Source organism: Pseudomonas sp. 10S4 (genome assembly GCF_034344865.1).
In the GTDB taxonomy this organism is placed as follows: domain Bacteria; phylum Pseudomonadota; class Gammaproteobacteria; order Pseudomonadales; family Pseudomonadaceae; genus Aquipseudomonas.
The window spans coordinates 6,487,813-6,603,155 of the sequence record NZ_CP133774.1; the positions used below are offsets into that span (position 1 = coordinate 6,487,813).

At 60.0% G+C, this 115,343-nt stretch carries 89 protein-coding genes and 10 pseudogenes (2 of these 99 only partly in view); 58 read left to right on the plus strand and 41 right to left on the minus strand.

Features of this window, described 5'->3' with window-relative positions; genetic code table 11:
* Together clpA and clpS are read right to left on the minus strand one after the other, a co-directional pair.
* A pseudogene (gene clpA / locus RHM58_RS30285) lies at window positions 1–844 on the minus strand (ATP-dependent Clp protease ATP-binding subunit ClpA); it reaches 1,428 nt to the left of the window's first position.
* Between the two features lie 30 nt (window positions 845–874).
* On the minus strand, window positions 875–1,258 hold the full coding sequence (gene clpS, locus RHM58_RS30290; RefSeq protein ID WP_054053655.1) for an ATP-dependent Clp protease adapter ClpS: 384 nt from the start codon (window positions 1,256–1,258) through the stop codon (window positions 875–877).
* Window positions 1,259–1,483: 225 nt separating this feature from the next.
* Between clpS and RHM58_RS30295 the strand changes: the two genes are divergently transcribed.
* A complete protein-coding gene (locus RHM58_RS30295) occupies window positions 1,484–1,765 on the plus strand; it encodes a cold shock domain-containing protein (RefSeq protein WP_201204572.1) in 282 nt (93 codons plus the stop codon).
* Between the two features lie 61 nt (window positions 1,766–1,826).
* On the opposite strand, the gene icd is transcribed toward RHM58_RS30295, so the two are convergent.
* The gene (icd, locus tag RHM58_RS30300; RefSeq protein ID WP_017339594.1) at window positions 1,827–3,083 is read right to left on the minus strand and encodes an NADP-dependent isocitrate dehydrogenase; all 1,257 of its coding nucleotides are present in this window, start codon (window positions 3,081–3,083) and stop codon (window positions 1,827–1,829) included.
* 494 nt (window positions 3,084–3,577) lie between these two features.
* Between icd and RHM58_RS30305 the strand changes: the two are divergent.
* From RHM58_RS30305 to RHM58_RS30425, 25 genes and pseudogenes are all read left to right on the plus strand, one after another.
* Window positions 3,578–5,802: pseudogene (locus RHM58_RS30305) on the plus strand (NADP-dependent isocitrate dehydrogenase).
* A 209-nt stretch (window positions 5,803–6,011) separates the two neighbouring features.
* Complete coding sequence (locus RHM58_RS30310) at window positions 6,012–6,458, plus strand: NUDIX hydrolase (RefSeq protein WP_201204576.1); 447 nt, start codon at window positions 6,012–6,014, stop codon at window positions 6,456–6,458.
* Window positions 6,459–6,517: 59 nt separating this feature from the next.
* Complete coding sequence (gene mnmA / locus RHM58_RS30315) at window positions 6,518–7,663, plus strand: tRNA 2-thiouridine(34) synthase MnmA (RefSeq protein ID WP_201204578.1); 1,146 nt, start codon at window positions 6,518–6,520, stop codon at window positions 7,661–7,663.
* Complete coding sequence (hflD, locus tag RHM58_RS30320) at window positions 7,660–8,283, plus strand: high frequency lysogenization protein HflD (RefSeq protein WP_201197121.1); 624 nt, start codon at window positions 7,660–7,662, stop codon at window positions 8,281–8,283. Before mnmA ends, hflD begins: the two co-directional genes overlap by 4 nt.
* A gap of 127 nt (window positions 8,284–8,410) precedes the next feature.
* A pseudogene (gene purB, locus RHM58_RS30325) lies at window positions 8,411–9,782 on the plus strand (adenylosuccinate lyase).
* Between the two features lie 86 nt (window positions 9,783–9,868).
* A complete protein-coding gene (locus RHM58_RS30330) occupies window positions 9,869–11,038 on the plus strand; it encodes a cupin domain-containing protein (RefSeq protein ID WP_322268998.1) in 1,170 nt (389 codons plus the stop codon).
* Window positions 11,031–11,456 (plus strand): GNAT family N-acetyltransferase, encoded by a 426-nt coding sequence (locus tag RHM58_RS30335; protein ID WP_054053668.1) that lies wholly within the window; start codon window positions 11,031–11,033, stop codon window positions 11,454–11,456. Before RHM58_RS30330 ends, RHM58_RS30335 begins: the two co-directional genes overlap by 8 nt.
* 235 nt (window positions 11,457–11,691) lie before the next feature.
* Window positions 11,692–12,453 (plus strand): secretin N-terminal domain-containing protein, encoded by a 762-nt coding sequence (locus RHM58_RS30340; protein ID WP_322268999.1) that lies wholly within the window; start codon window positions 11,692–11,694, stop codon window positions 12,451–12,453.
* A 499-nt stretch (window positions 12,454–12,952) separates the two neighbouring features.
* Window positions 12,953–14,282, plus strand: a pseudogene (gene aceA / locus RHM58_RS30345) (isocitrate lyase).
* A gap of 619 nt (window positions 14,283–14,901) precedes the next feature.
* Entirely contained in the window at window positions 14,902–15,315 is a 414-nt protein-coding gene (locus RHM58_RS30350; protein WP_003223812.1) for an NADH-quinone oxidoreductase subunit A, read from the plus strand.
* A 10-nt stretch (window positions 15,316–15,325) separates the two neighbouring features.
* On the plus strand, window positions 15,326–16,000 hold the full coding sequence (locus RHM58_RS30355; RefSeq protein WP_008146035.1) for a NuoB/complex I 20 kDa subunit family protein: 675 nt from the start codon (window positions 15,326–15,328) through the stop codon (window positions 15,998–16,000).
* Window positions 16,001–16,072: 72 nt separating this feature from the next.
* Window positions 16,073–17,857, plus strand: coding sequence for an NADH-quinone oxidoreductase subunit C/D (gene nuoC / locus RHM58_RS30360; RefSeq protein ID WP_054053672.1), 1,785 nt, complete (start codon window positions 16,073–16,075; stop codon window positions 17,855–17,857).
* Window positions 17,858–17,859: 2 nt separating this feature from the next.
* A complete protein-coding gene (gene nuoE, locus RHM58_RS30365; protein ID WP_201204588.1) occupies window positions 17,860–18,357 on the plus strand; it encodes an NADH-quinone oxidoreductase subunit NuoE in 498 nt (165 codons plus the stop codon).
* Window positions 18,354–19,709 carry an NADH-quinone oxidoreductase subunit NuoF gene (gene nuoF / locus RHM58_RS30370; protein ID WP_322269000.1) on the plus strand — a complete coding sequence of 452 codons (1,356 nt, stop codon included), beginning with the start codon at window positions 18,354–18,356 and terminating at the stop codon, window positions 19,707–19,709. Before nuoE ends, nuoF begins: the two co-directional genes overlap by 4 nt.
* A 137-nt stretch (window positions 19,710–19,846) precedes the next feature.
* Window positions 19,847–22,561, plus strand: a complete 2,715-nt coding sequence (nuoG, locus tag RHM58_RS30375; protein ID WP_201204592.1) for an NADH-quinone oxidoreductase subunit NuoG — start codon at window positions 19,847–19,849, stop codon at window positions 22,559–22,561.
* Window positions 22,558–23,565, plus strand: coding sequence for an NADH-quinone oxidoreductase subunit NuoH (gene nuoH / locus RHM58_RS30380; RefSeq protein WP_201204594.1), 1,008 nt, complete (start codon window positions 22,558–22,560; stop codon window positions 23,563–23,565). The genes nuoG and nuoH overlap by 4 nt, the downstream gene beginning before the upstream one ends.
* 12 nt (window positions 23,566–23,577) lie before the next feature.
* Complete coding sequence (gene nuoI, locus RHM58_RS30385) at window positions 23,578–24,123, plus strand: NADH-quinone oxidoreductase subunit NuoI (protein WP_177331423.1); 546 nt, start codon at window positions 23,578–23,580, stop codon at window positions 24,121–24,123.
* 9 nt (window positions 24,124–24,132) lie between these two features.
* Window positions 24,133–24,633: an NADH-quinone oxidoreductase subunit J gene (nuoJ, locus tag RHM58_RS30390; RefSeq protein WP_322269001.1), complete on the plus strand. Its 501-nt coding sequence runs from the start codon at window positions 24,133–24,135 to the stop codon at window positions 24,631–24,633.
* 3 nt (window positions 24,634–24,636) lie between these two features.
* On the plus strand, window positions 24,637–24,945 hold the full coding sequence (gene nuoK, locus RHM58_RS30395; RefSeq protein WP_133838688.1) for an NADH-quinone oxidoreductase subunit NuoK: 309 nt from the start codon (window positions 24,637–24,639) through the stop codon (window positions 24,943–24,945).
* The gene (gene nuoL, locus RHM58_RS30400) at window positions 24,942–26,795 is read left to right on the plus strand and encodes an NADH-quinone oxidoreductase subunit L (RefSeq protein ID WP_201204598.1); all 1,854 of its coding nucleotides are present in this window, start codon (window positions 24,942–24,944) and stop codon (window positions 26,793–26,795) included. Before nuoK ends, nuoL begins: the two co-directional genes overlap by 4 nt.
* 40 nt (window positions 26,796–26,835) lie before the next feature.
* Entirely contained in the window at window positions 26,836–28,368 is a 1,533-nt protein-coding gene (gene nuoM / locus RHM58_RS30405; RefSeq protein ID WP_201204600.1) for an NADH-quinone oxidoreductase subunit M, read from the plus strand.
* Between the two features lie 7 nt (window positions 28,369–28,375).
* A complete protein-coding gene (gene nuoN, locus RHM58_RS30410; RefSeq protein ID WP_322269002.1) occupies window positions 28,376–29,839 on the plus strand; it encodes an NADH-quinone oxidoreductase subunit NuoN in 1,464 nt (487 codons plus the stop codon).
* 242 nt (window positions 29,840–30,081) lie between these two features.
* Window positions 30,082–30,432, plus strand: a pseudogene (locus RHM58_RS30415) (toxin).
* Window positions 30,422–30,736 (plus strand): helix-turn-helix domain-containing protein, encoded by a 315-nt coding sequence (locus tag RHM58_RS30420; RefSeq protein ID WP_201255512.1) that lies wholly within the window; start codon window positions 30,422–30,424, stop codon window positions 30,734–30,736. Before RHM58_RS30415 ends, RHM58_RS30420 begins: the two are co-directional and overlap by 11 nt.
* Window positions 30,737–31,042: 306 nt before the next feature.
* Window positions 31,043–31,915 (plus strand): undecaprenyl-diphosphate phosphatase, encoded by an 873-nt coding sequence (locus tag RHM58_RS30425; protein WP_322269003.1) that lies wholly within the window; start codon window positions 31,043–31,045, stop codon window positions 31,913–31,915.
* 81 nt (window positions 31,916–31,996) lie between these two features.
* On the opposite strand, the gene cysS is transcribed toward RHM58_RS30425, so the two are convergent.
* Complete coding sequence (gene cysS, locus RHM58_RS30430) at window positions 31,997–33,382, minus strand: cysteine--tRNA ligase (protein WP_322269004.1); 1,386 nt, start codon at window positions 33,380–33,382, stop codon at window positions 31,997–31,999.
* Window positions 33,383–33,397: 15 nt separating this feature from the next.
* Window positions 33,398–35,098 carry a glutamine--tRNA ligase/YqeY domain fusion protein gene (locus RHM58_RS30435; RefSeq protein WP_322269005.1) on the minus strand — a complete coding sequence of 567 codons (1,701 nt, stop codon included), beginning with the start codon at window positions 35,096–35,098 and terminating at the stop codon, window positions 33,398–33,400.
* A 267-nt stretch (window positions 35,099–35,365) separates the two neighbouring features.
* Between RHM58_RS30435 and RHM58_RS30440 the strand changes: the two genes are divergently transcribed.
* On the plus strand, window positions 35,366–35,869 hold the full coding sequence (locus RHM58_RS30440; protein WP_201197107.1) for a peptidylprolyl isomerase: 504 nt from the start codon (window positions 35,366–35,368) through the stop codon (window positions 35,867–35,869).
* A complete protein-coding gene (gene lpxH, locus RHM58_RS30445; protein ID WP_201255510.1) occupies window positions 35,866–36,618 on the plus strand; it encodes a UDP-2,3-diacylglucosamine diphosphatase in 753 nt (250 codons plus the stop codon). Before RHM58_RS30440 ends, lpxH begins: the two co-directional genes overlap by 4 nt.
* A gap of 118 nt (window positions 36,619–36,736) precedes the next feature.
* On the opposite strand, the gene RHM58_RS30450 is transcribed toward lpxH, so the two are convergent.
* The 14 genes and pseudogenes from RHM58_RS30450 to RHM58_RS30515 all read right to left on the minus strand — a co-directional run bounded on the left by RHM58_RS30450 (window position 36,737) and on the right by RHM58_RS30515 (window position 55,064).
* On the minus strand, window positions 36,737–38,266 hold the full coding sequence (locus RHM58_RS30450; protein WP_201255509.1) for a DHA2 family efflux MFS transporter permease subunit: 1,530 nt from the start codon (window positions 38,264–38,266) through the stop codon (window positions 36,737–36,739).
* Window positions 38,267–38,331: 65 nt separating this feature from the next.
* Window positions 38,332–39,549, minus strand: a complete 1,218-nt coding sequence (locus RHM58_RS30455; protein WP_201204640.1) for an efflux RND transporter periplasmic adaptor subunit — start codon at window positions 39,547–39,549, stop codon at window positions 38,332–38,334.
* 15 nt (window positions 39,550–39,564) lie between these two features.
* Entirely contained in the window at window positions 39,565–41,034 is a 1,470-nt protein-coding gene (locus RHM58_RS30460) for an efflux transporter outer membrane subunit (protein ID WP_201255508.1), read from the minus strand.
* A complete protein-coding gene (locus RHM58_RS30465) occupies window positions 41,031–41,504 on the minus strand; it encodes a MarR family winged helix-turn-helix transcriptional regulator (protein ID WP_201197102.1) in 474 nt (157 codons plus the stop codon). The genes RHM58_RS30460 and RHM58_RS30465 overlap by 4 nt, the downstream gene beginning before the upstream one ends.
* 197 nt (window positions 41,505–41,701) lie before the next feature.
* Window positions 41,702–43,021: an OprD family porin gene (locus RHM58_RS30470; protein ID WP_322269006.1), complete on the minus strand. Its 1,320-nt coding sequence runs from the start codon at window positions 43,019–43,021 to the stop codon at window positions 41,702–41,704.
* Between the two features lie 191 nt (window positions 43,022–43,212).
* Window positions 43,213–44,050: pseudogene (locus RHM58_RS30475) on the minus strand (phosphodiesterase).
* A 24-nt stretch (window positions 44,051–44,074) separates the two neighbouring features.
* Window positions 44,075–45,105: pseudogene (locus RHM58_RS30480) on the minus strand (ABC transporter ATP-binding protein).
* Window positions 45,102–45,896 carry an ABC transporter permease gene (locus tag RHM58_RS30485; protein WP_322269007.1) on the minus strand — a complete coding sequence of 265 codons (795 nt, stop codon included), beginning with the start codon at window positions 45,894–45,896 and terminating at the stop codon, window positions 45,102–45,104. The pseudogene RHM58_RS30480 and the gene RHM58_RS30485 overlap by 4 nt, the downstream one beginning before the upstream one ends.
* On the minus strand, window positions 45,893–46,762 hold the full coding sequence (locus tag RHM58_RS30490; protein ID WP_201255504.1) for an ABC transporter permease: 870 nt from the start codon (window positions 46,760–46,762) through the stop codon (window positions 45,893–45,895). The genes RHM58_RS30485 and RHM58_RS30490 overlap by 4 nt, the downstream gene beginning before the upstream one ends.
* A complete protein-coding gene (locus RHM58_RS30495) occupies window positions 46,763–47,767 on the minus strand; it encodes an ABC transporter substrate-binding protein (protein ID WP_201255503.1) in 1,005 nt (334 codons plus the stop codon). It lies immediately after the preceding gene.
* On the minus strand, window positions 47,751–48,770 hold the full coding sequence (locus RHM58_RS30500) for a substrate-binding domain-containing protein (protein WP_201255502.1): 1,020 nt from the start codon (window positions 48,768–48,770) through the stop codon (window positions 47,751–47,753). Before RHM58_RS30500 ends, RHM58_RS30495 begins: the two co-directional genes overlap by 17 nt.
* Before the next feature lie 182 nt (window positions 48,771–48,952).
* Window positions 48,953–52,621: a translocation/assembly module TamB domain-containing protein gene (locus RHM58_RS30505; RefSeq protein WP_322269008.1), complete on the minus strand. Its 3,669-nt coding sequence runs from the start codon at window positions 52,619–52,621 to the stop codon at window positions 48,953–48,955.
* On the minus strand, window positions 52,618–54,348 hold the full coding sequence (locus RHM58_RS30510; protein ID WP_322269009.1) for an autotransporter assembly complex family protein: 1,731 nt from the start codon (window positions 54,346–54,348) through the stop codon (window positions 52,618–52,620). The genes RHM58_RS30505 and RHM58_RS30510 overlap by 4 nt, the downstream gene beginning before the upstream one ends.
* Window positions 54,349–54,413: 65 nt before the next feature.
* Complete coding sequence (locus tag RHM58_RS30515) at window positions 54,414–55,064, minus strand: GNAT family N-acetyltransferase (RefSeq protein ID WP_201204652.1); 651 nt, start codon at window positions 55,062–55,064, stop codon at window positions 54,414–54,416.
* 334 nt (window positions 55,065–55,398) lie between these two features.
* Here RHM58_RS30515 and xthA point away from each other — a divergent pair, with 334 nt between their 5' ends.
* Together xthA and RHM58_RS30525 are read left to right on the plus strand one after the other, a co-directional pair.
* Window positions 55,399–56,211 carry an exodeoxyribonuclease III gene (gene xthA, locus RHM58_RS30520; protein ID WP_201257145.1) on the plus strand — a complete coding sequence of 271 codons (813 nt, stop codon included), beginning with the start codon at window positions 55,399–55,401 and terminating at the stop codon, window positions 56,209–56,211.
* A 351-nt stretch (window positions 56,212–56,562) separates the two neighbouring features.
* The gene (locus RHM58_RS30525; protein WP_201257144.1) at window positions 56,563–57,903 is read left to right on the plus strand and encodes a substrate-binding domain-containing protein; all 1,341 of its coding nucleotides are present in this window, start codon (window positions 56,563–56,565) and stop codon (window positions 57,901–57,903) included.
* Window positions 57,904–58,081: 178 nt separating this feature from the next.
* Here RHM58_RS30525 and RHM58_RS30530 read toward each other — a convergent pair whose 3' ends face one another.
* Window positions 58,082–59,311: an acyl-CoA dehydrogenase gene (locus RHM58_RS30530; RefSeq protein ID WP_201204657.1), complete on the minus strand. Its 1,230-nt coding sequence runs from the start codon at window positions 59,309–59,311 to the stop codon at window positions 58,082–58,084.
* A gap of 165 nt (window positions 59,312–59,476) precedes the next feature.
* Between RHM58_RS30530 and RHM58_RS30535 the strand changes: the two genes are divergently transcribed.
* The 3 genes from RHM58_RS30535 (at window position 59,477) to RHM58_RS30545 (ending at window position 62,063) form a co-directional block, all read left to right on the plus strand.
* A complete protein-coding gene (locus tag RHM58_RS30535) occupies window positions 59,477–60,406 on the plus strand; it encodes a LysR family transcriptional regulator (protein ID WP_201204658.1) in 930 nt (309 codons plus the stop codon).
* Window positions 60,407–60,613: 207 nt separating this feature from the next.
* Entirely contained in the window at window positions 60,614–61,015 is a 402-nt protein-coding gene (locus tag RHM58_RS30540; RefSeq protein ID WP_133838710.1) for a MerR family transcriptional regulator, read from the plus strand.
* A gap of 148 nt (window positions 61,016–61,163) precedes the next feature.
* Window positions 61,164–62,063: a hydroxymethylglutaryl-CoA lyase gene (locus tag RHM58_RS30545; protein ID WP_201204659.1), complete on the plus strand. Its 900-nt coding sequence runs from the start codon at window positions 61,164–61,166 to the stop codon at window positions 62,061–62,063.
* A 726-nt stretch (window positions 62,064–62,789) separates the two neighbouring features.
* Here RHM58_RS30545 and RHM58_RS30550 read toward each other — a convergent pair.
* Window positions 62,790–64,484 (minus strand): AMP-binding protein, encoded by a 1,695-nt coding sequence (locus RHM58_RS30550; protein WP_322269010.1) that lies wholly within the window; start codon window positions 64,482–64,484, stop codon window positions 62,790–62,792.
* Window positions 64,485–64,826: 342 nt separating this feature from the next.
* On the opposite strand from RHM58_RS30550, the gene RHM58_RS30555 reads away from it, so the two are divergent.
* From RHM58_RS30555 to RHM58_RS30570, 4 genes are all read left to right on the plus strand, one after another.
* Window positions 64,827–65,990, plus strand: coding sequence for an isovaleryl-CoA dehydrogenase (locus RHM58_RS30555; RefSeq protein ID WP_322269011.1), 1,164 nt, complete (start codon window positions 64,827–64,829; stop codon window positions 65,988–65,990).
* A 12-nt stretch (window positions 65,991–66,002) separates the two neighbouring features.
* Window positions 66,003–67,610 (plus strand): carboxyl transferase domain-containing protein, encoded by a 1,608-nt coding sequence (locus RHM58_RS30560; RefSeq protein WP_201257142.1) that lies wholly within the window; start codon window positions 66,003–66,005, stop codon window positions 67,608–67,610.
* Between the two features lie 105 nt (window positions 67,611–67,715).
* Window positions 67,716–68,531, plus strand: coding sequence for a gamma-carboxygeranoyl-CoA hydratase (locus RHM58_RS30565; RefSeq protein WP_322269012.1), 816 nt, complete (start codon window positions 67,716–67,718; stop codon window positions 68,529–68,531).
* Window positions 68,531–70,480: an acetyl/propionyl/methylcrotonyl-CoA carboxylase subunit alpha gene (locus RHM58_RS30570; protein WP_201204666.1), complete on the plus strand. Its 1,950-nt coding sequence runs from the start codon at window positions 68,531–68,533 to the stop codon at window positions 70,478–70,480. The genes RHM58_RS30565 and RHM58_RS30570 overlap by 1 nt, the downstream gene beginning before the upstream one ends.
* 39 nt (window positions 70,481–70,519) lie before the next feature.
* Here the strand turns inward: RHM58_RS30570 and RHM58_RS30575 are convergent, their stop codons facing one another.
* Window positions 70,520–71,167, minus strand: a complete 648-nt coding sequence (locus tag RHM58_RS30575; RefSeq protein ID WP_322269013.1) for a LexA family protein — start codon at window positions 71,165–71,167, stop codon at window positions 70,520–70,522.
* Window positions 71,168–71,296: 129 nt separating this feature from the next.
* Between RHM58_RS30575 and RHM58_RS30580 the strand changes: the two genes are divergently transcribed.
* On the plus strand, window positions 71,297–71,638 hold the full coding sequence (locus tag RHM58_RS30580; protein WP_201204670.1) for a DUF6124 family protein: 342 nt from the start codon (window positions 71,297–71,299) through the stop codon (window positions 71,636–71,638).
* Between the two features lie 480 nt (window positions 71,639–72,118).
* Window positions 72,119–73,270, plus strand: a complete 1,152-nt coding sequence (locus tag RHM58_RS30585; protein WP_322269014.1) for a M14-type cytosolic carboxypeptidase — start codon at window positions 72,119–72,121, stop codon at window positions 73,268–73,270.
* A gap of 63 nt (window positions 73,271–73,333) precedes the next feature.
* Here the strand turns inward: RHM58_RS30585 and RHM58_RS30590 are convergent, their stop codons facing one another.
* On the minus strand, window positions 73,334–73,780 hold the full coding sequence (locus RHM58_RS30590; protein ID WP_322269015.1) for a winged helix-turn-helix transcriptional regulator: 447 nt from the start codon (window positions 73,778–73,780) through the stop codon (window positions 73,334–73,336).
* 95 nt (window positions 73,781–73,875) lie between these two features.
* Between RHM58_RS30590 and RHM58_RS30595 the strand changes: the two genes are divergently transcribed.
* Complete coding sequence (locus RHM58_RS30595; RefSeq protein ID WP_322269016.1) at window positions 73,876–75,111, plus strand: MFS transporter; 1,236 nt, start codon at window positions 73,876–73,878, stop codon at window positions 75,109–75,111.
* A gap of 136 nt (window positions 75,112–75,247) precedes the next feature.
* Here RHM58_RS30595 and RHM58_RS30600 read toward each other — a convergent pair whose 3' ends face one another.
* Together RHM58_RS30600 and RHM58_RS30605 are read right to left on the minus strand one after the other, a co-directional pair.
* A complete protein-coding gene (locus RHM58_RS30600) occupies window positions 75,248–75,793 on the minus strand; it encodes a cytochrome b (protein ID WP_322269017.1) in 546 nt (181 codons plus the stop codon).
* Entirely contained in the window at window positions 75,790–76,875 is a 1,086-nt protein-coding gene (locus RHM58_RS30605; protein ID WP_322269018.1) for a catalase family peroxidase, read from the minus strand. The genes RHM58_RS30600 and RHM58_RS30605 overlap by 4 nt, the downstream gene beginning before the upstream one ends.
* Before the next feature lie 158 nt (window positions 76,876–77,033).
* Here RHM58_RS30605 and RHM58_RS30610 point away from each other — a divergent pair, with 158 nt between their 5' ends.
* Window positions 77,034–77,540 (plus strand): RNA polymerase sigma factor, encoded by a 507-nt coding sequence (locus RHM58_RS30610; protein WP_201204677.1) that lies wholly within the window; start codon window positions 77,034–77,036, stop codon window positions 77,538–77,540.
* The gene (locus RHM58_RS30615) at window positions 77,537–78,289 is read left to right on the plus strand and encodes an anti-sigma factor family protein (RefSeq protein ID WP_322269019.1); all 753 of its coding nucleotides are present in this window, start codon (window positions 77,537–77,539) and stop codon (window positions 78,287–78,289) included. The genes RHM58_RS30610 and RHM58_RS30615 overlap by 4 nt, the downstream gene beginning before the upstream one ends.
* Window positions 78,290–78,411: 122 nt before the next feature.
* Here the strand turns inward: RHM58_RS30615 and RHM58_RS30620 are convergent, their stop codons facing one another.
* Window positions 78,412–79,248 carry an IclR family transcriptional regulator gene (locus RHM58_RS30620; protein WP_201257137.1) on the minus strand — a complete coding sequence of 279 codons (837 nt, stop codon included), beginning with the start codon at window positions 79,246–79,248 and terminating at the stop codon, window positions 78,412–78,414.
* A gap of 244 nt (window positions 79,249–79,492) precedes the next feature.
* Between RHM58_RS30620 and RHM58_RS30625 the strand changes: the two genes are divergently transcribed.
* The 7 genes from RHM58_RS30625 to RHM58_RS30655 all read left to right on the plus strand — a co-directional run bounded on the left by RHM58_RS30625 (window position 79,493) and on the right by RHM58_RS30655 (window position 86,191).
* The gene (locus RHM58_RS30625; protein WP_322269020.1) at window positions 79,493–80,512 is read left to right on the plus strand and encodes an ABC transporter ATP-binding protein; all 1,020 of its coding nucleotides are present in this window, start codon (window positions 79,493–79,495) and stop codon (window positions 80,510–80,512) included.
* Entirely contained in the window at window positions 80,509–81,378 is an 870-nt protein-coding gene (locus RHM58_RS30630; protein WP_201257135.1) for an ABC transporter permease, read from the plus strand. Before RHM58_RS30625 ends, RHM58_RS30630 begins: the two co-directional genes overlap by 4 nt.
* A 6-nt stretch (window positions 81,379–81,384) precedes the next feature.
* Window positions 81,385–82,179, plus strand: a complete 795-nt coding sequence (locus RHM58_RS30635; RefSeq protein WP_201197080.1) for an ABC transporter permease — start codon at window positions 81,385–81,387, stop codon at window positions 82,177–82,179.
* Between the two features lie 7 nt (window positions 82,180–82,186).
* Window positions 82,187–82,477, plus strand: a complete 291-nt coding sequence (locus RHM58_RS30640; RefSeq protein WP_322269021.1) for a (2Fe-2S)-binding protein — start codon at window positions 82,187–82,189, stop codon at window positions 82,475–82,477.
* Between the two features lie 181 nt (window positions 82,478–82,658).
* Window positions 82,659–84,014, plus strand: coding sequence for an NAD(P)/FAD-dependent oxidoreductase (locus RHM58_RS30645; RefSeq protein ID WP_322269022.1), 1,356 nt, complete (start codon window positions 82,659–82,661; stop codon window positions 84,012–84,014).
* On the plus strand, window positions 84,011–85,126 hold the full coding sequence (locus tag RHM58_RS30650) for an NAD(P)/FAD-dependent oxidoreductase (RefSeq protein ID WP_201257131.1): 1,116 nt from the start codon (window positions 84,011–84,013) through the stop codon (window positions 85,124–85,126). Before RHM58_RS30645 ends, RHM58_RS30650 begins: the two co-directional genes overlap by 4 nt.
* A gap of 18 nt (window positions 85,127–85,144) precedes the next feature.
* Complete coding sequence (locus RHM58_RS30655; RefSeq protein WP_201257130.1) at window positions 85,145–86,191, plus strand: ABC transporter substrate-binding protein; 1,047 nt, start codon at window positions 85,145–85,147, stop codon at window positions 86,189–86,191.
* A 47-nt stretch (window positions 86,192–86,238) separates the two neighbouring features.
* Here RHM58_RS30655 and RHM58_RS30660 read toward each other — a convergent pair whose 3' ends face one another.
* The 7 genes from RHM58_RS30660 to RHM58_RS30690 form a co-directional block, all read right to left on the minus strand.
* A complete protein-coding gene (locus RHM58_RS30660) occupies window positions 86,239–87,201 on the minus strand; it encodes a spore coat U domain-containing protein (RefSeq protein WP_322269023.1) in 963 nt (320 codons plus the stop codon).
* Window positions 87,198–89,555 (minus strand): fimbria/pilus outer membrane usher protein, encoded by a 2,358-nt coding sequence (locus RHM58_RS30665; RefSeq protein ID WP_201204680.1) that lies wholly within the window; start codon window positions 89,553–89,555, stop codon window positions 87,198–87,200. Before RHM58_RS30665 ends, RHM58_RS30660 begins: the two co-directional genes overlap by 4 nt.
* Window positions 89,556–89,786: 231 nt before the next feature.
* Window positions 89,787–90,560: a molecular chaperone gene (locus RHM58_RS30670; RefSeq protein ID WP_322269024.1), complete on the minus strand. Its 774-nt coding sequence runs from the start codon at window positions 90,558–90,560 to the stop codon at window positions 89,787–89,789.
* A gap of 26 nt (window positions 90,561–90,586) precedes the next feature.
* Window positions 90,587–91,087 (minus strand): spore coat U domain-containing protein, encoded by a 501-nt coding sequence (locus RHM58_RS30675; RefSeq protein WP_322269025.1) that lies wholly within the window; start codon window positions 91,085–91,087, stop codon window positions 90,587–90,589.
* A 4-nt stretch (window positions 91,088–91,091) separates the two neighbouring features.
* Window positions 91,092–91,628: a spore coat U domain-containing protein gene (locus RHM58_RS30680; protein WP_322269026.1), complete on the minus strand. Its 537-nt coding sequence runs from the start codon at window positions 91,626–91,628 to the stop codon at window positions 91,092–91,094.
* Window positions 91,629–91,648: 20 nt separating this feature from the next.
* Complete coding sequence (locus RHM58_RS30685) at window positions 91,649–92,182, minus strand: spore coat U domain-containing protein (RefSeq protein ID WP_201204688.1); 534 nt, start codon at window positions 92,180–92,182, stop codon at window positions 91,649–91,651.
* Window positions 92,183–92,289: 107 nt separating this feature from the next.
* The gene (locus RHM58_RS30690; protein ID WP_207200324.1) at window positions 92,290–92,784 is read right to left on the minus strand and encodes a spore coat U domain-containing protein; all 495 of its coding nucleotides are present in this window, start codon (window positions 92,782–92,784) and stop codon (window positions 92,290–92,292) included.
* A 317-nt stretch (window positions 92,785–93,101) separates the two neighbouring features.
* Between RHM58_RS30690 and zapE the strand changes: the two genes are divergently transcribed.
* Window positions 93,102–94,226 (plus strand): cell division protein ZapE, encoded by a 1,125-nt coding sequence (gene zapE, locus RHM58_RS30695; RefSeq protein WP_322269027.1) that lies wholly within the window; start codon window positions 93,102–93,104, stop codon window positions 94,224–94,226.
* A gap of 215 nt (window positions 94,227–94,441) precedes the next feature.
* Window positions 94,442–95,755 (plus strand): annotated as a pseudogene (locus tag RHM58_RS30700) (leucine-rich repeat-containing protein kinase family protein).
* A gap of 162 nt (window positions 95,756–95,917) precedes the next feature.
* On the opposite strand, the gene RHM58_RS30705 reads toward RHM58_RS30700, so the two are convergent.
* Window positions 95,918–96,625, minus strand: a complete 708-nt coding sequence (locus tag RHM58_RS30705) for a YebC/PmpR family DNA-binding transcriptional regulator (RefSeq protein WP_201204694.1) — start codon at window positions 96,623–96,625, stop codon at window positions 95,918–95,920.
* A 234-nt stretch (window positions 96,626–96,859) separates the two neighbouring features.
* On the opposite strand from RHM58_RS30705, the gene RHM58_RS30710 reads away from it, so the two are divergent.
* Window positions 96,860–98,269 (plus strand): type VI secretion system Vgr family protein, encoded by a 1,410-nt coding sequence (locus RHM58_RS30710; protein ID WP_322269028.1) that lies wholly within the window; start codon window positions 96,860–96,862, stop codon window positions 98,267–98,269.
* 196 nt (window positions 98,270–98,465) lie between these two features.
* On the opposite strand, the gene RHM58_RS30715 is transcribed toward RHM58_RS30710, so the two are convergent.
* Window positions 98,466–99,863 (minus strand): FAD-dependent oxidoreductase, encoded by a 1,398-nt coding sequence (locus RHM58_RS30715; protein ID WP_322270925.1) that lies wholly within the window; start codon window positions 99,861–99,863, stop codon window positions 98,466–98,468.
* A gap of 63 nt (window positions 99,864–99,926) precedes the next feature.
* A complete protein-coding gene (locus RHM58_RS30720; protein WP_201204698.1) occupies window positions 99,927–101,252 on the minus strand; it encodes an MFS transporter in 1,326 nt (441 codons plus the stop codon).
* A gap of 267 nt (window positions 101,253–101,519) precedes the next feature.
* Here RHM58_RS30720 and RHM58_RS30725 point away from each other — a divergent pair, with 267 nt between their 5' ends.
* Window positions 101,520–102,392: a LysR family transcriptional regulator gene (locus tag RHM58_RS30725; protein WP_201257125.1), complete on the plus strand. Its 873-nt coding sequence runs from the start codon at window positions 101,520–101,522 to the stop codon at window positions 102,390–102,392.
* Between the two features lie 118 nt (window positions 102,393–102,510).
* Here RHM58_RS30725 and RHM58_RS30730 read toward each other — a convergent pair whose 3' ends face one another.
* A complete protein-coding gene (locus RHM58_RS30730) occupies window positions 102,511–103,374 on the minus strand; it encodes a LysR substrate-binding domain-containing protein (protein ID WP_201257124.1) in 864 nt (287 codons plus the stop codon).
* A gap of 109 nt (window positions 103,375–103,483) precedes the next feature.
* Here RHM58_RS30730 and RHM58_RS30735 point away from each other — a divergent pair, with 109 nt between their 5' ends.
* The 3 genes and pseudogenes from RHM58_RS30735 to RHM58_RS30745 all read left to right on the plus strand — a co-directional run bounded on the left by RHM58_RS30735 (window position 103,484) and on the right by RHM58_RS30745 (window position 106,372).
* Window positions 103,484–104,593, plus strand: coding sequence for a 2-aminoethylphosphonate--pyruvate transaminase (locus RHM58_RS30735; RefSeq protein ID WP_322269029.1), 1,110 nt, complete (start codon window positions 103,484–103,486; stop codon window positions 104,591–104,593).
* Window positions 104,594–104,745: 152 nt separating this feature from the next.
* Window positions 104,746–105,573, plus strand: a complete 828-nt coding sequence (phnX, locus tag RHM58_RS30740) for a phosphonoacetaldehyde hydrolase (protein ID WP_322269030.1) — start codon at window positions 104,746–104,748, stop codon at window positions 105,571–105,573.
* A gap of 239 nt (window positions 105,574–105,812) precedes the next feature.
* Window positions 105,813–106,372 (plus strand): annotated as a pseudogene (locus RHM58_RS30745) (cytochrome b).
* A 118-nt stretch (window positions 106,373–106,490) separates the two neighbouring features.
* Here RHM58_RS30745 and RHM58_RS30750 read toward each other — a convergent pair.
* A pseudogene (locus tag RHM58_RS30750) lies at window positions 106,491–107,407 on the minus strand (1-aminocyclopropane-1-carboxylate deaminase/D-cysteine desulfhydrase).
* A 185-nt stretch (window positions 107,408–107,592) separates the two neighbouring features.
* Window positions 107,593–109,632, minus strand: coding sequence for an NADPH-dependent 2,4-dienoyl-CoA reductase (locus RHM58_RS30755; RefSeq protein ID WP_201204710.1), 2,040 nt, complete (start codon window positions 109,630–109,632; stop codon window positions 107,593–107,595).
* A 210-nt stretch (window positions 109,633–109,842) separates the two neighbouring features.
* Between RHM58_RS30755 and RHM58_RS30760 the strand changes: the two genes are divergently transcribed.
* Both RHM58_RS30760 and RHM58_RS30765 read left to right on the plus strand, forming a co-directional pair.
* The gene (locus RHM58_RS30760) at window positions 109,843–110,973 is read left to right on the plus strand and encodes a carbon-nitrogen hydrolase family protein (protein WP_201257121.1); all 1,131 of its coding nucleotides are present in this window, start codon (window positions 109,843–109,845) and stop codon (window positions 110,971–110,973) included.
* Window positions 110,974–110,976: 3 nt separating this feature from the next.
* The gene (locus RHM58_RS30765; RefSeq protein WP_201257120.1) at window positions 110,977–112,014 is read left to right on the plus strand and encodes an AraC family transcriptional regulator; all 1,038 of its coding nucleotides are present in this window, start codon (window positions 110,977–110,979) and stop codon (window positions 112,012–112,014) included.
* A gap of 349 nt (window positions 112,015–112,363) precedes the next feature.
* Here the strand turns inward: RHM58_RS30765 and RHM58_RS30770 are convergent, their stop codons facing one another.
* Window positions 112,364–113,230, minus strand: a complete 867-nt coding sequence (locus RHM58_RS30770; RefSeq protein WP_201257119.1) for a DUF2242 domain-containing protein — start codon at window positions 113,228–113,230, stop codon at window positions 112,364–112,366.
* A 291-nt stretch (window positions 113,231–113,521) separates the two neighbouring features.
* Window positions 113,522–115,343, minus strand: the 3' portion of a protein-coding gene (locus tag RHM58_RS30775; RefSeq protein WP_322269031.1) for a SurA N-terminal domain-containing protein. The gene runs 50 nt beyond the window's last position; only the last 1,822 of its 1,872 coding nucleotides appear in the window; its start codon lies off the right edge, out of view — the gene reads right to left on this strand; it ends in the stop codon at window positions 113,522–113,524.

The following is a 115,343-nucleotide window of genomic DNA, read 5'->3' on the forward strand; positions in this document are numbered from 1 at the left end:
GACGTTTTTTCAGCTCATTGAGCAACGCCTTGAAGCGTTTCTCGAAATCACCGCGGTATTTGGTCCCGGCCAGCAAGGCCCCCAAGTCAAGGGAGTAAACCACGCTGTTGGCCAGCAGGTCCGGCACCTGATTGTCGACAATGCGCTTGGCCAGGCCTTCGGCAATCGCGGTTTTACCCACGCCAGCCTCGCCCACCAGCAGCGGATTGTTTTTGCGACGACGCGCCAGGATCTGCGCGACACGCTCGACTTCGAGCTCACGGCCTACCAGCGGATCGATTCGACCCTGGCGCGCGAGTTCGTTGAGGTTGCTGGCATAAGCATCCAGGGGATTGCCTGAAGAAGAAGACTCACCGCCCTCGTCGTCCTGCATATCTTGCTCACCTTCAGAGTGATCGCCGTGCCCCGGCACTTTGGAAATGCCATGGGCGATGTAGTTGACGACATCAATGCGGGCAACGCTCTGCTGTTTCAGCAGGAACACCGCCTGACTTTCTTGCTCACTGAAGATTGCGACCAGCACGTTGGCGCCAGTCACTTCGCGTTTGCCCGAGCTCTGTACGTGAAAGACAGCACGCTGCAGAACACGCTGGAAGCCCAGGGTTGGTTGGGTCTCGCGATCCTCGTCATGAACGGGGATCAACGGCGTGGTGGAGTCGATGAACTCCTGCAGGTCATGCTTGAGTTTGTCGAGGTTTGCGCCGCATGCACGCAAAACGGTGGCGGCAGCCTCATTGTCCAATAGGGCCAGCAAGAGGTGTTCGACGGTCATGAATTCATGACGCTTCGAACGAGCCTCCTTGAAGGCTAGATTGAGGGTGACTTCGAGCTCGCGGTTTAACATAGCTTCACCTCATACCCAAGTGGTCGGCGATTAACCGTCCTTCTCGATTTCACAGAGTAGCGGATGCTGGCTTTCCCTGGCGTACTGGTTGACCTGCATGGCCTTCGTCTCGGCGATGTCGCGGGTAAACACTCCACATACTGCCCGTCCTTCTGTGTGGACGGCCAGCATGACCTTGGTCGCCAGCTCGCGATTCAGGTTAAAAAACACCTCGAGCACTTCGACGACGAAATCCATCGGTGTGTAGTCATCATTAAACAAAACCACCTTGTACATCGGCGGCGCCTGTAAAGCAGGCTTGGCCTCCTGAACAGCAATGCCTGCGGAATCGTCGTCGTGCTCCTCCGGGAGATCTTTCTGGAGAGTCGGGCGATCCTGATTGAATGTTAGTCGAATCTGGCTGATTGCATGCATGGAAAGAAAGGTTCGTCAGTTGTGCAAATACAGTGGTGGGGGCGGCTATCAACGATTTCAACTCCGACTGCCCAGTCACCTTGACTATCGGGAAAACGGTGTTACAACCAATAGAGCCCACAGTGGGTAAAAAAGGTCCGCGGAGTCAATCTTATTTATGAGATTCGACTGCGGATGTACTGGATGATACTCCAGTGATGGAGTCTGTTGCAGAGGGATATGAGCATGGCAGTCGGTAAGGTGAAGTGGTTCAACAATGCCAAGGGGTTCGGTTTCATTAATACCGACGCCAGAGAAGGACGCGATGAGGACGGCAAAGAGATCGACTTCTTTGCCCACTATTCGGCCATCGACATGGAGGGCTACAAAACCCTCAAGGCCGGACAATCCGTAAACTTCGAGATCATCCAGGGACCCAAAGGCCTGCACGCGGTGAAGATCACGGCTGCCACTACTGCGAACGAACACACCGCACCTTCCATCCACAAAGAATCGGTGTCGAGCTGACGCAACCCGTCATCCAGTCATGAAAAAACCGCCCGAAGGCGGTTTTTTTGGTGCAAATTTCTTACATGTGCGAAATCAGCGCATCGCCGAAGCCGGAAGAAGACACCAGTTTGGCGCCTTCCATCAGACGCTCGAAATCATAGGTCACGGTCTTGGCGGAAATCGCGCCGTTGGTGCCTTTGATGATCAGATCAGCCGCTTCGGTCCAGCCCATATGACGCAGCATCATCTCGGCGGACAGGATCAGCGAGCCCGGGTTGACCTGGTCTTTGCCGGCATATTTCGGCGCAGTACCGTGGGTCGCTTCGAACATGGCGATAGTGTCGGACAGGTTGGCACCCGGCGCGATACCGATACCGCCTACTTCAGCCGCCAGGGCGTCGGAGAGGTAGTCGCCGTTCAGGTTCAGGGTCGCGATCACATCGTACTCAGCCGGGCGCAGCAGGATCTGCTGGAGCATGGCGTCGGCGATGGCATCCTTGACGATGACGTTCTTGCCGGTTTTCGGGTTCTTGAACTGCATCCACGGACCGCCGTCGAGCAGGGTCGCGCCGAACTCTTCAGCCGCCACTTCGTAGGCCCACTCCTTGAAGGCACCTTCGGTGAACTTCATGATGTTGCCTTTGTGCACGATGGTCAGCGAATCGCGGTCGTTGTCGACCACATATTGCAGAGCCTTGCGCGCCAGACGCTTGGTGCCTTGCAGCGAAACCGGCTTGATACCGATACCGCAGTTTTCGTCGAAGCGGATCTTGGTGACGCCCATTTCATCTTTCAGGAACTTGATGACTTTGGTCGCTTCCGGCGAACCGGCCTTCCACTCGATGCCGGCGTAGATGTCTTCCGAGTTCTCACGGAAGATCGTCATGTCGACGTCGCCCGGCTTCTTGACCGGGCTCGGCACGCCTTCGAACCAGCGTACCGGACGCAGGCAGACGTAAAGGTCGAGTTGTTGGCGCAGGGCCACGTTCAGCGAACGGATGCCGCCACCGACCGGGGTGGTCAGAGGGCCCTTGATGGAAACCACGTAATCCTTGACTGCGTCCAGGGTTTCCTGAGGCAGCCAGGTGTCCTGATCGTAAACCTGAGTCGCTTTTTCCCCGGCGTAGACTTCCATCCAGGAAATTTTGCGCTCGCCGCCGTAAGCCTTCTTAACAGCAGCATCGACAACCTTGATCATGACCGGGCTGATATCAACGCCGATGCCATCACCTTCAATGAAGGGGATGATCGGGTTGTTAGGAACATTGAGAGAATGGTCTGCATTGACGGTGATTTTGTCGCCGACTGCTGGAACCTGAATCTTCTTGTATCCCATGCTGAACTCCATTGTTTGGATTGAACATCTGGCTTCGTTCGAGCGTACCCCAGTTAAATCAGCGCGCAAACCCTATGTTCCACCCATCTGCCGCAAAGCTGTGCAGTTCGTGATCTACAAGCCTGAAAGCAAAGGGAAAAGCGCCAAACTCAAGCACGGTGCAAGACTCTACGCCGCCCGCCGCCCTGCGACCTTTAGACCAATGGACGAGAATCGTTGCATATGAACCATCGGCAGATTGCCAGCTACCTATGTATAATGCCGCCGCTGACCGAAGGGTCACAAAGGCCAAGCTCTCTATTACGAGACTTTCAGCCAGATTGAAGCCGGGTTGTTACCGCAGCCCACCCGCTTGACGCTCGACTGATGCACCCAACATCACCGCGAAGAAACCTCGACATTCGGCTCATGGATGACTTTGAACGAACGCGCTTACACGGCGCCCCTCGAGTTTCGGCGCACGCTTTAGCAAAGAAGAGAGAGTTAATCCGAATATGCCCACCCGCTCGAAGATCATCTATACCTTCACCGACGAAGCCCCAGCCCTCGCCACCTATTCACTGTTGCCTATCGTAGAGGCCTTCACCGCCTCCGCTGATATTGCCGTGGAAACCCGCGACATCTCTCTTGCAGGGCGCATCCTGGCCAGCTTCCCCGAGCAATTGGGTGACAAAGCCGTAGCCGACCACCTCGCCGAACTGGGCGACCTGGCCGTTACGCCTGAAGCCAACATCATCAAGCTGCCGAACATCAGCGCCTCGGTTCCGCAACTGCAAGCCGCGATCAAAGAGCTGCAAGCCCAGGGCTTCGCACTGCCGGACTATCCGGAAACCGTGAGCAGCGACGCAGACAAAGAAGCCAAGTCGCGTTACGACAAGATCAAGGGCAGCGCCGTAAACCCGGTTCTGCGCGAAGGCAACTCTGATCGTCGTGCCCCGCTGTCGGTCAAGAACTACGCTCGCAAGCACCCGCACAAAATGGGCGCCTGGGCTGCGGACTCCAAGTCCCACGTCGCGCACATGAGCACCGGCGATTTCTACGGCAGCGAAAAAGCTGCCCTGATCGACGCCGCTGACGCCGTTAAAATCGAACTGATCGCTCAAGACGGCACCACCACCGTCCTGAAAGAAAAGACCACCGTGCAAGCCGGTGAGATCCTCGATTGCGCGGTACTGAGCAAAAACGCCCTGCGCAGCTTCATTGCAGCCGAGATCGAAGACGCCAAGCAAAAAGGCGTGCTGCTGTCGGTTCACTTGAAAGCCACCATGATGAAGGTCTCCGACCCGATCATGTTCGGCCAGATCGTTGCCGAGTTCTATAAAGACGCACTGGCCAAACACGCTGACGTGCTGGCGCAGATCGGCTTTAACCTGAACAACGGCATCGGCGACCTGTACGCTCGCATCAAGGCCCTGCCGGCCGAGCAGCAAGCGCAGATCGAAGCGGACATCCAGGCGGTCTACGCCGTTCGTCCGTCGTTGGCCATGGTCAACTCCGACAAAGGCATCACCAACCTGCACGTGCCGAGCGACGTTATCGTCGACGCCTCGATGCCGGCAATGATCCGTGACTCCGGCAAAATGTGGGGCACTGACGGTCAACTGCACGACACCAAGGCCGTGATCCCGGATCGCTGCTACGCCACCATCTACCAGGCGGTCATCGAAGACTGCAAGGTAAACGGCGCCTTCGATCCAACCACCATGGGCAGCGTGCCAAACGTTGGCCTGATGGCGAAAAAGCTGAAGAGTACGGCTCGCACGACAAGACTTTCCAGATCAAGAGCAACGGCGTGGTTCGGGTTTCCGACAGCGCTGGTCGCACCCTGCTGGAACAGTCGGTTGAAGCCGGGGACATCTTCCGCATGTGCCAGACCAAAGACGCGCCGATCCAGGATTGGGTCAAACTGGCCGTCAACCGTGCTCGCGCAAGCGCCACTCCAGCGATTTTCTGGCTGGACCCAATGCGCGCCCACGACGGCGTTGTGATCGAAAAAGTTCAGGCTTACCTGAAGGATCACGACACTTCGGGCCTGGACATCCGCATCATGTCGCCAGTCGACGCGATGGCGTTCACCCTGGGCCGCACTCGCGAAGGCAAGGACACCATCTCGGTGACCGGCAACGTATTGCGCGACTACCTGACCGACCTGTTCCCGATCATGGAACTGGGCACCAGCGCCAAGATGCTGTCGATCGTCCCGCTGATGAATGGCGGCGGCCTGTTTGAAACCGGCGCTGGCGGTTCGGCACCGAAGCACGTTCAGCAGCTGCTGGAAGAAAACTTCCTGCGCTGGGATTCCCTGGGCGAGTTCCTGGCCCTGGCCGCTTCCCTTGAGCATTTGGGTGTGACGTACAACAACCCTAAAGCTTTGGTTTTGGCCAAGACCCTGGACCAGGCCACTGGCCAGTTCCTGGACAACAACAAGTCGCCATCGCGCAAAGTCGGCAACATCGACAACCGCGGCAGCCACTTCTACCTGGCGCTGTACTGGGCACAAGCCCTGGCCGCCCAGTCCGAAGACACTGCATTGCAAGCGCAGTTTGGCCAACTGGCCAAGACCCTGGCCGAGAACGAAGCGACCATCGTCGCCGAGCTCAATGCCGTTCAGGGCAAGCCAGTGGACATCGGCGGTTACTACCACGCCAATGCCGAGCTGATCAGCAAGGCCATGCGCCCAAGCAACACCTTCAACGCCGCGATCGCTGCGTTGGTTTAAGGTTGTAAGGATGCAAAGAAGCCCCGGCCCCGTGCCGGGGCTTCTGCTTGTGGCACACATTCAAATGTGAACGCTGGACAATGTGGGAGCGGGCTTGCTCGCGAATGCGGCTTATCATTCAACATCTTTATTGACTGACCCACCGCATTCGCGAGCAAGCCCGCTCCCACATTTGATCGTGTTCAAACAGTAAGAATCGAGGAAGTCCTATGGCCTGGCTACCCCACATCACCGTCGCCACTATCGTCGAAGACAACGGCCGGTTCCTGATGGTCGAAGAACTCAAGGGCGGACAAGCGGTACTCAACCAACCCGCCGGCCATCTGGACCCGGACGAAACCCTGATCGAAGCCGCCGTGCGCGAAACCCTCGAAGAAACCGGCTGGGACGTCGAGCCGACGGGCGTGGTGGGCATTTACCTCTACACCGCACCGAGCAACGGCGTGACCTATCAGCGGGTCTGCTTCACCGCCAAAGCGCTGAAACACCACCCCGACTATCAGCTGGATGACGGCATCGTCGGCGCCAAATGGCTGACCCGTGACGAATTGGTAGAACAGCGCGCAAACTGGCGCAGTGAGCTGATCATCCGCTGCATCGATGATTATCTGGACGGTAAACACTTCGGTCTCGAACTGATCCGCCCTTCTCTTTAGCCTTGCGGGCTTCGGCCTGTTAGAATCGCGTCCTTTTTCAAGACACTCATTGAATCCCTATGCGTGATCCAGCCCCTTCTGACACACAAAAGAAGCGCGTCATTGTCGGCATGTCCGGCGGCGTGGACTCTTCCGTTTCCGCTCTCCTGCTGATCGAGCAGGGTTACGAGGTGGAAGGCCTGTTCATGAAGAACTGGGAAGAAGACGATGGAACGGAATACTGCACCGCCATGGACGACCTGGCGGATGCGCAGGCTGTGTGCGACAAGATTGGCATCAAGCTGCACACCGCCAACTTCGCCGCCGAGTACTGGGACAACGTGTTCGAACACTTCCTGGCCGAATACAAAGCCGGGCGCACGCCGAATCCGGACATCCTGTGTAACCGCGAGATCAAGTTCAAGGCGTTCCTCGACTACGCCATGATGCTCGGCGCCGACCTGATCGCCACCGGCCACTACGTGCGCCGCCGCGACATCGATGGCCGCACCGAGTTGCTCAAGGGCCTGGACCCGAACAAGGACCAGAGCTACTTCCTGCACGCCGTGGGCGGTGAACAGATCGCCAAGACCCTGTTCCCGGTCGGCGAGCTGGAAAAACCCGAAGTCCGCGCGATTGCCGAGAAACACGAACTGGCCACCGCGAAGAAAAAGGATTCCACCGGGATCTGCTTTATCGGCGAACGCCGCTTCAGCGACTTCCTCAAGCAGTACCTGCCGGCGCAGCCAGGCGAGATCAAGACCACCGAAGGTGAAGTCATTGGCCGTCACCACGGCTTGATGTACCACACCATCGGTCAGCGCCAGGGCCTGGGCATCGGCGGCTTGAAAGACGCCAGTGACGAGCCGTGGTATGTGCTGATCAAGGATCTGGTCAACAACGAGCTGATCGTTGGCCAGGGCAATGATCACCCGTATCTGTTCTCCCGCGCCCTGCTCGCCTCGGACATCTATTGGGTCAACCCGATTGATCTGAGCGAATCCCGCCGTTTGACCGCCAAGGTCCGTTATCGCCAAAGCGACCAGCCTTGCACGCTGGAAAAGACCGCCACCGGCTACCGCGCGATCTTCGATGACCCGCAACGCGCGGTCACCCCAGGCCAATCCGTGGTGTTCTATGACGGGGAAATCTGCCTCGGCGGCGGCGTGATCGAAATTGCCGAGCCGTGGACCAGCAAAGGCACTCCTCAAGGCGCACAGCAATGAGCCCGACTCAGGAGCAATTGACGGCACTGGGCGGCGTGTTTCTCGCCGCCGTGCTGGTGGACAAGATCGCCAAGAGCGGCCAGACCAGCGAAGCCGGCCTGACGTGCATGCTCGGCAGCTTGCTGATTCGCGACCCCAAGGACACCCTGGAAGTCTACGGCGGCGACGACATCAATCTGCGTGAAGGCTATCGCGCGTTGATCGGTGCCCTGGAACGCGACCCGAGCACCCTGCAGCGCGAACCACTGCGTTATGCCCTGGCGATGCTGGGTCTTGAGCGTCAATTGGCCAAGCGTGGCGACATGCTCGAGGTGATCGGCAAGCGCCTGCCACAGATTCAATCCCAGGTTGAGCACTTCGGTCCGGCCCACGAAAACGTGATCGCGGCCTGCGGTGCGCTGTATCAGGACACCCTGAGCACCTTGCGCCAACGGATCCAGGTCCACGGCGACATGCGTAACTTGCAGCAACCGAGCAACGCCTCGAAGATCCGCGCGCTGTTGCTCGCCGGGATTCGTTCGGCGCGGTTGTGGCGGCAGTTGGGCGGCCATCGCTGGCAGCTGGTGATTAGCCGTCGCAAGTTGCTCAAAGAGCTTTACCCGCTGATGCGCAGCAGCTGAACCGCGCCCGCAACACCGCTTTGTAGTCAGTAACGCGTAGTACGCCGGTCAGTTGGCAACGGACCGGCGGAATTTTTCATGTATGATACGCGCCCCATTTCGTTGCCCGACTGTCCGAGAACACCCCATGCAGCTCTCTTCGCTCACTGCGGTTTCCCCTGTTGACGGCCGCTACGCCGGCAGAACCCAGGCCCTGCGCCCAATTTTCAGCGAATACGGTCTGATCCGTGCTCGCGTTCTGGTTGAAGTGCGCTGGCTCCAGCGCCTGGCCGCCCACCCAGGCATCAGCGAAGTGCCGGCGTTCTCCGCCGAAGCCAACGCGGTGCTGAACACCTTGGCGGACAACTTCGCTCTGGAGCACGCCGAGCGTGTCAAAGAGATCGAGCGCACCACCAACCACGACGTTAAAGCCATCGAATACTTGCTCAAAGAGCAAGCGGCCAAGCTGCCGGAACTGGCCAAGGATCAGCGAGCTCACCCACTTCGCCGCGACGAGCGAGGACATCAACAACCTGTCCCACGCCCTGATGCTGCGCGAAGGCCGTGATGACGTGATGCTGCCGCTGATGCGCCAGACCGCTGAAGCCATCCGCGAACTGGCGATCCGTTTCGCTGACGTGCCAATGCTGTCGCGCACCCACGGTCAACCGGCTTCGCCGACCACCCTGGGCAAAGAGCTGGCGAACGTGGTTTACCGTCTGGAGCGTCAAATCGCTCAAGTCGCTGCCGTTCCGCTGCTGGGCAAGATCAACGGCGCTGTCGGCAACTACAACGCACACATCTCCGCCTACCCGGAAATCGACTGGGAAGAAAACGCCCGCGCCTTCATCGAAGACGAGCTGGGCCTGGGCTTCAACCCGTACACCACGCAGATCGAACCGCACGACTATATTGCCGAGCTGTTCGACGCGATCGCCCGCTTCAACACCATCCTGATCGACTTCGACCGCGACATCTGGGGCTACATCTCCCTGGGTTATTTCAAGCAGCGCACCATCGCTGGCGAAATCGGCTCGTCGACCATGCCGCACAAGGTCAACCCGATCGACTTCGAAAACTCCGAAGGCAACCTGGGTATCGCCAACGCACTGTTCCAGCACCTGGCGAGCAAACTGCCAATCTCCCGCTGGCAGCGCGACCTGACCGACTCCACCGTACTGCGTAACCTCGGTGTCGGCTTCGCCCATAGCGTGATCGCGTACGAAGCCAGCCTCAAAGGCATCAGTAAACTTGAGCTCAACGCTCAGAAAATTGCTGCCGACCTGGACGCGTGCTGGGAAGTATTGGCCGAGCCAATCCAGACCGTGATGCGCCGCTACAACATCGAAAACCCGTACGAGAAGCTGAAAGAGTTGACTCGCGGCAAGGGCATCAGCCCTGAAGCGCTGCAAACTTTCATCGACGGCCTGGACATGCCAGCCGCAGCCAAAGCCGAGCTGAAATTGCTCACCCCGGCGAACTACATCGGTAACGCTGTAGAGCAAGCCAAACGCATCTGATCGACCGCTTGACCCTTTTGAGACGCCCGGCAGCGCCGGGCGTTTTTATTCCCGTCTGAAAAGTGCATTTTTTCAATAGGTTACACATGAATCCTGATATTCCTCTTCAACTTCTGGGTGGCATCACGGCACGCGAATTCCTGCGTGACTACTGGCAGAAAAAACCGCTGCTGATCCGCCAGGCGATCCCCGATTTCGAAAGCCCGATCGATCCCGACGAACTGGCCGGCCTGGCGCTTGAAGAAGAAGTTGAATCGCGCCTGGTGATCGAGCACGGTGAGCGTCCTTGGGAATTGCGCCGCGGCCCGTTCGCCGAAGACGAATTCAGCAAGCTGCCGGAAACCGAGTGGACCCTGCTGGTTCAAGCGGTTGACCAATTCGTGCCAGAAGTGGGCGAGTTGCTGGAGCAGTTCCGCTTCCTGCCGAGCTGGCGCGTCGACGACGTGATGATCAGCTTCGCCGCCCCCGGTGGCAGCGTCGGCCCGCACTTCGATAACTACGACGTGTTCCTGCTGCAAGGCCACGGCAAGCGCAACTGGAAAATCGGCCAGATGTGCGATTCCGAGAGCAAGCTGCTGCCACACGCAGACCTGCGCATCCTCGCCGACTTCGAAGCCACCGATGAGTGGGTTCTGGAACCGGGCGACATGCTCTACCTGCCGCCGCGCCTGGCTCACTGCGGCGTCGCGATTGATGACTGCATGACCTACTCGGTCGGCTTCCGCGCCCCAAGCGCCTCTGAAGTGCTGACTCATTTCACCGACTTCCTCAGCCAGTTCCTGACAGATGAAGAGCGTTACACCGATGCCGACGCCCTGCCGGCAGTCGATCCGCACCAGATCCAGCACGACGCCCTTGATCGCCTGAAAGCTTTGCTGGCCGAGCACATGAGCGATGAGCGCCTGCTGCTGACCTGGTTCGGCCAGTACATGACCGAGCCGCGCTACCCGGAACTGGTGGTCGGCCCGGAAGAAATCGAAGAAGAAGACTTCCTCGCCAGCCTGGAACAAGGTGCTGTGCTTATTCGCAACCCAAGCGCGCGCATGGCCTGGTCCGAAGTCGATGACGACCTGCTGCTGTTCGCCAGCGGCCAGAGCCGTTACCTGCCGGGCAAACTGCGCGAGTTGCTGAAGCTGATCTGCGCTGCTGACGCCCTGCACACCGATAACCTTGGTGACTGGCTGAACGACGAAGACGGCCGCGGCCTGCTGTGCGAGCTGGTCAAGCAAGGCAGCCTGGGGTTTGCTGATGAATAAAATACACGTTCGTGTCGCAGACTGGCAGAAGGATATCGCCGAGATACGGCGCATTCGTGAGACGGTGTTCATCGCCGAGCAATCCGTTCCGCCTGAGCTGGAATGGGATGCCGATGACGCCACAGCGGTGCATTTCCTCGCTTTCGAAGGCGACTTTCCGATTGGCACCGCCCGCCTGCTGCCCGATGGTCACATTGGCCGGGTTTCGGTACTCAAGGATTGGCGCGGCTTGAAAGTCGGCGATGCGCTGATGCAAGCGGTGATCGGCGAGGCCGAGAAGCGCGGGCTGAAGCAGCAGATGCTGAGTGCACAGGTACAGGCCACAGCGTTCTATGAGCGCTTGGGGTTTAGCCTGGTCAGTGAGGAATTCCTGGAAGCCGGGATACCGCATGTGGACATGGTTCGGCATTCGGCCTAGCCCTTGTGGCGAGGGAGCTTGCTCCCGCTGGGCTGCGCAGCAGACCCAAGATTTTGGGGCCGCTTCGCGCCCCAGCGGGAGCCAGCTCCCTCGCCACAAAAACAGCCTGTGAACACCATCAAATCGCCCCGCCATCCTTGGATGCCGGGGCGTTTTGCTGTCTACGATTCAACTTGCCCCACCCTGGGCCGACAAACTGGCAATATCAAGCCTTTAGAAAGCGGAGATAACGGACATGTCCCTACGCACCCTGCTCACCACGCTGTTGTTGACCTGCAGTTTTTCGGTCATGGCCGCCACCGAGATCGTGCCCCTGAGCTACCGCACCAGCGCCGACATGCTGCCGGTGGCGCAGAATTTTATTGGCAAGGACGGCCAGGTCAGCGCCTATGGCAACCAACTGATCGTCAACGCAGAACCTGACAAGATCGACGAACTTAAGACCTTCATCGCCCAACTCGACACCGCACCCAAACGCCTGCTGATCACTGTCGACACCAACGAAAACAACTTCCAGGGCGATCAGGGTTACTCCGTGAACGGCGCCGCGCCGAGCCAGACCCGGATCATCAATCGCAGCACCGACAGCCGTGACGGCGGCATCCAGCAGGTTCAGGCCAGCGAAGGTTCGCCGGCACTGATCCAGGTTGGCCAGAGCGTGCCGCTGACCAGCACGCAAACCGATACTTACGGTCGCGTGCAAAGCCAGACTCAGTATCGCAACGTCACCCAGGGGTTCTACGTCACCGCCAGCGTCACTGGCGACATCGTTCACCTGGCGATCAGTACCAACCGTGACCGCATGAGCCAGGAACGTCCCGATGTAGTGAATGTGCAAAGTACCGACACAACTGTCACGGGGCGCCTGGGCGAGTGGATCACCCTGGCCGGCGTGAATCGCCAGACTCAGGCCGACAAACAGGGCATAACCCGCAGCTACTCTACTCAGGGCCGGGATGACATGACCTTGCGGGTGAAAGTCGACACGCTGGACTAAAGCACCAAAAACTGACTGATTAGTCGTATTAGACTAAAGATGTAGTGCCTGAAAAAAGCACTACAAAACGTTTGACGAGCCAAAAAAGCAAAGGCATGATGGCCTCGCTCCCGCTAATCAGGGGCCCTGGCAAGGGCCTTCGAGGCGCTGCTCGCATCTACCCCGCGAGCCGCTTCGTGTCTGTACCGCCCACAAGGTGTGTTTGACGAGGTTGCCGACTGGAACGAAGTTGTCCCGAGGGACGGAAGCGTAATTAGGTAACCCGGCACCACACTGAAGTTCGTATAGAGGCCCACGACGCCTGAATGCGCTCGCCAGTTCGCCCTTACCTGCTCACTTCCCCTCGAGCCCATCGTTCATCCCGTCGCCATCCCCGCCGAATCCGACTTGACCGCCTAAGCTTCTGGTCAGCGAGCAGCCTTTTACGCCTCTCTAAATATGCGTACTCGGCAGGAGCAGGAATTTTCCACCCCAGACCTATGCGACGAGGTTTATCTCCATGGCACTGACACGCGAACAGCAAATTGCAGCCCTTGAAAAAGATTGGGCTGAAAACCCACGCTGGAAAGGCGTGACACGCGCTTACTCCGCTGCTGACGTCGTCCGTCTGCGTGGCTCGGTTCAACCTGAGCACACCTTTGCAAAACTGGGCGCCGAGAAGCTCTGGAACCTGGTGACCCAGGGTGCCAAGCCGTCCTTCCGTCCTGAGAAAGATTTCGTCAACTGCATGGGCGCCCTGACTGGCGGCCAGGCTGTACAACAAGTTAAAGCCGGTATCCAGGCGATCTACCTGTCGGGCTGGCAAGTAGCTGCGGACAACAACTCCGCCGAATCGATGTACCCGGACCAGTCGCTGTACCCGGTGGACTCGGTTCCAACCGTGGTCAAGCGCATCAACAACTCGTTCCGTCGTGCTGACCAGATCCAGTGGAAAGCCGGCAAAGGCCCGGGCGACGAAGGTTACATCGACTACTTCGCCCCAATCGTGGCTGACGCTGAGGCCGGTTTCGGCGGCCCGCTCAACGCCTACGAGCTGATGAAGTCGCATGATCGAGGCCGGAGCGGCCGGCGTGCACTGCGAAGACCAGCTCGCGAGCGAGAAGAAGTGCGGCCACATGGGCGGCAAGGTCCTCGTCCCGACCGGCCAGCACATCCGCACCCTGAACGCCGCCCGTCTCGCAGCGGATGTCGCCGGCGTGCCGACGATCATCATCGCGCGCACCGACTGCCCTCGCCGCCACGCTCATCACGAGCGACATCGACGAGCGCGACCAGCGAGTTCCTCACCGGCGGGCGCACCGCGGAGGGCTTCTACGACACCCAGAACGGCATCGACGTCGTCATCGCCCGCGGTCTCGCATACGCGCCGTACGCCGACCTGCTCTGGTGTCGAAACCGCCAAGCCGGACCTGGACGAAGCTCGTCGCTTCGCCGAAGCGATCAAAAAGGAATACCCGGACCAACTGCTGTCGTACAACTGCTCGCCTTCCTTCAACTGGAAGAAAAACCTGGACGACGCGACCATCGCCAAGTTCCAGCGCGAACTGTCCGCCATGGGTTACAAGCACCAGTTCATCACCCTGGCCGGCATTCACAACATGTGGCACAGCATGTTCAACCTGGCGCACGACTACGCCCGCAACGACATGACTGCCTACGTGAAGCTGCAAGAGCAAGAGTTCGCTGACGCTGCCAAGGGTTACACCTTCGTGGCTCACCAGCAGGAAGTGGGCACCGGCTACTTCGACGACATGACCACCGTAATTCAAGGTGGCTCGTCTTCGGTCACCGCGCTGACCGGTTCGACTGAAGAAGAACAGTTCCACTGATTGGCTGTAACTGAGCAAACGGCCGTTGCGGATCGGATAGAAAACTAACCGCAGCGTCGCACCTCTAGACGCCCCGACTGGTTCGGGGCGTTTTTTTGCCTGGAATTTCACCCAATCCTGGAGGAGCGAAGAATGCGCCGCGGTTTTTCAGGGATACCGCGTCATCGTTTTTCGCGGGCAAGTCGGATCGCCGCACCGCTCGCTCCTACAAGGGCAAAAAATATTGATCCAGAGCAGCATGGCGATCAGAAAACTGCGGTAAAACGACCTAGGCTGCTACTTGCAGTAACAGCTATATAAGACAACTTCCCGGCCACCCACCCGTTAAACAGTTTAAAAACCAGCACAAACGATACTGATTATCATTTATCAACAACTTTGTTCGTTACATTCCCTACAAAACATAATTGATGAAATGCCCCCTAATGCCCGAACCGCATGGGCTGCAGGCCCGTGGAGGTGCGCTATGTCCTTATTCCTATAAATAATTTCGCTATAGGAATTTTACTTGCTCGGTGTTTAGCCATAAAATCACCGCGATTGATTGCTGCGACATATCGTCACTGCTTTGTTTCTTTTCAAGCTCAGAGACCTTTGCTCTCTGTTAAGGATTACCAGCATGCCCGAAGCGACAGGACTCATGGCCCACAACTGGGGCTTTGCCATTTTCCTTCTGGGCGTCGTCGGCCTCTGCGCCTTCATGCTCGGCGTCTCCAGCCTCCTAGGGTCAAAAGCCTGGGGCCGCAGCAAAAACGAACCGTTCGAGTCCGGCATGCTACCTACAGGTGGCGCCCGCTTGCGGCTCTCAGCCAAATTCTATCTGGTCGCGATGCTCTTCGTGATCTTCGATATCGAAGCCCTCTTTCTCTTTGCCTGGTCTGTGTCCGTCCGCGAAAGCGGCTGGACCGGATTCGTCGAAGCTCTCGTTTTCATAGCAATTCTGTTGGCAGGTCTTGTCTACCTGTTCCGAGTGGGCGCCCTTGACTGGGCTCCGGAAGCTCGTCGCAAGCGGCAGGCGAAGCTGAAACAATGAGGCTTTGGCAATGCAATACAATCTCACCAGGATCGACCCCGATGCTCCTAACGAGCAGTATCCGATTGGCGAGCGGGAAACCGTTTCCGATCCGTTAGAAGATCAAGTCCACAAAAACATCTTCATGGGCAAGCTCGAAGACGTGCTTAACGGCACGATCAACTGGGGGCGCAAGAACTCCCTGTGGCCGTATAACTTCGGTCTTTCGTGCTGCTACGTGGAAATGACCACCGCCTTCACGGCGCCCCACGACATCGCGCGCTTTGGCGCCGAGGTTATCCGGGCATCGCCGCGTCAGGCGGATTTCATGGTTATCGCCGGTACCTGCTTCATCAAGATGGCGCCGATCATTCAGCGTCTCTACGAGCAAATGCTCGAACCTAAATGGGTTATCTCCATGGGTTCGTGCGCCAACTCCGGTGGCATGTACGACATCTACTCCGTCGTTCAAGGGGTGGACAAGTTCCTGCCCGTGGACGTCTACGTGCCTGGCTGCCCGCCCCGCCCTGAAGCTTTTCTGCAAGGCTTGATGCTCTTGCAAGAGTCGATTGGACAGGAGCGTCGTCCGCTTTCCTGGGTCGTCGGCGATCAAGGCGTGTACCGCGCCGAGATGCCTTCGCAAAAGGAACAGCGCCGCGAACAGCGAATCGCAGTCACCAACCTGCGCAGCCCCGACGAAGTCTGATCCAGATCTGCTTCTTTTATAGAACGAGACACTGGCTTCATTCTTTACGTTGACCGAAAGCGATAAATAACCATGACTACAGGCAGCGCTCTGTACATCCCGCCTTATAAGGCAGACGACCAGGATGTGGTCGTCGAACTGAACAATCGTTTTGGCCCTGAGGCGTTCACCGCCCAGCCTACCCGCACCGGCATGCCGGTGCTTTGGGTTGCCCGCGCCAAACTCGTCGAAGTCCTGACCTTCCTGCGCAACCTGCCCAAGCCGTACGTCATGCTCTATGACCTGCACGGCGTGGACGAGCGTCTGCGCACCAAGCGTCAAGGGCTGCCAAGCGGCGCCGACTTCACTGTGTTCTATCACTTGATGTCGATCGAACGTAATAGTGACGTAATGATCAAGGTCGCCTTGTCCGAGAGCGACCTCAGCCTGCCGACCGTCACCAGCATCTGGCCGAACGCCAACTGGTACGAGCGTGAAGTGTGGGACATGTACGGGATCGACTTCAAAGGTCACCCGCACCTGACCCGCATCATGATGCCGCCGACCTGGGAAGGTCACCCGCTGCGCAAGGACTTCCCGGCCCGTGCTACCGAGTTCGACCCGTTCACCCTGAACCTGGCCAAGCAACAGCTTGAGGAAGAAGCCGCGCGCTTCAAGCCTGAAGACTGGGGCATGAAGCGTTCCGGTGCGAACGAGGACTACATGTTCCTCAACCTCGGCCCAAACCACCCTTCCGCGCACGGTGCGTTCCGCATCATCCTGCAGCTGGACGGTGAAGAGATCGTCGATTGCGTACCGGACGTTGGCTACCACCACCGTGGTGCCGAGAAGATGGCCGAGCGTCAGTCCTGGCACAGCTTCATCCCGTACACCGACCGTATCGACTACCTCGGCGGCGTGATGAACAACCTGCCGTACGTGCTCTCGGTCGAGAAGCTGGCCGGCATCAAGGTGCCCGAGAAGGTCGACGTCATCCGCATCATGATGGCCGAGTTCTTCCGGATCACCAGCCACCTGCTGTTCCTGGGCACCTACATCCAGGACGTCGGCGCAATGACTCCGGTGTTCTTCACCTTCACCGACCGCCAGAAGGCGTACACGGTGATCGAAGCCATCACCGGTTTCCGTCTGCACCCGGCCTGGTATCGCATCGGTGGCGTTGCTCACGACCTGCCACGCGGCTGGGAAAAACTGGTTAAAGACTTCGTCGAGTGGATGCCAAAGCGTCTGGACGAATACCAGAAAGCCGCGCTGGACAACAGCATCCTCAAAGGCCGGACCATCGGCGTCGCGGCCTACAACACCAAAGAAGCCCTGGAATGGGGCGTCACCGGTGCAGGCTTGCGTTCGACCGGTTGCGACTTCGACTTGCGTAAAGCTCGCCCGTACTCCGGCTACGAGAACTTCGAATTCGAAGTCCCGCTGGCGGCCAATGGCGATGCCTACGACCGTTGCATCGTGCGCGTCGAAGAAATGCGCCAGAGCCTGAAAATCATCGAGCAGTGCATGCGCAACATGCCGGAAGGCCCGTACAAGGCGGATCACCCGCTGACGACGCCGCCGCCGAAAGAACGCACGCTGCAGCACATCGAGACCCTGATCACGCACTTCCTGCAAGTTTCGTGGGGCCCGGTCATGCCGGCCAACGAGTCCTTCCAGATGATTGAAGCGACCAAGGGCATCAACAGTTATTACCTGACGAGCGATGGCGGCACCATGAGCTACCGCACCCGGATTCGCACCCCAAGCTTCCCGCACTTGCAGCAGATCCCTTCGGTGATCAAAGGCAGCATGGTCGCGGACTTGATCGCGTACCTGGGTAGTATCGATTTCGTTATGGCCGACGTGGACCGCTAAGCATGAACAGCACGCTTATCCAGACAGACCGTTTCGCCCTGAGCGAAACCGAGCGCTCGGCCATCGAGCACGAGCTGCATCACTACGAAGACCCGCGCGCGGCGTCGATCGAAGCCCTGAAGATCGTCCAGAAGGAACGTGGCTGGGTGCCTGACGGCGCGCTCTACGCCATCGGCGAGATGCTCGGCATCCCGGCCAGCGACGTTGAAGGGGTGGCTACTTTCTATAGCCAGATCTTCCGTCAGCCAGTGGGCCGTCACATCATTCGCGTCTGCGACAGCATGGTCTGCTACATCGGCGGCCATGAATCCGTGGTCAGCGAAATCCAGAGCAAGCTTGGCATCGGCCTGGGTCAGACCACCGCCGACGGTCGTTTCACCCTGCTGCCGGTTTGCTGCCTCGGCAACTGCGACAAGGCGCCGGCGTTGATGATCGACGACGACACATTCGGTGATGTGCAGCCTGCTGGCGTCGCCAAATTGCTCGAGGGCTACGTATGACCCTGACTTCCTTCGGTCCTGCCAACCGCATCAAGCGTTCGGCCGAGACTCATCCGCTGACCTGGCGTCTGCGTGACGACGGCGAGGCTGTGTGGCTCGACGAGTACCAGGCCAAGAACGGTTACGCAGCTGCGCGCAAAGCCTTCGCCGACATGGCCCAGGACGACATCGTCCAGACCGTGAAAGACGCCGGCCTGAAAGGTCGCGGCGGTGCAGGCTTCCCCACTGGAGTCAAGTGGGGCCTGATGCCCAAGGACGAATCCATCAACATCCGCTACCTGCTGTGCAACGCGGATGAAATGGAGCCGAACACCTGGAAAGACCGCATGCTGATGGAGCAACTGCCCCATCTGCTGATCGAAGGCATGCTGATCAGTGCTCGCGCGCTGAAAACCTACCGTGGCTACATCTTCCTGCGTGGCGAATACACCACCGCCGCCAAGCACTTGAACCGTGCCGTGGAAGAAGCCAAGGCAGCAGGTCTGCTGGGCAAGAACATCCTGGGCAGCGGCTTCGATTTCGAGCTGTTCGTCCACACCGGCGCCGGGCGTTACATCTGCGGTGAAGAAACCGCACTGATCAACTCCCTCGAAGGCCGCCGCGCCAACCCGCGCTCCAAGCCGCCCTTCCCTGCCGCCGTTGGCGTTTGGGGCAAGCCGACTTGCGTGAACAACGTTGAAACCCTGTGCAACGTGCCGGCAATCATTGCCGACGGCGTGGACTGGTACAAATCGTTGGCGCGTGAAGGCAGCGAAGACATGGGCACCAAGCTCATGGGCTTCTCTGGCAAGGTCAAGAACCCGGGCCTGTGGGAACTGCCATTCGGCGTGACCGCTCGCGAGTTGTTCGAAGACTACGCCGGCGGCATGCGCGACGGCTTCAAGCTCAAGTGCTGGCAGCCCGGCGGCGCCGGTACCGGTTTCCTGTTGCCGGAACACCTGGACGCACAAATGTACGCCGGCGGCATCGCCAAGGTTGGCACCCGGATGGGTACCGGCCTGGCCATGGCTGTGGACGACAGCGTCAACATGGTTTCCCTTCTGCGCAACATGGAAGAGTTCTTCTCCCGCGAGTCGTGCGGCTTCTGCACCCCGTGCCGTGACGGTTTGCCGTGGAGCGTCAAGCTTCTGCGTGCGATCGAGAACGGTGAAGGGCAAGCCGGCGATATCGAGACCCTGCTGGGTCTGGTCGGTTTCCTCGGCCCTGGCAAGACCTTCTGTGCTCACGCACCGGGCGCCGTGGAGCCATTGGGCAGCGCAATCAAATACTTCCGCCCAGAGTTCGAAGCCGGCATCGCGCCTACCAGCGCCGCCGTCCCGCCTCTGGCAAGGCCGATCGTAGTCGGCGCGTAAACACTTAAAAAGGCGAAGGGTCCGTGCCCTTCGCCTTCTCGTGTGATGACGCCTTAAACGGCTGTGTTGATTCACGCGAATAACAAGATTCCATTAGCCACGCCCGCTGACACCGGGCCAACGAAGAACTTTGAACCATGGCCACTATCCACGTAGACGGCAAAGAGCTCGAAGTCGATGGGGCAGACAACCTGTTACAGGCATGTCTGTCGCTAGGCCTCGATATCCCTTATTTCTGCTGGCACCCAGCCCTGGGCAGTGTTGGCGCTTGCCGCCAGTGCGCGGTCAAGCAGTACACCGACGCCAACGACACCCGTGGTCGGATCGTCATGTCCTGCATGACCCCCGCCACCGACGGCAGCTGGATCTCCATCGAAGACGAAGAAGCGAAAGTGTTTCGCGCCAGCGTCGTCGAATGGCTGATGACCAACCACCCTCACGACTGCCCGGTCTGTGAAGAAGGCGGTCACTGCCACCTGCAAGACATGACGGTGATGACCGGCCACAACGAGCGCCGTTATCGCTTCACCAAGCGTACTCACCAGAACCAGCAACTGGGCCCGTTCATTTCCCACGAAATGAACCGCTGCATCGCTTGCTACCGCTGCGTGCGCTTCTATAAGGATTACGCTGGCGGCACCGACCTCGGTGTATTCGGCGCCCACGACAACGTGTACTTCGGTCGCGTTGAAGACGGCGTGCTGGAAAGCGAGTTCTCCGGCAACCTCACCGAGGTCTGCCCGACCGGTGTGTTCACCGACAAGACTCACTCCGAGCGCTACAACCGCAAGTGGGACATGCAGTTCTCGCCGAGCATCTGCCATGGCTGCTCCAGCGGTTGCAACATCTCCCCGGGCGAGCGCTACGGTGAACTGCGTCGTATCGAAAACCGCTTCAACGGTTCGGTAAACCAGTACTTCCTGTGCGACCGTGGCCGTTTCGGCTATGGCTACGTCAACCGCGAAGACCGCCCGCGTCAGCCACTGCTGGCCAACGGCGCCAAGCTGAGCCTCGACGAAGCACTGGATAAAGCCTCTGACCTGCTGCGCGGTCGCAATATCGTCGGTATCGGTTCGCCGCGTGCCAGCCTCGAAAGCAACTTCGCGTTGCGTGAACTGGTCGGCGCCGAGCACTTCTACTCCGGTATCGAAGCCGCCGAGCTGGATCGCATCCGCCTGGTCATGCAAGTTCTGAAAGACAGCCCGCTGCCGATCCCGAACATGCGCGACATCGAAGACCACGACGCGATCTTCGTCCTCGGTGAAGACCTGACCCAGACCGCCGCCCGTATGGCCCTGTCCCTGCGTCAATCGGTCAAGGGCAAAGCCGAAGACATGGCCGACGCGATGCGCGTTCAGCCGTGGCTCGACGCTGCGGTGAAGAACATCGGTCAGCACGAGCTGAACCCGCTGTTTATCGCCAGCCTGGCTGAAACCAAGCTCGACGACATCGCTGAAGAATGCGTACACGCGGCCCCGGACGACCTGGCCCGCATCGGTTTCGCTGTGGCTCACGCCCTCGACGCCAGCGCACCCGCCGTTGAAGGCCTGGACGCGGAAGCCGTTGAACTGGCTCAACGTATCGCCAATGCCCTGCTGGCCGCCAAGCGTCCGCTGATCATTGCCGGTACTTCGTTGGGTTCCAAAGCGCTGATCGAAGCGGCGGCGAACATTGCCAAAGCCCTGAAGCTGCGCGAGAAGAACGGTTCCATCAGCCTGATCGTGCCAGAGGCCAACAGCCTCGGCCTGGCCATGCTCGGTGGCAACTCGGTCGACGATGCGCTGCAAGCGGTGATCGACGGTAAGGCCGACGCCATCGTCGTGCTGGAAAACGATCTGTACACCCGCACCGACAAAGCGAAGGTCGATGCTGCCCTGAACGCCGCGAAAGTGGTGATCGTTGCAGACCATCAGAAGACTGCCACCAGCGATCGCGCGGACCTGGTTCTGCCAGCCGCCAGCTTCGCTGAAGGCGACGGTACGCTGGTCAGCCAGGAAGGCCGCGCCCAGCGCTTCTTCCAAGTGTTCGACCCGAAATACATGGACGCAAGCATCCTGGTTCACGAAGGCTGGCGCTGGCTGCATGCCCTGCGCGCAACCCTGCTGAATCAGCCGATCGACTGGACCCAACTGGACCACGTCACCGCTGCCGTTGCTTCGAGCACGCCGCAACTGGCGCGTATCGTTGACGCCGCACCGTCCGCCGCGTTCCGCATCAAGGGCATGAAACTGGCCCGCGAACCGCTGCGTTACTCCGGTCGTACCGCCATGCGCGCTGACATCAGCGTGCACGAACCGCGTACCCCGCAAGACAACGACACCGCGTTCAACTTCTCGATGGAAGGTTACTCGGGCTCGGTCGAACCGCGTCAGCAAGTGCCATTCGCCTGGTCGCCGGGCTGGAACTCGCCGCAAGCCTGGAACAAGTTCCAGGACGAAGTCGGTGGTCACATCCGCGCTGGCGACCCGGGCACCCGCCTGATCGAAAGTGCTGGTGATTCGCTGAACTGGTTCGCCAGTGTTCCGCGCGCGTTCAACCCGGCGCCAGGTACCTGGCAGGTCGTGCCGTTCTTCCACCTGCTCGGCAGCGAAGAGACCTCTTCCAAAGCCGCACCGGTTCAGGAACGCATCCCGGCCGCCTACGTCGCTTTGGCCAAATCCGAAGCCGACCGTCTGGGTGTCAACGATGGCGCAATGCTCAGCTTGACCGTAGCCGGCCAGACCTTGCGTCTACCACTGCGCATCAACGAAGAGCTGGGTGCTGGCCTGGTGGCATTGCCTGCGGGTATCGCCGGCATTCCAGCGGCAATCTTTGGCAAAACCGTTGACGGTCTGCAGGAGGCAGCTCAATGACCTGGTTCACGCCTGAAGTGATCGACGTAATCATCGCCGTCCTCAAGGCCATCGTGATTCTGCTCGCCGTGGTGGTTTGCGGCGCGCTGCTGAGCTGGGTCGAGCGTCGTTTGCTCGCCCTCTGGCAGGACCGTTACGGTCCGAACCGCGTGGGCCCGTTCGGCGCGTTCCAGATCGCGGCCGACATGATCAAGATGTTCTTCAAGGAAGACTGGACGCCTCCATTCGCCGACAAGATGATCTTCACCCTGGCACCGGTTGTGGCCATGAGCGCCCTGCTGATTGCCTTCGCGATCATCCCGATCACCCCGACCTGGGGCGTCGCGGATCTGAACATCGGCATCCTGTTCTTCTTCGCCATGGCCGGTCTGTCGGTCTACGCGGTGTTGTTCGCCGGTTGGTCGAGTAACAACAAGTTCGCCCTGTTGGGCAGCTTGCGGGCCTCGGCACAAACCGTGTCGTACGAAGTGTTCATGGGCCTGTCGTTGATGGGCATCGTGATCCAGGTCGGCTCGTTCAACATGCGCGACATCGTCGATTATCAAGCCCAGCACCTTTGGTTCATCATTCCGCAGATCTTCGGCTTCCTGACCTTCTTCATCGCTGGCGTCGCCGTGACTCACCGTCACCCGTTCGACCAACCGGAAGCGGAGCAGGAACTGGCCGACGGTTACCACATTGAATACGCCGGCATGAAATGGGGCATGTTCTTCGTCGGTGAGTACATCGGCATCGTGTTGATTTCGGCGCTGCTGGTGACCTTGTTCTTCGGTGGCTGGCACGGTCCGTTCGGCATTCTGCCGCAGATCCCGTTCATCTGGTTCGCGCTTAAAACCGCGTTCTTCATCATGATCTTCATCCTGCTGCGCGCCTCGATTCCGCGCCCACGGTATGACCAAGTGATGGATTTCAGCTGGAAGTTCTGCCTGCCGCTGACCCTCGTCAACATGCTGGTGACCGCTGCGATCGTGTTGCTCAACACGCCCGCCGTCGCGGCTCAGTGAGGATAGAGAATCATGAAGTACATTTTTGACATCGTGCATGGCTTCTTCACCCAGCTTCGCAGCCTGGTGATGATCTTCGGCCATGCCTTCCGCAAGCGCGACACGCTGCAGTACCCGGAAGAAGCCGTGTACCTGCCGCCGCGCTACCGTGGCCGTATCGTCCTGACCCGCGACCCTGATGGCGAAGAGCGTTGTGTAGCCTGCAACCTGTGCGCCGTAGCGTGCCCGGTCGGTTGCATCTCGCTGCAGAAAGCCGAAACCGAAGACGGTCGCTGGTACCCGGACTTCTTCCGCATCAACTTCTCGCGCTGCATCTTTTGCGGCCTCTGCGAGGAAGCCTGCCCGACCACCGCGATCCAGCTGACACCGGATTTCGAGATGGCCGAGTTCAAACGTCAGGACCTGGTTTACGAGAAAGAAGATCTGCTGATCTCCGGCCCCGGCAAAAACCCTGATTACAACTTCTATCGTGTTGCAGGTATGGCGATTGCCGGTAAGCCCAAAGGCGCCGCGCAGAATGAAGCCGAACCGATCAACGTGAAGAGCTTGCTGCCTTAAGGAAGAAAGATGGAATTCGCTTTCTATTTCGCATCGGGTATCGCTGTGGTGTCCACGCTTCGCGTGATCACCAACACCAACCCTGTGCACGCCCTGCTCTACCTGATCATTTCGCTGATTGCCGTGGCGATGACGTTTTTCGCCCTCGGCGCACCGTTTGCCGGTGTGCTGGAAGTGATCGCCTACGCTGGCGCCATCATGGTGCTGTTCGTGTTCGTGGTGATGATGCTGAACCTCGGTCCCGCCTCGGTTCAGCAAGAGCGCGTCTGGCTCAAGCCCGGCATCTGGATCGGCCCGGTCATTCTCGGCGCCCTGCTGCTGGCTGAACTGCTGTACGTGCTGTTCAGCCACTCCAGCGGTCAGGCCGTCGGCCACACCACCGTCGATGCGAAGGCCGTGGGCATCAGCCTGTTCGGTCCGTATCTGCTGGTGGTTGAACTCGCCTCGATGTTGCTGCTCGCCGCAGCCGTCACGGCGTTCCATCTCGGCCGTAACGAGGCGAAGGAGTAAGTCATGCCTGCTATCCCAATGGAACATGGCCTGGCGGTTGCCGGCATCCTGTTCTGCCTCGGTCTGGTCGGCCTGATGGTCCGCCGCAACATTCTCTTCGTGCTGATGAGCCTGGAGGTCATGATGAATGCCTCCGCTTTGGCATTCATCGTTGCCGGTAGCCGCTGGGGTCAGCCGGATGGACAGATCATGTTCATCCTGGTGATCAGCCTGGCAGCCGCCGAGGCCAGTATTGGCCTGGCGATTCTGTTGCAGCTGTATCGCCGCTTCCACACTCTCGATATCGACGCTGCCAGCGAGATGCGCGGATGAATCTTCTCTATCTGACTTTCGTATTCCCTCTTATAGGTTTCCTGCTGCTGTCGTTCTCACGCGGCCGCTTCTCGGAAAACCTGTCGGCGCTGATTGGCGTCGGTTCCATTGGCCTGTCTGCCATCGTCGCGGCTTACGTGATCTGGCAATTCAACGTCGCCCCGCCGGAAGGCGGTCACTACACCCAGGTGTTGTGGCAGTGGATGGCCGTTGAAGGCTTCACGCCGAACTTCGCGCTGTACCTGGATGGCCTGTCCGTGACCATGCTCGGTGTGGTTGTCGGCGTCGGCTTCCTGATCCACCTGTTCGCATCGTGGTACATGCGCGGTGAAGATGGTTACTCGCGCTTCTTCGCCTACACCAACCTGTTTATCGCCAGCATGCTGTTCCTGATCCTGGGCGATAACCTGTTGTTCCTGTACTTCGGCTGGGAAGGCGTGGGCCTGTGCTCGTACCTGTTGATCGGTTTCTACTACAGCAACCGCAACAACGGTAACGCGGCACTCAAAGCCTTTATCGTCACCCGTATCGGCGACGTATTCATGGCCATCGGGCTGTTCATCCTGTTCCAACAGTTGGGCACGCTGAATATCCAGGAACTGCTGGTCAAGGCACCTGAGCACTTCAAGGTCGGCGACTTCTGGATCGTTCTGGCGACCCTGATGCTGCTGGGCGGCGCTGTCGGTAAATCCGCGCAACTGCCGCTGCAAACCTGGCTGGCGGATGCGATGGCCGGTCCTACCCCGGTTTCGGCACTGATCCACGCGGCAACCATGGTGACCGCAGGCGTTTACCTGATCGCCCGTACTCACGGCTTGTTCGCCCTGGCGCCGGATATCCTGCACCTGGTCGGCATTGTCGGCGGCGTGACCCTGGTACTCGCCGGTTTTGCTGCACTGGTCCAGACCGACATCAAACGCATCCTCGCCTACTCGACCATGAGCCAGATCGGCTACATGTTCCTGGCGCTGGGCGTTGGTGCATGGGAAGGCGCGATCTTCCACCTGATGACCCACGCCTTCTTCAAGGCGCTGCTGTTCCTGGCATCCGGTGCGGTGATCGTTGCCTGCCACCACGAGCAGAACATCTTCAAGATGGGCGGCCTGTGGAAGAAACTGCCACTGGCCTACACCAGCTTCATCGTCGGCGGCGCGGCACTGTCTGCCCTGCCACTGGTGACCGCGGGCTTCTACTCCAAGGACGAAATCCTCTGGGAAGCGTTTGCCAGCGGCAACCACGGTCTGCTGTATGCAGGTCTGGTCGGCGCGTTCATGACTTCGCTGTACACCTTCCGCCTGATCTTCATCGCGTTCCACGGTGAAGCGAAGACCGAAGCCCACGCCGGTCACGGCATCGCTCACTGGCTGCCACTGTCGGTGCTGATCGTTCTGTCGACCTTCGTTGGCGCGATGATCGTTCCGCCGCTGCACGGCGTACTGCCAGAGAGCGTCGGCCATGCCGGCGGCGAAGCCAAGCACAGTCTGGAAATCGCTTCGGGCGCCATCGCCCTGGCCGGTATCCTGCTGGCCGCACTGCTGTTTCTCGGCAAGCGTCGTTTCGTCACTGCAATCGCCAACAGCGGCATCGGCCGCTTCCTTTCGGCCTGGTGGTTCGCTGCCTGGGGCTTCGACTGGATCTACGACAAACTGTTCGTCAAGCCATACCTCGCGATCAGCCACGCACTGCGCAAAGACCCGCTCGATCAAACCATCGGTTTGATCCCGCGTATGGCCAAGGGTGGTCATACCGCCCTGAGCCGTACCGAAACCGGTCAACTGCGTTGGTACGCGGCATCGATGGCAGCCGGCTCCGTGCTGGTCATCGGCGCCATCGTGCTGGTAGCGGTCTGAATATGAACCTTGCGAACTTGCGAAAGGAATTGAGCCCGTCATGATTCTGCCTTGGCTAATCCTGATCCCCTTCATCGGCGGCCTGCTGTGCTGGATGGGTGAGCGCTTCGGCGCTACCCTCCCCCGCTGGATTGCGCTGTTGACCATGACCCTGGAACTCGCTCTCGGCCTCTGGCTGTGGGCCCACGGTAATTATTCATTTGCTCCGGCGCCTGGCGCCGATCCGGTCTGGGCGCTTGAGTTCAAGCACATCTGGATCCAGCGCTTCGGCATCAGCGTGCACCTGGCCCTCGACGGCCTGTCGCTGTTGATGATCCTGCTGACCGGTCTGCTGGGTATCCTCTCGGTACTCTGCTCGTGGAAAGAGATCCAGCGTCACGTTGGCTTCTTCCACTTGAACCTGATGTGGATCCTGGGCGGTGTCGTCGGCGTGTTCCTCGCCCTCGACCTGTTCATGTTCTTCTTCTTCTGGGAAATGATGCTGGTGCCGATGTACTTCCTCATCGCGCTCTGGGGTCACAGTTCTTCGGACGGCAAGAAAACCCGGATCTACGCAGCGACCAAGTTCTTCATCTTCACTCAGGCTTCCGGCCTGATCATGTTGGTGGCGATCCTGGGTCTAGTACTGGTCAACTTCAACAGCACCGGCGTAATCACGTTCAACTACTCCGACCTGTTGAAAACCAAGATGTCGCTCACTACCGAGTACATCCTGATGCTCGGCTTCTTCATCGCCTTCGCGGTGAAGCTGCCGGTCGTACCGTTCCACTCCTGGTTGCCTGACGCTCACGCCCAGGCGCCAACCGCAGGTTCGGTCGACCTGGCCGGTATCTTGTTGAAGACGGCTGCTTACGGTCTGCTGCGTTTCGCCCTGCCGCTGTTCCCGAATGCCTCGGCCGAGTTTGCGCCGATCGCCATGACCCTCGGTCTGATCGGGATCTTCTACGGTGCGTTCCTGGCCTTCGCCCAAACCGACATCAAGCGTCTGATCGCCTACTCCTCCGTTTCCCACATGGGCTTCGTGTTGATCGGCATCTACTCCGGCAGCCAACTGGCGCTGCAGGGCGCAGTGATGCAGATGCTGGCGCACGGTATTTCGGCCGCGGCACTCTTTATCCTGAGTGGTCAGTTGTACGAACGCACCCACACCCGCGACATGCGTGAAATGGGTGGCTTGTGGTCGAAGATCGCTTACCTGCCGGCCATCAGCCTGTTCTTCGCCGCTGCATCGCTGGGCTTGCCGGGTACCGGTAACTTCGTCGGTGAGTTCCTGATCCTGATCGGCACGTTCGCTGCTGCACCGTGGATCACCGCGATTGCAACCTCTGGCCTGGTGTTCGGTTCGGTCTACTCGCTGATCATGATCCACCGCGCCTACTTCGGCCCGTCCAAATCGGACGCGGTACTGCATGGCATGGATGGTCGCGAACTGATCATGGTGGTTGGGCTTGCGGCGCTGCTGATTTACATCGGCGTGTACCCGCAACCGTTCCTCGACACCTCTGCCGCGACGATGCATGGCGTGCAGCAGTGGTTCGGTACCGCCTTCACTCAACTCGCTTCGGCCCGGTAAGAGCGCTATGGAATTCACGACTCAACACTTTATCGCGCTCGCGCCGTTGTTGATCACCACCGCCACGATCATCGTGGTGATGTTGGCAATTGCCTGGCGCCGCAACCACTCGCAGACCTTCCTGATTTCCGTGGCGGGCCTGAACCTGGCGTTGCTGTCGATCCTGCCAGCCTTGAAGGTCGCGCCTCTGGCCGTGACCCCACTGCTGCAAATCGATAGCTTCGCTTGCTTGTACATGGCGCTGATCCTGGTCGCCACCCTCGCTTGTGTGACCCTCGCCCACGCCTACCTCGGCGATGGCGGCACGGGTTACCCGGGCAACCGCGAAGAACTGTACCTGCTGATCCTGATGGCCGCCGCCGGTGGCCTGGTTCTGGTTAGCGCGCAACACCTGGCCGGGTTGTTCATCGGTCTGGAACTGTTGTCGGTGCCGGTCTACGGCCTGGTGGCTTACGCCTTCTTCAACAAGCGGTCACTGGAAGCCGGCATCAAGTACATGGTGCTGTCGGCCGCCGGTTCCGCGTTCCTGTTGTTCGGTATGGCCCTGCTCTACGCCGACTCCGGCAGCCTGAGCTTCGTCGGTATCGGTCAGGCGCTGGCGGCTACCGGCCTGCCAAGCTCGCTGGCTCAGATGGGCCTGGGCATGATGCTCATCGGCCTGGCGTTCAAGCTGTCGCTGGTACCGTTCCACCTCTGGACCCCGGACGTTTACGAAGGTGCTCCGGCACCGGTGGCCGCGTTCCTGGCGACCGCTTCCAAAGTCGCCGTGTTTGCGGTGATGGTGCGTCTGTTCCAGATCTCCCCAGCGGCGAGCAGCGGTGTGCTGAGCGACGTGCTGACCATCATCGCCATCGCGTCGATCCTGTTCGGTAACCTGCTGGCACTGACCCAAAGCAACCTCAAGCGTCTGCTGGGTTACTCGTCCATCGCTCACTTCGGTTACCTGCTGATCGCCCTGGTGGCGAGCAAAGGTCTGGCCGTGGAAGCCATCGGCGTGTACCTGGTCACCTACGTGATCACCAGCCTCGGCGCCTTCGGCGTGATTACCCTGATGTCCTCGCCGTACAAAGGCCGTGACGCCGACGCACTGTACGAATACCGCGGCCTGTTCTGGCGTCGTCCGTACCTGACCGCCGTACTGACCGTGATGATGCTGTCCCTGGCCGGTATCCCGCTGACCGCGGGCTTCATTGGCAAGTTCTACATCATTGCTACCGGCGTCGAGTCGCACCAATGGTGGCTGGTCGGTTCCCTGGTACTGGGCAGCGCCATCGGCGTCTTCTACTACCTGCGCGTGATGGTCACCCTGTACCTGATCGAGCCGAACCTGCGTCGCCACGATGCGCAACTGCACTGGGAACAACGTGCAGGCGGCGTGATGCTGCTGGCCATCGCCGCACTGGCGTTCTTCCTCGGCCTGTATCCACAGCCGTTGCTGGCTCTGGTTCAGCAGGCAGTGCTGGCGGGTTGATCGTTTAGCGATACTCGGTAGAAAACAGAAACGGCACCTTCGGGTGCCGTTTTTGCGTTTGGGGTTTCAAGATCAAAAGATCGCAGCCTATGTAAAGAATTCCCTCGCGGCCAATTCAGCCGCGTCCTACATCCCGATCCTGCCTCCGACTTTAAGGTAACGACTTGACCGAATTGGCAAGAACAGATGCCTTGACCTATTCGATTCTTGTGATAGAGATATACGCAGGTAACGTACAGAACATGGACGCTCTCTTTATCGAATTGCCCGTATTTCAAAAGCACGGGAATGACTACCTGGACGACGACCTGTTCCGCAGTTTTCAACTGGAGCAGCTGAAAAACCCTGAAGCGGGCGATCTCGTGGAAGGTATGGGCGGGTTGCGCAAAATCCGCTTCTCCGACCAGCGACGAGGCAAAGGCAAGCGCAGCGGATGACGGGTGATTTATTACTGGTGGTCAGGTTTTGATCAATTCTGGCTGTTCACCGTGTACAGCAAAAACGAGCAAGACGACCTATCGCCTTCCCAGAAGAAACTTTTCAGACAAGCGCTAGATAGAGAAATCAACACGAGATCCCACTATGAAACGTGACATTTTTACCGAACTGATGGATGGCCTCGAAGCCTTGGCCGACGAGCGCCAAGGCAAGGTCACGCTGCGAACCCACAAGGTCAAGTTGCCAAAACTGGTGCCAATCACTGCCGAGGAGGTGGTAGCGATCCGCCAACAGCTCAATCTTTCCCGGTCGGTATTCGCGATGTATTTGCGTACAAATACCCGGACCCTGGAAAACTGGGAGCAAGGACGCGCACAACCGAATGCGCAGGCCACTACCTTGATTCGTCTGGTCGAGCGTTTTCCGGAAACGGTTGAACGGCTGGCGACGTTGAGCTGAATTGTCGTTAAGCGCAAAAAAACCTGTGGCGAGGGCAATTGCTCCTAATGGACTGCGTAGCAGTCCCTTTCTTTTCTGAAGAGAGGGGCCGCTTTGCGACCCAGCGGGAGCAAGCTCCCTCGCCACAGGGAAGTATTAATCCTGGGTCAATTGGCGAGCGTTCAAGACCGGTTTTGTTCCGCAAGCAACCTGCGCCTATCAGTGATTGACTGCGCCGGCTAAACGTGACGAAATGTTTCAGCTTTTAGACCTGCTTGTCTTGAACCAAACACCTCCCTCCCCTCTTATTCTCACAGGATAAGTGCTTTGACAAACATCTGTTCCGCCGGCCTTGATATCGGCTTCGCCTCACTGGATTACCTGCAAATCGGCATCCTGGGCATCATTCAAGGCATCACTGAGCTGTTGCCCGTTTCTTCCACTGCGCACATGCGAATCGTACCCGCCCTGCTTGGCTGGCTTGATCCTGGCTCGGCGTTTTCCGCCGCCATGCAACTGGCCGCACTGGCGGCTGTTGTCAGTTACTTCTGGCGGGATGTGAGGCAGGTTGTCACCGGCAGCATAGGTGCCGTGCGCCAGGGTGATTACAACAACCAGTGGTTCAAGCTAGCCGTTGCCATCGTGCTGGCGACCATTCCGATCGGCATTGCTGGCATCGCCTTATCCTCGACGCTCAACGCCTGTAACTCCCCGTTGAGAGGCCTGATGGTGATCGGGATCTCATGCGTGGTGATGGCCGTTTTGCTGGCGGCCGCCGAACTCAGTTGCCGTCACCGGCGCACCGTTGGCGAAATGCGTCTGCGTGATGCGCTGATTGTCGGTATTGCTCAGATCGGCGCGCTGATCCCAGGGGTTTCCCGTTCCGGCTCAACCCTGACGGCGGCGCTGTTCCTTAACTTCAAACGCGAAGAAGCGGCGCGTTTCTCCTTCCTGTTGGGTCTGCCCGCTATCGCTCTGGCCGGCCTGAAAGAACTGTGGGTGTTGTTTCATGCGCAGCTCCCTGCGGAAGCCTGGGCCCATCTGATTTTCGGTCTGGTAGTCGCCAGCGTCTCGGCGTTTTTCGCCATCTGGGGCCTGATGAAATTCCTGGAAAAGTTCTCCACCTGGCCGTTTGTGATTTACCGCGCGGTACTGGGCATTTTCCTGATTGTCGCTGTTAGTACCGGCCTCTTGAGCTAATCCACCTCAAAAGACCGTCGACATACACCCAAAAACAAAAACCCGCACAAGGCGGGTTTTTGTTTGTAACGAATAAAGCAATCAGTCAGCCAGACGCCAGGTCGTGCCGCCCTTGCCGTCTTCCAGCACCACGCCCATGGCGGTGAGCTGGTCGCGGATGCGGTCGGATTCGGCCCAGTCTTTGCCAGCACGAGCGGCCAGACGCGCAGCAATCAGCACATCCACTTGCGCCGCATCAACCCGGCCTTCAGCGCCGGCCTGCAAGAAGTCATCGGCTTCGAGCTGCAATACACCCAGCACGCTGGCCAGTTCTTTCAAGCGTGCCGCCAGGCCCGCCGCTGCATTGAGATCACTCTCGCGCAGACGGTTGATCTCGCGAACCATCTCGAACAACACCGCGCAGGCTTCCGGCGTGCCGAAGTCGTCGTTCATCACCTGAGTGAAGCGCTCGACAAAGGCTTCGCCGCCAGCCGGCGCCACGCTCGGCAGGCCTTTCAACGCGTGGTAGAAACGCTCGAGTGCGCCTTTGGCGTCCTTGAGGTTGTCTTCCGAGTAGTTGATCGCGCTGCGGTAGTGGCTCGACACCAGCAGGTAACGCACGACTTCCGGGTGGTACTTTTCCAGCACATCGCGAATGGTGAAGAAGTTGTTCAAGGACTTGGACATCTTCTCGCCATTGATGCGAATCATGCCGCAATGCATCCACGCGTTGGCGTAGGTCTTGCCGGTCGCCGCTTCGCTCTGGGCGATTTCGTTTTCATGGTGCGGGAACTCGCAGGTCGCTGCCGCCGCCGTGGATGTCGAAAGTCTGCGCCGAGGCAGCAGGCTCGCCATCACCGAGCACTCGATGTGCCAGCCCGGACGACCGTCGCCCCACGGCGATGGCCAGCTCGGTTCGCCCGGCTTGGCGCCTTTCCACAGCACGAAGTCCAGCGGATCCTGCTTGGACTCGTCGACTTCGATCCGCGCACCGATGCGCAGGTCTTCAATCTTTTTGCGCGACAGCTTGCCGTAGCCCATGAACTTGGCGACGCGGTAGTACACGTCGCCATTGCCCGGTGCGTAGGCGTAACCCTTGTCGATCAGGGTCTGGATCATGGTCTGCATGCCAGCGATGTGGTCGGTGGCCCGCGGTTCCATGTCCGGTTTGAGGATGTTGAGGCGCGCCTCGTCCTCGTGCATCGCAGTGATCATGCGCTCGGTCAGCACGTCGAACGGCTCGCCGTTCTCCTTGGCCCGATTGATGATCTTGTCTTCGATGTCGGTGATGTTGCGCACGTAGGTCAGGTTATAGCCGCTGAACCGCAACCAGCGGGTCACCAGGTCAAACGCGACCATGCTGCGGCCATGGCCAATGTGGCAGTAGTCGTACACGGTCATCCCGCAGACGTACATGCGCACATTGTTGCCATCCAGCGGTTTGAAGACTTCTTTGCTCTTGGTGAGCGTGTTGTAGATCGTAAGCACTTTATGTTCCTTGAATCACTGGCCCCACGAATCACGCAAGGTCACGGTACGGTTGAAGACCGGATGACCTGGTTTCGAGTCCTTGATATCCGCGCAGAAGTAGCCTTCGCGCTCGAACTGGAAACGGTCTTCCGGCTGTGCATTGCCCAGCGAAGGCTCAGCACGACAACCAGTGAGAACTTGCAGCGAGTCAGGGTTGATGTTGTCCAGGAAACTGGCGCTGTCTTCGGCCTTCTCAGGGTTGGCCGAGCGGAACAGACGATCGTACAGACGCACTTCGCACTCGACGCTGGCAGCCGCCGGCACCCAGTGCACCACGCCTTTGACCTTGCGACCTTCAGGGTTCTTGCCCAGTGTTTCCGGGTCGTAGGAGCAACGCAGTTCGACGATGTTGCCATCGGCGTCCTTGATCGCTTCGTCGGCACGGATCACGTAGCTGCCGCGCAGACGCACTTCGCCGTTCGGTTCCAGGCGCTTGTAGCCTTTTGGCGGCTCTTCCATGAAGTCTTCACGGTCGATGTAGATCTCACGGGCGAACGGCAGCTTGCGCACGCCCAGTTCTTCTTTCTGCGGATGACGCGGCAGTTCGAGGTTCTCGACCTGGTCTTCCGGGTAGTTGGTAATCACCACCTTCAACGGACGCAGCACGCACATGGCGCGCGGAGCGTTCTGGTCCAGATCCTGACGGATGCTGAACTCGAGCATGCCGAAATCGACGACGCCGTCAGAACGGTTGGTACCGACCATGTCGCAGAAGTTGCGGATCGATTTCGGCGTGTAGCCACGGCGGCGGAAACCCGACAGCGTGGACATGCGCGGATCGTCCCAGCCGAACACGTGCTTTTCATCGACCAGTTGCTTGAGCTTGCGCTTGCTGGTGATCGTGTAGTTCAGGTTCAGGCGGCTGAACTCGTACTGACGCGGGTGCGCCGGCACTGGCAGAGCGTCCAGGAACCACTCGTACAGCGGACGATGGCTTTCGAACTCCAGGGTGCAGATCGAGTGAGTGATGCCTTCGATGGCGTCCGACTGACCGTGTGTGAAGTCGTAGTTCGGGTAGATGCACCACTTGTCACCGGTCTGGTGATGGTGAGCGTGACGGATGCGATACATGATCGGATCGCGCAGGTTCATGTTCGGCGAGGCCATGTCGATCTTGGCCCGCAGTACACGTGCGCCGTCCTGGAATTCGCCGGCCTTCATGCGGGCGAACCAGTCGAGGTTTTCTTCCACGGAACGGTCACGGAACGGGCTGTTTTTGCCCGGCTCGGTCAGGCTGCCACGGTATTCCTTGGCTTGCTCCGGGCTCAGGTCATCAACGTAGGCCTTGCCGGCCTTGATCAGCTCGACGGCCCAGTCGTGCAACTGGTCGAAATACTGCGAGGCGTAGCGCACTTCGCCGGACCATTCAAAGCCCAGCCATTTGATGTCGCTTTCGATCGCGTCGATGTATTCCTGGTCTTCCTTGGCCGGGTTGGTGTCGTCGAAACGCAGGTGCGTGACGCCGCCAAATTCCTGGGCCAGGCCGAAGTTCACGCAAATCGACTTGGCGTGACCAATGTGCAGGTAGCCGTTGGGCTCAGGCGGGAAACGGGTGACGATCTGCGTGTGCTTACCCGAGTCCAGGTCCGCCTGGATGATCGGGCGCAGGAAATTGACCGGCACAACAGGGCCAGTCTTGGAATTCGAGGTAGGGTCGACAGTGGGCTTGCTCATAGGATCCTTGAACGTACGAGTGCGCGGCCGGAACTAAAGGCCTGACAAAACAAAGCCGCTATCATAGCCGATGCTGTCAAGCTGCTGACAGAGCAGGCCCTAAATCAGGTGTGTTTAATCCACCTGTTTTGAAAAACAGCCTCGAAATTCGCGCCTGTCGCGCTAAACTGCGCACCTTGGCTGTTGCTGGCCAAACCGGTTGAGGGCTCAAACGCCCCGAAACCCACGAATTCATTAAAATGCTTCTTTTATAAAGAGTCCCCGATCATGACCCAAGTCAAACTGACCACCAACCATGGCGACATCGTCCTGGAATTGAACGCTGAAAAGGCACCGCTGACCGTTGCCAACTTCATCGAATACGTCAAGGCCGGCCACTACGAAAACACCGTTTTCCACCGTGTGATCGGTAACTTCATGATCCAGGGCGGCGGTTTCGAGCCAGGCATGAAAGAAAAGAAAGACAAGCGCCCAAGCATCCAGAACGAAGCTGACAACGGCCTGCCGAACGAGAAGTACACCGTGGCCATGGCGCGCACCATGGAGCCGCATTCGGCTTCCGCCCAGTTCTTCATCAACGTGGCTGACAACAGCTTCCTGAACCACAGCGCCAAGACCACTCAGGGCTGGGGCTACGCGGTATTCGCCAAAGTTGTTGCCGGCACCGACGTCGTCGACAAGATCAAAGGCGTGAGCACCACTTCCAAGTCCGGCCATCAGGACGTACCAGCAGACGACGTGATCATCGAGAAAGCCGAGATCATTGAGTGATATTGCTGATTTCAGACTTGCATCTGGAAGAGGAGCGCCCGGACATAACCCGGGCGTTTCTGGATTTGCTCGCCGGACGCGCCCGGACAGCGAGTGCGCTGTACATCCTCGGCGACTTTTTCGAGGCGTGGATTGGCGACGATGCCATGACGCCGTTCCAGCGCTCCATCTGCCAGGCCCTGCGCAATCTTAGCGACAGCGGCACGGCCATTTTTCTGATGCACGGCAATCGTGACTTCCTGCTCGGCAAGGCGTTCTGCAAAGAAGCCGGCTGTACGCTGCTGAAGGACCCGAGTGTCGTGCAGTTTTACGGCGAGCCGGTGCTATTGATGCACGGCGACAGCCTCTGCACCCGCGATGTCGGCTATATGAAGCTGCGGCGCTACCTGCGCAACCCCATCACCCTGTTCATCCTCCGGCATCTGCCGTTGAGCACCCGGCATAAACTGGCACGCAAGCTGCGCAGCGAAAGCCGTGCGCAGACGCGGATGAAGGCTAACGACATTGTCGATGTGACGCCGGACGAAGTGCCGCGCATCATGCAGGCATTTGCCGTGAAAACCCTGATTCATGGGCACACCCATCGCCCGGCGATTCACAAGTTGCAGATTGGCGAGCAAGCGGCCAAACGCATCGTGCTGGGGGATTGGGATCGTCAGGGCTGGGCGTTGCAGGTGGATGAGAACGGGTTTGCGCTGGCACCCTTCGACTTCGCCCCGCCGCCACAACTGGCAGCACCCGCAAACTGACCGCCAAAACACAAAACCCTTGTGGGAGCGGGCTTGCTCGCGATGGCGTCATGTCAGTCAGTATCTCTATCAACTGATCTACCGCTATCGCGAGCAGGCTCGCTCCCACAGGGTTTGCTTAGTGACCGGAGGCCGCCGGCCCGGCCTTCGCCGCAAACGGCGGTTTGGCCAGCCACACGATCAGCATCAACCCCATGAATCCCCACCCGAGCAACGTGAAGTAATCCACGGTGGAGAGCATGTACGCCTGACTGGTCAGCACTTGATCGAGTTGCGCATACGCCGGGGTACCCGCCCCGCCCAGTGTGTTCAAGGCATCCCGGGTCGGTTGGTCATAGGAGGTGATGCTTTCGCTCAAGTACGCGTGATGCTGGTCCGCCCGGCGAATCCAGATCCAGGTGGTCAACGACGCCGCGAAGCTACCGCCCAATGTCCGCAAGAACGTCGCCAGGCCCGCGCCATCGGCGATCTGGCTCGGCGGCAAGTCCGACATCAAAATGCTCAAGGTCGGCATAAAGAACAGCGCCACGCCAATGCCCATGAACAGTTGCACCAACGCGATGTGCTGGAAGTCGACCTCGTTGGTAAACCCGGCGCGCATAAAGCAGCTCAGGCCAATCGCCAGGAACGCCAGGCCGGCCAACAGTCGCAGGTCGAACTTGTTCGCGTACTTGCCGACAAACGGCGACATCAGCACCGGTAGAATCCCGATGGGCGCTACCGCCAGACCGGCCCAAGTGGCGGTGTAGCCCATCTGGGTTTGCAGCCATTGCGGCAGGATCAGGTTGATACCGAAGAACCCGGCGTAACCCAACACCAACACAATGGTGCCGATACGGAAATTGCGGTAAGCAAACAGCCGCAGATTCACCACAGGATGTTGGTCGGTCATTTCCCAGATGATAAACACCGCCAGGGCAATCACCGAAATCGCCGCTCCAATGATGATGAAGTTCGATTCGAACCAGTCCAGGTCGTTGCCTTTATCGAGGATCACCTGCAACGCGCCGACCCCTATGATCAACGTGATCAAACCAACGTAGTCCATCGGCTGACGGCTGGTTTCCACCGGACGCGCCTTGAGCTGCGAGCGCACCACCATCACCGCGAAGATCCCGATCGGCACGTTGATAAAGAAGATCCACGGCCAGCTATAGCTGTCGGTAATCCAACCGCCAAGGATCGGGCCGGCAATCGGCGCCACCACCGTGACCATCGCCAGCAACGCCAGGGCCATGCCGCGCCTCGCTGGGGGATACACCGCAATCAACAGCGTCTGCGTCATCGGGTACAACGGCCCGGCCACCAAGCCTTGAAGTACGCGGAAACCGATCAATTCCGGCATCGACGTCGAGATACCGCAAAGAAACGAGGCCAGTACAAACAGAATCGTGGCCCAGAGAAACAGCTTCACCTCACCGAAACGCCGGCTCAGCCAGCCAGTCAGTGGCAACGCAATGGCGTTACTGACCGCAAACGATGTGATGACCCAAGTGCCCTGCTCCGAACTCACGCCCAGGTTGCCGGAAATCGTCGGCAAGGCCACGTTGGCAATGGTGGTGTCGAGCACTTGCATGAAGGTCGCCAGCGACAGGCCAATGGTGCTGAGCAGCAGGCTGGGCGGCGTGAAAGACGCGTTATTGCTCATCGCGAATCCTATGTAACTTGGCGTGCGCGGCGCCGTTTAACCGGCGCCGCTGAGGGATTGGCGAATCAGCGTTGCGCGGTCTTGCTGACCGCAGCGCTGTTGTCATGGATCAACTGGGTGATCATCGCGTCGGCTTCGGTCAACTGACGGTCATACACGTTGGTGCTGAACGAAGCCTTTTGTGGCGGCTGTTGCGCCAGTACCGGACCGCTCTGGTCGTGCAGGTTCACATCGACCTGAGTCGACAGACCAACGCGCAACGGGTGTTTAGCCAGCTCTTCGGCGTTGACGTGAATCCGCACCGGTACGCGTTGGACGATCTTGATCCAGTTACCGGTGGCGTTCTGCGCTGGCAACAAGGCGAACGCGCTGCCGGTCCCGGCGCCGAGGCTGTCGATGGTGCCGCTGAACTTCACATCGCTGCCGTACAGGTCGGCTTCGATGTCCACCGGTTGGCCGATGCGCATGTCACGCAGTTGGGTTTCCTTGAAGTTGGCGTCGATCCACAGTTGATCCAGTGGAATCACCGCCATCAGCGCCGTACCCGGCTGAACCCGTTGGCCCAGTTGCACCGAGCGTTTGGCCACATAACCGGTGACCGGCGCGATCAAGGTACTGCGGGAATTATTCAGGTAAGCCTGACGCACTTGCGCGGCGGCGGACATCACATCCGGGTGCGACGACACGACGGTGTCATCGACCAGCGCGCTGGTGGTCTTGAGCTGCTGCTGGGCATTGGCCAGGGCGTTTTGCGCCGAGGTCAGGTCGTCGCGAGCGTGGGACAGTTCTTCCTGGGAAATCGCGCCGCCAGCGGCGAGGTTTTTCCGGCGATTGAAGTTGTCCTGGGCTTTTTGCACGTTAGCCTGCTGGGCGTTGACCTGGGCTTTCATGCCGTCGACATTGCTGTACAAGCCGCGAACCTGACGCACGGTGCGAGCCAGGTTGGCCTGGGCACTTTGCAGACCGACTTCAGCATCGTTCGGGTCAAAGTTGACCAGCACCTGGCCTTCGTGGACCAGATCGCCATCATCGGCACCGATGCTCACCACGGTACCGGTGACCAGCGGGGTGATTTCCACCACGTTGCCGTTCACGTAGGCGTCGTCGGTGCTTTCGTTCCAGCGACCGTAGAGCTCGTGATAGGCCCAGACGCCGACACCGGCGAGGATCACCAGAATCGCCAGCACCGTCAGCATGATTTTGCGTTTGCGCGGGTTGCTGGTGTCCGGGGCGTTTTCAGGCGCTTTGTTAGTTGGAGCAGAAGTCGTTTCGGCAGTGGCCATGACAGATACCTTGAATTAGTTGTTCAGCTTGGCTGGAGCTGGATTGGCCGAGGCGATGGTTTCACTCTGGAAACCGCCACCCAGCGCCTGCATCAGTTGGATCGACAGGTCGATCTGCTCGGCATTCAGGTTCGCCAGTTGACGCTGGGCCTGGAGCAATTGCTGTTCGATGCTGAGCACATCCAGGTAATTGCCGATGCCGGAACCGTAGCGCTGGACCACGGTGTTGTAAGAGTCCTGGGCGATCTCGGTGGCGTGCTGCTGGGCACCAATCTGCCGGCCGATATCGCGCAACTGGTTGATGGTGTCGCTGACATCCCCCAGCGCCTTGACCAGACTCTTGTTGTACTGCGCCACCGCCAGGTCATAGTCGGCGTCGCGGGAATCGAGGTTGGCGCGCAGGCGGCCACCGTCGAAAATCGGCACCGAAATCGTCGGCGCGATATTGAAGAAACGACTGGCCGAACCGAACATTGCGTCACCCAATAAGGATTCGGCACCGGCAGCGGCCGTAAGGTTCAGGTTGGGATAGAACTGGGTTTTGCTTGCGGCAATGTTCTTGCTCGCCGCCTCAACCCGCCAGCGTGCCGCGACCAGATCCGGGCGACGACCGAGCAACTCGGCCGGCAGCACCGACGGCAAGGCCACGGCGCTGGCCTGAAGGATTTTCGGCCGGGTGATTTCGTTGCCGCGGTCCGGACCTTTGCCGAGCAGTACGGCCAATGCAATTTTGGCGCTGTTCAGCTGTTTTTCGGCGTCGATCAGGCTCGCTTCGGAGCTGGCTTCCAGGCTTTCGGTCTGCTGGAACTGGTACTGACTGTCGATCCCGGAATTCAAACGACGCTGACTCAGATCAAGCATTTGTTTGGTGCGCTTGAGGTCGTCATTGGACAAGTCATAAACGATGTGCGCCTGCCCCAGATCGCTGTAGGCGCGAGCGACGTCGGCGGACAAGGTCAATTGCGCGGCTTGCTGATCGACTTCGGCGGCGCGGGCCTGGCCCAGTGCGGCTTCCCAAGCGTCACGCTGACCGCCCCAGAGGTCGAAGTTGTAATTGAAACTGGCGCTGATGTTACGCACGGTGGCGTAGGTGTCGCCCTTACCCGACGGGTCTTGATCTTTGGCCAGCCGCGAACGACTGACGCCGGCGCTGGCATCGAGGGTCGGCATCCGCGCAGCGTCGGCGGCATATGCGGCGGCACTGGCTTGGTGGGCGCGGGCTTCGGCGATTTGCATGTCCGGACTGTCGTGCAGGGCTTCGCGGATCAGACCGTCGAGTTGTGGGTCGCCGAGGCTTTTCCACCAGTCGCTTTTCGGCCAGGCCGCCGGCGACAAGGTCACGCCAGTGAGGGATTGCCCGGCCTTCAGGGTTTTCGCATCGAGGCTTTTGCCTTCGGTGTCCAAGCCGCTGTAACTGGCGCAACCGGCCAGGGTCATGGCCGCGAGCACCAGGCTCAGGCCGCTACGCAAGGTTCTACTGCTCATTTATCACCTACCCGCAGCAGCGTGATCGAGTCACCGGCTGCTACCAAGATTTTCTTCAGGATCAATTCCAGGGTTTTCAACTCGTCCGGGCTGATGGCGCCAGCCAGTTCATTCATGGCGTCGGCGCCGATGTGCGGCAGGCGGTCGGCGAGCTTCTGGCCTTCCTCAGTCAACATCAGTTGCACCTGGCGTCGATCAGCCTCGGAGCGTTGACGGGCAAGAAATCCTTTCTGCTCCAGACGATCGAGCATGCGCGTCATCGAACCGCTGTCCAGCGACAGGTGACGGCACAGCTCGGCCGGGGTATCGACACCGAACTGGGCCATGATGATCAGCACTTTGAACTGCGCGGCGGTGATGCCGTGGGGTTCCATGTGCGTGTCGATGATCCGGTCCTTGAGCAGCGCAGCGCGCCCGAGCAAGAGGCCGAGGTGGCAATTACGGAATTCGTCTGGGGTGAAATGTTTCATCTGACCACCAATTAGCTGCCTAGGCAGAGAATGTATGTCGAGATGTTACTGCCTAGGCAGCGAATGTCAACGTAATAGTTAGGATGCTTTGTATTTAGCTGATCAGCGGCGGGGAGATGGGGCGGGGCAAATCGTCGGCAGGAACAGGATCACGCACGTAATCGTGAACCTGTTCGCCGATGGGCTTTAAGGCGGCCTTACATCAAAGGAATGGAATAGCTCACGATCAGGCGATTCTGATCCTGGTCGCGGGCGATATCGCTGCGCGACATTGCGTTGCGCCAGCCGAAGCCGACGTTCTTCAACGCGCCACTTTGAATCACATAATCCAGGGAGATATCTCGCTCCCATTCGCTCGCGTCCTGGCCGCTGGTCGTCTGGATGTTGCTGCCCTTGAGGTACATGACCGAAGCCTTCAGGCCTGGAACTCCCATTGCGGCGAAATCGTAGGCGTATTGTGCGAAAGCGGTTCGCTCACCGGCCTGGATGAAGGTTTGAATGGTGCGGTCGGTGTACAGATAAAGACTGGCGCCGCCCTCGCCTTTGTCGACCAACCCGCCCTGATTGAGTTGAGCAAAGTTGCTGTCATCGGAAACGCTTTGATAACCCGCCGTAATGGCATGGCCGCCTAACGAGTAAATAAATGCCGCACTCCAGGTATCGTTGTCGATTTCACCCGTCCCGTCTTTGGTATACCCCCCGAACTTGTAGCCACTGGCACGCCCGGCTGCACTGCTGTTCTTGCCATCGGAAGTGGTCTTGAAATATCGCAAGTCGGTTTTCAGCGAGCCGTATTCACCCAACGGCAGTACATGCAATAAACCGGCGAAGTGCTGTTGGTAATAGTCTTCGAGATTGGCGTAGTAATACTGGGCAGTCAGGTCTTTAGTCAGTTTGTAATCACCGCCGGCAAAGGTGAACTTGTTGCTTTCCTGGGTGGCACCCGCCACCGCAAGGCCGGCGCTGTCGCTGGAACCACGGCCAGTGGCATGCTCAATTTGGCCGGCGGTAAAGGTCAGGTTATCGAGTTCGTTGCTGGTGACCTGACCGCCCTCAAAGGTTTGTGGCAGCAGTCGGCCATCGTTCGCCACCAGAATCGGCAACTTCGGCTGCAAGGTGCCGTAGCGCAACTCGGTCTTGGAGAACCGCATCTTTGCCGTCGCGCCGACACGGCCCCATTGGTCCGCGGCCTTATCGCCATCGCTGGGAATCATTGAACTGCCGACATGCCGTCCTTCACCGCTATCGAGCTTGATCCCAAGCAAACCGATCGCATCCAGACCGAAACCCACCGTACCGTCGGTGAACCCCGACTGATAGTTGAGCATGAAGCCCTGGCCCCACTCTTCGATTTTCGACGGCGCGGCGGCACCGTCGCGGTTATCGTTATTGAAATAGAAGTTACGCAAGTTCAAGTTGGCTTTACTGTCATTAATGAAATCAGCAGACGCCAAGGGACTCAGGGCCATGCCCAAACCGCCGGTCAAAAAACTTAATACTTGGAACGAGGCTTTCATCAGGGCGAACTCCAGCGCAGAAGCCATGTTCTGTGCGCAGTAAAAAGACAGCAGGAAGCAACGGGCCCACCAATGGATAGGTCCGTGCATTAAGTCATCATTGAGATAAACGTCGTGTAACCGTATTAAGTGGCCGTCGTTAAAACCTCCCCAAACTAAATAAGGACAGCATCGTCATCGTCCTGGTGTTATCAGTCGATCAATCCATGAACGTCATAAAACGGATAAGGCCCGGCGTATTCACCGAACACGGCGTTGTGGGTCACCAGACCGTGTAGCGGATGCCAGCGATGCACCAAGTACCCCGCCGGCTCCAGATTGAAATGTGCAGGTGCGGATTCCTCCAGATCCAGCACGATCTGGTGGGAAGTGCCGGGGCACACACAACTCAGCGAGCCGCCGAAGCGACGCTGCATCGGCCGATGCAAATGCCCGCAGAGCAAGCGCTCTACCTGCGGATGGCGAGCGACGAGCGCTTCCAGCGCAGCAGCATTGATAAACGGTCTCGTGGTTCCGGATGTGGCCGATGCCGGTGATAAACGGCGGATGATGGAGAATCAACAGCGTCGGTACATTGGGGCGACGGGACAATTGCTCATCGAGCCAGCGCAACTGGCTGTCCAGCACCTGACCGCCATGGGCGCCAGGCCGGGTCGAGTCCAGGCCGATCAGGCGCACCGGGTGCTCCTCGACCACCCAATCAAGCGGCGCATTTGCGTTAGTCGGCAAATAGCAGTGATGGGTAAATCCCGCCAGTAGCTGCTCGCGATCATCGTGATTGCCGGGTACCAGATAGACAGGCATGTGCAAACGCGCCAGTTCGCGCTTCAGCACCGCGTATTCATCGGCACGGCCGAAATCCACCAGGTCGCCGCTGATGACCACGATGTCGGGGCGCGGCTGCCTGGCATTCAAATGATCGACCGCGCGCCGCAACGCTCCCAGACAATCGACCACGCCGTAGGTCAGCTTTTGATCGGCTTTAAGGTGCAAATCGCTGATCTGCGCAATAAGAAACGGACTGTTCAAAATAAGTGCTCTTAAACAAAAACATTACGAATGCAGGGTGAACAACACGTGTGGTTCTATGGCCAGGGCAATCAGCGCGCCGGTGGCATGAATGACGCCGTCAGCGCTGTCGACCAGCAATGGCTGCTCAGCCCCAACGTCCACCAACAGGCGGCTTTGCGCCCCCTGGAAAAACTGCCCCACCAGACGACCGCGCACATGCCCGGCACCGTCCATCACCCGCAAGTGCTCAGGACGGCAGTACACCGTCTTCGGCACGGGTATGCCCTTCCAGGGCAACTCGCCGCCGCTGACCTTCAAGCCATGGGCGGTCGGTTCGATCACCGGGAACGCATTGAGGTTGCCGACGAAACTGGCGACAAACGCGTTGGCGGGTTGCTGATAGATGTCTCGCGGCGTGGCAAGTTGCGCGACGCGTCCGCGCTCCATGACCAGAATCCGATCCCCCAGCGCCATGGCCTCGCCCTGGTCGTGCGTCACAAACACCGAGGTAATGCGCAAGCTGCGCAGCAGTTGATCCAGCTCGCTGCGCAGCCGTTCGCGCAACTGTGCATCCAGCGCCGCCAACGGCTCATCGAGCAGCAACACCCGAGGCCGGGGTGCCAACGCACGGGCGAGTGCTACCCGTTGACGCTGGCCGCCGGACAACTCGTGAATGCGGCGTTTGCCGTGATCCTGCAGGCCGACCAGTTCTAGCAACTCGGCGCAACGCTTGTTGCGTTCGGCGGGCGACAGGCCTCTTATCTTCAGGCCGTAAACAATATTGCCGGCCACGTCCAGGTTCGGAAACAACGCGTAATTCTGAAACACCATGCCCACGTCGCGGCGCTCGATGGGCAGGCGTGTGACGTCCCTGTCGGTAAAAAAATCCGCCCGACATCCGGGCGCTCAAGACCGGCGATCATGCGCAACGTGGTGGTTTTACCGCAACCGGACGGGCCGAGGATCGCCAGGGTTTCCCCGGCCTCGATGGTCAGGTTCAAATCATCTACAGCAACGGTGCCGTCAGAGAACGCCTTGCGGCAACCCTGCAGGCGAATAGTGGTTCCAGTCATCGACGCTCTCCACGAGAAAGACGGGCGCTGATGGCCTGCAACGCAATCAGCAGCGGCACGATCATCAACAGAAATATCAGGGTGTAGGCGCTGGCCACTTCCAGCCGCGCCGAGGCATAGCTGTCGGCCAGGCCCACCGGCAAGGTCTTGGTCATTGGAGTGTGAAGCATCCAGGTCAGGTTGAACTCACCCAACGACAGGGTGACGACCATCAGCACCCCGGCCAGTATCCCGGCCCGACAATTGGGCACTACCACACTGAAGAAACGCTTGATCGGCCCGGCACCGAGACTCGCCGCTGCTTCTTCGAGTGTCGGCAGTTGCTGACGCTGCATCACCGCCATCACCGGGCGCACCAGAAACGGCAAGGTAAACAGCACATGGCCCACCAGGATAAACAGCCAACTGCTGCGAAATTCGCCGAACTTCCCGTAGGTAAGCAGCAACGCCAAGGCACTGGCCAAGCCCGGCATTGCCACGGGCAACACCATCAGCTCTTCGAATGCGCGGCTGAAGCGGTTGTTCATCCGCACCAGGGCATAAGCCGCCGGCACGCCGATCACGCAAACGCACACGGCACAGGCAACCGCCAATTGCAGCGATAACCAGACCGTCGGCGAGTAGCTTTGCCAGACCTGTATCAACCAGTCCAACGTCAGGCCACTGGACACCCCGACGAAGTAATTGCGCGTCAGCCCCGCCAACAACGACATCAGCACGGGCACCAACATGAAGGCACATACCAGCAGGGTAAAAACCAGCTGTGCGATAAACAGCGTTGTTCGTTTCAAAAAACCGCCCCCGACTGTTTGGCCACGCGCCGTGCCAGTAACAGCACCGCCCAGGTGACTGCTCCGAGGATGACTGACAGCGCAGCGGCCACGGTGAAATTGGCGTAGTTGGTGAACACGTTATAGATGGCCACGGGGGTCACGTTCAGCCGTGTGCCCAAGGTGAACGCAGTGCCGAAAGCGCCCATCGACGTCGCGAAACATATGGCGCCGCAGGACACCAGCGCAGGGGCCAGCCCTGGCACGATCACGTCGCACACCACCCGCCAATGCCCGGCACCGAGTGAGTGCGCGGCTTCTTCCAGGCTGCGATCAAGGCTTTCACACGCGGCCATCACCGTGAGAATCACCCGCGGAATCGAGAAGTACAGATAACCGATGAACAGCCCCGTCAGCGAGTAAGCGAAAATCCAGCGCTCACCCGCCAGCTCTAGACCGAGCGCGGCAAACAGGCCTTGTCGACCTGCCAGCAGAATCACCAGAAAACCGACCACCACCCCGGGAAACGCCAGCGGAAACGTCAGCAGCGCAACCAACGCCGAGCGCCCGAAGAACTGCTGGCGAGCGAGAAATACCCCGCTGATGCCACCGACCAGCAACGCCGCCAGTGTCACCACCGCCGCCAGGATGCAGGTCTGCACCAGGCTGCCCAGGTATTGCGCACTACTCAGCACTTGCCAATAGCCAGTGTCGCTGCCGTCACGCCGTTGCCCACCCAGCAGAATCAAATGCGCCAGCGGCAACAGCCAGAACGCGAGCAGGACCGCTGCCGCCGGGGCCAGCGCCCAGGCAGCTGTCGGTCTCAAGCGCTGCAAAACATCGCGGCGGGACGAGACGTCCTGCACGTTGAGCGGCACAGTCGTCACTTACTTGACCTCACTCAGATAGCGCGCAGCAAAGGCTTCCTGCACCGCCGCCATTTTTTCGTAATCGACCACGCCGGCGCGGGCATAGTCACTGTCTGGGAGGAACTGCGCGGCGACGTCGGTCGGCATCTTCATCTCGCGAACCGGGCGCAGATACGCCTTGGCCCACAACGCCTGCCCCTGGTCGGACAGTACAAAATCCAGGACTTTTTCGGCGTTGGCGCGATGCGGCGCGTTATCGACCACGCTCATCACGTAAGGCACGCTGATACTGCCTTCCCTGGGAATCACGAACGCGACATTGGCCTTGTCTTTGTAGCGCGCGCGGTAAGCGTTGAAGTCGTAGTCGACCAGAATCGGCAGCTCACCGGAAAGCACCCGCGCATACGCGGTTTGTTTCGGCACGATGGGCGCGTTTTTCGCCAGTTTCTGGAAGTAATCGATGGCGGGCGCGAAGTTATCCAGGGTCCCGCCCATTGCCTGATTAATGGCGACCGCCGACACGTAACCGACGAATGCACTGGACGGGTCAAGGTAACCGACCATGCCTTTGTACTCAGGCTTGAGCAGATCAGCCCAGCTCTGTGGAACCGGCAAGCCGCCCAGCGCATCGACGTTGACCATTATCCCCAGCGTGCCGGAATGAATCGCAAACCAATGCCCCTGGGGGTCTTTCAACCCGGCCGGAATCTGCTCCCAGCCCTTGGGTTTGTATGCCCCGACCACTCCGGCTTTTTGTGCCTGCAAACCGAACGTCACGCCGTAATACACCACGTCCGCTACCGGTGCGGCATGCTCGGCAACCAACTGCGCCAGGGACTGGCCGGAGTTTTTGTTATCCAGCGGTACCTGCACGCCCGTGGTGTCGGCAATGGCCTTGAGTTGCGTGCCCCAGTCCGCCCATTCCGGCGGACAGTTGTAGCAAATCGCCGTTTCAGCGGCCTGGGCCAGGCCGGCCATGCCACACAGCCATAACACCGCCAGGGTTTTAGTGAAGCGGATCATCGAGTGTCTCCTCGTAGGGTTGAGTACTTTCGCCGGGCCGGACATGGCAAGGCAGGCAATGGGAAACCGGGGCGGCGCCAGTAATCTGCGCCAACAGTTGATCAATGACGGTGCTGGCCAGCGTGGCGATTGGCTGCACCACGCTGCAAAGCGTGGGGTGCATTTGTGTGCCCAGGGCTATGCCGTCAAAACCGATCACCGAGAGTTGTCGAGGCACGTTCCAGCCGTGCCGGCGCAGTTCGGCGATCAGGCTGATCGCCAGCAAATCGTTGGAACAGACCAACGCGCTGGGCGCCTGTGGTCCGGACAAAAAAGGTTCAAGGGCGGCGAAATCGGCCTGGGTATGGGCGGGCATTTCGATTACCGGCAAGCTGTCGAGGCCGTGCTCACGCATCGCGTCGCCATAACCGGCGTAACGCAGGCGGGCACGGTCGGACTGCAATGCCGGGCCGGCGACCATGCCAATCCGCCGATGCCCCGCGTCCAGCAAATAACGCGTGGCCAGCGCCATCCCGGCGCGGTTGTCGACCGACACCGCGCTGTAATCGGGATTGCCCGGTTGGTGATAAGCCAGCACAAACGGCGTGTCCTCGCTGGCGAGGCTTTGCAGTACGCGGTTGCTTTCGGCATCGGTGACCGTTAGCACCAGCCCATCAACCCGCTGACGCAACAACTCCTCGACCACCGCGCTTTCACGCTCGCTGTTGTAATCGGTGGTCGCCAGCAACAAGTTGTAGCCACGCAAACGCGCGGCCCGCTCCATGGCCTGAAACTGCTCGGCGAACACCGGATTGAGGAGATTGGGGACCACCACCCCGATCAGGTTGGTGGTTTGCAAACGCAGTTGGCGGCCGAGGCGATTGGGCCGAAAACCCAGTTCGCGGGCAGCGGCGAAGACTTGCTCGCGGGTCGCCGGACGCACCACCTCGGGGGAGGCAAAGGTCCGCGCGGCAGTTGCCCGCGATACACCTGCCAGTCGCGCAACTTCTTTCAAATCAGTCATTGTCACTCGCTTGAGATCGATCTCATTGGCGAGGACATTACTCAGCGAACATGGCGTTCACGCGATAAACGAATGACATTTTGATGTCAGGCGCACGTCCGATGACGGCACACACCCCCACCAATGTGGGGGCGGCTTGATCACGAAATGCGCGACTCAGTCTTTCTGGAAGGCGCGGGCGTTTAGAAATCCCGCTTGTAAAAGATATCCAGCGAGCTGGCCACACCACTGGCCGCTTCGAGATAAACCTTCTTGCTCAGCTTGTAGCGCAGCGCAATGGTGTTGGCCGGTTCAAACACGCCGACCCCATAACGCAAGCTGAGCTTCTCGGAGATATTGCCGCTGGCCACCACGCTGGTGGTGTTGCCGCTGCCTTGGGTGTCGAGCTGGAAGTCTTGAATGCCCAAGTCCTTGGCCAAGCCACTGGTCACCCCGGAGCTGCCCATCAACCCCAACCCGAGGGCCGCTTGGGCGAGCATGTTGTTGTCTTCGCCGGTGGTGCTCAATGGACGTCCCAACACCAGATAGGACAATGCCTGTTCCTGGCTCATGGCTGGCTCTGAGAAGATTTGCGTGGTTGGCTGTTCGGCGCTGCCGCTCAGGCGTATACCGGCGATCACATCGTCGGTCTGGCGAATGGCTTCGATGTCCAGGTACGGTTGATCGATGGGACCTGCGAACAGCAGGCGTGCCCGACGCACCGTCAGGCGCTGGCCGTAGGCGCGATAACGACCGTCGTTGAGCCAGAGCTCGCCGCGAGTGTCCATGTTGTCGCCGATGTGCACATGACCTTGCACATTCGCGGTCAGGCCAAAACCGGCGAAGGCAAGTTTGTCGTCACCGACCACCACATCGATGTCCATTTTCATGGCAATCGGTGGCTTGCCATCCTCGGTTTGCGCACCGACGATGATCGTGTCATCAGAGACCTTGACCGTCGACGGCGGCAACTCGCGCACGGTGATTTCACCCTTGGGCACCAGCACTTTGCCGGCGATAGACAGCTCATCGCCCTTCATCGAAATTTTCAGGTCCGGCGCCACTTCGAGCTTGGCGTAGGGCTCAACGCTGACCGGCAATTGCGTGCCTTTGAGCGACAGGTCGACGACCAGCGCCTGACCCCAAGCGATGTTGCCGTTCAAGCTGCCCTGCCCGGTCTTGCCGCTTTTCCAGCCGCCATTCAATTGCACGGTTTCGCCGGCGATCACCGCTTGAAGCTGCAAGGCCTCGAGGCTGATGGGCAATTCAGCCCCGGATACTTCGCCATCGCTGAGCACGAGGTTGCCGTTGACCAGCGGCGCCAGCAACCCGCCGGAGAGCGTGCCGCTGCCATTCAAGCGGCCGGTGAGTTTCTCGACCATCGGCACAAACGGCCGGGCCACCGACAGGTCCAGGCCATTGAGGCGGAACGAGCCAGTCAGCGGTTTGTTCTTCGGCAACGGGTTGATTTGCGCCTGCACCATCAATTCGCCCAACTTGCCGCCGACGAAGTTGAGGTCGGTGTCGATGCGCTTGGGCGTGAGTTTGCTGGTGAGTTTCAGGGTCTGGTAGGGGAAGTCCAGCCACTGATCTTTCTCTTTCATGCGCAAGGTGCCGCCGCTGGCGTCAATGCTGATCTGACCGTTCGGGCCGCTGGCCGGCAGGTCGAGTTGCAGGTCGGCGTTAAGCTTGCCCTGCCAGGCGAAATCCTTCGGCAACCATTGGGCGAGGCTGTCGATCGGGAATTGCTTGAGGTGATAACGCAGCTTCGGTTCAGGCATCAGGCGCTGGTCTTCGCCGCACAAACTGGCGTCACCCGACATCCAGCAATGGGCGCCGAAATTGATTTTGCCGTCCGCCAGTCGTTCAAGCTTCGCCGGGCCTTGCAGCTTCCAGTCCTGACCGCCGGCCTGGATATCGCCGCTGGCCAGGCGCCCGCGCCAATTGCCCTTGTCCAGTGCGCCGTCCAGCCCGAGCGCCAGTTTCAGCTTCGGCCCTTGCAGGTCGAGGCTGAGTTTCTGGTTCTTGATATCGCCCTGGCCACTAGCCGTCAGGGTGCCCAGCGAGGTGTCGCCGGCCTGGATGCCGCTGCCCTTGAGGTCGATCTTCGCCCGTTGGGCGCCGTCGAGGGTGGCATCGAGATTGAGGCTTTGCAGGCGATTATCCTGGAAGGCCAGTTGCGAACCTTGCAACCCGAGCTTGCCTTGCGGCGCCTTGAGCGTGCCGGCGACATCGACCCGACCATTGAGCTGGCCGCGCAGTTGCGGCCAGAGTTGGGCCAGTCGCGGCAACTTGATATCGATCTGCCCGGCGAGTTTCTGTTGCAGGCTGCCCTTGCCGTTGATGCTGTTGTCGCCAAGGCGAATCTGCAAGGCACTGAGGTTCCATTGCTCGCCGCCGCCATCAGCCTTGGCCTGGATCACCGCTGGTTGGCCGCGCAGTTTGCCTTTCAAATCGAGATCGGCAGTCAGGCTGAGCTTTTCATTCTTCATCTCGCCTTTACTGCGCAACGGCCCGGCCAGTGTGCCCGGCAGTTCCGCCATCCAGTACGCCGGGTTGATCGCCGACAGGTCCAGCGCGGTGTCCCAGGCGATGCCATCGGCGAATTGCAGGTTCAGGTGGCCTTCGGCCTTGCCCTGCCCGGCTTCGAGTTGGAATTGTTGCAGGTAGATTTTCGTCAGATCGCCGCTGAACGGGCTGCTCAGGCTGAAGGCCCCGGCCGGGCCATCCAGCGCGGCTTTGAAGTTACCGAGGTATTTGCCGTCGGTGTAGGAGACTTCGCCGCTGAAGCTGCGCAACGCGACTTGCGGTTCGTCGATTAGCGGATAAAGCCGATGCCACGGAAAGTCCAGCCAGTCGATTTTTGCCTCGGCGCTGAAACCTTTGCTCCAGTCTAGGTTGCCGGTGAGTTTCAGGCTTTGCTTGTCGTTGGCGGTCAGGTCGAGGCCGGCAATCTGCGCGCCCTTGGCGTCGACCTTGCCTTGCAGCAATAGCGCGACCGGGCCTTTCTCGGCGGGCAGCGTCGCTTTGCCGAACAATTGGTAACCGTTTTTCAGGTCGCCGTCGCCAGTGAGTTCCAGTTGATTGAGTTGCAGAGTGTCCGGCAGATCGTCGCCGGGCTTGAAGCCGTCGGCGGTGATTCGCACCTTGGCCGGCAGGTTGTCCACCAGCGGTTGCAGCTCGCCGGTCAATTGCCCGTTCAGGTAGCCGCTGCTGTCGGCCTTAAGGTTCAGGATTTTCAGCAGGTCGCCGTCAACTTTCAAGGCCAGTACCCAAGGCGCGGGCGTCGACATCGTCAGCGTGCCTTCAGCGGTCAGCGGCCAGTTGCCGCCGGGTTGCAGCAGGCCGGAGAGGTTCAGGCTCAGGTCGTCACGTTGCAATTGCACCGAGTCGATCTGCAACCCTTTGGCCGTCCAGTGCGCCGCCAGTTGCAGGCCCCTGAGCTCTTCGCTGCCGTTGAACAGCAGGCTGCCGACTTTGACGTCACCGAGTTCAATCGCCACCGGCAGTTTCAAATCAGGGAGTTTGATCGGGCCGCTGCTCGCTTCTTCAGTACTCGGCGGGAATTGCAGGCTGACCTGATCGGCCTGCAATTGCTCGATGCACAGGGTCATGCGCGTCAGGCAAAGCGGCGACCAGGCGAAGATCACTTTATTCAGTTCAACCCGGCTGCTGCCCTGCTGCCACAGCAGATGATCGGCGCTCCACTGGCCGCCCAAACGGCCCTGGAAATTCTCCACGGTCAACCCCGGCACAAACCCCAGTGCCCAGCGACTGCCCGTCGCCGTACCCAGCACCGTGGCCACCGCCAGGATGACCAGCATCAGCAGCGCCAGAATCGCCAGCAGCGTTATTTTCAAACCACGATTCACAGCTCAGGCCCCATGGAAAAGTGCAGTCGAATGCCGCCGTCGTCGTCCAGCGCATGGGCCAGGTCGAGGCGCAGCGGCCCCACAGGCGAGACCCAACGGATGCCGATACCGACGCCGCGCTCGTTGAGGTTCGGCAGTTCGAGGGTGTTGAAGGAGTTGCCTTGGTCGACGAAAGTCGCGATCCGCCATTTCTCGGCGATGGAGTATTGATACTCGACGCTGCCAGCGACCATGTAACGGCCACCGATGCGGTCGCCCTCGGAGTTTTCCGGGGACAGGCTCTGATAGTCGTAACCGCGCACGCTCTGATCGCCACCGGCAAAGAAACGCAGGGACGGCGGCACGGACTTATAGCCGTTGGTAGCACTGCCACCCACCTGCAGCCGAGCGAGGAAACGGTGGTTATCGAAAACCGTGGTCAAGCCTTTGATCAGCGCGGTGCCGTAAACCAGGTTGGTGTCCGAGCCCAGCCCTTCCTTGGCAACTTTGGTTTCGAACGTCAGGCGATAGCCGTTGTGCGGGTCGATGCGGTTATCGCTTTTGAGGTACGAATAGCTGACGCCGGGCATCAGCAATGTGCTCAAGCCCGAGTCATCGCCGAGGGTATATTCCTCGCGCTGCCATTTGAGCGAGACCACCCGCTGCCAGCCGCTGGGCAGCTTGCTGTGCCATTCCGGGCCGAGGGTCAGCAGCTTGCTCTGGGTGTCAGAGCCGTCGATGTCTTCATATTGATAGCCGGCGGCCCAGCGCAACTTGTCGGTCAGCGGTGGGTCGAGCGGGATGTCGTAGAACACCCCGACGTTCTGCCGTGGCGCCGACAGTTCGGCTTCCCAGCCATAGCTGTCGCCCTGCGGGTTGACCCAGTGTCGGGTCCAGTTAGCCTTGATCCGCGGGCCGACGTCGGTGGAGTAGCCCAAGCCCAGGCCCATGGTTCGCGGCTTGCGGGTGTCGAGCTTGACCGCCACCGGGATCACATCGTCCTTGGAGGCGGTGGGTGCCGCGTCCACCCGCACGCCCTCGAAATAGCCGCTCGATTGCAGGGCCTGGTTGAGTTCGGCGATCAGTTCGGAGTCATACGGCGCACCGGCCTTGAACGGCACCATGCGTTGCAGCAAGTCTTCGTCGAACGGCGTGTCGCCTTCAAAAGTGACCTTGCCGAGGGCGTAGCGCGGGCCGCTGTCGTAGATCAGTTCGACGTCCGCCACACCGGCACGCGGGTCCACCAACAGCTTTTGGCTGGTGAAACGGCCACTGAAAAAGCCGAAACGCGAGGCCTGGTTCTGGATCAGGCGCTTGGCGTCTTCGTAATGGCCATGATTGAGCACGGCGCCAGGCTGGAGCAGCTCCGGCGGCGGTTTTCGAAAGGATTTGAGGGACGCGGCCGGGCCGTCGATGCGCACGGTGACGTTGCGCAAATGGATCGGTTCGCCTGGGTCGATCTTCAGCGTCAGGCGCGGCTTCTCGCCGCCCTTCACTTCGCTGTCGATTTGCGGCTGGTAATAACCCAAGGCCTGGGCGGCCTTGCGCGCCTGTTCTTCGGCGCCACGACTGAAGCGCAGCAACGCTTCTTCGTCACGATCGCCGAGGCTGCCGATATAGCCCTCTATATTGGCTTTCAGTTCATCGTTGGACGGTTTGATCCGCACATCCAATTCACTTTGCGCCAGCGCCGCGCAGCTGGATAACAGCATGAGCACGCCACTGGTAAATCTTCCTGGAAACTTCATAGGCGCGGATGCTATCACGAGCTTGGGAGCCTGATAGAGCCTGGGGTGCCGTGAAAGTTCTACCTTTATGCCGTTGCGGTTTGTAACACCTGAGGATTGGCGTGAAAAAACACGTGTTCACGGATCGGTCCTACCGCCACTTCGCCGATTTCCTCATAGCCCTGACGTTTATAGAAGTCGAGATAACGAGGATTCCCGGTATCGAGGATCACACCCTCAGAGTGCTCATCCACCGCGCACCAGTTGTGCACCGCTTGCAGCAGTTGTTCGCCGAAGTGTTTGCCCTGGAATTGCGGGTGAATCCCCAACAATGGCAGCACGTGCACCGCATCGGACGGTACGCACGCCGTGACGGCATCGTGATATTCGAGGTAGCGTCGAGTGCAGCGAAAACCGGTGCTGAGCACCATGCGCAGGCGCCAGGCCCAGCTTTCGGTGATGCCGAGGCGACGTTGCGGCGGCGCGATCAGGGCGATGCCGATCAAGCGGTCGTTGACCAGCAGGCCGATGGCCGGCAGGTCCTGGAGGAAGTGTTGTTTGACCAGTTCACGCACCGTCGCCCGCACCCGCTGTTCGTATCCGGGGCGCTCGGCTTCGAATAAGTAGCTGAACGTCGGCTCGTGACGGTAAGCCTGGTACAGCAGGGAGCGTGCTTCGCGGGAGTAGCCGCTGTCGAGCATGTGGATGTCGGCGATGGCGGTCGAGGTTTCAGGCATAACGGTATTTCTCCCCGGGGCACCGTTCAAATGACGGCACTCTTCTGGTTACGAGCCTATAGCGCTGGCACAGTTCCCTGCTGATCCGAATCAGTGTTGCTGCTTAAGCCGTCTTCGCGAGCAAGTCGAATCGTCGCACCGCCGCTCCCACAAGGTATAGACCAGACTGAAGACATTAGGCGCCTGCACCACGATCTACTGTGGGAGCGGGCTTGCTCGCGAAGACGCCGGTTCTGCCGCCACATCCCTACTGCCAAACAAGAATCCCCTCACCCCACACTGGCCCCATTCCTACATGTCAGCTAGCATCGCCTTTTTGCCAGGACTGCCGACCATGAAGATCGTCTCCTTCAACATCAACGGGCTGCGCGCTCGCCCGCATCAGCTGGCGGCGCTGATCGAGAAGCACCAGCCGGACGTCATTGGCCTGCAGGAAACCAAGGTCCACGACGACCAGTTCCCGCTGGCCGAGGTTCAGGCCCTGGGCTACCACGTGTATTTCCACGGGCAAAAAGGCCATTACGGCGTCGCCCTGCTCTCGCGCCAAGAGCCGATTGCTCTGCACAAAGGCTTCGCCACCGATGAAGAAGACGCTCAGCGGCGTTTCATCTGGGGCACGTTCGCCGATGCCAATGGCGTACCGGTGACGATCATGAACGGCTATTTCCCGCAGGGCGAAAGCCGCGACCACCCGACCAAATTCCCGGCCAAACAACGCTTCTACAACGATTTGCAGCACCTGCTGGAAAGCCAGTTCACCAACGACCAGCCTGTCGTGGTGATGGGTGATGTGAATATTTCCCCGGAAGACTGCGACATCGGCATCGGCCCGGACAATATGAAACGCTGGCTGAAAACCGGCAAGTGCAGCTTCCTGCCGGAAGAACGCGAGTGGATGGCGCGCCTGAAGAACTGGGGTCTGGTGGACAGCTTCCGCCACCTGAACCCGGACGTGGCCGACCGTTTCAGCTGGTTTGACTACCGCAGCCGCGGCTTTGAAGACGAACCCAAGCGCGGCCTGCGGATTGACGTGATCATGGCGTCCCACGGCTTGATGCCGCGGGTGAAGGATGCCGGGGTGGATTACGACCTGCGCGGGATGGAAAAACCATCGGACCATGCGCCGATCTGGCTTGAATTGAGCTGATCTAGCGCCCTATACACATCAAATAATGAAATGGCTCCCCCGCCGCCCCCTGTGGGAGCGGGCTTGCTCGCGAAAGCGGCTATTCATTCAACAGAGATGTTGGCTGACCCGACGCCTTCGCGAGCAAGCCCGCTCCCACTTTTGTTTGGTGTCAGACGCCATTTCTGTGAACAGTACAGTCCCCCTTGTGGGAGTGAGCCTGCTCGCGATAGCGGTTAATCATTCAACAGAGATGTTGGCTGACCGGTCGCCTTCGCGAGCAAGCTCGCTCCCACATTGGCAACTGTCATCTTTCGGACATCTTACTGACTTATTCTCCCGGCACTTTCTACGTCCTTATAAGGTGCCCGCATGACCCTGCGCGTTTTGTTCCTGTTGATGCTCTGCGCAGGCGTGCCCTTCACGGCTTCGGCCGGCGATTTGCCGACGCCCGAACGCGGCCCGGTGCTGCGCATCCAGGGTTCCAACACGATTGGCGCCGCATTGGGGCCGGCGCTGGTCGAAGGGTTGATGCAGGAGCAAGGCCTGCTCAAGGTTCACAGTGAAACGCCGGACAAGGCCAACGAACAACGCATCGTCGGGCAAACGGCCCAGGGTCGCCGAGTAGTGGTCGAGGTCGCGGCCCACGGTTCGAGCACCGGTTTCACGGCACTGAAAAATGCCTCCGCCGATCTGGCCGCCTCCTCGCGCCCGATCAAGGACAGCGAATTGGCGGACCTGCAAGCACTGGGTGACTTGAAAAGTCCGGCTGCCGAGCAAGTCATCGCCATCGATGGACTGGCGATCATCCTGCACCCACAAAATCCGATGAATCAACTCAACACCGAACAACTGGCCCGGATCTTCAGTGGCGAGGCCGCGACGTGGGAAGACGTCGGTGGCAGCGGTGGGCCGATTCACCTCTACGCGCGGGATGATCAATCGGGCACCTACGATACGTTCAAGGAATTGGTCCTCAGCCGTCGTGGGAAAACGCTGAACAGCTCGGCGAAACGTTTCGAATCCAGCGAGCAATTGTCCGATGCTGTCAGCCTGGACCCGCAAGGCATCGGCTTCATCGGTCTGCCCTACGTGCGCCAGGCCAAAGCCGTGGCGATTGTCGACGGACAATCCCAGGCGATGTTGCCGCTAAATAGTTTGATTGCGACCGAGGACTATCCGCTGTCCCGCCGTTTGTTCTTTTACCTACCGCCGACGGGGAAAAATCCTTGGGCCGAGGCGCTGGTGGCGTTCGCCCAAAGCAGCAAGGGCCAGGCGATTGTCGCGGCCAACGGGTTTATCGCCCAGACCGTGCAAGCGATGAGCGTCACGCCGAATGCGTTGATGCCCGAGGGTTATCAGGCCTTGAGCCGTCATGCCCAGCGCTTGACGGTAAATTTTCGCTTCGAAGAAGGCAGCGCGACGTTGGATAACAAGGCCCGGCAGGACCTGTCTCGGGTGCTCGACTATATAAAGCAGCACGACAAGGCCAACCGTGAAGTGACGCTGGTGGGGTTTGGCGATGCCAAGAACGATCCGGCGCGGGCCGACCTGCTATCGAAGTTACGGGCGATGGCGGTGCGGCGGGAACTGGTGAAAAGCGGCGTGGTGTTTCGCGAGATTCGCGGTTTTGGTGCCGAGATGCCGGTGGCGGCCAATAGCGCGGATGAGGGGCGGATCAAGAATCGGCGGGTTGAGGTTTGGGTTTATTAAAACCGCATGTGAACACATGTGGTGAGGGGGCTTGCCCCCGCTGGACCGCGGAGCGGGCTCAAAACCAGCCACCGCGTTTTTCCTGAATAAACGCGGTGGATGATTTACGACTGCTTCGCAGCCGAACGGGGGCAAGCCCCTCGCCACAGTAAGTGCTAGCCACAAAAGCCCAGTGGGATCAGTGACTGCTACGCATCATCTCTTTCGGCACGTACTTGCCGATCTCGAACTTGCCGATCGCCGCGCGGTGCACTTCGTCCGGACCGTCGGCCAGGCGCAGGGTGCGTTGCATGGCATACATGTAGGCCAGCGGGAAGTCATTGGACACCCCTGCCCCGCCATGGATCTGGATCGCCCGATCGATCACTCGCAACGCTACGTTCGGTGCAACGACCTTGATCTGGGCGATTTCGCTCTTGGCAATCTTGTTGCCCACCGTGTCCATCATGTAGGCGGCCTTCAACGTCAGCAGCCGCGCCATGTCGATTTCCATCCGCGAGTCGGCGATCTTGTCGATGTTGCCGCCCAGTCGCGCCAACGGTTTACCGAATGCGGTACGGCTCACCGCACGTTTGCACATCAATTCCAGCGCACGCTCGGCCATCCCGATTGAGCGCATGCAGTGGTGAATCCGGCCTGGGCCAAGGCGACCCTGAGCAATTTCGAAGCCGCGTCCTTCGCCCAACAGGACGTTTTCGTACGGCACCCGTACATTTTCAAACAGCACTTCGGCATGACCGTGTGGCGCATCGTCGTAACCGAACACCGGCAGCGGACGGACAATCTTCACGCCCGGTGCATCCACCGGCACCAGGATCATCGAGTGCTGGGCATGACGCGGTGCGTCGGGGTTGCTCAGGCCCATGAAAATCAGGATCTTGCAGCGCGGGTCGCAAGCGCCTGAGGTCCACCATTTTTTGCCATTGATCACCCACTCGTCGCCATCACGCACGGCGCGGGCGGCCATGTTGGTGGCGTCGGACGAGGCTACGTCCGGCTCGGTCATGGCGAATGCCGAACGGATCTCGCCGCGCAACAGCGGTTCGAGATAACGCTGTTTCTGTTCTTCGTTGGCATAACGCACCAGCACTTCCATGTTGCCGGTGTCTGGCGCGGAGCAGTTGAACGGCTCAGGCCCCAGAAGCGAGCGGCCCATGATTTCCGCCAGGGGCGCGTATTCGAGGTTGGTCAGGCCGGCGCCGAGTTCGGACTCAGGCAGAAACAAATTCCACAACCCTTCGGCCTTGGCCTTGAGTTTGAGTTCTTCCATGATTGCGGTCGGCTGCCAGCGATCACCCTCGGCGACCTGACGCTCGAACACGGCTTCAGCGGGATAAACGTAGGTGTCCATGAACGCGGTCACGCGCTCACGCAGTTCCTGAACCTTGGGCGAATAAGCGAAATCCATGAGCAGCTACCTTCTTGGGAGAGGTTGTTTAGGTCATGTAATCGATGCTAGAACAGCTACGAAAATTTACCTAGCCTATTCTCGGCGTGTATTAACATTCATCACCGATATATGATCGGCTGATCATCAAGGCCAAAAACGCCCCTACAACAAGAGAGCCGCGTAATGAATCTGAGCAAGGTCGACCTCAACCTTTTCATCGTCTTCGACGCGATCTATACCGAAGCCAACCTGACCCGCGCCGGGCAGATTGTCGGCATTACTCAGCCTGCGGTCTCGAACGCTCTGGCTCGCCTGCGCGAGACCTTTAACGACCCGTTGTTCGTGCGCACCGCCCAAGGCATGGTGCCGACACCGATGGCGCAAAACATCATCGGCCCGGTGCGCCATGCCCTTTCTTTGCTACGGGTGTCGGTACAGGAAAGCCGCATTTTCAACCCGTTGCAGGCAGTCAAGACCTACCGCATCAGCATGACCGACCTCACCGAAGCGGTGATCCTGCCAGCACTGTTCCAGCGCCTGCGTCGTCTGGCGCCAGCGGTGATCATCGAAAGCTTCCTGTCCAAGCGCCGCGAGACCACCAAGGAACTGGCGGCCGGTCGCCTCGACTTCGCGGTGGATGCGCCGCTCAACACCGACCCACAAGTGCGTCACGTCAAGTTGATGGAGGACCGTTACGTGTGCGCCATGCGCAAGGGCCATCCGCTGGCGGCCAAAGAGAAATTCACCCTTGATGACTATCTGTCACTGACCCACATTCACATTTCCAGCCGCCGCAGTGGCCTGGGGCATGTCGACCTGGCGCTGGGAAAAATGGGAATTCAGCGCAAGATCGCCCTGCGCTCGCAGCATTATTTGATGGCGTCGCAAGTGTTGCAGCAGACCGACATGGTCATGACCGTGCCGGAGCGCTTCGCCCGTCGTCATGAACTGCACGCGTTTAATCTGCCGGTCAACGACGTGCCACCGGTGGAAACGCACCTGTATTGGCACGAAAGCACCGACCAGGACCCGGCCAACCGCTGGATGCGCGAGCAGATGATCGAGTTGTGCCAGCAGGTGACGGCGCATGAGAAGAAGCTCGATAAGGCGTAGGGCTTTGAACCGCGTTATCGTTCTTCGCGAGCAAGCCCGCTCCCACATTGGATCTTCAGTGACCACAATGTCTATGTATTACAGAGATCCCCTGTGGGAGCGGGCTTGATCGCGAAGAGGCCAGCGGCAACACCATAGATGCATGCCCCTTGACGTAAACGTAAACCTGACATTAGCTTAGCGCCATGACCTTCTTCGAGCGCTTCCATGAGCAGCCAGACCTACAGCATTTCCGACCTCGCCCGCGAGCTCGACATCACCACCCGGGCCATTCGCTTTTATGAAGAGCAAGGTTTGCTCAGCCCCGAGCGCCGTGGCCAGGAACGCATCTATTCGCCCCGGGACAAGGTCAGCCTGAAGCTGATCCTGCGGGGCAAGCGCATCGGTTTTTCACTGGCCGAATGCCGCGAGCTGATCGAACTCTACGACCCCACCGGCGGCAATCAGAAACAGCTGCAAACCATGCTGACCAAGATCGCCGAACGGCGTGATCAGTTAGAACAGCAAATGCTCGACATTGAGCAAATGAAGCTGGAACTGGACACCGCGCAGGAACGCTGCACCCAGGCGCTGGAGCAGACGATCAAAAGCCAGCAGCCCGTCCAGTAGCCCTACGAAAATCCCCTGTGGGAGCGGGCTTGCTCGCGAAAGCGGTACGTCATTCAACATCGATGTCGACTGACCTGACGTTTTCGCGAGCAAGCCCGCTCCCACAGAGTTCTCGGAACATTCAGACAAATACAACAGGTCCTTAGCCATGCCCCTTCCCACCCACGTACGCCTGATCGAAGTCGGCCCCCGCGACGGTCTGCAAAACGAAGCCCAGCCCATCAGCGTCGCGGACAAGGTGCGACTGGTCGACGCCTTGAGCGCTGCGGGCCTTGGCTATATAGAAGTCGGCAGTTTCGTTTCGCCCAAGTGGGTGCCGCAAATGGCTGGTTCCGCCGAGGTTTTTGCGCAAATCCAGCGCAAGACCGGCGTGACGTATGGCGCACTGGCGCCGAACCTGCGCGGGTTTGAAGACGCCATCGCGGCCGGGGTCAAGGAAGTCGCGGTGTTCGCCGCCGCCTCCGAAGCGTTTTCCCAGCGCAACATCAACTGCTCGATCAGCGAAAGCCTGGCGCGGTTTGTACCGATCATGGACGCCGCCAAACAGCACGGCGTCAGCGTGCGCGGTTATGTGTCGTGTGTGCTGGGTTGTCCTTACGAAGGTAACGTCGCGCCGGAACAAGTCGCGATGGTGGCTCGTGAGCTCTATGCCATGGGCTGTTACGAGGTTTCGCTCGGTGACACGATCGGCACCGGCACCGCTGGCGCCACCCGCCGGATGTTCGAGGTGGTCTCGGCCGATGTGCCGCGGGACAAACTGGCCGGGCATTTCCACGACACCTACGGCCAGGCCATGGCCAATATCTACGCCAGTCTGCTGGAAGGCATCGCGGTATTCGACAGCTCTATCGCCGGCCTCGGCGGCTGTCCATATGCCAAGGGCGCCAGCGGTAACGTCGCCACCGAAGACGTGGTGTACCTGCTCAACGGCCTCGGAATCGAGACCGGAATCGACCTGGACGCCTTGATTCTCGCGGGCCAACAGATTTGCACGGTGCTGGGGCGCCCGACCGGTTCGCGCGTGGCCAAGGCTCGCAGCGCCCAGTGAGTGGGCGGATGTGTCCGGGTGTTACCGCATTGTCTGGAGTGCGGGTACAAACGAGTAACACGGAAACAAATTGCTGAGTTTTGATTGAGAGAAAAACCCTACAAAAAATTCAAACCATTGAATTTAAAGAGGTTTTAAAAACTTGGCACGGCTTCTGCTATCTCTATGGCATAACAAGAATAAAAAGCAGCAAACCTAATAAAAATAAGACGTAACGACTCTGACATAACAAGAACAACACGGCAGAGACGCAGCTAACAGATTTTTTTGGAGAAGGTGTGCTTTTCAGGGTGCTTTTCGGAGTAACCCGCAACCGGGCAGAGAACAATAAAACTACCTTCAGGTAGCTCCCGAACTGGTTGGATCGCTTGGCGAAAAAGCAGATCAGCGCTCAAAAAAATACGTTTGCTCTTGACCCCGGATGGGGGTCGACAAAAACAGCAGTAAAGGGCCACGGTTGCCAAAAACAACAATAGACCGCCCCTCAATAATAAAAAAAGAGCACGCGCAACGACAAATTAAAGGGGAGCTTCGGCTCCCCTTTGTGCTTTCTGCGATTCAGTAAAACCGACTCCTGTAGGAACGAGGCTTGCCCGCGAAGGCGATTTATCATTCAACCTCGCTGTCGACTGACCCGACACAAATCCCCTGTAGGAACTGGCGCAGCCTGCGATCTTTTGATCTGAGCCTTCTGCGCCCCCAAAAGATCGCAGCCTTCGGCAGCTCCTACGGTATCGCTTTGAACTCCTCGATACTGATCTCGCGCATCCGGAATTTCTGGATCTTGCCGGTCACGGTCATCGGAAACTCTTCCACGAATTTGAAGTAACGCGGCGTCTTGAAGTGCGCGATGCGCGCCTTGCACCAGGTTTTCAGCTCTTCTTCGGTCGCGCTGTGGCCGGGGTGAAACTTGATCCAGGCAACGATCTCTTCGCCGTAGCGTGAGCAGGGAATGCCAATCACCTGCACATCCGCTATTGCCGGGTGGGTGAAGAAGAACTCTTCCAGCTCCCGTGGGTAAACATTCTCACCGCCACGGATGATCATGTCCTTGTTGCGTCCGGCGATGCACACGTAACCCTCGTCGTTCATGCTCGCCAGGTCACCGGTGTGCATCCAGCCAGCCTGATCAATAGCTTCGGCGGTACCCTGCGGATTTTTCCAGTAACCGAGCATCACGCTGTAACCCCGAGTGCACAGCTCGCCAATCGTGCCACGCAGCACCAGGTTACCGGCCTCGTCGATGATCTTGCTTTCCAGTTGCGGCTGGGTGCGGCCGACGGTGGTGACGCGCAATTCCAACTCGTCCGACGGACCGGTCTGCAATGACACCGGACTTGTTTCCGTCATGCCGTAGGCAATCTGCACTTCGCTCATGTGCATCTCGTTGATGACCCGGCGCATCACTTCGATCGGGCAGGTCGCTCCAGCCATGATCCCGGTGCGCAGGGTGGAGAGATCGAATTCGCCGCGTTGGGGTTGATCGAGCATGGCAATGAACATGGTCGGTACGCCGTAGAGCGCGGTGGCTTTTTCTTCGGCGACGGTGGTCAGGGTCAACAGTGGATCGAATGCGTCGTTGGGGTAGATCATCGTGCTGCCGTGGGTCACGCAGCCGAGGTTGCCCATGACCATGCCGAAACAGTGATAGAGCGGCACCGGGATCACCAGCCGATCATCGGCCGTCAAACCCAGGCTTTCGCCAACCATGTAACCGTTGTTGAGAATGTTGTAGTGACTGAGGGTCGCGCCTTTGGGGAAACCGGTAGTGCCGGAGGTGTACTGGATATTCACCGGCTGATCGAAATGCAGGCTGTGCTGACGTTCATTCAACTGCTCGACCGAGACACTGGCGGCAAGATCTGCAAGTTGCGACCACGGCAGGAAACCCGAGGGCGGCAGGGCGTCCAGACTGATGACGCCACGCAGGTCCGGCAGGCGTTCGCTCTGCAATTGGCCGATGGATTGCTCCGCCAACTCTGGCACCAATCCTTGCAGCATCCCGTGATAGTCGGACGTCTTGAAGGCCCCGGCGCAGACCAGCCATTGGCAGCCGGACTGTTTCAACACGTACTCCAATTCAGAACTGCGATACGCCGGGTTGATGTTGACCAGGATCACGCCGATTTTCGCGCTGGCGAATTGGCTGATGCACCACTGCGCGCAGTTCGGCGCCCAGATACCGAGGCGATCGCCGGTCTGCAAACCCAGCGCCAGCAGTGCTCTGGCGTGCAGGTCCACGGTGTCGGCCAATTGCTGCCAGGTGTAGCGCAACTGTTGATGACGCACGACCAGCGCTTCCCCGATCAGGTACTGCGCGACGGTGTGATCGAACGCCTCGCCGATGGTCATTGCCAACAAGGCTTTCTCCTGGGAACCACGGGTATAGCTGCGCTGCGGGTTTGCACTGGGTTGATCCATGACGACCCCTATTGTCTTTATTTATGGGTTGGCGACGGTCACCTGTGGGAGCGGCCTGTGGCGAGGGGGCTTGCCCCCGTTGGGTTTGCGAAGCAGCCCCAAAACTTTCGATGCACCAAAAATTTTGTGAGTGCTATGCACTCAAACGGGGGCAAGCCCCCTCACCACAGGGCGCTCCCACAGGATTGCTCCGCTTTTCTATCTTGAACTGGCCCTACTCTCGCTCAAGTTGACGTTAACGTAAAGGGTGATTGACAGCCATTCGTCACAAGCTTACGTTAACGTAAAGGTGAGAGCCGAACCACGCCCTCCCAACCCTACAAAAAAGCCAAAAGGTGACCCATGAGCTATCCATCCCTGAACTTTGCCCTCGGTGAAACCATCGACATGCTGCGCGATCAGGTTCAGTCCTTCGTCGCCAAAGAGATCGCCCCGCGCGCGGCTCAGATCGACATCGACAACCTGTTCCCCGCAGACCTGTGGCGCAAATTCGGTGACATGGGCCTGCTGGGCGTCACCGTGCCGGAAGAGTACGGCGGCGCAGGCCTGGGTTACCTGGCCCACGTGGTCATCATGGAAGAAATCAGCCGCGGCTCGGCCTCGGTGGCGCTGTCCTACGGCGCGCATTCCAACCTCTGCGTCAACCAGATCAACCGCAACGGCACTCACGAACAGAAGACCAAATACCTGCCAAAACTGATCAGCGGCGAGCACATCGGCGCACTGGCCATGAGCGAACCGAATGCCGGTTCCGACGTGGTCTCGATGAAACTGCGCGCCGACAAACGCGGCGACAAGTACGTGCTCAACGGCAGCAAAACCTGGATCACCAACGGCCCCGACGCCAACACCTACGTGATCTACGCCAAGACCGACCTGGAAAAAGGCCCCCATGGCATCACCGCATTCATCGTTGAGCGTGACTCGAAAGGCTTCAGCCGCAGCAACAAGTTCGACAAGCTCGGCATGCGCGGCTCGAACACCTGCGAGCTGTTCTTCGATGACGTCGAAGTGCCGGAAGAAAACATCCTCGGCGTACTCAACGGCGGCGTGAAAGTGCTGATGAGCGGCCTCGATTACGAGCGCGTCGTCCTCTCGGGCGGCCCGACCGGGATCATGCAGTCGTGCATGGACCTGATCGTTCCGTACATCCACGACCGCAAGCAGTTCGGCCAGAGCATCGGCGAATTCCAGCTGATCCAGGGCAAAGTCGCCGACATGTACACCCAACTCAACGCCAGCCGCGCCTACCTCTACGCGGTCGCCCAGGCCTGCGAGCGCGGCGAAACCACCCGCAAGGACGCTGCCGGCGTAATCCTCTACAGCGCCGAACGCGCCACACAAATGGCGCTCGACGCGATCCAGATTCTCGGCGGCAACGGCTACATCAACGAATTCCCGGCGGGTCGTCTGCTGCGTGACGCCAAACTGTACGAAATCGGTGCTGGCACCAGTGAGATTCGTCGCATGTTGATCGGTCGCGAACTGTTCAACGAAACCCGCTAAACGGAGCTGTCCATGGCTATCCTGCATACCCAGCTCAACCCCCGTTCGGCAGAGTTCGCCGCCAACAGCGCGGCGATGCTCAAACAGGTCGACGACCTGCACACCCTGCTCGCCCAAGTGCAGCAAGGTGGCGGCCCGAAGGCGCAAGAGCGCCACACGTCGCGGGGCAAATTGCTGCCTCGCGAGCGGATCAATCGTTTGCTCGATCCGGGTTCACCGTTTCTGGAAATCAGCCAACTGGCGGCCTACGCGGTGTATGGCGAAGACGTTCCGGCGGCCGGCGTGATTGCCGGGATCGGCCGCGTGGAGGGCGTCGAGTGCATGATCGTCGCCAACGACGCCACGGTGAAAGGTGGCTCGTACTACCCGCTGACCGTGAAAAAACACCTGCGCGCCCAGACCATCGCCCAGCAAAACCGCTTGCCGTGCATCTACCTGGTGGACTCCGGCGGCGCCAACCTGCCACGTCAGGATGAAGTGTTTCCTGACCGCGAGCATTTCGGGCGGATTTTCTTCAACCAGGCCAACATGAGCGCCATGGGCATTCCGCAGATTGCGGTGGTTATGGGTTCCTGCACGGCTGGTGGCGCCTACGTACCGGCGATGGCTGACGAAGCGATCATGGTGCGTAATCAGGCAACGATTTTCCTCGCTGGCCCGCCGCTGGTGAAAGCGGCCACCGGCGAAGTGGTCAGTGCTGAAGATTTGGGCGGAGCCGACGTGCACTGCAAGATTTCCGGGGTCGCCGACCATTACGCCGAGAGCGATGAACACGCCCTCGCCCTCGCCCGACGCAGCGTTGCCAATCTCAATTGGCGCAAGCTCGGCGAACTGCAACAACGCACGCCGATTGCTCCGCTCTACAGTAGCGATGAGTTGTATGGCGTGGTCTCGGCCGACGCCAAGCAGCCGTTCGACGTGCGCGAAGTGATTGCACGACTGGTCGACGGTTCGGTATTCGATGAGTTCAAAGCGTTGTTCGGGACTACATTGGTTTGCGGCTTTTCCCACCTGCACGGTTACCCGATCGCGATCCTCGCCAACAATGGCATCTTGTTCGCCGAAGCCGCGCAGAAAGGCGCGCACTTTATCGAACTGGCCTGCCAGCGCGGCATCCCATTGCTGTTCCTGCAGAACATCACCGGCTTCATGGTTGGCCAGAAATACGAGGCCGGCGGTATCGCCAAACACGGCGCCAAACTGGTGACCGCTGTGGCGTGTGCCAAGGTGCCGAAATTCACCGTGATCATCGGCGGCAGCTTCGGCGCCGGTAACTATGGCATGTGCGGGCGGGCTTACGATCCGCGCTTCCTGTGGATGTGGCCGAATGCACGCATCGGCGTGATGGGCGCCGAGCAGGCTGCCGGCGTGCTGGTTCAGGTCAAACGCGAGCAGGCCGAACGCAGTGGTCAGGGTTTCAGCGCCGAACAGGAAGCGCAAATCAAGCAACCGATCCTCGATCAGTACGAAGAACAAGGCCACCCTTACTACTCCAGCGCACGGCTGTGGGACGACGGCGTCATTGACCCGGCCCAAACCCGCGACGTACTGGCCCTGGCCTTATCCGCGTCGTTGAACGCGCCAATCGAACCGAGCCGCTTCGGCGTGTTCCGGATGTGATTTTTGTGGGAGCGGGCTTGTGTGGTGAGGGGGCTTGCCCCCGTTCGATTGCGAAGCAATCGCCATCCCTGCAATCCCCCACAAGTCTCGTGGAGACGGACAAATATGAGCGACTTCAACACCCTCGAACTGCTGACCGACCCACGGGGTTTCGCGACCCTGTGGCTCAGCCGTGAAGAAAAGAACAACGCATTCAACGCCGAAATGATCCGCGAGCTGATCCTCGCACTGGACAAGGTCTCGGGTGATGCCAGCCTGCGCTTCCTGCTGATTCGTGGTCGCGGCAAGCATTTCAGCGCAGGCGCCGACCTGGCCTGGATGCAGCAATCGGCCGAACTCGATTACCACACCAACCTCGACGACGCCCGGGAACTGGCGGAGTTGATGTACAACCTCGCCAAGCTGAAAGTCCCGACTCTGGCGGTTGTGCAAGGCGCGGCTTACGGCGGCGCACTGGGTCTGATCAGTTGCTGCGACATGGCCATCGGTGCCGATGACGCGCAGTTCTGTTTGTCGGAAGTGCGCATCGGCCTCGCACCGGCGGTGATCAGCCCGTTCGTGGTGCAAGCCATCGGCGAACGTGCGGCGCGGCGTTATGCCTTGACCGCCGAACGTTTCGGCGGGCAGCGGGCGCGGGAAATCGGTTTGTTGTCGGAGAGTTATCCAGTCGCCGAACTGGAGCAAAGCGTCGAACACTGGATCGACAACCTGCTGCTCAACAGCCCGGCCGCCATGCGTGCCAGCAAGGACTTGTTGCGTGAAGTCGGCAATGGCGCCCTGACTCCGGCGCTTCGTCGTTACACCGAAAATGCCATCGCGCGCATTCGTGTCAGCCCTGAAGGTCAGGAAGGCCTGCGGGCCTTTCTGCAAAAACGTCCGCCGAACTGGCAAGCCGTCACCACCCCCAAGGAGCCGCGTTGATGAGCGCACCTGTTCTCACTACTCTGCTGGTGGCTAACCGTGGCGAAATTGCTTGCCGGGTGATGCGCACCGCCAAAGCCTTGGGCCTGACCACCGTCGCCGTGCACAGCGCCACCGACCGTGACGCCCGGCACAGCCGCGAAGCGGATATCCGCGTAGACCTGGGCGGCAGTAAAGCTGCCGACAGCTACCTGCAAATCGACAAACTGATTGCCGCCGCCCAGGCCAGTGGCGCTCAGGCGATTCACCCTGGCTACGGTTTTCTTTCCGAAAACGCCGGGTTCGCTCGCGCCATTGAAGCCGCCGGCCTGATTTTCCTCGGCCCACCCGCCGCGGCCATCGACGCCATGGGCAGCAAATCCGCCGCCAAAGCCTTGATGGAGACCGCCGGCGTGCCATTGGTACCCGGCTATCACGGCGAAGCCCAGGACCTCGATACCTTCCGCGACGCCTGTGAACGCATCGGTTATCCGGTGCTGCTCAAGGCCACGGCTGGTGGTGGCGGTAAAGGCATGAAAGTGGTCGAGGACGTCAGCCAGTTGGCCGAAGCCCTAGCCTCGGCCCAGCGTGAAGCGAAATCCTCGTTCGGCGATTCGCGGATGCTGGTGGAAAAGTACCTGCTCAAGCCACGTCATGTGGAAATCCAGGTCTTTGCCGATCAACACGGCAACTGCCTGTACCTGAATGAACGGGATTGCTCGATCCAGCGCCGGCACCAGAAAGTCGTCGAAGAAGCACCCGCACCAGGCCTGAGCCCAGAACTGCGTCGCGCCATGGGCGAAGCGGCTGTGCGCTCGGCGCAAGCCATTGGTTATGTCGGCGCCGGCACGGTGGAGTTTCTGCTGGATTCGCGCGGCGAGTTCTTCTTTATGGAGATGAACACGCGCCTGCAAGTCGAACACCCGGTCACCGAAGCCATCACAGGCCTGGACCTGGTGGCCTGGCAGATTCGCGTGGCGCGCGGTGAAGCATTGCCGATGACTCAGGCTGAGGTGCCGCTGATTGGACATGCCATCGAGGTGCGGCTGTACGCCGAAGATCCGGGCAATGATTTTCTGCCGGCCACCGGGCGGCTGGAGTTGTATCGCGAGTCGGCCGAAGGTCCGGGGCGGCGGGTGGACAGCGGTGTTGAAGAAGGCGATGAGATTTCGCCGTTCTATGACCCGATGCTCGGCAAACTGATTGCCTGGGGCGAAGACCGTGAACAGGCTCGGCTGCGGTTGTTGAGCATGCTGGATGAGTTCGCCATTGGTGGGCTCAAGACCAACATCAACTTCCTGCGCCGGATCGTCGGCCATCCAGCATTCGCTGCGGCGGAACTGGATACCGGGTTCATTCCACGTTATCAGGAGCAACTGCTGCCAGCGCCTGCCAACCTCAGCGATGAGTTCTGGCAAGCCGCGGCACAGGCGTTTGCGCAGAGCCAAGCGTCGGTGTTGCGTGCCGATGACCCGAGTTCGCCATGGGCCTTCAACAACGGTTTCCGCGCCGGGCTGCCCAAGGAAATCACCCTGCATTTGAGTTGCGAAGATCAGGATCACGCGCTGACGTTGGGCGATGTGAGTACTGCGCAACTCAAGGGCGAACAACTGCTGATCGAACACAACGGCGTGCGCCGCCAGCATCGGGCCATCCGCCGTGGCGACGTGCTGTATCTGCAATGGGAAGGTGAACTGCGCCGTATCGAGACTTACGATCCAATCGCTGCCGTCGAGTCCAGCCACAGCCATCAGGGCGGCCTGACCGCACCAATGAACGGCAGCATCGTGCGAGTGTTGGTGGAGGCCGGGCAAACGGTCGAAGCCGGGGCGCAATTGGTGGTGCTGGAAGCGATGAAAATGGAGCACAGCATTCGTGCGCCCCATGCCGGGGTGATCAAGGCGTTGTATTGCCAGGAAGGTGAAATGGTCAGCGAAGGCAGTGCGTTGGTGGAGTTGGAAGAAGCGTGAAATGAAGATCGGTCCTACGCATTGCGAGGACCGATCTGATTAGAATTTGGCTGTTGCCTGAACCACTACGCCGATAATTCGGCATTCCTCGGTGAAAAGGGCTTTCGGATACGTCGGATTGAGCGGGACCAGGTAACGCTGCCCACCCTCTTCGATCAGCTTGCGAAACGTCGCCTCGGCGCTGTCCGGCCACTGGGCGATCACCAGTTTTCCAGGCTCCGGCACAATGGCCGGGTCCACCAGGATCATCATGCCCTCGGCAATGCTGATGCCACTGGGCGCCGTCATCGCATCACCCACCACCACGAGCCAGAACGCCGGGCCCTGAGCGTGGTAGTCGGTCAGCTCGAAACGCTCCTTGCCATACACCGTCAGCTCACCGTCGCGAACTTCGGCCGGCTCTCGCCAATCGCTGACCGGGTAGCGGAAGTACGGATTGTACTTGAGCGCCAGCGGCATCTCTTCATCTTCCGAGATCAGGGGTTCGCGAATCACCATCGCCACTTCGAGAAAATCCATTCCAAGGGCTTTCAAGACGCGGTTCATGTTGACGATCCCGGGATCGCGACGTTTATTCAGCCAGTGGCCGACGCCGCCCTGGGACATCCCGAGGCGGTCAGCGAGTAGCTCTTGAGTGAGGTTGAGTTCACTCATCTTGGCCTTGACCAATTCAATCCATTTATCCATGTGCGGCACGATACGTGGGGGACTCCGACCCACAAAACACAAATTGTAGTATTTAAATTCTCGTCACAAATACAGTACGTACTAGGATGGGTTCACGGATCTGAATCTATCACGGAGTTCACTATCACCATGACAAACCCCAGCAACGACATGCAGGACATGCAGTTCGACACCACTTTCACCTCGCCAAAGGGCTGCGCCGCCGCACAGCGGGCGCTGGATTATTACTTGAAACCAGCTGTTTCAGAGGTGGAAGTCGAGTCGCGCTTTTTCGATGTCAACCGCAACATCAGCAGTGAAGAGGCGTTGGTTCATGCGTCCGATCTATTGCGCTGTGCCGCCGCTACCGCACAGGAATCAGCCGGAAACCAGCAAGGCACGGGGCGTGCGCTGGCGTTTTCGGTGGTGCACATGATCGATATGGCGCAGGCAATGGTCGACCGATCCCTGGATGGTGATCAGAACGACTGAGACGGAAGTGTTTTCGAGGAGGACAGGAAAGAGTTTTCCAATCGCACAGATAAAATCATTTGACTTGCAAACGAGAATGATTATTATTGCATGCAGCTGATCGCGAGATCAGTCGATGGACCAGAGGACCTTAGGTCGGTCTCCTGGACTATCTCCTCATCAGGCTAATCACGGTTTTTGACCCGGCTTTTTGCCGGGTTTTTTTGCCAGTTATTCTGGCTTTGGCTTCAGGCTAATGAAGACTGTAGGTGCTGCTAATTCGATGGCGGGCATGATATCAAAAGAACATCTATTGGCAAGCGAACCCCGGCAGCACAGGGGTCAAACTAATGAAAAATAGCACTTGAGAATCAATTCTACAGCCTCTAAGCTGCTTCGGCGTCAAGGAGGACGCCCCCTCATTTCACCCCGCAATTTCCCCCGATTTATCCCCCTCTTGCGTGTAAAGTAGCTGCCATAAATCATAATCAGGAATCGACTATGACCGTGGCTAAATCCTCTTTCGACATCAGCGCCAATTTCGACAGCGGCAACATTGAAGTGCTGGACATCAGCAATCCGCTTCAAGCCCTTTTGGCGATCAAGCCAGACACCCGCAGCCAGCATTTCCAGTGGTTTCACTTCAAGGCCAGTGGTTTGCATGTCGGTCAAGAGCACTGGTTTCGCCTGAGTAACGCCAGCAAATCCTCGTACAACAAAGCCTGGGACGGTTATCAAGCGGTAGCGTCCTACGACCACGTCAACTGGTTCCGCGTACCGACGATCTTCGAAGGCGACTGCCTGCGTTTCAGCCTGGAAGCTACGGCCACCCACGCCTGGTTTGCCTATTTCGAACCCTACAGCCGCGGTCGCCATGACTGGCTGATCGAGCAGGCGCTGACCAAGGCCGGCACCGAACTGCTGGCCACCGGCAAAAGCATTGAGGGCCGCGATATCCAGTTGCTGCGCAAAGGCAGTGGCGCCGAAGGTCAACGCAAGGTCTGGATCATCGCGCAACAGCACCCAGGCGAGCACATGGCCGAGTGGTACATGGAGGGCGTGATCGAACGCCTGGAAAAACATGACGACCCTGTACTGAAAAAACTGCTGGCCAGCGCCGACCTGTACCTGGTGCCGAACATGAACCCGGACGGTGCCTTTCACGGTCACCTGCGCACCAACGCCAATGGCCAGGACCTTAACCGCGCCTGGCAGAGCGCCAGTCAGGAAGTCAGCCCGGAAGTCCTTTTCGTACAGCAGCAAATGGAAAAGTACGGCGTCGATCTGTTCCTCGACATCCATGGCGATGAAGAAATCCCCTACGTGTTCACCGCCGGTTGCGAAGGCAACCCCGGCTATACACCGCGGATCGAAAAGCTGGAAACCCACTTCCGTGATCACCTGAAGCACCTGACCAAGGACTTCCAGACCAAGCACGGCTACACCCGCGACGAGCCAGGCCAGGCCAATATGACCCTGGCCTGCAACAGCGTTGGCCAGAAGTTCGACTGCCTGTCGCTAACGCTGGAGATGCCGTTCAAGGACAACAACGATGCGCCGAATGCGCTGACGGGTTGGTCTGGTAAGCGCTCGAAGCAATTGGGCAAGGATGTGCTGACGACCGTCGCGGATATGGTTGATACGTTGCGCTGATCACCTTCAAGATCAAAAGATCGCAGCCTTCGGCAACTCCTACGAAGGCGCGATCTTTTGACTTTATTGCGCCGCTAGCCGCACACAATCCTCTGGCCCCAACAACCGCCCATCCTCGGCGCGTAACTCCAACGGTCGCACCGGCCGCCCTTGCTCACAATCAACCACCCGTGAATGCGCTTCCCCCGCCTCATAGAAAAACGCTTCGCCCCATTGCCGCAAGCCGATGATCAACGGGAACAGGCCCTTGCCCTTCTCCGTCAGCACGTATTCCTGATACGCACTGCCATCCGACGCCGGCACCAGATCGAAAATCCCGTGAGCCACCAACGTACGCAGTCGTGCCGACAGGATGTTCTTGGCCATGCCCAGATTGCGCTGAAACTCGCCGAACCGGCGAATGCCATCGAACGCATCGCGCACGATCAGCAACGACCACCAATCGCCGATTGCATCCAGTGACCGGGCGACCGGGCATTCGGCGCCTTCCATGCTTGTACGTTTGACCATGATCGCGCTCACAGACTGCAAATGTGGTTGCAATATAAAACCAGCCTCCCTACCGTACAACTGGTTTTATTTTGAAACTAGATCAGGAGCCTGGCATGAAGCCTAACCAACCATTGAATAGCGGCGTGGTGCTGTTGTTCGCTGTCGCCTGCGGCCTGGCCGTCGGCAATGTGTATTACGCCCAACCGTTGCTCGATGCCATGGCCGACGCTTTTGCCATGAACCCGGCGACCATCGGCATCGTAGTCACCCTGACGCAGGTCGGTTACGGCATAGGGCTGTTGCTGCTGGTGCCACTCGGGGATCTGCTCAACCGGCGACGCCTGATCGTCACGCAAACGCTGTTGTCTGCCGTGGCGTTGCTGATGATCGCATTCGCGCAGAACAGCGCCTGGCTGCTGATCGGTATGGCATTGACCGGGTTGTTGGCAGTGGTGACCCAAGTGTTGGTGGCTTATGCGGCAACCCTGGCGATTGCAGCCCAGCGCGGACGCGTGGTCGGCGTGGTTACCAGCGGCATTGTCGTCGGCATTCTGCTGGCGCGCACCGTGGCCGGCGGCATGGCGGACCTGGCGGGTTGGCGCTCGATTTATCTGCTGTCGGCGGGGTTGACCCTGTTGATGGCGCTGCTGTTGTTTCGCGTGCTGCCCAAACATGAAGCTGCGCAACCATCCCACACTTATGCAGCGCTGATCGGCTCGGTCTTCACTTTGTTCAAGGAAGAACCGGTGCTGCGGCAACGGGCGATCCTCGCCCTGCTGACCTTCACCAGCGCCATGGTGTTGTGGACGCCCATGGTGTTACCCCTGAGCGCCCCGCCGCTGTCGTTGTCCCACACGCAAATCGGATTATTCGGACTGGCCGGTGCCGCCGGAGCACTGGCGGCGGCCCGCGCCGGACATCTGGCCGATCGCGGTCTGGGGCAATGGACCAGCGGCCTGTCGCTGTTGTTGATGCTGGCTTCGTGGTTGCCTATCGCGTTCACCCAATCGTCGCTGTGGGCGTTGCTGCTTGGGGTGATCACGCTGGATCTGGGCTTGCAGGCAGTGCACGTCACCAGCCAGAGCATGATCTACAACGTGCGGCCCGAAGCGCAAAGTCGCCTCACTGCCGGGTACATGCTGTTTTACTCGATTGGCAGTGCGCTGGGGTCGATTGGTTCGACGGCGATGTATGCCTGGGGCGGGTGGACTGGCGTTTGCCTGTTGGGGGCGGGGATTAATGCCGTTGCATTGGGTTATTGGTGGCTGACATTGTCCCGCCAGACACAAAAAACCTGTGGCGAGGGGCTTGCCCCCGTTCGGCTGCGCAGCAGTCGTAAACCCATTTAACGCGATCCTTCTGACGGACCGTGTTGCGTGGTTTGGGGGCTGCTGCGCAACCCAACGGGGGCAAGCCCCCTCGCCACAAGCAAGCCCCCTCGCCACAGGCAAGCTCCGTCACCACAATGGTTCAGCGATTGGCCTTTCAGCCGCGATCCTTGCCCCGCAACATGCTGTCCAGCACATCATCCCGGCGTACCCAGCCATGAAACAACGCCGCAGCCAAATGCAGCAGCACCGTCAGGAATAATAGATACGCCAGATACCTATGAGCCTTGCGCAAAAACGCAAATACCTGTGCATTTGCCGGCAGTATCGATGGCAACTGCAACGAACTACTGAGCATCACCGGGTCCCCGGCCGCAGAAATCATCGCCCAACCCAGCAGCGGTAATATCAGCATCAACGCATACAGCAAGACATGGGACGCCTTGGCCGCCAGCGCCTGCCAACCCGGCAGATCCGCTGGCAACGGTGGCTGTTGAGTCGAGAAACGCACCGCCAGGCGCACGATCACCAACAGCAAAATCGCAATGCCCAAGGGTTTGTGCAAGTGAATCAGCCACTCATGGCGCTCGGACACCGAGGCCACCATGCCCGCGCCGATAAACAGCATCGCGATGATCATCAGCGCCATCAGCCAGTGCAACAGCCGCGCCAGCGGGGCGAAATGCTTCGGTTGGGCGCTCATTGTTGAGCCTCCTGTTTGGCGGCGGGCAACTGGCTGACTTCGCTGGTGCGACGCAGGTAGGAACTCGCGTAACCGGCTGAACGCGCGGCGAGCAATGGGTCGTCGGAACCTTCGATCCCGGCCGGCAGCACCAGCGGGTCGTAGTTGATGTCACGGCACTCGCCGTTGAGTTGCGGCTGGGTCGCTTCGAGCACCAACGTCCCGGCGTTCAGGACTTTGCGGCCATCGGGCCAGGCCTTGCTGGCGTCATTCACCGGGTCGCCGGGGTTGGCCAGGATGATGTTCAACTGCCAACGCAGCGGTCCTGCGGAAATCCGCTGCACCAAATCTTTCTCAAGGAAATCGCCACCCTCAGGGGCCGTGGCACCCGCTGCGTCTTTAACCACCGGGACCATGCTCCAACGCACCGCCTGCTTCTGCCCGGCCGCGTTCACCAGGTAAAACGCGTTGACGCTGTTGTAGGTTTCCGTCACATAACTGGCCGACGGTTTGGCAGTCTTGACCCACGCCAGGAATGGCGCGGTTTCCGGATGCGCACCAAAGAATGCCGGCACGGCAGCCGGATTCGGTTTACCTGTGGCCGGATCGGGCGACTGGGCCTGTTGCAGTTGATAGAACGCTTCCGGCGTACCCACCGGGAACACCGGCATGCTGTTCATCCCGGTGCGCCACTGTTGGCCGTTGGCCTGGGTGAAACGCAACGCCATGCTGCGGATCGGCACGGCGGTGTCCGGCGCGTAAGGATTGCCGGAAGGCAACGCGAAACGCCCGACCACCGGAGTCTGTGCTTCATTGAAGACTTGGGCCGTGGAATAGCTGCGCGCCTCGCCACTGCTTTCAAAGTGCCCGATTACGCACACGCCTTTGGAGTGGTTACGTCGGAACCCCGGATGCACGCCGTTGTTGGTTTCCAGCACATTGATCAGCTTGTTCGGCGTCAGGCGCTGTGGGTCAAAGGTGCCGTTGACGTAGGCAAAAGCCCCAGCCGCGGCCGCGACAATGACGCCGATGCCGGCCAGGCGCAGGATCAGGCTGGCGGTACTCAGCGGCGGCCGGGTGGGCGGTGATGAGCGATCTACCATGAAAGACTCCAGGGCCATCGGCCACAAGTGAGAAGAACCAAGCAGACGCGCCCCAAACCGGTTTATTCCATCGCACCGTATTTATTTTTACAGGCGTGGAATAACCTCGAGTGCCGGGCGTCTTCCTAATCCACAGCGTAGTGACTAGTCAGAACTTCATGAACGATATCGACGAACAACTGAGAGAAATCATTCCCAGATTGCGCCGGTTTGCCGTGTCGTTGACGCGCAACCCCAGCAGCGCCGACGATCTGGTCCAGGCCAGCCTTGAGCGGGCGCTGTCGAGTTGGAGCGACAAACGCCCCGACGGCGACCTGCGCGCCTGGCTGTTTTCGATTCTGTATCGACAGTTTCTCGACGCTCACCGACGCTCCCGACGCTATGCACGGATGCTCGAGTTTTTTACCGGTCGAGACGATTCCCAGCCGTCAGCCGAGCGCACGGTGATAGCCCAATCGACCCTGCAAGCCTTCGATCAGCTCAGCACTGAGCAGCGCGCCCTGCTGCTTTGGGTGTCGGTGGAAGGTCTGACTTATAAAGAGGTCGCCGAGATCCTCGGTGTCCCGACTGGCACCGTGATGTCCCGTCTGTCCCGCGCCCGCCAGGCCTTGCGCGAACTCAGCGACGGCGAAATCACCCGTCCTTCTCTGCGGAGACTCAAATGATCAGCATGCCCCCAAGCGAGCGTGACCTGCACGCCTACGTCGATCACCAACTCAGCGATGATGACCGACGGCTGGTGGAGACTTTTCTGGCCAGCAACCCGGAAATTTCCGCCCAGGTCCGCGCCTGGCAGCAGGATGCCCAACAACTGCGTGCAGCCCTCGGTGGCGCCTTGCAGCGACCGGCCAACCCGGAACTGGACCCGGCGCTGATTCGCCAGCGCCTCAAGCGTCAGTCGCGGCGACATCTGGCCAGCGCTGCCATGCTGCTGATCGCCGTCAGCATCGGCGGGCTCAGTGGCTGGCAAGCGCGGGAGATGACGCTGGTCAGCGCACAACTGCCGATGACTGATGCAATTCAGGCTTACCGCTTGATTGCGCAGCAAGGCATGCTGCCGGCCGATTATAAAGTCAGCGACGACGGCGACATGCAAGGCTGGCTCGACCGTTACTTCACCAAGGCCAATCGCCTGCCTGACCTTTCGGGCGCAGGCTTCAAACCGGTGAGCGGGCGCTTGCTCAGCACCGAACAAGGGCCGGCAGCGATGGTGGTCTACGAAGACCCGACAGGGCACAAAATCAGCTTCTACGTGCGACCACCGGGACCGAGAAATTACTTGCTGCCGCGGGGTAGTCGCAGTGACGGGGACTTGCAGGCCGAGTATTGGTCGGGGGCCGGGTACAACTACGCGATGGTCAGCCCGAGCGATACGCCGACGGGGCAGATGCTCAAGCAAACCGCACAGTTCTGACCACAACGCAGATCAAATGTGGGAGCGGGCTTGCTCGCGAAGGCGGAGTATCAGCTACATCGGTGTCGACTAACACACCGCCTTCGCGAGCAAGCCCGCTCCCACAGGGGAAATGTGTTGCATCAGCCCTGCCCGAACACCTGTGAAGGCCGGCGCAGCAACGGATCAAACGGGTTAATCCGCGGCCCGATCAACGCCGCTTCGCGCTTGAGCATTTCCACTACCGTCGGCAAGCGATCCGGCCCCAGCCGATCACTCACGGTGGCCACACTCAACGCCGCCACCGCCCGCCCATCTCGATCCAGAATCGGCACCGCCACCCCGGCCATGCCCTGCAACACGCCAGTGTTACGCCCTGCATACCCCAAGTTGCGCACGCTCTCGACTTCCGACCTCAGGAACACCTCGTCATACAGGTGAAAATCCTTCAGTCGCGGCAAGTTGTAATGAATCACTGTGTCGCGCTCTTCTTCCGGCAAAAACGCCAGGATCGCCAGACTACCCTGCCCGACACCCAGCGCCACCCGTCCGCCGATGTCCCCGGTAAAGGTGCGGATCGGAAACGGCCCTTCACTGCGGTCCAGGCAGATCGCATCAAAACCACTGCGAGCCAGCAAAAACAACGAATCCCCCAACGACGCCGACAACCGTAGCAATGCCGGCCGTGCCAGTTCACGCAGGTTGCCGGTATTTCCAGCACGGGCGGCCAAGGCGAAAAAATCCAGACTCAGGCGATAACGTTTGCTGCGAGCGTCCTGCTCGACCATGCCCTCGTCCATCAGGCTACGCAGCAAGCGGTGGGTGGTCGGTTGCGACAGGCCAATGCGCTGGGACAGTTGCGTCACCCGCTCACCGCCCTCAACCGTGTCACCCAGGCTGCGCAGCACCGCAAACAACCTGGAGACCGCACCGACACCGACTTCATTTTTGTTTTCATTCCGCTCAGTGGAATTAGGCATAGATTTTCTCGACTTAAAATTTACTCACTGAATGAAATTGAAAATAGTCATCGCCTCAGTGAAATAGACCATTGAGCCCATCCTATTCTTCGTCCTACTCTGCGTCCATACAGGGGCGATTCGAACAACAGCGGCAGCCGATCCAAGTCGAGCGCCAACGCACCCCGCAGCATCCTTTCGTATCTGCCCATACAAAAAAGCGCGACCCCAGGCCGCGCATAACAATCTCAGGTGGAGCGCAGCTATGGCATTCGTGCAACTTGAAAACCTCGGTAAACGCTACGGCGAAATCGACGCCGTCGTCGCCACCAACCTCTCGGTGGAGAAAGGCGAGTTCGTCTCCCTGCTCGGCCCTTCCGGTTGCGGCAAAACCACCACGCTACAAATGATTGCCGGCTTCGTTGAAGTCAGCAGCGGGCGCATCGTGCTGGACGGTCGCGACATCACCCACGCCAAACCCGCCAGCCGTGGCCTGGGCGTGGTGTTCCAGAGTTACGCGCTGTTCCCGCACATGAGCGTGCAAGACAATGTCGCCTTCGGCCTGCGGATGCGCAAAGTACCCAACACCGAATTGCAGCAACGGGTCGCTCGGGTGTTGAAACTGGTGCGCCTCGACCAGCACGCCGAGCGCTATCCACGGGAGTTGTCTGGTGGTCAGCGTCAGCGAGTCGCGTTGGCCCGGGCCTTGGTGATCGAGCCGCCGGTGCTGCTGCTCGACGAACCGCTGTCCAACCTCGACGCCAACCTGCGCGAAGAGATGCAATTCGAGATTCGCCGCATTCAGCGTGAAGTCGGGATCACCACGCTGATGGTCACCCACGACCAGTCCGAAGCGCTGTCCATCAGCGATCGGGTGGTGGTGATGCAGGCTGGGCGTATCACCCAGATCGACGCGCCCTACACCCTTTATGAGCACCCGCGCACCGAGTTCATTTCCGGGTTTGTCGGCAAGGCCAATCTACTACCCGGCGAGCGTGATGGCGCTGGCGTGGTTCAGGTACACAGCGGCGGCGGCCTGACCCTGAGCCTGCGCCCGGAAAAGATCGATCTACGGGAAAAAGATCACGGCCGTCTGCAAGGCAATATCGTCAGCCGATTCTTCCTCGGCAGCCAATGGTTGTACGGCGTCTCGACGCCCCTCGGCGAACTCAGCGTGGTGCGTCGCAACGACGGCTCGGCACCGCTGGCCGAAGGCACGGCGGTGGGCCTGGACTGGGACGCGGCGCTGCTGCGGGTGCTCAGTGTCGACGAGGTGTCGGCATGAGTCTGCTCGCTTCCGTCCGCCAGGGACGCCAAGGGTATTTATTGTCGGCTCCGGCGCTGACGTTGTACTTGGGCCTGCTGGTCATTCCGTTGATGCTGACGCTGCTGCTGTCGTTCAACGTGTTCGACTACAGCACGGGGATCAACAGCAACGCTTACACCCTTGACCACTACAGCAGCCTGCTGGGCGATCCGTACTTCTACGAGATCTTTCTGCGCACGTTCTGGATCAGCGCCCTGACCACCCTGCTCTGCGTGGTGATCGGCGTGCCCGAGGCCTATATCCTCAGCCGCATGGGCGCGCCGTGGCGTTCGATTTTCCTGATTCTGATCCTCACACCGCTGTTGATTTCGGTGGTGGTGCGCGCCTTCGGCTGGAGCCTGTTACTCGGCGCCGACGGCCTGGTCAACCAGACCCTGCAAGCCTTCGGCGGCTCACCGATGAAACTGCTCTACACGCCGTTCGCGGTGGTGATTGCACTGGTCCACGTGATGCTGCCGTTCATGATCATCCCGGTCTGGACCTCCTTGCAGAAACTCGACCCGGCCGCCGAACAAGCCGCGCTGTCCCTCGGTGCCAGCCACCTCACGGTGATGCGCAAAGTCGTGCTGCCGCAAATCATGCCCGGCGTGCTGTCCGGCACGTTGATCGTGTTCGGCCTCGCAGCCAGCTCCTTTGCGATCCCCGGATTGCTCGGCGGGCGCCGACTGAAAATGGTCGCGACGCTGATCTACGACCAGTACCTGTCGGAGCTGAACTGGCCGATGGGCGCCGCGATCGCCGTGGCGCTGCTGTTGCTCAACCTGCTGATCATGCTGTCGTGGAACCGGATGATCGAAGGCCGCTACAAGAAGTCATTGGGATAACTCGTCATGTCCAAGAACGGTCCTTTCGCCCTGCTGTTTCATACCCTGGTAGTGCTGTTCATGCTCGCGCCGCTGGTGGTGGTGTGCCTGGTGGCCTTCACCCCGGAAAACACCCTGAGCCTGCCGACTACGCACTTTTCTTTGCGCTGGTTTCGTGCGGTTTTTGAACGCGCCGATTTCGTCGATGCGTTCTACAACAGCCTGATCCTCGCGTTCTGCGCTGCAACGTTGGCGACACTGATTGCGGTGCCGGCGGCGCTGGCCATCACCCGTTTTGAGTTTCCCGGACGGGGCTTTTTCAACGGTTTGTTCCTGTCGCCGATCATCATTCCGCACTTGGTGCTGGGGGTGGCGTTGCTGCGGTTGTTTGCGCTGATGGGTGTGAATGGCAGTTTCGGCTGGCTGATCTTCGCCCATGTGCTGGTGATCACGCCGTATGTGCTGCGGCTGGTGCTGGCGTCGGCGATTGGTCTGGATCGCAGCGCTGAACATGCCGCGCAGTCGTTGGGTGCCGGGCGTTTCACGCTGTTCCGGCAAATCACTTTACCGATGATTTTGCCCGGTGTGGCGGGTGGTTGGCTGTTGGCGTTTATCAACAGTTTCGATGAAGTCACGTTGTCGATTTTCGTGACTTCGCCGGCCACGCAAACCTTGCCGGTGCGGATGTACGTGTACGCCACCGAATCCATCGATCCAATGATGGCGGCGGTGTCGGCACTGGTGATTGGCCTGACCGCTTTGACGATGATTTTGCTCGATCGGGTCTATGGCCTGGATCGGGTTCTGGTAGGAAAACAATGAGGGCGCCATGGCTCTGCTGAAACGACTGGCCGAAGGCGACCGCCCGGCCCTGGACTTTACCCTCGACGGCAAACCGGCCAGCGGTTTGCTCGGCGACACCGTGCTGACCGCCGTACTGACCTGCAGCGAACACCTGCGCGGCAGCGACTTCAGCGCCCAACCCCGCGCCGGTTTCTGCCTGATGGGCGCGTGCCAGGATTGCTGGGTTCGCCTGGGCGATGGCCGCCGGGTGCGAGCCTGCTCGACGCTGCTCGAAGCGGGCCAACAGATCAGCCGCGAACCGGGGCGCTCGGTATGAACACCCTCTCTATCTGCCAACCCTGGATCCCCTGTGGGAGCGAGCTTGCTCGCGATGGCGATCTGTCAGCCGCCATCTCTGTTGAATGTGCCGCTGCCTTCGCGAGCAAGCCCGCTCCCACAGGGGTTCGGCGTCGATCACAAACATTGCGGGCAACTCCAATCAAATGTGGGCGTTGGGTATGAATTCGGTGATTGTTGTTGGCGCCGGGCCTGCCGGGATTCGTGCCGCGCAAACCTTGGTCGCAAATGGTGTTCGTCCAATCTTGCTGGATGAGGCAGCTAGAGGTGGCGGGCAGATTTATCGGCGTCAGCCAGCGAATTTCAAGCGCTCGGCGGTCAAGCTGTATGGCTTCGAAGCGCGCAAGGCCAGCGCGATTCATCAGACCCTCGACGAACTTCGCGAACAGCTCGACTACCGTCCGGAAACTCTGGTGTGGAACGCGCAGGACGGTGCTCTCGACACCTTGCACGATAACCGCGCCACGCGCCTGCCATTCTCCCGGGTGATCGTCGCCACCGGCGCCACCGACCGGATTTTGCCGGTGCCGGGCTGGACCTTGCCGGGGGTTTACAGCCTCGGTGCGGCGCAGATTGCGCTGAAGTTCCAAGGCTGCGCCATCGGCGAACGGGTGGTGTTCGCCGGCAGCGGACCGTTGCTGTACCTGGTCGCCTATCAATACGCCAAGGCTGGCGCGAAGGTGGTGGCGGTGCTCGACAGTTCGCCCTTCCGCGCCCAGGCCCGTGCCCTGCCCGGCCTGCTCTCACAACCGGCAACTCTCGCCAAAGGCATTTATTACCGCAGTTGGCTGACTGCCCACGGCATCCCGGTGCATCAGGGCGCCAGCCTTATCCAGGTCAACGGCGAACAACGCGTGCAATCGCTGAACTGGCGTAACACCAAAGGCTCACAGCAAATCGACTGCGACGCCGTCGCCTTCGCCCACGGCTTGCGCAGCGAAACCCAACTCGCCGACCTGCTCGGCTGTGAATTCGCCTGGAACCCGCTCAACCGTGCCTGGCTGCCGCAACGTGACAGCGCCGGGCGCAGCAGTGTCGCCGAGGTGTACCTGGCCGGTGACGGCGCCGGGATCATGGGCGCCGATGCCGCCGAAATGGCCGGCGAACGCGCAGCGCTGGCCCTGCTTGAAGACATCGGCTACCTGATCCCGACAGAGCGCCACGCCGCTCTTGAGCAATCACTGAAACGGATCGGCACGTTCCGCAAAGGGCTGGAGCAAGCCTTCGCCTTTCCCGAGAACTGGGCCGCCAACACCCCGGATGACCTGATCGTCTGCCGCTGCGAAGAGGTGCTAGCCGGCGATATCCGTCAGGTAGTGCGCGAAGGCCACTGGGAGATCAACCGGGTCAAGGCTCATTGCCGGGTCGGCATGGGACGCTGCCAAGGCCGGATGTGCGGCGCGGCGGCGGCGGAAATCATTGCCTGTGAAAGCCAGCGCTCCGTGTCGGACATCGGTCGACTACGGGCTCAGTCGCCGATCAAACCGCTGCCGTTTGGCCTGGAGGTCGAGCCATGATCGAAGTCGATGCAATCATCATTGGCGGCGGCATTGTCGGCGCCTCGGCCGCGCTGTTTCTGAGCAAGGCCGGCCGTCGTGTGGCGTTGCTGGAACGGGACTTTTGCGGCTCCCACTCCAGTGGCGTGAACTACGGCGGCGTGCGCCGTCAGGGCCGACCATTGTCGCAACTACCACTGTCGCAACAGGCTCACGAGATCTGGGCACAACTGCCGCAGTTGCTCGGCATCGACGGTGAGTACCAACGCAGCGGTCACCTGAAACTGGCGCGCAGCTTCAACGACCTGCGCGCCTTGCAGGACTACGCCGCCAACAGCCAGGGCTTCGGCCTCGACTTGCAGATCCTCGATCGCGATGAACTACGCGCCTGCTTCCCTTGGGTCGGGGATGTGGCTGTCGGCGCGTCGTTTTGCCCCGACGACGGCCACGCCAACCCGCGACTGGTGTCCCCGGCGTTTGCCCAAACAGCGCGTCGACATGGCGCGCAAATCCATGAGCAATGCGCGGTCACAGAAGTGGATCACGACGGCCAGCACTTTCACGTCAGCACTCAAACCGGCCTCAAGCTTCGCGCGCCGTGGCTGTTGAATTGCGCCGGGGCCTGGGCCGGCAGCCTCGCGGCACAGTTTGGCGAAGCGGTGCCGATGCACGCCGGGCACCCGGCGATGCTGGTCACCGAACCGTTGCCGCTGGTGATGAACGCCAGCACCGGGGTCGAGGGCGGTGGCATCTATGCCCGCCAGGTCACCCGCGGCAACTGTGTGTTGGGCGGTGGCCAGGGCTTTGCCCTCGACGACGTCCGCGCCCGACCCGGTCAAAACGCGGTGCTCGAAATTCTCCGCCAAGCCGTCGAGCTCTACCCCTTTTTAGAAGGCGCCCAGGCGATTCGCACCTGGAGCGGCACCGAAGGTTACTTGCCAGATCGCCAACCGGTGATCGGGCACAGCGGCACCCAGCCCGGTCTGTTGCACGGGTTTGGCTTTGCCGGCGCCGGTTTCCAGATCGGCCCGGCGGTGGGCCAGGCGCTCACCGAGATCATCTGCAGCGGCGCCCCCAAGACGTCGCTGGATGCGTTTTCCATCACCCGGTTTCACTCCATCTCCGTTGCTTGATAGAGGAAGGTCGCGCCAATGAATAACCTCAAACGCACTGCACTGCTCGGTTTCTCCTGCATGAGCGCCCTGCTCACGGTCACTCAGGCCCAGGCCGAACCAACGCTTTACCTGGGCATGAACGGCGGGACCATGGAGCGGCTTTACGCCGACAAGGTGCTGCCGGTTTTCGAGAAAGCCAACAACGTCAAAGTGGTGATCGTGCCAGGGACTTCCGCCGACATCCTGGCCAAGGTCCAGGCCAGCAAGGGCAATCCGCAGCTGCACGTGATGTTCCTCGACGACGGCATCATGTACCGCGCCATCTCCATGGGGTTGTGCGACAAACTCGAAGACAACCCGACCCTGGCGCAGATTCCGGCCAAGGGCCGCATCAAGGAGCAGGCCGTAGCCGTCAGCCTCGGCGTCACCGGATTGGCCTACAACACGCGGTTGTTCAAGGAAAAAGGCTGGGCCGCGCCGACCTCATGGATGGACATGGCCGACCCGCGTTTCAAGGACAAAGTGGTGTTCCAGTCGATGGCCTCCTCGACCTTCGGCCTCCATGGTTTCCTGATGTTCAACCGGATCCAGGGCGGCAGCGAAACCGACGTCGAACCGGGCTTCAAGGCCTGGCCGAACACCGTGGGGCGCAACGTGCTGGAGTACATCCCGAGCTCGGCGAAGATTTCCGAGATGCTGCAAACCGATGAAGCGGCGCTGTTCCCGCTGACGCCGACTCAAGTCACAGCGCTGAAACTCAAGGGCATGCCGGTGGAATATGCGCAGCCGAAGGAAGGCGCCGTGGTGCTCAACGTCGCCGAATGTGCGATCGCCAACAACACTCAGCCGCAATTGGCGCAGAAACTCGCGGCGTTCCTGCTGACACCAGACGCACAAGCGGCTGCGCTTGAAGATGGCGACCAGATCCCGTCCAACCCTAACACCCCGACCACTGATAAGACGCGTGGTCAGGTTGAGGCGATGAAGCAGTATCTTGAGACCGCGATTGCGATTGATTGGGACCAGGTGAATGAACAGCGTCCGGCGTGGAATGCGCGGTGGAATCGGAGTATCGAGCGCTAGCAGGCAACCCCCACACACCCATGGCTCCTACAGGGGTTTGCACAAAGTCAGAAACCGACGTCGAGCACTACGCTGTCGAGGTACGTCCCCGCTGGCGGTGTGGTCTGGTCGGTGTAGATTTTGGCGTTGTAATTGAAGACCTGACTCCCGGTGCCCAAACCGTTGCCAGGGTTGACCTCGGCATCGGAACTGGCCCGGCGCGCACTACCGACACTGCCCCAACGGGTGGTGCCGGCGCTTTTGAAGATGTCGTAGGCCAGGTAATTGCTGCCGGAAATCATCCGCCGTCGCCCACCGACACTGATCGCTTGCTGACCATCACTCAGGCCCACGGTATAAGCGCTGCCCTTGGTGCAAGCGAGGTTGATGGTCTGGCCGGTGACCGCAGTAAACGCACTGATCACCGGGGCGCTGCCGAAGCTGATGTTCGGCGCGGTGATAGTGCAGTCGTTGGCCACGGTCAGGTTAACCGTCAGGGTGGTGTTGCCGCTGCCGATGTCACGCCCCAGGCACACGCTGCCAATGCCGATGCCGGAACAGTAATTCCAGCTCCAGGCAATGCTCAGGGTTTCGCTATAGATGCCCGCCGCGACGTTGCTGCCAATGGTCGTCCCCAGATAAATCGGCACGGTTTTCGGCACCACGCTGCCGAGCAAACCCAGCGAATCGATAATGCCGTTACGGGCGAAGTCGAACGCCACACCGCGGGTCAGTGGGTAACTGGTGGAGTTGTTGCCGTACAGCGTGTAGCCAATGATGTCGCCGGTCGGGCCGAGCAACCCGGTTTGCGTGGAGGTGACCGTGGCATAGAAATGGTCGGTGCTGGTTAACAATGAAAGCAACGACCCGGTGCAACTCAACCCCGCATTGGTGGTGGAGCTGGACTGCGACGTGGTGCGCACCGCAATCGAACTCAACGAGCCGAACGCCACGGGCGAGGTGCTGACCACCGAACACAACGCCCACGCCGAACCCGGCAGCCAGAGCGCCAGCAATGCCAACCCCTTCATTTGCACACCAACGGCCCGATCAACGGAATCTGATCCTGTTTCATGTCCACGGCAAACTGCACCTGACAGGTCTTCCCGTCGGCCAGGGTCACCCGCAGACTGTTTTGCGCCTGAAGATTTTCCAGGTACACCAGCCCGTCCCAACCGACCACGGTTTGCGTGCCGCTTTGCTCATGCACGACGCCACTGCCCAGGGGTAATTCTTGCTGCCGTGCATCCACCAGCACGATGCTCGCGGCGACTATCCGGCTCAACGGAAACTCCAGCAGATAACCGCTGCCACGCCGCACTGCGATCCGCTGTTCGACGTTAGGGCTGCGCACGTTGGCTGGCAGGTTCAGCGGGTCGATTTCGTATTTACCGCGGTAATACGCGCTGCTCCACGGCACCAGCAGGTGGCCGTTGCGGTCGGTCTGGCCGACCAACTGGTTTTCGTAGCGCACCGGAATGTCCGCATAGCCGTCGGTGCTGACCACTACAAATGCATCGTCGATCCGGTTGGCAGCGAACAACTGACGGTCCATCCAGACCAACGAGCCGCTGGCATCGGCCCAACGGGTTTCAGCCTCGCTGGTGCCGTAGACCCCGGCTTGCAATTGCACCGATTGCAGGCGCCAGGTCAGGTCGGCCTGACGATAAGTCGGCGCGTCGCCCTGAGCGTAACCGAGGTTGAAACCCACCCCGCCTTCGGTCGGCACGGCTCGGCTGTAATTGACCCGCTGCTGGGTTTGCCCGGTCTTACTGCGTTCGCTGCTGATCGCCAGACTGCCGTGCAGGTCGAACGGGATCACCAGTTGCGCCTGCACCGCCCAGTTGCTGTCACCGATTTCGCGGTTGCCCGACAGATAGAAACTGGTATCGCGCCACAGCGGTTTACTCCAGGTCAGGTTGAGCAAACGGGTACGCGATTCGTCCGCTGCACGCACGTCGAAATAACCGACACCGAGGCTGCCCCAGGAATCAAGGTTAAGGCTCAGGGTTGCCTGTTCGCTACGTTTGCTCAGGGTCGTGTAAGGGGTGTCGATCACCGTCAGGTCGGCGTATTGATCACGTCGTTGCATACGTTGATACGAGAAGCTGTAGCGCTGGCTGCTGTACTGATAGCCGAGGCTCAATTGCTGGCCGCTTTCGCCGTCGAACTGGCTCTGGCTAAGCGCGGTATTGAGGACGCCGAAATTGCCCAGCCTCAGGTTGCCGCCCAAGCCGCCAAGGGTCAGGGAGTCCGAGGCTTCGGCGTGGCTTTCGAGGGTGAAGTTGTCGCTCAGGCCGTAACGCAAACTGCCGGACGTGACGCCTGGTCCGTAGCCGAAATCTCGAAGGCCGTAGTCCCGACGCAAGGTCCCGGCGGCCACGGAAAAATCGCTCAAGCCCTTTTGCAGCAAACTGCTGGTGACGTAGAACGGCACCGTGGTCGAGACCTGCCGGCCCAAGGCATCGGTGGTGACGACGACCGCTTCGCCGGCGCCATTGATGAACGGAATATTGGTCAGGGTGTACGGCCCCGGTTGCAGGTCGGCGCTGCTGGATTTGTAGCCATTGATGAACAAATCCACCGAGGACGGCACCGCCGCTTCACCGGCAAACTGCGGCAACGGGTAGGTCACCAGGTCCGGGCGCACACCGAAGTCACGGGACAACTGCACCCCGCCGAGGCGCACCGAACTGCTCCAGGGCAAGGCGCCGCTGACCAGGTCCCCGGCCTCATACGTCAGCAGCCGCTCGTCATCGGAGTAGCGCCAAGTGGTGTCGTAGCGCAGATAGCCATTGTTCGACGTGCTGACCGCCTCCCCCGACAAGGTGCGGCGGTACTGCCCGGTGTTGGACAGCGTGCCCCAACTGTCGAACAGCCGCACTTCGTTCCATGCCGCGAGGTAGGTGCCGGCATCATCGGTGTCGTTGAGGTACAGGTCGTAGTTGAGCAAGGCCCCGAAACTGCTGAGTGCCGGGGTGCGCGGGTAGGCTTGGCGGTTGCCGACGAATTGCTCCGGCAACCAGTCCGGCGGCACGTTGAGCAGTAGCCTTTGACCGACACTGTCGTACTCGCTGTGCAGGCCCGGCAAGCTGTCGAGGTCAACTTCGGCGCTGATGTTTTCCGGCAGTTTCATGCCACTGTCGCGCAGCGCCGAGGCTGGCAGAAAAAATCGCCCGCCCCGCTGATCCACCGCCACGACTCGCCCGGTATTCATCTGATTGACCACCAACTCCAGAAACAACTGTGCATCGGCCACGGCCTCCATGCCGCTGGGCGGAGGCGGCAAGTCGCCGGCCTCGGCTAGAGGGATGATCACCAGCCAACACGCGCAGGTCGCCGCCCACAACGGACACTGGAAACTGCGAGCCCAACGCTGGCTCATTCGCGCTTTATGTCCGTCAATGGACTCTGCCCTCCTTTATTCCAGCTATGTGTGCGCTAAACCTGTGGCGAGGGAGCTTGCTCCCGTTCGGCTGCGCAGCAGTCGTAATCCATTCATCGCGCGACATCTGACACACCGCGCTGCCGGGTTTTGGGGGTTGCTGCGCAGCCCAACGGGGCGATGCGGCGTTCCGACAAGCCCCCTCGCCACAAAAGCCCAAAAGCCCTGGAATCACCGCTGTGGTGCGACGCTCTGCACCTGGCTCGCCCCATTCACCCGCACCTGCAACGCCGGGTCCCCGGCCATCGGCCCCGGCGCGGGCCAGCGCATGATTGCGCCGGGCAACACATAACCGAGCAAACCTTCCACCAGCGGTTTGGTCTGGCCGCCCTGCTTGAGCGCGACATCGGTCAATCGCGCATGTACCGCGCCCTGGTTGCGCACCTCCACATACGAACGACCGTCCACCGCCACGGTGCGCCAGCTCAGGTCCGGCAGGCCGATGCCCTTGGGATCACGTTGGCGGGTGGTGTCCTCCTTGCTCCACAACCCGGCACCGTAGGCAAACAACGGCACCGAATAACGCATCTGGAAACGGATCGCCGCAGCGGTCTTGCCATCTTCAGCAGCAGGCGGTTTGGCCGAGGGGATTTCGTCGATGATGATGCGGTAAGCCAGCTCCTGCCCCGGCGGTATCTCCCGGGTGCGGGTCAGTCGTACCAATTGTTTCTGGCCCGGTTCGATCTTCGCCACTGGCGGGCTGCCGATCACGTCGCGCTGGTTCTGGTACTGGTCGTTGAAGCCGCTCTGGCTCCAGGCGAACACCCGGATTTGCAGGTTGGCGGTCTCGCTGCCACGGTTTTCCAGCCACAAGGCACTGGCCTGTTGATCGGCCTCCAGCACCGGATCGATCGGCCAGATCAGCACCGAACTGGCGGCCTGTGCCTTGACCGTCCCGAGTAACACCATCGCCAGCCCCGTACAGCGCAAGACCTGTGACCACATGTGCTGCTCCTTTTCAAAACGCCGCATTACCACGACAGCTGCACCTGCAGCACATCGCTGTACGTCCCCCCAGGCTGATTGCCCGGCAACTGCACCTGACCGTAAATCGGCAGGCTGATGTTGTTCGCATCGGTGTAAGCCACCGCCACGCTTTGGCCGATCCCCAGGCTCTGGCTGAATGCCGCATCGCTAAACAGCGAGTACGCCACCCGGTTGCTGCCGGTCGTGAGCTGCATGTGCCGCCCGCTGCTGTTGTACTGACCGCCATCGACGGTCATGTTCAGGGTCACCCCCGGCGTGCATTGCAACTGCACGCCACCGGTCAATGACACCTGCACCGTGCTGGTGGCCAAGGCCGACAGGCTGCCAAAGTTGAGGCTGCCGTAGTTCGAGACCCCGCCCACCACCAGACAACCGGCGGTCACCGTGGCGCTGACCTGGAAACTCTGGCTCGTCACCGCCGCCAGCGGCAACGGCACACTGCCCGCACACAGCAGGAGCAGCGCCGCACAGCCATGGCGGGCCATCGCACTAGAAGGTCAGTTGGACTGAAACGGTATCGGTGTAGGTGCCGGCCGGCAGTCCCGCCTTGCCCACGGCTTTGCCATAGATGTTCACCGCCTGCGTCTGGCCGGTACTGGCGGTCAGGTTGATCACACCGTTGATGGCCAGCAGTTGAGAGTGAGCGGCGTCGGTATAGAAGTCGTAAGGCACGTAATTGGCGACGCCGTCGTATAACGCTCGGGTGCCACCCGTGGACTGCGCGTCATGGCTGCCAACGCCGACGGTGATGGTTGGCGAGGTGCCACTGGAGCACTGAACCGACAGCGCCCCGCCACCACCGCCCAGCACCTGGCCGTCGGCTTCGGTGAACAAACTGGTGGTGGTGCCGAAGTTCACGGTACCGAAATTAAGTCCAGTGGTACCGGCCGTGCCGTTGACCAGACAACTGCTGGTCAGGATCAGCGTGGAACTGATCTGCCCGGTAACGGTGGTTGCGGCCTGAGCGCTGGACACCAGCGCCAGGCCGAGCAATGACAAACCGATCCTTGATACAAGCATGTGCATGGTGTCCGTCCTCTACGGGTTTACCAATCGAGCGTCACCGTCAGGGTGTCGGTGTAGACACCGGCCGGAACCGCGCGGGTATTCGCCACCACCGAGCCAAATACCGGGATAGGTATCCGCGCAGCGCTGTTCACAGCGAAATTGTGTTGTTGGCCGATGCTGTAGCTCTGACTGCCCGAGGCATCGAGGAACAATTGATAAGGGAGGGTCTGGCTGCCGTTGCTCAGGCGTCGGGTCGTACCGTCACCATGGGCGCCGCCGTCGATGCTGACGGTGAACCCGGTGACCGAAGGGTTGCAGGCGACATTCAGCTTGCCGCTGCCATCGTCGCTGAGGCTGGCCTTGATCGGCTTGGTCCAGGTCGGGCCTTGCTGGCCGAAATCCAGGCTGCCGAAATCGCTGACCGGGCTGCCGGGGCTGGCGCCATTGGTCACTTCGCAACCGGCGATGATAACCAGCCGCGCGTGGATCTGCCCGCTGACCGCCGCTTGGGCGCCCTCGGCGAGCAAAAACAGTACGCCCACGGCGATAACCATCCAGTGCTTGCTTGTCATCGTGCTAATCCCAACTCCCTCAGGACGCCAAAACCCGAACGTTCAACGAGGAACGCCCCCTTCCCTGCGCCACCCGATTCCATCGGGGGCAAGTTGCACAGTTGCTGCTACCAGGTGACAGTCACTTTCACCAGGTCTGAATAACGGCTGACACGGGGAATCTCCGCCAGCCGTTCGATACGGGCATACAAAGGTAAATCCACGGAACCGTTATCCGGCACGCGGCCGCTTATCGGGACGTTCACCGCCAGCGGGATCAGTCGCGCGGGGTCCTGGTAGAGCCGATAAGGGATAGGTTTGCTGTGTTCGGCGGAACCCGCCATGTAACGCACATCGCCGACGCCACCGTGCTGGCCGCCATCGACGCGTAATTGATAAGGCGTGTCGGGGTTGCATTCCAGACGCGGCAGATGCTCATTCATCAACGCCGCGCCCAACGGCCCGGCCGGGTCATCCAGCCGCGAGGTGCTGCCGAAGTCCAGCACCCCCAGTTGCTCGACGCCCGCACTGCGTTGCTGCCCCACTAACTGACAGCCACGCTGCACGTCGACGCGCACCTCCACCTGGAGTTCTGCGGCCAGCGCTTGCGTGCCGAGCATCATGCTCAGCGTTGCCAATACCCGAACTCCATTCACGGCCTCATTCCTTGTGAGGGTGACTTCTGAAAATCAGGTTAGCAACGCAACGGGAATTCGCCAGTCATGGGGCTCCGTCGGCCCGCTCAATGTGGTGGGGTTGTGTATCGAATTGTTGGAAAAACGCTGATACACCGACGGGAAACAAGCTGTACAACCCGCAGGTTTTTGTCTGACTATGCAATGGCTATGTCAACACGAGTGGTGGGGCGATTCCCCGTTTGGTTACACTACTGCGCCGCAGCTCGCTGAGCCGGCCTGAAGAACCCAGGGGTGACATTATCGTGGCCGTTCTACCGCCAATCCGTTCGCGACTCATACGCTGGCCCGCGCTGCGCCGTTTGCTCGGCAAAGCCATTGCGTCGCCTGCCAGCGGGAACGCCAGCCATCGAGTCATCCACGACTACTTTCACCATAAGGCGCTCGCCCAGGGCTACACCCTAAGCCACAGCCAGCAGCGAGTGATCGACTGTATGGCGCAACATGCGACAACGCTGCTGGGTGCATCGGCGAAAAACCTGCCCGGCCTTTACCTGTACGGCGCTGTCGGTCGCGGTAAAAGCTGGTTGCTGGACGGGTTTTTCCAGGCCATCCCCCTCGCGCAAAAACAGCGCCTGCACTTTCATGAGTTTTTCGCGCAGCTGCATCAGGGCATGTTCAGCCATCGTGACCAACCTGATCCCTTGGCGAACACCCTTGATGAGTTGTTGCTGGATTGTCGGGTGTTGTGTTTCGACGAGTTTCACGTCCACGACATCGGCGATGCGATGCTCATCACCCGGCTGTTCAAGGCGTTGTTCCGCCGTGGCATCCTGCTGCTGGTGACCTCCAACTACCCACCCGAAGGTTTGCTGCCGAACCCGCTCTACCATGCGCGTTTCAAACCGGTGATCGACCTGATCAACACGCGCATGCAGGTCCTGGAAGTCGGCGGTCCTCATGACTATCGCAGTCAGGCGCGAACCCATACCCAGCAGGTGTTTACCCAGGGCCGGTACGTCTGGCCGGCGACGCAAGCCCAGCGTCAGGCGTTGAACCTGCCTGAAAGTGCTTTGCCCCTGGCGTTGCCGGTCGGAACACGGCATCTGCCAGCACGGTACTGCGAAGGGCGAGCCGTCGGTTTTACCTTCAGCGATCTGTGCGACCACCCCACCGCCGTGATGGATTACCTGGAACTGTGCCGGCGTTTCGATCACTGGGTCATCGATGAACTGCCCAGCCTCAACGATTGTTCGATCGCGGCGCAGCAACGGTTTATCAACCTGATCGACGTTTTGTACGATCAGGACAAACATTTGGTGCTATTGGGGCAGCGTTCGTTGCGGGAAAGTCTGGATGGGGATGCCATTGACCTGGCGCGGACACGTAGCCGGTTGGGGCAGTTGGTGGAGGTTCGGGAACTGGTTTAACCAATAGATTTTCGGATTGGCTGCCGGCCTCTTCGCGAGCAAGCCCGCTCCCACAGGGAATTTGTGTTGATCACACATTATGTGTACGACACAAAATAACTGTGGGAGTGGGCTTGCTCGCGAAGGCGGCCTGCCCGGCACCACAACTTCCCGCTATCATGTCGCCCATTCTCAGAGCCCCGCGCCCTACTACTCGATCAATAGCGAATTCGTTCATGAATACCCTTGCACAACTGCGAGCCGGTGAGCTGGCAGGCATCACCCGTCTGGACCTGGTCTGCGGCCTGACCGAGTTCCCCGGGAAATCTTCGACCTGGCGGATTCGCTGGAGATACTCAACCTTAGCGGCAACGCGTTGAGCAGCCTGCCGGACGACCTGCACCGCCTGACTCGTCTGCGAATTCTGTTCTGCTCGGACAACCAGTTCACCGAGCTGCCGGCCTGCCTGGGTCAATGCGCCGCGCTGAGCATGATCGGCTTCAGGGCCAACCGCATCGAACGGGTGCCGGCCGCCGCCCTGCCGCCGCTCGCTGCGCTGGCTGATCCTGACCGACAACCGCATCAGCGAACTGCCGACCGAGTTGGGTGAACGTCCGCTCATGCAAAAACTGATGCTCGCCGGCAACCACTTGCAGCAATTGCCCGAAAGCCTGGTTCAATGCCATCGACTGGAACTGTTGCGCATCTCGGCCAACCGCTTCACCGAACTGCCTGAGTGGCTGCTGAGCCTGCCGGCCCTGACCTGGCTGGCCTACGCCGGTAACCCGCTGGAAACCGAAGCCGATGCGGCCGCCCTTGAGGCCACGCCGAGCATCCCGTGGTCAGAGCTGCACCTTGAGCAAAAACTCGGTGAAGGCGCTTCGGGGGTGATTCATCGCGCTACCTGGCAACGACCGGGGCAAGCGGATACTCAGGTCGCGGTAAAACTGTACAAAGGCGAAATGACCAGCGATGGCTCGCCGCTACACGAAATGAACGCCTGCATCACCGCAGGCCTGCACCCCAACCTGATCCGCATCGAAGGGCGAATTGTCGACCATCCGCAAGCCCAGGCCGGGCTGGTGATGCATTTGATTGACCCGAGTTATCGCAACCTCGCGGCGTTGCCAAGCCTGGCGTCCTGCAGCCGTGACGTTTACACCGATGACACGCGGTTCAGCGCGGACGTGGCATTGCGCATCGCCCGTGGCATCGCTAGCGCGGCAGAGCACTTGCACGAACAAGGCATCACCCACGGCGATCTCTACGGCCACAACATTATGTGGAACGAGCACGGTGACTGTCTGCTGGGCGACTTTGGCGGTGCGTCTTTCCACGCCACCACGGACAACCTTGAAACTCGCGCGCTGCAACGGATCGAAGTGCGGGCGTTCGGGGTGCTGTTAGGGGAACTGCTGGCGCGCATCGACTCAGGCTTGAGCGATGCAGATCGGGTGACGCTGGAGGACCTTGAGCAGCGTTGCTGTCAGCCAGATGTACTGGCGCGGCCGGGCTTTAGCGAGATTGTGCGGGAATTGAATGGCCGGTGACCGCTTCGCAGTCATTCGTCGGATCGCCGCCCGGAGCAGGCCCGCTCCCACAGTGGTTTTGTGTCGTGCACATAATGTGTGACCAACACAGATCAACTGTGGGAGCGGGCTTGCTCGCGAAGACGGCCTGTCAAACAACAAAGCTGTCAATGCTGTAAACGCTTAACCCGCCAACCCGACAAACATGTCCTGCACGTCATCATGGTTATCGAGGCCTTCGAGGAAGGCTTCAACTTCAGCCATGTGCTCGTCGCTCAAACCGCTGACCGGGTTCTTCGGCTGGTAGCCCAATTTGGCCGACAACACGGTGAAACCTTGCTCAGGCAGGGCTTTCTGCACCGCGTCCAGGTCTGCAGGCTCGGTCAGGAACAGGGTCGTGCCCTCTTCTTCACCCGGTTCGAAATCCTGGGCGCCGGCTTCGATGGCGGCCATTTCCGGATCGGCGTCAGGGCTGTCCGGGGACGCCTCGATCATGCCGACATGGTTGAAGTCCCAGGACACCGAACCGGACGCGCCCAATTGGCCCTTGCGGAATGCCACGCGGATTTCAGCGACGGTACGGTTGATGTTGTCGGTCACGCATTCAACGATCAGCGGCACCTGATGCGGGGCGAAGCCTTCGTAGGTCACGCGATGGTATTGCACGGTTTCGCCCAACAGGCCCGCGCCTTTCTTGATCGCGCGATCGAGGGTTTCCTTGGGCATCGAGGCTTTCTTGGCCTGTTCAACCACCAGACGCAAGTGTGCGTTAGTGGTGATATCAGCGCCGTTACGCGCAGCAATGGTGATTTCTTTCACCAGTTTGCCGAAGATCTTGCCCTTGGCGTTGGATGCCGCTTCTTTGTGTTTAACCTTCCACTGTGCGCCCATTACTCACTCTCTTGATCTGTGGCGCCGAGACATCTATTGGCCGACGCATGGCGGCAAGTTTATACGGCCTAAAGTCGGCAATCGACCAAAAATTCCATCCTGTACACCGACAGGACGCGTCGACATCTTCAACAGTGCTTGTAGGAGGATTCTGAAAAGTCGATTTGCGATGACTATTCAGGGCTGTGGTTTCGTACCCTCTGCGCCCCGTATGACATGGCAGAAGCACACGCGATGCACAACGACAAGGAAAGTCCCTTCACCTTGACCCTCGTCGAGGATGATTTGAGTCTGCAAGTGCTGCAGTTCAGTGGCTATGAAAGCCTCAATCAGCCCTATCGGTTCGACATCGAAGTGATCGGCCTGGCCCCGGCAATGAACCTCGAGCGACTGCTGCAACGACAGGCCTTTCTGAGCCTCGGTGATGGCCAGGGCATTCACGGCATTTTGCACAGTGCCAGTCGCGAGTACCGTGGCCCGCACCGGATCGGCTATCGACTGGTGCTGGTGCCGTACCTGCAACGCCTTGAACAACAGCGCACCCGACGGGTATTCCATCAGCTCAACGTGCCAGCGATTTTGCGCCAGTTATTGGAAGAACACGCATTGCCCGAGTACGGCTACCGCTTTGAACTCAGCACCGGGCACTACCCGGTACGGCCCTTTTGCATTCAATACGAAGAAACCGATCTGGCCTTGCTGCATAGGCTCTGCGAAGAAGAAGGCATTCACTATCACTTCGAACACCGCCGCGACGGGCATGTACTGGTGCTGGCCGATGATAGCCAGAGTTTCCCCCAGGCCCCGGTGCTGACACCTTTCCATGGCGATCCGCTTGAGGAGCCGGCCTTTGCCGCGATCCGAGAACTGTTCCAACGCCATGACTCGCCGCTGATCCTGCCGCAGAGATTGATTCACGACAGAAGCTGCGCCGCCGTCAGCTTTGGCGCAGCCAATCATCCGCTGATCGGTAAAAACCTGTTGAGCACGCGCCCTGCTGCCGGGCAACTGCACGGCGAGCAACGCAGTCGTCGGACGCTGGAACGGCTGCGCTGCCAACACCGGCAGGTCCATGGCCAAAGCGATCAGACGGGATTACTCAGCGGACGTATCGTGCAAGTGGAGCAACACCCAGTGGCGAGCTTCAACGACCAATGGCTGCTCACCGAGATCCGGCACCAAGGGCAACAACCCTCGATCCTCGCTCAAGACAAACCCTTTGCAGTCCCCGGCTACTGCAACCGGTTTAGCGCCATTCCCTGGTCGACGGTGTTCCGGCCCGCGCTCAAACAACTCAGGCCAAACATTCCCGGCTTTCAACCCGCTCAAGTGCTGGGCGAGCCCGGACAACCGGCGGCGCTCGATGAACAGGGCCGGATTCAGGTCAGCCTGTGGCCGGGACTGGCTGAGCAGGAGCCGGTTGGCCTGTGGCTGCCAGTGGCCATCGGTGCGTCCGACGACTCGTCCAGGCTCCCCGCTGCCGGCACTGATGTATACATCAGTTTTCTCGACAGCGACCCGGACCGACCGATCCTTTGCACCGGCTCAAGCCTGCCGCCCCCACACCTCACCCGCCCCCCGCCACCGCGCGGCGACACCCGCCTGCTGCTCGATTGGCTGGTCAATCGCCCGGATATACCCTGATGCCCACATTAGATTAGAGATTGAGCCAACATCGAACACCTGTGGCGAGGGAGCTTGCTCCCGCTGGGCTGCGAAGCGGCCCCCGGCATTCTGTCAGGCGCACCGCATTGGCTGACTTTACGACTGCTTCGCAGCCGAACGGGAGCAAGCGCCCTCACCACAGGTTCGGTGTCAGGGTTTAAAAGAACCCTGTGGCTCACCCCTTATCCGCCTTCCCCGCCGCCGCGGCGAATTTCGCCAGGCGCACGTCCAGACGCCGTGGCCGGTGGCCGTGGTCTTCGGCGTGTTCCTTGCGGCGGATGGCGTTGCGCACCATCAATGAACCCAGGTAACGAATCGGCTCCGGCGGGAAGTAACCCAACGGCCCGTTGACCAGCGGCGAGCGGGTCCACGGGTTATCAAGGCCTTGCACCATCGAGGCAAGAATCTGCCCGCCCATATGGCACGGCCCGACCCCGCTGCCGGAGTAACCGAAGCCGTAAAACACATTGCCGCTGGCGCTCATCTGGCCGAAGAACGGCAAACCGGTGACCGAACGATCCGAGGGACCGTTCCAGGTGGCCTCGACCTTGACCTCGGCAAATGCCGGAAAGAAGTCCGTCAGGCTGCTGCGCAACAGACCGGCATAGGGCGACGGTTGATCGAACACCGGCAACATCCGCCCGCCGTAGGCGAAGGTGTTGCCACCCTTGCCGAGCATGATCCGGCCGTCCGGGGTGTTGTGGTAGTAGTGCACGAAAATCCGCGAATCAAGCACCGTGACGCCACTGGTCAAGCCGATTTCACTGAGCAACTCCGGGCGCGGTTCGGTGATCAGCATGTCGCTGGAGACAATCGCCACGCTGCGTTCGAACTGCGGGAAGGCCCGGGCCATCCAGGCGTTCATCGCCAACACCACTCGATCTGCACGGACGGCGCCGCTCGGAGTGTGAATCGCCGCCGGCGTGCCCTCCTCCAGCCCGGTCATCGCGGTGTTTTCATGAATCCGCACACCGAGTTGCAACGCCACCCGGCGCAAGCCGCGCACCAGTTTGCCCGGTTGTACGCTAGCCGCTGCCGGGGAAAACCAGCCTTCCAGATGTTTGCCGGACCCGGCCATGCGCTGCACATCCGCCACCGGTCGCTGAGTAAAGGAGTTGATGCCGTTGCGTTCCAGCGCGGCGATCACCGCGTCGGTCGAGCCGCACTGGGCGCGATTGGTCGCGGTGTAAAGAGTGCCGTCGAGGCGGTAATCGGCATCGATTCCGTACTGTTCGCAGAACGCACCGATGGCGTGGATGCTGCGCTCCGACTCCTTGACCAGCCGCACCGCTTCTTCGACGCCGAACAACCGTTCAAGAGTGAAGTACTTGGCCGACCACGACAGTGCGCATCCGCCGTTGCGCCCACTGGCGCCGGCGCCGCAGATGTCGGCTTCGATCAGCAGCACGTCGAGTTCGGGGTTTTGCTCCTTGAGCATGATCGCGGTCCAGAGTCCGGTGTAGCCGGCGCCGACGATGCAGACGTCGGCGCGGGTGTCGCCGTCCAGCGCAGGGCAAGTTGCGGATGCATCGGCCTTCAAGGCTTGCTCCAGCCAAAAGGGTCTCATCGGGATTCTCCAGTCAGATGTCCACACGCCAACCTGCCGCCAGTGCAGCAGGCCGCGAGGGAAAGGGTTTCAGGTACGCAGGGGTTTGATGCTGATCGGCTGGTTGGGCACGAAGGTGGAGTCGGTTTGCAAGCCCGCCGGGCGGCTGTTCCAGTGCGGGATCAGCACGAACGCCGAGAACATCGCGCAACCGGCGAAGACGATGAACACCGTGACCGAATCGAAATAGCCCGGCAGTAAACCACCGAGAATCGCCCCGACCGAACCGCAGCCGTTCACAAAACCCGCCGCCGTGGCGCCGGCCTTGGCCGTGCCGAAATCAATCGCCGCCGCGCCGCTGATCATCGAGTCCGGCCCGTAAAGGGTCAGGCCCATGACAAACAACAGCGCCACCACCATCAACACGCTGCCGGTGTGCAAGGCACCCATGAACAGCGCCAGGGAAACCGTCAGCGCCAACAGACTGATCACACACGCCGGCATCCGCCGGGCGCCGAACAGCTTGTCGGAGGCCAAACCGATCATGATCGGCCCGAGTAGCCCGGCCAGTTCAAAAGACGTGGGAATGATCGCCGCGCCGACCTTGCCCACCGAGGGCATTTGTTCGAAAACAATCACCGGCCCCCAGAGCAAAATCGCGTAACGCGCCGGTTTCAGCAGGAAGTACGAGAGCCCGAGTACCAGCACGGTGCGGTTGCGCAGGATTTCCTTTAACGGCTCCCAAACGCTGATCTGGCTTTGTGCGTAGGCCGCTTCGACGCTCAACTCCGGTTCTGGCTCCACGGCGGGCAAGCCGACGTCTTCAGGCTTGTTGCGCTGAAGAAAGAAGAACAGCACCGCCACCACGCCGACCACCGCCGCACTGGAAAAGAACGCCGCGTGCCAGGTGCCGATCAGTGTGTAGGCCCACCAACCGGCGAATGGTGAAGCCACCAATCCACCAAAGGCGTAGCAGGAACTCCACAACCCGAGCACCCGCCCGCGCTGTTCGGCGGGGAAGAAACTGCCGAGGTTCTTGCACAGTCCCGACCATCCGGTGGACTGGGCCAACCCTTGAATCAGCATGCAAGTAGCGAAGATCGGCAACGTGGCAAAACTGCCCATCACCACCGCGGCCGCGGCGGAAATCAGCAACCCGCCGAGCACCACGACCCGTGGGCCAAAGCGATCGGCGAGGATGCCCCAGGTGAATTGGCCAATGGCGTAGGCCGCCAGATAGATCGCGTCGAGGTTGGCCATGGCCATTTTGTCGAGCAGGAAGGTAGGGTCTTCGCCGATCCCCAGTTTGGCCACGGAAAACGCTTTGCGAGTGAAGTAGAAAGCGGCGTAAGCGAGCCAGGTGATCGCGAAGATCTGCACGCGCCAACGCTTGATGGTGCCGATGGGATTGTTCATTGTGGTTCTGACCTCAGGGTGTGAGTGTGCCGGCAGAAATTAAGAAATAACGCCTGTTTTTTTATTGTTGAGCACTTCGATATCGCTGCTTCCCTGAGGCGATATCGGTCAGATGAGTCCTGCTGTTGCACGCACAGACTCATGGCGCCCGATGCTGTTCGACTGACCAGTCAGCGGGGCTGAGGCCGATAAAAACAATTACTGATTAATAAGTGAAATCGATTTATCGTATTTCCAATATAAGTTCAGCTTGTTACTGGAGGTTCGATGTCGGTCTCCCACGCCCAGCTCAAAGCCTTCCACGCCGTGGCCGTGCACGGCGGCTTCACCAAAGCCGCCGAGCGGCTGTTTCTCACGCAACCGGCGATTTCCGACCAGGTGCGCAAACTCGAAGAGCGGTTTGGGGTGCTGCTGTTCCACCGCAACAAACGCTCGGTACGCCTGACCGACCTCGGTGAGCGCTTGTTGAGCATCACCCAGCGCCTATTCGTCATCGAAGCCGAAGCCCAGGAGTTATTGCAGGACTCCCAGGCGTTGCAGACCGGCAGCCTGATCCTCGCCGTGGATGCACCGGTGCACGTACTGCCGCAGATCGCCCGGTTTTGCGAGCGATACCCCGGCATCAGCGTGAAGATCGAAACCGGCAACACTGATGAATCGTTGTTTCGGCTGTTCAACTATCAGGCCGACCTGGCGTTGCTCGGCCGGGATGTCAGCGACGAGCGATTGATCTCGCTGCCGTTGCGCAATGACCCGATGGTGGCGTTCGTCTCGCGCAGTCATCCGTGGGCGAGTCGCGAGTCCATCTGCCTGGCGGACCTGGACGACACGCCGCTGGTGCTGCGGGAAATCGGTTCGGTGACGCGCCAGACCCTGGAAGAGGAAATGGCCGGGGCCGGGTTTCGGATTCGTCCGGCGATTGAGGTTGAAGGCCGGGAAGCGGCGCGCGAAGCGGTGGTAGTCGGGATTGGTGTCGGGGTAGTGTCAGCGGCGGAGTTTGGTGCAGATTCGCGGGTTTGCGCGTTGCCGATTACCGACTGCAAGCGGCGGCTGACCGAGACGCTGGTGTGCTTGCGCGAGCAGAGTTCGCGGCGGGTGGTGGCGACGTTTCTGGAGATGGTGCGCGAGAGTCTTGTGTAGGCAGGTCCGGCCCCTTCGCGGGCAAGCCACGCTCCCACAGGTTTGCGCCGTACACAAGATTGGGGACTGGCATAAATCCTGTGGGAGCGTGGCTTGCCCGCGAAGGCCGCACCTCGGTCTACTGGCTTGGTGCCAAATCCAGAAACGCCTGAATCAAGCGCAAATCCCGCCGCCGTTCCATGCACCCGATCATGTGCCGATTGACCAACCCTTCCCCCAAAATCGGCACCGCCGCCACCCGCGGGTCATGGCTGACTTCCACCGACGACACCACCCCTACGCCTAATTCAGCGGCGACAGCCTCGGTCACCGCCTCACGGCTATCCAGTTCCAGCAACACCCGCGGGCTGACCTTCGCCTGACTGCACGCCTCATCAAACGTACGCCGAGTAATCGAACTCGGCTCGCGCAACACCATGATCACCTGATCCAGTTCCTTGAGCGGCAAACCCTTCGCACGCTGCGCCCAAGGATGCCCGGCCGGCACTAGCGCGCAGATCCTTGACTCGCTCAACGCTTGCAGATGCAGGCCCTTGCGCGGTTCGACCTCGGTCAGCACCGCCACGTCGGCATGCTCGGACAACAACGCCGCCAAGGTTTCCTGAGCGTTACCCAAGCGCAAATTCACGGTAATTCCCGGATACCGCGCCCGCAAACTGGCGAGCATCGGCATGACCATGTGCGGCCCGTCCGCCGCCACTTCCAGACGCCCGGTGAGCAATTGCCGGTTGGCTTCCAGCATCACCTGCGCCTCTTCGGCGAGACCAAACATCGCCCGGGTGATCGCCGCCAGTTTGGTGCCCTCCTCCGTTAACTCCACCCGCCGGGCGGTACGGCGCAACAGGGTGATCTGGTAGTGCTCCTCCAGCGCCTTGATGTGCCCGGTGACCGCCGGCTGGCTGATGAACAGTCGCGCGGCGGCCCGAGTAAAGCTGCCCTCGCGGGCCACCGCGTCGAATGCGCGAAGCTGAAACAGATTCATGAATAACTCTCACTGATGACTGGCATAACAACAAACAATTTGATTGATGTGACGGCAAATTGCAATTTAAGCCCCGTAGGTTCATCCCATCGATTGCGAGGACACGAGAATGAGTACTGCCGAACCCATCCTGCTCACCCCCGGCCCATTGACCACGTCGCGCCGCACCCGTCAGTCGATGATGGTCGACTGGGGTTCATGGGATGACCGCTTCAACCAACTGACCGCCAGCCTCTGCGAGCAACTGTTGGCGATCATCAACGGTGCCGACAGTCACCACTGCGTACCCCTGCAAGGCAGCGGCACCTTCGCCGTCGAAGCAGCGATCGGCACGCTGGTGCCTCGCGACGGTAAAGTCCTGGTGCTGATCAACGGCGCCTACGGCAAACGCCTGGCGAAGATCTGCGAAGTGCTCGGCCGCCCGTTCAGCACCTTCGAAACCGCCGAAGACGAACCGACCACCGCTTCTGACGTTGATCGCCTGCTGCGGGCTGATCCGAGCATCACTCACGTCGCGCTGATCCATTGCGAAACCAGCACCGGCATCCTCAACCCGCTGCCGGAAATCGCTCAGGTTATTGCGCAACAGGGCAAGCGCCTGATCATCGACGCGATGAGTTCCTTTGGCGCCCTGCCAATCGATGCGCAGCAGGTGCCGTTCGACGCGCTGATCGCCGCCTCGGGCAAATGCCTGGAAGGTGTGCCGGGGATGGGTTTCGTCTTCGCTCGCAAAGAATCCCTGGCGAATGCCGCCGGCAACACGCATTCGTTGGCGATGGACTTGTTCGACCAGCACACCTACATGGCCAAGACCGGCCAATGGCGCTTCACCCCGCCGACCCACGTAGTCGCGGCGCTGCACGAAGCCCTGCTGCAATACAACGAAGAAGGCGGTTTGCCGGCGCGGCATCAGCGCTACGCCAACAACTGTCAGGTGCTGCTCGATGACATGGCCAAACTTGGTTTGCGCAGCTTCCTGCCCGCCGCGATCCAGGCGCCGATCATCGTCACCTTCCATGCGCCGAAAGACCCGCGCTACCAGTTCAAGGAATTCTACGAACGGGTCAAGGCCAAGGGTTTCATTCTGTATCCGGGCAAATTGACCCAGGTCGAGACCTTCCGTGTCGGCTGCATCGGCCACGTCAATCCGCCAGAGATGCACGCGGCCGTGGCGGCGATTGCCGAGGTGCTGCAGGAAATGGAAGTCCTCGAAATCTAAATCACACCGCCATCCCTTGTGGGAGCGGGCTTGCTCGCGAAAGAGGTCTGACATTCAACATTGATGTCGACTGACACACCACTTTCGCGAGCAAGCCCGCTCCCACCAAAAGCAGCCCTTCATTAGCCAGTTGCCACAGGATTCTGATCACCATGAACTACAGCAACCCAACCAAACTCCAAGCCGCCATCCTCGACTGGGCCGGCACCGTGGTCGATTTCGGTTCGTTCGCGCCGACCCAGATTTTTGTCGAAGCCTTCGCCGAGTTCGACGTTCAGGTTTCCATTGAAGAAGCTCGCGGGCCGATGGGCATGGGCAAGTGGGACCACATCCGCACCCTGTGCGATCAGCCGCAAGTCGCCGAGCGTTATCGCAAGGCGTTCGGCCGCACACCGACCGACGATGACGTCACCGCCATCTATAAGCGCTTCATGCCGCTGCAAATCGAAAAAATCGCCGAGCACTCGGCGCTGATCCCCGGCGCTCTGGCAACTATCGCCAATCTGCGCCAGCAAGGCATCAAGATCGGCTCCTGCTCCGGCTACCCGAAACAGGTCATGGACAAAGTCGTGGAACTGGCCGCCACCAACGGCTACATCGCCGATCACGTGGTCGCCACCGACGAGGTGCCGAACGGCCGTCCATGGCCGGCTCAGGCCCTGGCCAACGTGATTGCCCTGGGGATCGATGATGTTGCGGCCTGCGTGAAGATCGACGATACCGTGCCGGGCATTCTTGAAGGTCGCCGCGCCGGCATGTGGACCGTGGCGCTGATCTGCTCCGGTAACGCGCTGGGCCTGGACTACGCGGGTTATCAGGCCCTCGGCAGCGAGGAACTGGCCAGCGAGCGCAAGCGTATCCACGCCATGTTCGAAGGCTCACGCCCGCATTACATGATCGACACCATCGGCGATTTGCCGCAAGTGATAGCCGATATCAACAAGCGTCTGGCCAACGGCGAAATGCCGCAAACCAACTGATGCACTGTAGGAGCGTGGCTTGCCCGCGAAGGCGTCCTGCCAGTCGATATCCATGTTTAATGGTCGGACGCTTTCGCGGGCAAGCCTCGCTCCTACACGCTTTTTTGTTGTCAATTAGCTGAACGAGTGCGTTGAACGGGCAAATCGCCTCAGGCAAATCCGGCAAAACAGGATTACAGTTAAAGCACAGCGCCGCACAAGAACGGCACTTTAAGCATTGACCTGTGGAGAGCCCCCGTATGCCCTGGAAGAACTCCGACTCACGTTACAGCACGGTATCGATCACCTTGCACTGGCTAATGCTGGTCTTGTTGATACTGGTTTACGCGTGCATCGAATTTCGCGGGATCTTTCCCAAAGGCAGTGGTGGCCGCACGCTGATCACTGAATCGCACTACTTACTGGGCCTGACGGTGTTTGTGCTGGTTTGGCTGCGTTTGTTCGCCCGCAGCCTGGGCCCGGCGCCGCAAATCTTCCCGGCTTCCCCCATTGGCAGACCACACTGGCCAAGGTGATGCATTGGGCGCTGTACCTGTTCATGATCGCCATGCCGATCCTCGGCTGGCTGGTGACCAGCGCCAAGGGCAATCAGGTGATGTTCTACGGCTTCGACCTGCCGTTGCTGGTCCACGAAGACAAGGCGCTGGCCAAGCAGATCCAGGGCTGGCATGAACTCGGCGGCACTATCGGTTATTGGCTGATCGGCCTGCACGCCGTGGCCGGGCTGTATCACCACTATGTGGTGGGCGATAACACGTTGTTGCGGATGATGCCTAAGCGGGCGACGCGCAATACCTGAACTCAACAAAAGCCCTGTGGGAGCGGGCTTGCTCGCGAAAGCGGACTGACACTCAAAATTGATGTCAGCTGACACACTGCCTTCGCAAGCAAGCCCGCTCCCACATGGACCTGCGGTGTCAGTTGAAGCCGCGGCGGCCCTGCAAGCCGCCGGTGTGGATGAAGATGAGCCGCGTTCCCCGGGTAAATCTTCCGGCTTCAACCTGCTGCTTGAGCGCTAATAGCGCCTTGCCGGTGTACAACGGCTCCAAAGGAATACGGCTGGCCTGCTCGGCCTGTTCGATGAACTCCAGCAACAACGGATCAACCTTGGCAAATCCGCCACGACTTGCCTCGAACAGCTCATAAACCGGGTTTGCCAACCCGCCCTCCCGCACAATCGATTCAACCTGCTGCGCCACGCCATGATCGTCGGGCACCGCCAATGCGCCGTAAACCGGACGCTCACCCGCCTCCGCCAGTACCAAACCGGCCAGGGTGGTGCCGGTTCCGCAGGCCAGCCACCAACCGTCGTAGTCGCTCCAGCCCAAACCGTTCAACTGCTCAGTGACCTGATCCTTGAGCTGCATGCAGCCGCGCGCGCCGCGCAAACCGCCGCCTCCCTCAGGCACCGCTTGCAATGTCGGGTACTGCACCTGCCACGGCTGCCAGAAACCCGGCTCGTGCCGCGCGCGGTAACCGGCGTAACCCAACCAGTGCAGCTGCATGCCGAAGTCTTGCAGATCCTTTACGGTCGGAGTGTCTTGCGGATGACCGCGCAGCAGGCCAACGGTTTTGAAGCCGAAGCGTTTGCCTGCTGCAGCCAATGCGTGCAGGTGATTGGAGTGAGCGCCGCCGAGGCTGATGATGCCGTCGGCACCAGCCTGGTCTGCGGCGTTGAGGTGTTCGATGAGTTTGAACCACTTGTTGCCGCTGATCAGCGGGTCGATTTGGTCCAGGCGCAGGATGGCGAGCTGGATGTCGGCAGCGGTGAGCCAGTCCAGTTGGAGGGGGTTGAGGGGGCTTTCGGGAGCCAAGTGTCGGAAGGGAGAAGCATCGATGCCGGCTCTGGGTTAAGAGCCGGCATCTTAGCAGTAGACTTGTGGCGAGGGGCTTGCCCCCGTTGGGCTGCGCAGCAGTCGCAAATCCATTCAACGCGGTAAATCTGACACACCGCACTGCATGGTTTTGGGGCCGCTTCGCAGCCCAACGGGGAAAGCCCCTCGCCATAGGGGCTATGTTTTACAACTCAGCCGCCAACCGCGAACCCTGATTGATCGCCCGCTTGGCATCCAGCTCCGCCGCCACGTCCGCGCCACCAATCAAATGCACGTTCTGCCCGGCCGCCACCAGACCGTCCTGCAACTCACGCAACGGGTCCTGCCCGGCGCAGATCACGATGTTGTCCACCGGCAGCACTTGCGGCTCGCCGGTTTCGCCGATACGGATGTGCAGGCCTTCGTCGTCGATTTTCAGGTATTCAACGCTGTTAAGCATCTGTACCTGCTTGTTCTTCAAACCGGTCCGGTGAATCCAGCCAGTGGTCTTGCCCAGGCCGTCGCCGACTTTGGAGTTCTTGCGTTGCAGCAGGAACACCTCGCGGGCCGGCGCATGAGGCTGGGCCTTGATGCCGGCCACGCCGCCGCGTGCTTCCAGATGCGTATCGATACCCCACTCTTTCCAGAACGCTTCACGGTCCAGGCTGGTGGCAACCCCTTCGTGAACCAAATACTCCGAGACGTCGAAACCAATACCTCCGGCGCCAATCACTGCAACGCGCTTGCCCACCGGTTTACGCTCAAGAATCACGTCCAGGTAGCTCAACACCTTGGCGTTGTCGACGCCGGGAATTGCCGGGGTACGCGGCGCGATGCCAGTGGCAAGGATGATCTCGTCGTAACCGCCGGCCACCAATTGCGCCACGTCCACGCGGGTGTTCAGGCACACCTCAACATTGGTGGTCTGCAACTTGCGGTTGAAGTAGCGAAGGGTTTCGAAGAACTCTTCCTTGCCCGGCACGCGCTTGGCGATGTTGAACTGACCACCGATTTCGCTGGCCGAATCAAACAACGTCACCTGATGGCCACGCTCCGCAGCCACAGTTGCAGCGGACAGACCCGCAGGGCCGGCACCGACCACGGCGATTTTCTTGATCTGCTGCACCGGCAGGTAATTGAGCTCGGTTTCATGGCAGGCCCGCGGGTTAACCAGGCAACTGGTCAACTTGCCGCCGAAGGTGTGGTCCAGGCAGGCCTGGTTGCAGCCGATGCAGGTATTGATTTCATCGGCGCGGCCAGCGGCAGCCTTGTTGACGAAGTCCGGGTCCGCGAGGAACGGCCGCGCCATGGACACCATGTCGGCATCGCCTTCGGCCAGAATCTGCTCGGCGATTTCCGGGGTGTTGATACGGTTGGTGGTGATCAGCGGAATGCTCACCGAGCCACGAAGCTTGGCCGTGACCTTGCTGAACGCCGCTCGCGGCACTTTGGTGGCGATGGTCGGAATCCGCGCTTCGTGCCAGCCAATACCAGTGTTGATGATGGTCGCGCCGGCCTGCTCGATGGCTTTGGCTAGCGTGACGATTTCTTCCCAACTGCTGCCACCTTCCACCAGGTCGAGCATCGACAGGCGGTAGATGATGATGAAGTTCGGACCGACTGCTTCGCGTACGCGGCGGACGATTTCTACCGGCAGGCGCATGCGGTTTTCGTAGCTGCCACCCCAACGGTCGGTGCGGTGGTTGGTGTGGGCCGCGAGGAACTGGTTAATGAAATAACCTTCGGAACCCATGATCTCGACGCCGTCGTACTCGGCGGTTTGTGCCAGCACCGAGCAGGTGACGAAATCGCTGATCTGCTTCTCGATGCCTTCCTCGTCCAGCTCTTTGGGCTTGAACGGGTTGATTGGCGCCTGGATCGCACTTGGTGCGACTTGCTTTGGGCTGTAGGCATAACGACCGGCGTGGAGGATCTGCATGCAGATCTTGCCACCCGCCTCATGCACCGCGCGGGTGACGATCTGGTGCTTGAGGGCTTCTTCCTCGGTGGTCAGTTTGGCCGCGCCGGAGTAAACGCCGCCCTCATCGTTCGGGCCAATACCGCCCGTGACCATCAGGCCAACGCCGCCTCGGGCACGCTCGGCAAAATACGCCGCCATGCGCTCGAAGCCACCGGGCTTTTCCTCAAGCCCGGTGTGCATCGAGCCCATCAGGGTGCGGTTGCGCAGCGTGGTAAAACCCAGGTCCAGCGGGGCCAACAGGTGCGGGTAATGAGCGGCGGCCATCGGTAACTCCACATCGAGCGATCACGGAAAAAGTGCAGGAGCTCTTCGGCCCCCGTCAGTCATGTTGGACAGACTAAGAGTCGCGCCGCCGTCTCTCAATGACCGTAACTGACAACTTATTGATCCAAATGTGCAGCGCCCCTTGGCAAGCGTCGGCGTGGGCCCTACCCTAGTCGACGAATCCCGCACACGGCCGTTGACTGCTTTCCCATGCGTAAACTTCTGTACCTGACCTTTTCCATGGCGTTGATCGCCGCCCTCACGACCTACGCCATGTGGGCCGCGGACCGTCCGGCGGGTCATTACCTGTCGGACCTGCGAATCAATCTGGCGGTCGATCAAGGCACACCGGCCGATCGCGGCAACCTGCTGGGTATCCAGCCCGAGCTGTTCCCCACCGACTACCAAAGCCCCGAGCGCCTGCACCGCAAGCTCGCGGCCTATCTGCAAAAAGCCCAGGACCAGGGCCTGCTGAATGAAAAAACCATCGTCGTGCTCCCGGAACATGTCGGCACCTGGCTGATGGTCAGCGGCGAGAAAGATGAGCTGTACCAGGCCAGCACGCTCCAGGAAGCGATGAACTGGCTGGCGGCGAGCAATCCATTGCAGTTCGTCCGCGCCCTGATTAGCGCCAAGGGCGCCAGCCGTCTCGATGATGCTCACCTGCGCATGAAAGCCAAAAGCATGGCCAAGGATTACCAGGCTCTGTTTGGTGGTTTGGCGAAAGAATTCCACGTGACGTTGGTAGCCGGCTCCATCGTGCTGCCAGAGCCCAGCGTTATCGATGGCACGTTGAAAATCGGCCACGGCGCACTGTTCAACAGCAGTGTGGTGTTCGGTCGCGACGGTTTGCCGATCGGCCAGCCGCAGCGGCAGATGCACCCGATCTTCGATGAACAGGACACCCTCGCCGCCAACACCGACCATACGGTCAACGTTGTTGATACCCCGGCCGGACGCCTGGGCATCTTGATCGGCAGCGACAGTTGGTACCCGGACAACTACCGCAAACTCGACGAACAAGGCGCGCAACTGGTGGCGGTCCCGGCGTACATCGTCGGCCACGGAACCTGGGACAAGCCGTGGCGCGGTTACAAGGGCCTGTCGACGCCAAGCTCCGTCAGCCTCAAGGCCGGCGAACTCAGCGAAGGCCAGGCCTGGCATCGCCTGACCCTGATCGCCCAACCACCCAGCAGCCAGGCCATCGCCGGCATCAGCGTGTTCCTGCGCGGGCAGTTCTGGGACAAGGGCAGCGCCGGTCAGAGCTTTCTCAGCGCCAACGGCCAGCACTCCGCCGACAGCAATGTCCGGGGTGCGCGCCTGTTGAACCTCTGGTTATAAACGATGAAACCGCTGCCGATGCGCCTCGGGGATCTGTCGGTGGGCTTTGTTCATAGCCTGGCCGACGCTGTGCGCAGCCATGGCGCTGACCCTCAGCCATTGCTCGACCAGTACGGCCTCGACGCCGCTCGCTTGAGCGAAGCAGGCGCCCGGCTCTCTATCCCGCGCTATATGCGCCTGGGCCACGGGGCGATTCAACTGACCGGTGACCCGGCGCTGGGCTTGCGCATGGGTCAACTCAGTCGCTTGAGTCAGGCGGGCCTGGCCGGTGTCACCGCCGCCCAGGCCCCGACGGTGCGGGAAGCGGCGCGTTGCCTGATTCGCTTCGAAGCCTTGTACGGGTCCAACTATCGCGGCCAGTCGAGTTTCCACGAAGACGCCCGGGGCGCATGGCTGCGGTTCTATTCCATCAGCCCTTACAACGCCTACAACCGCTTCGTGGTGGACTCGATCATCGCAGGCTGGTTGCAGCAATTGTCCAGCGTAAGCCCTGCCCCGCTGCGGGCCGAACGCATCGAGATCGAATTCGAAGAAACGCAGTATAGAGAAGCCTACAACGTATTTGATTGCCCGATCCAGTTCGGCGCCGAACACAATCAATTGCGTCTGAGCCTGGCCAGCCTCGCCCAGCGCAACCCGCAACATTGCCCGAGCACCTGGCGGCACCTGCTGCAATTATGTGAACGGGAACTGGAGCAACTGACACGCACCCGTAGCCTGCGTGAACGCATCACTCAGTTACTGGGGCCGTTGCTCAACGGTGGCCGGGAACCCGACCTGGAAGAAGTGGCGGCACGCCTGAAGCTACCCACCTGGACCTTGCGTCGCAAACTCGCCGAGGAAGGCACGCAGTTTCGTGCAATTCTCAACGACACGCGCCGCGACCTGGCCATGACCTACATCCGCGATACCGAACTGGCGTTCGGGGAAATCGCTTATCTGCTCGGCTTTGCCTCAGCCGAAGCCTTTCAACGGGCCTTCAAACGCTGGAACGGCCAGACACCCGGCGAATTTCGCCGCAGTCATCGCCAATCCGCGTAAAGCCTTACAGCTCGGTAGCGTCTTCAGCCGGTTCCAGCGGATCCAGTTCAAACGCCTGATACTCGAGCAACTCTTCTTGATAATCGTCCATCGCGGTGTCCCCCATCGCTCATTGAAATACCTGATCAAATGACCAGCGCCTTGAGCATAAAGTGCCCACGTGAAAGAAAAATGACGCCGGCACGACGCTCAACCGCTACTTGATAAAACGTAGCAGGTGGTCAGGAATTTATCACAGGATTTTTTCGATACAGTCCGTAGGACAACGGCCTGGTTTGACGTCGGTCAATCTTGATGGCGGTTACGGGATACGTGCCGTCTGCACACGCTCCCGTAACGCCTGGGTCGCTTACTGGCCGGAGGACGGCATGGCCGGGATTGGCTCGCTTGGCGCCGGCATGTTGTCCGGGTGCACCGGTGGAGTGATGGTCTCGGTGCTTGGGGCTGGCTCAGACGTTTGAGCCGGGGTGATTGGCGCAGCTTCCGGCGGCGGTGCGACCGGCTCCGAAGCAACAGGAGCAACCTCGATAACGGCGGGCGCGACTACCGGAGCGGCGACCGGAACCACTACAGGTTCTGCGGCAGGTGCCGCGGTTGGCGTTGGCGCCAGTGCTGCGGGTACTGCCTTGGGTTCAGGTACGCCCAGGTCAGTTTTAGGCTTCTCGACGATGTGCGCCGCTTTCTTCGCTTCCGGCGGCAGGAACAACTCCACCAGAGTAAAGAAACGCTCGTAGAACTTGGCCGAGGACACGGTTTCGCTGGCGACCTTGACCATCGAATCATCGGAGGAGCCGATCGGCATCGACACCGAGCCCAACACGCCTACACCGAGGCTGGCAGAGTTGTTGGTCTTCTTCAGCGCGTAGCGGTCCTGCAAGGCGTTGGCGAACATGGTCGCGTGGTGCCCCTCGGTGCCGTCATCGGCACAGACCACACTGAAGCTGATCTCCATGTGGGTCTCGCCAGTCTGCTGGAAGCTCTTGTGCCCGCTGACCAGTTTCGGATCGCTGCTGGTGATGATATAGCCCTGGCTGAGCAAGGCGCGACGAGCGGCTTCGCAGGTCTGTGCATCGCTCACCGGGTAGTTGCGTGAAAACGTTCCGGAGTCGTCGAAGTTCTCATGCTCATAGATGGCGGCTTTTTTCGACGAACAACCGGCAGCAGCGGCTAGCACCAGCGCCAGCCCGACGACACGCATGGGAATTGACTTAAACATTGAACATCCTGAGGGGAAACGGTCCGGGGCGTATTGTGCTACAGAACGATGCTTAGGTGCGCATCGATTAGTGTCTTAAAACGGTTACAGGTGTGTTGACCGTTATATGCAGGAAAAGTCGCGCGGGGTTGTGGATTCCCGATGGACAGGGGAAAAAATCAAAAGATCGCAGCCTTCGGCAACTCCTACGCGTCTGTGGGTGCCGCCGAAGGCTGCGATCTTTTGCTTCACCCACAAAAAACCCCAGCCTTTCGGCCGGGGTCCTTGTGTCGCGCAAAACTCAGTCAGCCATCAGTAACGCTTGATGTCAGCTTCGCTTTCCAACTGCTTGCGGTAGGCCGCAAAGTCTTGCTGGCCAACACGCGAAGCGAGGAAGCGACGGTATTGAGCCTTCTCTTCATCGGTCGGCGCTGTGGCTTCGTTCACGCCGTTAAGACGCACGATCACCAGGCTACCATCGGCCAGGGTCACGCTGCTGAACGTCGGCTTGTCCTTGGCGGCTGGCTTAGGCATGCGGAACAGCGCTTGCAGCACGGTTGGGTCAACCCCTTCCTGCGCACGAGTGGCTGCTGCGGTGACTTTCCAGTTCTGGCCGTCGATCGCCTTGTCCAGCGGTGTCTTGCCATCGCGCAGGCTGGCGATCAGCTCATCAGCCTTGGTCTTGGCGGCAGCACTGGCGTGCTCCTTGGCCAATTGCGTGCGGATGCTGGCAGCCACGCTTTCCAGTGGCAACTGCGAAGGCTTCAAGTGCTCTTTGGCATGCAGCACGATCACGGTTTCCGGGTCCAGTTCGATGGCGGTGCTGTTGGCACCTTCATCCAGTACTTCTTGACTGAACGCTGCAGTGACTACGGCACGGTTGGCCGCAACACCTTCGCCACCTTCACGACCGAACGGTGCGGAAGTGTGAACGGTCAGTTTCAGGTCCTGCGCTGGCTGGACCAGGTCAGAAGCTTCGAACGCGGAGTCTTCCAGTTGCTTGCTCGCCTCAACGAAACGCTGCTCGACCTGCTGGGTTTTCAGCTCGCGGGTCAGCTTGCCTTTGAGGCTGGCAAACGTTGGAACTTCCGGCGCTTCAACACCCAACAGCTTGATCAGGTGGAAACCGAAGTCGGTACGAATTGGCTGGGATACTTGATCCTTGGTCAACGAATACAGGGCTTTTTCGAACGCTGGATCGTAGACACCAGGACCGGCGTAACCGAGGTCACCACCGTTGTTCGCCGAACCCGGATCCTGGGAGAATTCCTTGGCCAGAGCCTCGAATTTCTCGCCTTTGGCCAGACGCGCCTGAACTTCTTCGATCTTGGCCTTGGCTTGCGCCTCGGTGACCTTGTCGTTCACTTCGATCAGAATGTGCGCAGCCCGGCGTTGTTCGGCCAGGTTGGCGGTTTCTTTCTGATAGGCCGCTTGCAGGTCTTCGTCTTTAACGCTGATTTCGTCGAAGAAGGAAGCCTTCTTCAACTCCAGGTAATCGATGACCACCTGATCCGGCGTCATGAATTCCTTCGCGTGCTCGTCGTAGTAAGCCTTGACCTCATCGTCGGTCAGCTTCACAGCTGCCGGGTCAACCTTGATGTTCAAGGAAGCGAAATCGCGAGTCTGTTTTTCCAGACGGGCGAAGGCCAGAACCTGTGCGTCAGTGACAAAACCACTACCCGCCAGGCCAGCGCGCAGCTGACCGATCAGCATTTCCTGAGCCAGCATCTGGCGGAATTGCATGCGGCTGTAGCCCAACTGACGAATCACCTGGTCAAAACGCTCAGAACTGAACTTGCCGTCAGCCTGGAATTCAGGCGTCTGCAGGATCACTTGGTCCAAAGCAGCTTCGGAGAAAGCGAATTTCGATTTCTCTGCGCCTTGCAGCAGCAGTTTGCGATCGATCAGGCCTTTGAGGGCCGATTCGCGCAGCATTTTTTCGTCGAGCAAGGAAGCGTCGAAATCCTTACCCAGCTGTTGCATCAGCTGACGGCGTTGCATGTCGACAGCCTGGCTCAGCTCGTTCTGGCTGATCTCTTCGCCGTTGACCTTGGCCGCATCATTGCTGTGCGTCGTGGCCTTGAAAATGGCATCGAAACCGGTCAAAGCCATCAGTGCAACGATGACCCCGATA

What these genes read in the sequence shown, in the direction of transcription:
- RHM58_RS30585 (WP_322269014.1), top strand. Translation starts at nt 72,119, where the DNA reads ATGACCGTGGCTAAATCCTCTTTCGACATCAGCGCCAATTTCGACAGC.
- RHM58_RS30665 (WP_201204680.1), bottom strand. Translation starts at nt 89,555, where the DNA reads ATGAGCCAGCGTTGGGCTCGCAGTTTCCAGTGTCCGTTGTGGGCGGCG.
- nuoL (WP_201204598.1), top strand. Translation starts at nt 24,942, where the DNA reads ATGAATCTTCTCTATCTGACTTTCGTATTCCCTCTTATAGGTTTCCTG.
- RHM58_RS30620 (WP_201257137.1), bottom strand. Translation starts at nt 79,248, where the DNA reads ATGCCTAATTCCACTGAGCGGAATGAAAACAAAAATGAAGTCGGTGTC.
- RHM58_RS30295 (WP_201204572.1), top strand. Translation starts at nt 1,484, where the DNA reads ATGGCAGTCGGTAAGGTGAAGTGGTTCAACAATGCCAAGGGGTTCGGT.
- nuoH (WP_201204594.1), top strand. Translation starts at nt 22,558, where the DNA reads ATGACCTGGTTCACGCCTGAAGTGATCGACGTAATCATCGCCGTCCTC.
- RHM58_RS30705 (WP_201204694.1), bottom strand. Translation starts at nt 96,625, where the DNA reads ATGGGCGCACAGTGGAAGGTTAAACACAAAGAAGCGGCATCCAACGCC.
- RHM58_RS30765 (WP_201257120.1), top strand. Translation starts at nt 110,977, where the DNA reads ATGAAACCGCTGCCGATGCGCCTCGGGGATCTGTCGGTGGGCTTTGTT.
- RHM58_RS30565 (WP_322269012.1), top strand. Translation starts at nt 67,716, where the DNA reads ATGAGCGACTTCAACACCCTCGAACTGCTGACCGACCCACGGGGTTTC.
- RHM58_RS30755 (WP_201204710.1), bottom strand. Translation starts at nt 109,632, where the DNA reads ATGGCCGCCGCTCATTACCCGCACCTGTTGGCCCCGCTGGACCTGGGT.
- RHM58_RS30310 (WP_201204576.1), top strand. Translation starts at nt 6,012, where the DNA reads ATGGCCTGGCTACCCCACATCACCGTCGCCACTATCGTCGAAGACAAC.
- RHM58_RS30730 (WP_201257124.1), bottom strand. Translation starts at nt 103,374, where the DNA reads ATGAATCTGTTTCAGCTTCGCGCATTCGACGCGGTGGCCCGCGAGGGC.
- RHM58_RS30460 (WP_201255508.1), bottom strand. Translation starts at nt 41,034, where the DNA reads ATGAGCAGTAGAACCTTGCGTAGCGGCCTGAGCCTGGTGCTCGCGGCC.
- RHM58_RS30580 (WP_201204670.1), top strand. Translation starts at nt 71,297, where the DNA reads ATGACAAACCCCAGCAACGACATGCAGGACATGCAGTTCGACACCACT.
- RHM58_RS30500 (WP_201255502.1), bottom strand. Translation starts at nt 48,770, where the DNA reads ATGACTGATTTGAAAGAAGTTGCGCGACTGGCAGGTGTATCGCGGGCA.
- nuoF (WP_322269000.1), top strand. Translation starts at nt 18,354, where the DNA reads ATGACCCTGACTTCCTTCGGTCCTGCCAACCGCATCAAGCGTTCGGCC.
- RHM58_RS30660 (WP_322269023.1), bottom strand. Translation starts at nt 87,201, where the DNA reads ATGAAGGGGTTGGCATTGCTGGCGCTCTGGCTGCCGGGTTCGGCGTGG.
- hflD (WP_201197121.1), top strand. Translation starts at nt 7,660, where the DNA reads ATGAGCCCGACTCAGGAGCAATTGACGGCACTGGGCGGCGTGTTTCTC.
- nuoE (WP_201204588.1), top strand. Translation starts at nt 17,860, where the DNA reads ATGAACAGCACGCTTATCCAGACAGACCGTTTCGCCCTGAGCGAAACC.
- RHM58_RS30675 (WP_322269025.1), bottom strand. Translation starts at nt 91,087, where the DNA reads ATGGCCCGCCATGGCTGTGCGGCGCTGCTCCTGCTGTGTGCGGGCAGT.
- RHM58_RS30610 (WP_201204677.1), top strand. Translation starts at nt 77,034, where the DNA reads ATGAACGATATCGACGAACAACTGAGAGAAATCATTCCCAGATTGCGC.
- RHM58_RS30435 (WP_322269005.1), bottom strand. Translation starts at nt 35,098, where the DNA reads ATGAGCAAGCCCACTGTCGACCCTACCTCGAATTCCAAGACTGGCCCT.
- RHM58_RS30735 (WP_322269029.1), top strand. Translation starts at nt 103,484, where the DNA reads ATGAGTACTGCCGAACCCATCCTGCTCACCCCCGGCCCATTGACCACG.
- RHM58_RS30760 (WP_201257121.1), top strand. Translation starts at nt 109,843, where the DNA reads ATGCGTAAACTTCTGTACCTGACCTTTTCCATGGCGTTGATCGCCGCC.
- RHM58_RS30470 (WP_322269006.1), bottom strand. Translation starts at nt 43,021, where the DNA reads ATGAAAGCCTCGTTCCAAGTATTAAGTTTTTTGACCGGCGGTTTGGGC.
- RHM58_RS30570 (WP_201204666.1), top strand. Translation starts at nt 68,531, where the DNA reads ATGAGCGCACCTGTTCTCACTACTCTGCTGGTGGCTAACCGTGGCGAA.
- RHM58_RS30640 (WP_322269021.1), top strand. Translation starts at nt 82,187, where the DNA reads ATGGCTCTGCTGAAACGACTGGCCGAAGGCGACCGCCCGGCCCTGGAC.
- RHM58_RS30690 (WP_207200324.1), bottom strand. Translation starts at nt 92,784, where the DNA reads ATGATGCTCGGCACGCAAGCGCTGGCCGCAGAACTCCAGGTGGAGGTG.
- RHM58_RS30645 (WP_322269022.1), top strand. Translation starts at nt 82,659, where the DNA reads ATGAATTCGGTGATTGTTGTTGGCGCCGGGCCTGCCGGGATTCGTGCC.
- RHM58_RS30615 (WP_322269019.1), top strand. Translation starts at nt 77,537, where the DNA reads ATGATCAGCATGCCCCCAAGCGAGCGTGACCTGCACGCCTACGTCGAT.
- nuoI (WP_177331423.1), top strand. Translation starts at nt 23,578, where the DNA reads ATGAAGTACATTTTTGACATCGTGCATGGCTTCTTCACCCAGCTTCGC.
- RHM58_RS30605 (WP_322269018.1), bottom strand. Translation starts at nt 76,875, where the DNA reads ATGGTAGATCGCTCATCACCGCCCACCCGGCCGCCGCTGAGTACCGCC.
- RHM58_RS30685 (WP_201204688.1), bottom strand. Translation starts at nt 92,182, where the DNA reads ATGACAAGCAAGCACTGGATGGTTATCGCCGTGGGCGTACTGTTTTTG.
- RHM58_RS30720 (WP_201204698.1), bottom strand. Translation starts at nt 101,252, where the DNA reads ATGAACAATCCCATCGGCACCATCAAGCGTTGGCGCGTGCAGATCTTC.
- RHM58_RS30655 (WP_201257130.1), top strand. Translation starts at nt 85,145, where the DNA reads ATGAATAACCTCAAACGCACTGCACTGCTCGGTTTCTCCTGCATGAGC.
- RHM58_RS30670 (WP_322269024.1), bottom strand. Translation starts at nt 90,560, where the DNA reads ATGTGGTCACAGGTCTTGCGCTGTACGGGGCTGGCGATGGTGTTACTC.
- RHM58_RS30590 (WP_322269015.1), bottom strand. Translation starts at nt 73,780, where the DNA reads ATGGTCAAACGTACAAGCATGGAAGGCGCCGAATGCCCGGTCGCCCGG.
- nuoK (WP_133838688.1), top strand. Translation starts at nt 24,637, where the DNA reads ATGCCTGCTATCCCAATGGAACATGGCCTGGCGGTTGCCGGCATCCTG.
- nuoN (WP_322269002.1), top strand. Translation starts at nt 28,376, where the DNA reads ATGGAATTCACGACTCAACACTTTATCGCGCTCGCGCCGTTGTTGATC.
- RHM58_RS30600 (WP_322269017.1), bottom strand. Translation starts at nt 75,793, where the DNA reads ATGAGCGCCCAACCGAAGCATTTCGCCCCGCTGGCGCGGCTGTTGCAC.
- RHM58_RS30530 (WP_201204657.1), bottom strand. Translation starts at nt 59,311, where the DNA reads ATGGATTTCGCTTATTCGCCCAAGGTTCAGGAACTGCGTGAGCGCGTG.
- RHM58_RS30650 (WP_201257131.1), top strand. Translation starts at nt 84,011, where the DNA reads ATGATCGAAGTCGATGCAATCATCATTGGCGGCGGCATTGTCGGCGCC.
- RHM58_RS30725 (WP_201257125.1), top strand. Translation starts at nt 101,520, where the DNA reads ATGTCGGTCTCCCACGCCCAGCTCAAAGCCTTCCACGCCGTGGCCGTG.
- RHM58_RS30420 (WP_201255512.1), top strand. Translation starts at nt 30,422, where the DNA reads ATGAAACGTGACATTTTTACCGAACTGATGGATGGCCTCGAAGCCTTG.
- RHM58_RS30635 (WP_201197080.1), top strand. Translation starts at nt 81,385, where the DNA reads ATGTCCAAGAACGGTCCTTTCGCCCTGCTGTTTCATACCCTGGTAGTG.
- RHM58_RS30680 (WP_322269026.1), bottom strand. Translation starts at nt 91,628, where the DNA reads ATGCACATGCTTGTATCAAGGATCGGTTTGTCATTGCTCGGCCTGGCG.
- RHM58_RS30545 (WP_201204659.1), top strand. Translation starts at nt 61,164, where the DNA reads ATGCCCCTTCCCACCCACGTACGCCTGATCGAAGTCGGCCCCCGCGAC.
- icd (WP_017339594.1), bottom strand. Translation starts at nt 3,083, where the DNA reads ATGGGATACAAGAAGATTCAGGTTCCAGCAGTCGGCGACAAAATCACC.
- RHM58_RS30440 (WP_201197107.1), top strand. Translation starts at nt 35,366, where the DNA reads ATGACCCAAGTCAAACTGACCACCAACCATGGCGACATCGTCCTGGAA.
- nuoG (WP_201204592.1), top strand. Translation starts at nt 19,847, where the DNA reads ATGGCCACTATCCACGTAGACGGCAAAGAGCTCGAAGTCGATGGGGCA.
- RHM58_RS30335 (WP_054053668.1), top strand. Translation starts at nt 11,031, where the DNA reads ATGAATAAAATACACGTTCGTGTCGCAGACTGGCAGAAGGATATCGCC.
- RHM58_RS30560 (WP_201257142.1), top strand. Translation starts at nt 66,003, where the DNA reads ATGGCTATCCTGCATACCCAGCTCAACCCCCGTTCGGCAGAGTTCGCC.
- xthA (WP_201257145.1), top strand. Translation starts at nt 55,399, where the DNA reads ATGAAGATCGTCTCCTTCAACATCAACGGGCTGCGCGCTCGCCCGCAT.
- nuoM (WP_201204600.1), top strand. Translation starts at nt 26,836, where the DNA reads ATGATTCTGCCTTGGCTAATCCTGATCCCCTTCATCGGCGGCCTGCTG.
- RHM58_RS30355 (WP_008146035.1), top strand. Translation starts at nt 15,326, where the DNA reads ATGCAATACAATCTCACCAGGATCGACCCCGATGCTCCTAACGAGCAG.
- RHM58_RS30540 (WP_133838710.1), top strand. Translation starts at nt 60,614, where the DNA reads ATGAGCAGCCAGACCTACAGCATTTCCGACCTCGCCCGCGAGCTCGAC.
- RHM58_RS30450 (WP_201255509.1), bottom strand. Translation starts at nt 38,266, where the DNA reads ATGAGCAATAACGCGTCTTTCACGCCGCCCAGCCTGCTGCTCAGCACC.
- RHM58_RS30455 (WP_201204640.1), bottom strand. Translation starts at nt 39,549, where the DNA reads ATGGCCACTGCCGAAACGACTTCTGCTCCAACTAACAAAGCGCCTGAA.
- RHM58_RS30625 (WP_322269020.1), top strand. Translation starts at nt 79,493, where the DNA reads ATGGCATTCGTGCAACTTGAAAACCTCGGTAAACGCTACGGCGAAATC.
- nuoJ (WP_322269001.1), top strand. Translation starts at nt 24,133, where the DNA reads ATGGAATTCGCTTTCTATTTCGCATCGGGTATCGCTGTGGTGTCCACG.
- RHM58_RS30710 (WP_322269028.1), top strand. Translation starts at nt 96,860, where the DNA reads ATGCACAACGACAAGGAAAGTCCCTTCACCTTGACCCTCGTCGAGGAT.
- RHM58_RS30330 (WP_322268998.1), top strand. Translation starts at nt 9,869, where the DNA reads ATGAATCCTGATATTCCTCTTCAACTTCTGGGTGGCATCACGGCACGC.
- RHM58_RS30495 (WP_201255503.1), bottom strand. Translation starts at nt 47,767, where the DNA reads ATGATCCGCTTCACTAAAACCCTGGCGGTGTTATGGCTGTGTGGCATG.
- nuoC (WP_054053672.1), top strand. Translation starts at nt 16,073, where the DNA reads ATGACTACAGGCAGCGCTCTGTACATCCCGCCTTATAAGGCAGACGAC.
- RHM58_RS30550 (WP_322269010.1), bottom strand. Translation starts at nt 64,484, where the DNA reads ATGGATCAACCCAGTGCAAACCCGCAGCGCAGCTATACCCGTGGTTCC.
- RHM58_RS30575 (WP_322269013.1), bottom strand. Translation starts at nt 71,167, where the DNA reads ATGGATAAATGGATTGAATTGGTCAAGGCCAAGATGAGTGAACTCAAC.
- RHM58_RS30340 (WP_322268999.1), top strand. Translation starts at nt 11,692, where the DNA reads ATGTCCCTACGCACCCTGCTCACCACGCTGTTGTTGACCTGCAGTTTT.
- RHM58_RS30535 (WP_201204658.1), top strand. Translation starts at nt 59,477, where the DNA reads ATGAATCTGAGCAAGGTCGACCTCAACCTTTTCATCGTCTTCGACGCG.
- RHM58_RS30515 (WP_201204652.1), bottom strand. Translation starts at nt 55,064, where the DNA reads ATGCCTGAAACCTCGACCGCCATCGCCGACATCCACATGCTCGACAGC.
- RHM58_RS30350 (WP_003223812.1), top strand. Translation starts at nt 14,902, where the DNA reads ATGCCCGAAGCGACAGGACTCATGGCCCACAACTGGGGCTTTGCCATT.
- RHM58_RS30630 (WP_201257135.1), top strand. Translation starts at nt 80,509, where the DNA reads ATGAGTCTGCTCGCTTCCGTCCGCCAGGGACGCCAAGGGTATTTATTG.
- RHM58_RS30525 (WP_201257144.1), top strand. Translation starts at nt 56,563, where the DNA reads ATGACCCTGCGCGTTTTGTTCCTGTTGATGCTCTGCGCAGGCGTGCCC.
- phnX (WP_322269030.1), top strand. Translation starts at nt 104,746, where the DNA reads ATGAACTACAGCAACCCAACCAAACTCCAAGCCGCCATCCTCGACTGG.
- RHM58_RS30770 (WP_201257119.1), bottom strand. Translation starts at nt 113,230, where the DNA reads ATGTTTAAGTCAATTCCCATGCGTGTCGTCGGGCTGGCGCTGGTGCTA.
- clpS (WP_054053655.1), bottom strand. Translation starts at nt 1,258, where the DNA reads ATGCATGCAATCAGCCAGATTCGACTAACATTCAATCAGGATCGCCCG.
- mnmA (WP_201204578.1), top strand. Translation starts at nt 6,518, where the DNA reads ATGCGTGATCCAGCCCCTTCTGACACACAAAAGAAGCGCGTCATTGTC.
- RHM58_RS30465 (WP_201197102.1), bottom strand. Translation starts at nt 41,504, where the DNA reads ATGAAACATTTCACCCCAGACGAATTCCGTAATTGCCACCTCGGCCTC.
- RHM58_RS30510 (WP_322269009.1), bottom strand. Translation starts at nt 54,348, where the DNA reads ATGAAGTTTCCAGGAAGATTTACCAGTGGCGTGCTCATGCTGTTATCC.
- RHM58_RS30595 (WP_322269016.1), top strand. Translation starts at nt 73,876, where the DNA reads ATGAAGCCTAACCAACCATTGAATAGCGGCGTGGTGCTGTTGTTCGCT.
- RHM58_RS30555 (WP_322269011.1), top strand. Translation starts at nt 64,827, where the DNA reads ATGAGCTATCCATCCCTGAACTTTGCCCTCGGTGAAACCATCGACATG.